Source organism: Candidatus Sphingomonas phytovorans (assembly GCA_029202385.1).
Lineage (GTDB): Bacteria > Pseudomonadota > Alphaproteobacteria > Sphingomonadales > Sphingomonadaceae > Sphingomonas > Sphingomonas phytovorans.
The window spans coordinates 1494103-1608485 of sequence record CP119314.1 but is presented as its reverse complement, the minus strand read 5'-3'; the positions used below and the strand labels follow the sequence as shown (position 1 = coordinate 1608485).

Sequence of the window (114383 nt, the reverse complement as noted above, 5' to 3'; positions counted from 1 at the left end):
CGGCGCGGTGACGAACCCGTTGCTGTCGATGAAGGCGACGGCGACCATTTCCGGCACCGCCGTCACGATCAATATCGCCGGCCGGGCGCAGAACCCGCAGATCACCTTCAGCTCCTCGCCCAGCCTGCCACAGGACGAGTTGCTCTCGCGAATCCTGTTCGGCAATTCGGTGACCGAATTGTCGCCGATGCAGGCGATCCAGCTTGCCGCCGCGCTCAATTCGTTGCGCGGCTCGGGCGGCGGGCTCAATCCGCTCGGCAAGCTGCGTTCGGCTTCCGGTATCGATCGCCTGCGGGTTCTCGGCGCGGACGAAGCGACCGGACGCGGAACGTCGGTCGCCGCGGGCAAATATATCTCGAACGATATCTATGTGGAGATCGTCACCGATACCCGGGGCTTCACCGCAACCCAGATCGAGATCGCCCTGTCGAAGGCGCTGAGCATCCTGAGCCAAACCGGCGGCTCCAACGGCACCGCGATCAACCTGCGCTATTCCAAGGATTATTGACGATAGAGCCAGAGGCTATCGTGCCGGCGACAGGCTGATGATCCGGACCACGGGCCCGGTCCGGATACCGGGTTTGGGACGGATCACGGCGACCTGCCTGCCACCGCGCAGCAATTGGGCATATCGGGCGAGTTCGTCCGGGAAATGTGCCGGGTCGGCACGATAGCCGTCATAATGGCTCAGGATGACGAAGTCGGCGCGGCAGGTGGGAAGCAGCGGGGCATCCACATGGGCAAGATCGACGACGGCCCGTCCCGATCGCAGGGTCTCTACCTCCGAATAGCGGATTCGCTTGGCGAGGATATCCTCGACATCGACGCAGCCGGCGGAGCCGAGGGGAAACAGGAAGCGCCAGGCGCCCATCTGAAGCAGATCGAACGCGGCATGTTCCACTACGATCCGGCTGCCGGGTGGAGCGTTTTCCCTGATCCAGGCGCTGGCCGCCTGGCGCGTGTCGTGCGCGCGCTCCGTTGCTCTGACCTTCGCGGCCTGGAGCATCGGGAGCGCCAGCAACAGCGCTGCCATGGCTTCGAGCAGGGGGAGGCGGCGATTCACCCGGGCGCGCAACCAGTCGGCCAGCCAGCACAGCGCCGCCGCTGCCGCGATCGCCGCGAAAGGCAACAGCGGCACGATCCAGCGTTCCCAGAGCAGGGCCTGAGCGCCGATGACCAACAGGAATGCGAGGGCGCCGGGCAGAACTGCGACGGTTGCAACCCGCAGGCGACTCAATGCGCCGATCGCGCCGAGCAGGACCAGGGCGAGGCCTGCCCCGCCAAACGATGCCAATAGCGGATGGCCCGCATACCAGGCGAGATTGGCCAGGAAACCGCCGCCCGTCGCACCGGGATGTGCCGTCCGCGCTTCACCGGCGAGATTTTGCACTACCGTGGGATAATCGAGCAGCAGATAGGGCGAGACGAGCAGCAGGGTGGCAAGCGCCATGACGGGCAGCAGCGCGACGCGGCGCAGTTCATGGCGATCATGCCAGCCCCGATAGAGGCCGGCGCATAGCGGATTGAGGACGATGATCGCCGCCGGCCATTTGGTCGCGCAGGCAAGGCCTGCCCAGACGCCGGCCATCAGATAATCGCGCGGCCGTCCCTCGCGCGCGATCGCCACCGCCGACCGGGTGCTCAGCAGCATGAAGACCGTCGCCTGCACGTCGGTCCGGATGATCTGCGAATATTCGATATGGACCGAGTTCACCGCGAGGAACGCCGCGGCGATCAGCCCGAGCCTCGGGCCGCCAAGCTTTTTGCCGAGCGACCAGGTGAGCCAGACGCAGGCGACGCCGCAGGCGACGATGAACAGCCGCGCTGGCAGGAACAGGATGCCGGGATCGGCGTAGACGGCTGCCATGAGCGCCTGGCTGTCGGCGAAGCGGCCTGTGGCAATGCCGAGGCCACCCACGCCCAGACTGACCAGGGCGAGGCAATAGAGGGTCGTGGTGCCGGGGTGACCGAACCAGCCCGGATTGAGGCTGTGGTTTCGCAGCATGTCGAGCGACTTCATCACGAACAGCGGCTCGTCCGGATCGTTCAACGCGGGCAGGCCGAAGCCGACGCCATGAATCCGCAATCCCGCCGCGATCGCCAGGATGAGCATCAATATTCCAGCTTCCGTCCATTGGACGAGCAGCCGGTTACGGGCCGGAGCGATCGGTTTCGTCATGGTATCGAAAGACATGACGTGGAGCGACGATGCGAACCGTAATCCTGGCCGGCGGATTGGGCACCCGGCTCGGCGAAGAAACCAGCGTTCGGCCAAAACCGATGGTCGAGATCGGCGGAATGCCGATCCTCTGGCACATCATGAAGATCTATTCTTCGGCCGGATTCAATGACTTCGTCATTTGCCTCGGGTACAAGGGCTATCTGATCAAGGAATATTTCGCGAATTATTTCCTGCACACATCGGACGTCACGATCGACCTGCGCGGCGGCAATGGCATGGAGGTGCATTATGCCCGCAGCGAGCCGTGGCGCATCACCCTGGTCGAGACCGGCCCTGCGACGATGACCGGCGGGCGGCTGGCGGCGATCCGTCATTATCTCGATCCAGACGAGCCCTTCTGCTTCACCTATGGCGACGGCGTCGCCGATATCGATGTCGCGGAGCTGGTGCGCTTCCACAAGGCGCATGGGCTCCGCGCGACGATCACCTCGGTCTCGCCGCCGGGCCGCTTCGGCGCGCTCGAGTTCGATGGTAACCGCGTCACCGATTTCCGCGAAAAGCCCGCTGGCGACGGAGGGCGCATCAATGGCGGGTTCTTCGTTGCCGATCCGTCGGTGCTCGATCTGGTCGACGGGCCCGAGAGCGTCTGGGAGGCAGGCCCGCTCGAGCAGCTGGCACGGTGCGGAGAACTGATGAGCTATCAGCATGACGGGTTCTGGCAGCCGATGGATACGCTGCGCGACAAGATGCAGCTCGACGAACTGTGGAACACCGGCAGCGCGCCATGGAAGCGCTGGTGAGCGGCACCTGGTCCCGCCGCCGGGTGCTCGTGACGGGGCATACCGGCTTCAAGGGGAGCTGGCTCAGCCTGTGGCTGGACGCGATGGGGGCTGACGTCACTGGTTTTGCCCTCCCGCCGCCGACCGAGCCGAGTTTGTTCGAGACGGCTCGGGTCGCCGGGCTGGTCAGGCATGTGGAAGGCGACGTACGCGACCTGGCGGCCGTCCGGGCGGTGGTGGAGGCGAGCCGGCCCGAGGTGATCTTCCATCTCGCCGCGCAGCCGCTCGTCCGCCTGTCCTATGTCGAGCCGGTCGAGACCTACGCAACCAATGTGATGGGCACGGTTCATCTGCTCGAGGCGGCACGGCGCGCGCCCGGCGTGAAGGCGATCGTCTGTGTCACCAGCGACAAATGCTACGAGAATCGCGAATGGATCTGGCCCTATCGCGAAAGCGACCCGATGGGTGGGCACGACCCCTATAGCAGCAGCAAGGGCGCGGCCGAACTGGTCGTATCGGCCTGGCGCCGTTCCTTCTTCGCCGAAGGCGGCCCGTTGCTCGCGTCGGTCCGTGCCGGCAACGTCATCGGCGGCGGCGACTGGGCGGCGGACCGGTTGCTGCCCGACCTGGTCCGCGCGTTCGAGGCCGGTGCGGCGCCGCTGATCCGCGCGCCCGATGCGGTACGGCCGTGGCAGCATGTGCTTGAAGCGCTCGGCGGCTACATGATGATCGCGGAGCGGTTGCTGGCCGGCGAAAGACAGTTCGCCGATTCCTGGAACTTCGGGCCCGCCGACGAGGATGCCCGCCCGGTGTCGTGGATCGTGGAGAGGATGCGGGCTGGCTGGGGCGGCGGTGCGGCCGACGCGATGCCCGATAGCGGCCCACGCCCGCACGAGGCCGGATTGCTTCGGCTCGATTGCTCCAAGGCGCGGGCGGCGCTGGGCTGGCGCCCTGCTCTTGGGCTCGATCAGGCGCTCGACTGGATCGTTGCGTGGCACAAGGCCGTGGCGTCCGGCGCTGACGCGCTGACTGTCACGCGCGCGCAGATCGCCGATTATCAAACCGTTACCAGCCGGCTGGACGAGCGTTCGGCCGCCTGAGCCGTCGCGCTCGCGAGCGTCAGCATGTTGCCCAGGCGCAGTGCGATCGAAAAGGCCGGTAGCGGCACCCGGTCGAGCTTCAAGCCGACGGTCCAGGCCGCCTGTCGGGCAAGGAAGTCGATTGGGAAATGGTTGTAGCTGCGGTCTACCGCCACTTCGCCATAGCCGGCGCGGATCAGGAGATTGTTGATCGTCGTCGGATTGTAGAGCTCCGGATGCTGGAGGCAGAAGGGCGGCCAGCGCACGCCCATCACGTGGCGGAGCAGCGAACGCTCGTCATGGGTCACGATCATCAGCGTGCCGTCAGCGCGCAATTTGCTGCGAATCTGCGCAAGGGCAGCAAGCGGATCGAGCAGATGGTCGAGCACGTGCACCATCACCGCCAGGCTGACTGAACCGTCCGGCACGGCGGACAGATCGTCCATGTCGGAAAGCACCGTCGCGGGGCGCCCGCCCGTTGCCCTGCGCAGCTGATCATGGATGGCGCGATTGGGTTCGAACAGCCAGAAATGCCCGAAATCGCCGCGCTGCGCCGCTTCCCCGACGATATAGCCGATGTCGGGCCCGATCTCGAGATAGTCGCCATCGAGCATGGCGCGCGCCGCTGCCGCCTCGAAATAGCCGCGCTGCGTGGCGGCGATCGCGTCGCTGGTCACGAGATCCATATTCGGTGCCATGCTCGAATAGAGATTGGCGAGCTGCGGGCCGTCGAAGAAGATCGGATTGTAGAGCAGCCCGCAGGCGAGGCAGCGATGATAGGAGAAGAACAGCTTTTCCTTGAAAAGCCCGGACCAGAACGGGCGAAGCGATTCAAGGGTCTTCGCTTCGGCACGCTGCGCGCTGCGGACTTCCTCCCGAGCGTCATCGGTGCCGCATAGCGGGCATGGGCGCCGCAGGAATTCATGGTCCATCATGTCTCCTTTCCAGCCGGCCGGAAGGTAACGTGGCTGTGCCAGAAGTAGCTGCCGACGATCAGGATCGCGGTGAAACCCAGCTGGGCCAGTATCGGCGGCAGGCCGGCGACCTCGACCAGCAATGGCAACGCGGCCCAGTTGGCGGCATAGTTGAACAGGTAGAAGCTGGAAAAAGCGCCGAACTCGCGGGCCAGATTGCCGCGGGTCCTGAACACGCCGAGCTTGTAGGTCGCAAAGGCGAAACACAGGCTCACCGCCTGGGCGATGGCCAGCGCCAGCATATAGTGATGCTGGAGCGCGGCGAAACTCCACAGCAGCAGCGGGTAGATACCCAGGCCGAAGACGGTGTTCGCCGCCCCCGCCACCAGGAAACGCAATGGGCGTCGTCCGTTGCCGGCTACCCCGGCCTTCACGATTCTTCCCATAGCGGAATCCGCATATTCTCGCGCAGCACCTCGCGCGGGAGGAAGGGGGACAGGTCCTCGAGCGCGGGCGAGGTGATCCGTCCGTCGGGATGCGCCTTGGCGCCGAGCTTGGGCGCGAAGGAGACATTTTCGTCGACGATCAGCTCGCACAGCACCGGCCCCGGCGCGGCAAGGGCTTCGGCAATGGTGCCGGGCAGCTCGTCGTGAGTTTCCGCCCGGAAATAGGCGAAGCCGAAGGCGGCGGCGACCTTGCCGAAATCGGGGAAGGTCACGTTGCTCTTTGGGCCACCGCCGACTTCGACGCCGTTGAAGAAGTTGCGGTGAGTCTGGAAGATCGAGACATAACCGCTGTTGTTGATCAGGAAGACCTTCACCGGCATGCCGTAGCCGGCGATCGTCTGCATCTCCTGCAGGTTCATCATGATGCTGCCGTCGCCGGCGATCGCGATCACCCGCTGCTTGCCGCCGGTCGCTGCACACACGCCGATCGCGGCGGGCAGGTCGTAGCCCATCGTCGCGCAGCCGGAATTGGTCCAGAGCCGCTGGCCGCGCTTGATCTCGGCTGCCTGGAAGCTGACGACACAGGCGCTGCCATTGCCGGTGACGACGACATCATCCTCGCCGAGCTGCCGGAACAGGGCATCCATCGCGACATAGGGGTGAAGTTGCGGTCCGTGGTCGTGATATTCGGGCAGCACCACGGGGAAGCGGCTGACCCGCTGGCTCGCCCAGTTCATCCATTCGCGATGCCCGGCTGTCGGCCCTTCATAGGGCTGGTCGAGCAGCGCCGGTATCAGCGTGCCGAGGTCAGCCACCACCGGCATGTCCGGCACCACGTTCGGCTTGCGTAACTCGACCGGATCGATATCGACCCAGATCTTGAACGCCTCGCGCGCGAAGCTCTGCCAGTTATAGCTTACCTGGCGGATGTTGAGGCGGCTGCCCAGCACCAGCAGCAGGTCGGCGCTCTGGGTTACCATATTGCCGGCGCGGTCGCCCACCGTGCCGGGGCGACCGGCATAGAGCGGATGATCGTTCCACAGCACGTCGTGCGCGTTCCAGCCGGTGACGACGGGAACGCCGAGCCGGTCGATCAGGCGCAGGAAACCGGCATAGGCGCCGGAAAGCCGCACGCCACCGCCAGCGAACACCACCGGCCGCGCTGCCTTGCGGAGGCGATCGAGAATTGCCGCGGCGGTGGACGGCAGATCGGTATGAGTCCAGGGTTCGTCGAGCTCGGCCGGATCGAAGCCCGCCAGCGTATCCGGATCGATCTTCATCGCTTGCACGTCGAGCGGGATATCGAGCCATACCGGCCCGGGACGCCCGCTGGTCGCCAGGTAGATCGCCTTTTCGAGATGGTAGCGGATCGATCGCGGATCAGTCACCATCGTCGCATATTTGGTGATCGGGCGGACCAGTTCCTCGATGTCGAGTTCCTGGTCGCCATATTGGCGCAGCGGCAGGCCGGTGGCGCGCACCGTTGTCTCGCGCTTCACCTGGCCGGAGAGCACCAGCATGCCGATCGAATCGACCCACGCGCCATAGACGCCGGTGATCGCATTGGTCCCGCCCGGCCCGGACGTCACGTTCACCACCGCCAGCTTGTTGGTGAGCCGGTAATAGGCCTCCGCCGCCATCGACAGCGCCTGCTCGTGATGAGTGAAGGTCGTCGCGAGGCGTGGATGCGTGCCGAGCGAGTGGTTGAGGTGCATCGCACCGCCGCCGGTGAGCATGAAGACATGCTCGATACCGTGCCTGACGAGCTGCTTCGCCACCCAGTCGGAGAGTTTTATCAGGGTCATCGTGTCCATCCGTTCGAAAGCGCGGTGCGCCGGATCGCCTCGTCGAGGGCGATCGTGGGAGAGAGGCCGTGCGCCCAGCGGATCGCTTCGGTCGACGGTACGTAGCGGCCCGGGTTCCAGCCGGGATCGGGCCGGCCGAGAATCTCGACGCCGGGCCCGCCAAGCAGGGCGGCGGTCCGGTGCGCCAGGTCGGCGATCGACACCGCTTCCTCGGATCCGACATTGAAGACCGCGCCCGCGTCCCCGCTGATCAGCAACGTCCAGAGCCAGACGGTCAGGTCGGCGGCATAGAGATAGGAGCGTACCGCCGTTCCCGCGCCGTCGACCCGGATCGTGCGCCCGGCAATGGCGTCGCGGATGAAGTTGCCCGCGGCGAAATGGATATCGAGCGAGAGAAGCGGCCCGAGCAGCGCGAAGATGCGCGCATTGACCACGTCGAGCCCGAACTGCTTGCCATAGATGGCGCAGAGCATCTCGGCCGCGCGCTTGCCCTCGCCATAGGCCGAGCGCGGATCGCGTTGATCGGGGCCGCCCGCCCACTCCTCGGGGACATGCGCGACATGCCAGGGCTGCGCGCCATAGACGGCACCTGAACTGAGGAAGAAGAAGCGCCTGGCGCCGCATTCGACGGCGAGATCGAGCGCCCGGCGCGTGCCGGTGACGATCGTGTCGAACATGAGACGCGGATCGTTGGCATTGAGCGCGGCGCTGGCATCGGTCGCGGCGTGGATCACATGAGTGAACCGGCGTTCCGGCGGCAGGCAGCTGAGGACGTCGCCCGCCACGAACCGAAAGCGCCGGGCGAGATGCGGTACCCTGCTGGCGAAGGCGCCCGGATCGCGGCTCAGGATCGTGACGTCGATGTCGACCTCGGCGCGGGCCAGCGCTTCGAGCATCCAGCGGCCGATGAAGCCCGTGCCGCCGGTCATGAAGATGCGCGCGCCGTCCAGCCGCGGCCAGAGCGGCGCGAGCGCGGTTTGCACCGCATCGAGATCCTCGTCGAGGATCATGCGGGTACCAGCCCGAGCGACGGGCGATGCTCCCGGTGCGCGCGAACCACGCGAGCCACGCTGTCGAGCGCCAGCGCCCAGAGGATCAGCGCGACCAGACCCGGTCGTATGAAATGCCCGATGGCGAGGCCGAAGCTGGGGCTCACCGGCCGCCCGCCGAGCCAGCTTTCGAGCGAAAGATCGAGCACCGTCGAGAGCGGCCAGTCGGTCACGAGGCACAGCAGATAGGCGCAGACGATCGCCACGACCGGCCCGATGCCGCGCCACGGTTCGAGCAGGACGAGGAACAGCAGGAAAGCCTGGGTGTAGCCGCCCGGCGACTGGGTGACGAGGAACATGCCGAGCAGGATCGTCGAGATGCGATAGGACGGCTGCGCGCGCGGCTGAAGCCAGGCGGCGGCCAGCGCCAGCACCGCGATGCCTTGGCTTGCATGGATCACCACCGGCACCAGCCATTCGATCATCTCGACCGTGCGCGACGGTACGAACTCGAGCACCGGGATCTGCGAGTTGCGGACCTGGAGCAGCGGAGCATAGCTGGTCGAATAATGGATCTCGTTCCATACCTGCCCGCCCTGGAAGACCACCCAGTTGGCGGTGTTCGCCGCGATTTCCATCGGCGAGCCGCTGCCGATGATCGCGAGCGTCACCAGATAGAGCGCGATGGTGGCGATCCCCGCCAGTTCGAGCGGGCGCCAGTCGCGTTTGACCGCATGCGCCAGTACCGGCAGCAGCAGATAGGGCTTGAAATTGATCGTCGCGGCAGCGGCGAAGGATCGCCACGCCACGGAGCGGACGAGCGGACCATGGGCGAGGATGAAGCAGGGCAGGGCGGCCAGGATGAGGTTGCCGCGCTCAAGCGTGAACAGCAGCGGCAGGCCCAGTCCGAAGGCAATCGCTCGCATAGGCGCGGTGCGCGGGTCGGTGCGATGGAAGCTCCACCAGACGAGCGCGACGTTCAGCCCATAAAGCGCCAGGATCGTGGTGCGCGCCACCCAGTCGCAGTCCCGGGCATGGAAAGGCGACTGCAGATAGCAGCCCGGCAGGCTGAACAGGTCGAGGAAGACGAAGGACAAGGGCGGGTACACCGTGCGCCACACCGAGAAGGCACCGGGATGGTTCGCCCAATAGGCGGTGTTGAACCAGTCCATGAAGGTGTCGTTGGTATCGAACACGAAGGGCTGGGGCAGATAGCCGAGGTCGTGGAAACGCCATGCCGTCCACGCGACGCTCGCCACCACGGCAAGCATCAGCGCGATCTCGGGCAGCAGGGACGGCAGTGCTCGCCGGTTCATGGCCTGCGGACCAGCGTCCGTTCGGCGGGCCGGGCGCGGTCCCGGGGGAAGTTGAGCCGTTCACGCTCGATCACCAGCGGCACGTTGCGGCTGCGTTCGGCAAGCATGCGTACCTGCTCGCCGATCAGGCCGAGGAAGAGCAGGAGCACCGCGAACATCGCCGTGGCCAGCGTCACCCCGAACAGGGGCCAGGCGCTGCCGCCGCCGATCGCGGTCACGATCGTCCCGGCGGAAAGCGGAATGACTGCGGCGGCTGCGAGGAAGGCGAGGGGAATGGGCAGCCGCAGCAGCGACTTGGCCGATCCGGCCAGTCCGGAGAGGGCGAAGGAGAAGAGGGTCGCGAAACCGTTCTTGGTCTCGCCGGCCGCACGCTCCGGCCGGTCGAACGGCACGACGGCGATGCGGAAGCCGCTTTCGACCACCATGCCGCGGAAAAAGGGTTCGGGCTCGTTCCATGCGGCGAGCGTGTCGACCACTGCGCGATCGAACAGGCCGAAACCGGTCGCGCCGGGGATAACCGGATAGTCGCCATAGCGGCGCAGGAAACCATAGCCCAGTCCGCGGGCGAGGCTCAGCAATGGTGATGCGCGTTCGGACCGGCGCTGTCCCAGCACCACCTGGGCACCAGCGCGCCATTGCTCGACGAGCGCGCCGATCATCGCGGGTGGATCCTGGAAATCGGCGCCCATGCCGATCACCGCGGCACCCTCGGCCTGGTAGATGCCGTAGGTCGGCGAGCGCATCTGGCCATAGTTGCGGTTGTTGAAGATCGCACGGATGCGCGGGTCCCCGGCGCACAGCTCGCGCATCAGGGCACGGGTGCGGTCGGTCGAATCATTGTCGATCAGGATGATCTCGTGCGAGCGCGCATGGCGCTCGCCTTCCGCCGTTACCGCCGTGCAGATCGCCCTGACATTTTCTTCCTCATTGTAGCAGGGGATGACGAACGACAGCTCGATTGCCCCGTCGCGGGGTGTCATCGTTCGTCATCCTCGCGCCGCCGCAGGCCGAGGTCGATGCCGGTCGCCGGTGCATAGATCTCCGTGAACAATGCAGTCAGGATTACCAGCGCAAGCAGCGCGACAGCGGAGATATTGTACTTCCGGTCGGCATCGAGGCGCGGCGCCTCGATGATCTGCACGTCCGACGCCGTTTCCGACGCGAGCGTTTCGACCGCCACTTCCTCGGACGAGCGGGCATAGACCTCGTAGAGCGCCTGGGCGAAGCGATAGTCGCGATAGAGGTTGAGATATTCGCCGGAGACTTGCGAAAGGCCGGTGACGTTGGGCCCCGTGACGCCAAGCCGGGCCTGTGCGGTGCGCGCGATCTGGGCGCGGATCGAGGCGACTTCCGACTGGACCGACTGGAGCTGTGGATTGTCCGGCCCCTGGAAGCGTTGCAGCGTCTCAAGCTCGACGAGCTTGGCCTGAAGCTGCGCCTCTAGCCCGGTCCGCAGCGACAGTGCCGACCCCAGCTGTGCCTCGGGCTCGGCGAGGTTGTTGCGCCGGCGGAAACCGTCGAGGGCGGTTTCCGCCGTCGCCACCCGGGCCGCGGCTTCCTTGAAGCGATCCTGCACCACCTGGCGCTTGCGGCGAACCCGGTCGCGCCCCAGCGCGATGATCCGGTCGCTGATCGCGCGGACATAGGCCTCGGTCAGCGCCTGTGCCCGGACCGCATCGTGCATGCGGACTTCCACCTCGACGATGCCGCCGGTCAGGGAATGCACGTCAACCTTCTGCGCCAGGGCGACACGCGCCTGGTCGATGCTGGCATAGCCCTGCGGTCCGACCAGCCGCAGCCGGCGGATCACGTCGTCGGTCACCTCTGTGCCGCGCGAGATGGCGAGATACATGTCGACCGGTTGCTTGGCGCCGCCGAGCAATGCTGCGAAACCCTGGAGCTGCCCGCCGAGCGCGTTCATCATCGAGCCGAGCCCGACGCTGTTGCTGTCTTGCGGGACCATCTTCGCCCGGGCCACATAAGGGCGTGGGATCAGGCAGAATATGGCCAGCAGCAAGGCAAGCACGGCATAGGTCATGCGGCGCGAGCGCTGATTGCGGACGATGCCGACGGCGCGAGCCATGACGCTCATTGCGCGAGCGACTTGATCGAGGCGGCACCGACCAGCCCGCCGAACAGGCTGCCGGTGATGTCGCGAAGACGTGCCCAGAACTCGCCGCGATTGGCATCGACCGGCACATAGACGAGATCGCCCGGCAGCGCCGGTGCCCGCAGCACCCGCTTGCCGTTCGCGACCACCGTGCCGTTGGCCCGCACCACGAAGATCTCGGCCTTGTCGCCCAGTTGCTGCACGCCGCCAGCAGACTGGATGAAGTCGCCGATCGTGGCGCCCTCGCGATAGGCGAAGGAGGCGGGGCTCGGCACCGCGCCGAAGACGCCGACGGTCACCGGGCGGGACGGAATATAGATGGTGTCGTTGTTCTCGACGATCACGTCGCCGGGCAAGGCGGCTGCGGCGACCGGCAGGTCGAACACCAGCCGGCCGCTCGGCTCGCGCGCGCGCAATTGCTCGACGATCGAACGAACCAAGGCGAGATTGCCCGGCTGGGCGAGCTGAGCGCGATTGGCGGAGACGACCGGCTGGGCGGTGAGCTGAAATTCCATGTCCTGGATCGCACGGTCGAAGCTCAGCTTCTGCTGCGCCTTCACGCTCTCGCGCGTGATCACGCTCGCATAGGGAAAGGCGAGGGCGGTGAGCCCGCCCGCCTGTGCTACCACGTCCTCCATTTTCGTGCCGGGACGGAAATAATAGCGGCCGGGCCGGGCCACCTCGCCGCTGATCGTCACCAGCACCGGTTGCTGATCGAGCGGGCGGGCGATGCCGACATTGGAGAGGATGCGGATGATGTCGCCGCGCCGGGCCTTTTGCGTGCGTGCCTCGGCGGCGGTGACCTGCCGCCAGCCGGACTCGGTCTTGCCGAGAGAGTCGAGCACCATCAGGCGGCTGTCATCGGCCACGGTGTTGATGCCGCCAGCATAGAGGATCGCGTCGTTGAGTGTCTCGTTGGGGGCGATCTCGAAAATGGCCTCGCGATTGACGCTGCCGATCACCGCCACCTGCTCTCCGGCCGGCGCGAGGTAGATGACGTCGCCATTCTGCAATGCGGCGTCGCCGCTCTTGTCGCCCTTGAGCAGCAGGTCGTAGAGATCGAAGTCGGAGATCAACTGGCCGTTCCGGCGGAGCTGGATCGACCTGAAGCTTCCGCCGGGGGCGGGGCCGCCGGCCGCGAGCACGGCGTTGACCAATGTCGAAAGGCTGCTGACGGTGTAGGAGCCAGGGGTCGCCGCGAAACCGGTGACATAGACGGTGATGCCGTGCAGCCGTCCTGCGGTCACCTGCAGGTCGAACGCACGATACTGGCGCGCCACCTGGCGGGCGATGACGTCGCGCAGGTCGCCATAACGAACCCCGCCGACAGTGATGGCGCCGACGCGGGGCACGAAGATTCGCCCTTCCTTGTCGACGGTCAGCCGCAGATCCGCCGCTTGTACCGATCCGGTCAGGCCGAGCAGCACTTCGTCCCCGGGGTTGAGGCGATAGTCCGGCGGCACGATGGTGGTGGAGGGCGCGGTGAAATCGCGCCCGCCCGGTGTCAGCAATTCGGCACCGAAGCGGCGCAGCGGCTTGCCGGCCGCGTTCGAGACAAATGTCTCGAACTCGTTGGCGACAGGCGATACCGGCTTTGTCCGCGCGGCACGGGGCGCCGGCTGGTCGGTGCCATTGGCCTCTGGTGAAGCGGGCGAGCCATCGATCACGGTTGGCTGGTAGGAACGCACCTCGGCGGGCGGGACAGCGACCTGCGCCGCCGCGGCACCCCGTGAGATCGCGCTCGCCCCTCCGCCGGACTGCTCCGTTGGCGACACTGGTGGGGAGAACTGCGCTGATGCCTGTGCCGGGATCAGCGGTAGCGCGAACACGCAGCCGGCCAGCAATTGCTTCCAGGGGGTCGTCATGTGGTGCAATCTTCTTTTTCGATCAGGCTCGCGGTCAGGCCGGCTGCCGAACCAAGCAGGATGTCGGCGGCCGTTTCCCAGAGGCGTTCATTGGCCGCGGCGAGCAGGCCGCGGCCGGAGCCGACCCGGTAGGGGGCTCGATTCCAGTCTGTCACCACGCCGCCTGCTTCGGTCAGGAACAGGGCGCCCGCGGCGTGATCCCAGGGCAGGGTGCGCTGGAACGCCGCGAGATCATTCTGGCCGAGCACCAGACGCGGATAGCTCTCGGCGGCACAACGCGGGACTGGCACCAGCTCGAAATGCTGCGCAGCATGGGCGTTGACCCGGTCACGGCGCTCGGGCGTCATGAAATGCGTTCCCAATGCTGCGATTGGCATCGGGCCTTCCGTCGGGCGGGTCCGCACGGCAACGCCGTCGCAGGTGGCGCCGGCACCCCATTCGGCATGGCAGAGCCGTCCGCTCAGGGGATCCAGTATCCAGCCGGCGCGAGGCACGCCGTCTTCGACGAGCGCCACCATCATGCCGAAGGGCGCGCGGCCGGCAGCGAAATTGGCGGTGCCGTCGAGCGGGTCGATCAGCCAGACCAGGCCCTGGCCGATGTCGTCGAGGAGTCCCGGCTCGTGCGCCGCCGCTTCCTCGCCGACGATACGCGCCCCGATTCCCAGCGTCTCCAGCTGGTCGTGCAAGCGACGTTCGGCGTCGCGATCGACACTGGTGACGATCTCGCCCGGACTCTTCTCGGCGATCTCATGATCGGCAAGCATGCGGAAACGCGGCGTTACCGCTGTCGCGGCAACGCCTCGCATCATGGCCGCGACTTCATCCCTCAACGACATGGCGGGTCAGGCAGCGACGCTTGCCAGCCGTCCGCGCGGGGCGACGGCGCTGCGCTCCTGGATCATCCGGATGCGCGCCAGATCCTCGTCGGCGATGGTGCGATAATAATCGCGCTTGTTCTCGAGCCAGGCGAGTTCGAACGCCACGGCGTTCGCGATCCCCGCTTCGAAGCCGGGCATGTCGGCCGCGCTGCCGTCGAAGATGACCTTGCGCGTCTCGAACCGGTCGAGGCGAATGCGGCGCATTTCGCGCAGCGCCGGCCCGGACTCGCCCGCGACTGATCCACCGACCACCAGCTCAAGGCCATGGTCGGCACAGGCGCGTGCGGCGGTGAGGACCGCATCGGTGATCTCGCGCTGGTTGATCGCACCGCGCGGCAGCCCGCGGGAGAGCGTGAAATCGACACGGCCGAACACGATGCCGTCAAGCGCCGCCTTGGCGAGCGGGATCATCGAGTCGAGATTGCGCAGCGTCGATTCGGTCTCGAGGTTGAACAGGAACTGCGTGTCCGTGTCGTCGCCATAGACCTTTGTTTTGGCCTCGACGAACTTCGACAGCGCGTAAGGCGTCTCGACCATGGGCGCGATGATATAGTTCGCACCGTAGAGCTTCGAGGCGTGAAGATCCGACACCGCCTCGCAACCGCCAATCTTGAGCGCGACCTTGAGGTCGGCGCGATAGGCGAGCTCGAGCAGGCGCAGCAACTCGTCCGGACGCGTGCCCTCAGCTTCGAACTCAGCCTTCACGGCGACGACCCCGAAGCGATCGCGGCCCTTTTTGAGCATGTCGAGCATGCGGCGTTCTGTGGAATTCATCCTCGCCTCCTGGTTAAAGCGTTACTGACGAACGAGGGGACGGAGCTGCTCGGGCATTCCCGCAAGCGAACGGCGGCGTAAAAAATAATTGCCCGGGGCTTACGGGACCGGCGCGAGGTCTCCGTCCTCAAGCATAATGCCAGTGATTCCCGCCCTGCCGCTCACCGCTGCGCTGCTGCTTCTTGGCGGCTATGGGCCTGCCGCGGATGACGGCGTCGACAGGCTGCCGGGTGGCGAAGGTGCCGCATTCCGCCAGCGCATGATGGCCTGGTCGACACCGGCCTCCGCAGGCCAGGTGCCGGAGGATCTGGTCCCGGCGGCCATGCCGCGCCTCTCATCGGGTTTTGGGTATCGCCACGATCCGATCCGCGGCGGTTGGGCCATGCACAGCGGCATCGACATACCGGGACCACTCCATTCCCCGGTGATGGCCGCGGCCGGCGGTGTCGTCGACTATTCGGGCAGCGCGGGCGGTTATGGAAACATGATCGAGATCGATCATGGCAATGGCCTTGTCACGCGCTACGCGCATCTTTCCCGGTCGCTGGTACGTCCCGGCGTACGCGTGGAGCAGGGCGAGACCATCGCCATGATGGGCTCGACCGGCCGCTCGACCGGCAGTCATCTCCATTTCGAGGTACGCGTGAATGGCCAGGCAACGGGCCCACTTGCCTATTTCTCGGGCCGGCGTCTGCTTGGGCGGGCGCCCCGGCAGCCGGCCGAGCCCCATGTCTCCGCTTTTGCGCGGGCACGTACAGAGTCAGCGCCGGAGTCGACAGTTGAGGCAGGGTTCTGATGCTTCTCCAGGAACCCGTCCGGCCGCAGCGACAGGTTGCCGCTGCCGGGAGACGGCCGGACTTGGCAAGCCAGCCGGCGAGTGCTTTGCGTGGTGCCATGGCCGGGAGTGAGCATATCGACGGGTTGCAGCGCGTTATCCTGAACGAGCGCGCCCGGCTGCTCCGTTTCCTTGCCGCGCGCGGCGCGGGCGATGAGGCGGAGGACGTGCTGCATGACCTGTGGCAGCGCCTCGCGGTTGCCCCGAGCCAGCCCGTGGCCGACCCGGTCGCCTATCTGTTTCGCGCGGCCGAAAATCTGATGCGCGACCGGCGGCGCTCGACCTTCAGTCGCGAGCGGCGGCAGATGGACTGGCATGAGACCAGCGTCACGGCCGAGGAAGAACCGTTGGGCGAGAGAGTGCTGATCGCCCGCGAGCGCATGCGCCAGGCCGAAGCGATGCTGGCCGGGCTTGGCCAGCGCGTCGACCGCGTATTCCGCCTTTACCGTCTCGAAGGCATGGGACAGGCCGCCATCGCCCGCGACCTGGGTGTCAGTCTCAGCTCAGTCGAAAAGGATCTGCAAAAGGCCTATCGCGCCCTTGCCGAACTGAAGGCGCAGTTCGATGCGGAATAGCGGGAACGGCTCCGTCATGTCAGGGATATGGGCATGATGGCACACGAGTTCGACAATATCGGAGAGGCGGCGCGCCTGTGGGCGATCCGCGCCCAGGATGCGTCTTTCGCCGATTGGGAAGGTCTCACCGATTGGCTCGAGAGCGATCCCCGGCATTTGCCCGCTTATGAGGTCGCCCTGGAGGATGACGCCTGGGCAGGCCAGCTCTTCGCCGCACATACCCCTGTCGCGGCGGCGACAGCGCCCGCGCACTACCCCCCGCGCGGGCGCTGGTTTGCCACAGGCGGCGCGATCGCCGCGGCGCTTGTCGGGGTGGTGAGCTGGACGGTGGTGACCCGGGATGCGCCCCGGCGCGAAGTGGCGACCGCGCCGGGCGAGCACCGGACAGTCGATCTGGCCGACGGGTCGCGGATCGTGCTGAACGGCGACACCCGGATCGTGCTCGATCCTGACAAGCCGAGAGAAATCACGCTTGCCGAGGGTGAGGCGCTGTTCGAGGTGCGGCATGACGCGCGCCATCCGTTCGTCGTCGTTGCCGACGGCACTCGGCTGGTCGATGTCGGCACCGTCTTCAACGTGGTGCGTGACGGCGGCGCCATCGATGTCGCGGTCGCTGACGGCGCCGTTGACTATGAAGCGGGAGCGCAGCGGATACGGCTCAACCAGGGAGACGCACTGTCCCGGCCCGACCGAGATGCCGCGCCTGCGGTGCGCAAGACCAGTCCTGAAGGGATAGGCGGCTGGCAATCCGGCCAGCTCCATTATGATGATGCGACGCTCGACCAGGTTGCGCGTGACCTGTCCCGCAACACCGGCCGTTCGATCCGGGTGGTGGACGGCGCCGCGCGGATGCGGTTTACGGGGACGCTTGTCCTTGAGGGGCCGCCTCGCGAGGTTCTTGCACGGGCAGGCCCGCTGCTGGGTGTGAATTTCGCTGAACAAGGCGATACATGGACGATGACTCCTGCCAATGCCCGGCGGCGCTGATACCGCTCTTGCAATACCGTTGATCGCCGCAGCCCTGCTGATCGGCGCGCCTGCACATGCCCAGGAACGGGTGGCGGATGTCGACATCCCTGCCGCTCGCCTGGATCACGCGATCAGGCTTCTCAGCCGCCAAAGCGGGACGAGCATCGGGTTTCGCGATTCAGCGATCGCGAAGCTCGCGGTGAAGTCAGTGCGCGGGAAGCTGACCGCGGCCCAGGCGCTTGAGCGGATGTTAAGCGGTACCCGCCTCGAAGTCAGGCGTGTCGCGACGAACACCTATCTCATCGAGCGGGTCGTTTTGCCGCCGGTCCCTCGACCCGTAACGCGCCCCACTCCGCAACCGCCGGCGCCAGTACCGCATGATAGCGTGGCCGATGAGGTCATCGTGACGGGAAGCAAGCGCAATGTGCCGCTCAGCGTCTATCCGGGCGGGGTGCAGGTGATCGAGGGAGACACGCTGTCGATGGCGGAGGGTGCGCGCGGCACCGACGCGATCGGAGCCCGGGTGGCCAGCGTCGTATCCACTCACCTCGGTCCGGGGCGGAACAAGCTGTTCATCCGCGGCATCGCCGATTCCAGCTTCGTTGGTCCGACACAGGCGACCGTCGGCCAATATTGGGGCAACAGCCGGATCACCTACAGCGCGCCGGACCCGAGCCTGCGGCTCTACGATATCCGCAGCATCGAGGTGCTGGAGGGGCCGCAGGGTACGCTCTACGGTGCCGGTTCGCTCGGCGGGGTGGTCCGCGTCATTCCGCATGCGCCCGATCTGAGCATGACCGGCGGCACGATCTGGGGCGGGACCCAGGCCGTGCAGCACGGCCAGCCCGGGGTCGATGGCGGCGCCATCTTCAACGTGCCGATCGTCGACGATCGGCTTGCCTTCCGCGCGCTTGCCTTCGGGTCGATCGACGGGGGCTATATCGACGACACGAAACGCAAGCTGAAGGACGTGAACGAAGTCCGCACCATTGGCGGCCGGGCGGCTCTTCGCTTCGTACCGGCGGACGACTGGACGATCGACCTCAGCGGCGTCGGTCAGCGCATCGACGGCCTGGACAGCCAATATGCGGAGCGCGGCGGCGACGGCCTGAGCCGCGCGAGCAGCATAGCCCAGCCCTATCGCAACGATTACTGGCTTGGCGACCTGGTCGTCCGCAAGCAATGGGGCCAGCTCGAGCTGACCTCCTCCTTCGGCTATGCCAATCAATATGTCTTCGAGCAGTTCGAAGGCGTGGCGCTTGCCGATTCGACCGATCTCACGGTCGCGCCATCCGCAAGTGCCGCGCCCGCCGCCTATGTCCAGACCGACCATATCTCGATGATCACGGCCGAAACGCGGCTGGCCCGGCGCGGTCCGGAAGGGACCGGCTGGGTGGTCGGCGTCAGCCTGCTCCACAATGTCGCGCGCGTTAACCGCCAGATGGACGAGTTCTACCTGGCGTCAGCCGGTTCGGGCGGCTCGACGACGGGGCAGACTTTTCCCGGCATGATATCGATCCAGCCGGCGGATACGCTGACATTGACTGGCGTGCGCAACCAGGTGGACGAGCAGACGCTGTATGGCGAGACATCGGTAAAGCCGCTCGACCGGCTGACACTGACCTTTGGCGGACGACTTACCCATTCCCGACTCTCGGGCGATTCCGAGGACGTGCTGAAGATGTTCGCCTTTCGGGTCGATCCGGGCGCGAGCGCCGCGCGCTCGGAAACGCGCCTGCTGCCTTCAGCCGCCCTGGCATATCGCCCGTTTGACCAATTGACGCTTTTCGCGCGCTATCAGGAAGGCTTCCGGCCAGGTGGAATCGCGGTCCGGCAGGATTTCGTCCAGCGCTACAAGGGCGATCGGGTCGCGACGACTGAAGCGGGCGCGCGCTACAGCGGCAGGGACTTCAGCCTGTCGCTGAACGCGTCCTGGTCGCGATGGAGCGATATCCAGGCGGATCTGATCGACGGATTCGGTTTCCCGACCACGGCCAATGTGGGGGACGGGCGGGTTCTGTCGGTGGGGCTGGCGGGGCGCTGGCAGCCAGTTCGGGGCCTGTCGTTCGATGCCGCCGTCTATGTCAACGACAGCAAGGTCACCGCTCCTGCCTTCGCGACGTTGCCGTCCGACCTGGCCAGGGCAAATCTGGAGCGTCTCCCCAATGTGGCGGACGCGACCGGCAGGCTCGGCTTTGCCTATGCCACCTCGCTGTCATCGTCCGTCGACTTCGAAGTAAACGGCTTTGGCCGCTATGTCGGAAAGTCGACCCTGGGCATCGGCCCCATCCTCGGCCAGTTGCAGGGCGACTATCTCGATACGGGCCTTGAATTCAGGGTCGGCACCAAGCGCCGCGCCGTCACCCTCTCGCTGACCAATCTTCTCGACGCGCGCGGCAATCGCTTCGCGCTTGGATCACCGTTTCTGGTTCGCGACCGCAACCAGATCACGCCGCTTCAGCCACGCAGCGTCAGGCTCGGGTTCGACGCTGCCTTCTAGACCGGCTCAAGACGCTAGCGGCGCTCAATTGCCCGGGAGGCCGCTGGCCAGCTTGGCGAGCAAATTGCCCAGTTGCCCGCGTTCCTCGGCGGTCAGGGTGGCCAGCAGTTCGGCCTCGACCAGCATGTCCTCGCGGAATGCCGTTTCGGCCAGGTGTCGGCCGGCGGCCGTCAACTGGACGAGCAAGCTGCGCGCGTCGGTGTCGCTGGGCAGGCGTTCCACCAGGCCGGCCTTTTCCAGCCGCGCAAGACGGTCGGTCAGGCCGCCGGACGAGATCATCAGCGATTTGAACAACTCCGTCGGCCTGAGGCGATAGGGCGGCCCGAAACGCAACAGCGTGGAGAGGACGTCGAACTCGCCAGAATCGAGATCGTGACGCGCGAAGACCTGCTCGATCGAAGGCCGCACGCGCAGGGTGATCCATCTGGCGCGTCCCAGAATGGCCATGCCGATCGTGTCGACGTCAGGCAATTCGATAGCCCATTGGCGTCTGCGTTCCTCGACATGGTCGATGCGGTCGGGGGGTATGTCTTGTTTATATCTTGACACCGAGATATTATCCGTCAATTATCTTGACGACGAGATAACCTGTCACTGACGGAAATCAACGGATTTGATACGAAAGGAAGTAGAGCGATGAGTTCGACAGCACTGCGGCGTGCCGGCTGGACCCTGACTGGCCTGTTCGGGCTGTTCATGCTGGGCGCGTCGATCGCGCCGAAGCTGGTGGGGGCCGCCGTGGCCACCGATACGCTCGTCGCCCTGGGCTGGCCGGGCAGCTATACGTTGCTGATCGGGCTGATCGAACTCAGTTGCCTGGTCCTCTATCTCCTGCCGCGAACGAACATATTGGGGGCGGTGCTGATGACCGCGTTGCTTGGCGGATCCCTGGCCACGCAGTTGCGGGTGGGAAGCCCCTTGTTCAGCCACACGCTCTTCAGCGTCTATCTGGGGCTGTTCATGTGGGGCGGCCTTTGGCTGCGGGACGCCGCGGTGCGTGCCCTTTTCCCGATCCGTCTCGACCGTCCGGCGGCGTGAAGGCGCCATGTCCTTTCAAGCATATCTCGACAATATCGAGACGAAGACGGGCAAGAGCCCGGAGGACTTCAAGGCAATGGCCGAGCAGAAGGGCTATGCTGCGGACGGCGCGCTGAGCGCGGGCGTCAAGGCGGGCGACGTCATTCAGTGGCTCAAGGCGGATTTCGGGCTGGGTCATGGACACGCCATGGCGATCGTGGCGCTTCTCAAGGGAAAGACGTCCTAGCCTCGCGGGTTGTTCATGTGCTGGCACGCATGGGGTCCGGGAGATATTCCCGCTCGCGATAGTCGAACCAGTCGAAATCCGCCGGCAGGCGCCGGCCCGATCCGTCCTGGCACGCCATGCCCACGAACGCGCCGGTGAAGTTGGGCAGCCCCGGCGCGCTCGCCTCGTCGGAAAGGATGCTGGCGTCGAACTGTTCGCGCAGCCAGGTCCATTCGGTGTCGCCCTCCACGCGAAAGGCGAAGCGCAGCCGCTCATAGTCGACCTCGGCGCGGAGATGGATTCGGCCCTGAGCCGCGATGTCGTGGATCTGCGAGAAGGCGTCGGCCTGCGGCGAGTCAGGCAGCGCCGACATGACCTGGACCTGCCGCCCGCCATGCTCGCCCGCGGTGACGAACAGATAGTGGAATTTCGAACTGTTATAATAGCAGATCAGGCCCGCCGCCTGCTGGTAGCTTTGCGGGTCGAACTCAACCACCGTGCCCGTTGAATAGCAGAAGGCCTGTTGCCGCCGCGCGACGAGCGCCTGTTCGAACAGGCTGCCAAGCGATTCCCGGCCGTGCAGGCGCAGATGGCCGGGGCGGGCGGTGAGGCTGAACAGTCCGTCGGGGTCGGGCGAGCGGAGCCACTGGAAGTCGATCGGCAATAGGCCGCCGTCGAAATCCGCGCGTTCCGGGGCGGCCGGCAGCGGGGCGTCGAGCGTCGGCCCGGGGATGTCTAGCTGCGGGATGCTGTCGCCGCTCGCGGTGTAGAGCCAGCCATCCTCAGCCCAGCGCATCGGCTGGATCGCGGTTTCGCGGCCGAGCACGCAGCGGCCGCGATTGGGCAGGGCGCGACCGCAGAGATACACCATCCAGGGCTCGCCCGATGGAGTCTCGACCAGGTCGGCATGGCCAGCGCGCTGCAGCGGCGCATCGGGCCGGTCCCGCGCGCTGAGGATGTAAGTATCGGGATGGAGTTCATACGGCCCGGTCAGGTCGCGCGAGCGGGCCATCGTCACTGCATGGTTCCAGGCGGTGCCACCCTCCGCCGTGATGAGATAATACCAGCCGTTCCGCTTGTAGAGGTGCGGCGCCTCGGTCAGGCCGAGCGGGGTGCCCTCGAAGATCAGGCGCGGTTCACCGATCAGCATCTGTTTTGCTGCGCAATATTCCTGCAGCACGATCCCGGCAAAGCGGTTTCGCCCGGGCCGGTGATCCCACCGCATGTTGGTCAGATATTTGCGCCCGTCATCATCGTGAAACAGCGACGGATCGAAGCCGCTGCTGTTGAGATGGACGGGATCGGACCAGTCGCCCTCGATCGTCTCGCTCGTCACCAGATAATTGTGGAAATCGCGCAGCGACGCACCCGAGGCGCCGCCGGTGGTGGTCCGGCCATAGCGTTTCACATCGGTGTAGATCAGGTGGAAACGATCGCCGTCATGCGTGAGGCAGGGCGCCCACACGCCGCAACTGTCCGGGTCGCCGCGCATGTCGAGCTGGCTCGCGCGGACGAGGGGCCGGGCGACAAGCGTCCAGGTCGCCAGATCGCGCGAATGGTGGATCTGAACCCCCGGAAACCATTCGAAGGTCGACGTCGCGATATAATAATCCTCGCCGACGCGGACGATCGACGGGTCGGGGTTGAAGCCGCGGAGGATGGGATTGCGGATCATGCGGTCGTCGGGTCCTTCTGGGGTTCGGGGGCGCGGACGAGAATCCACAGGGTGGCGGCGGCGAACAGGTCGAGCACGCCGAGCGCGATGAAGAACGGGCCATAGCCGATGGTTTCGACAAAATGCCCCATCGCCAGCGAGAAGAGGAGGACGCCGAGATTGGCCATGGTGCCAGCGATGCCGGCGGCGGTGCCGACCTCGTTGCGCGGGAACAGGTCGGACGCCATGGTGATGCAGGTGACCGACAGCGTCTGGTGCGCGAAGCCGCCAAGGCAGAGCAGCGCGACCGCCGCGGCGGCGCTTTCCACTTGGCCGACGAACATCATGCCCGTCATCAGCACCGCGCCGAGCGTATAGGCGCCGCGCCGTGCGTTGATCAGGCTGATCCCGCGCCGCTGCAGCCACAGCACCACGGCTGGCCCGAACAGGCAGCCGAGATCGGCGGCGATGAAGGGCAGGCCGGCGAACATCGCGATCTGGCCAAGGTCGAAATGCCGCACCGTGGTCAGATAGAGCGGCATCCACAGGGTCAGCGTGCCCCAGGTCGGATCGGCGAGGAACCGGGGCAGGGCGATGCCCCACAGATTGCGCTGGCGCAGCAGCCGGCCGAGCGGCGGCTTGACTGTGTCCGCGCGGAGATAGGATTCCTGGCCTTCAAGGATTTCCGCCCTTTCCCCTGGCGGGACCGTCGGGTGGTTTTCGGGCGAATGATAGAAACGGCGCCAGGAGGCGGCCCAGATCAGCGCGAATATCCCCGCCACGATGAAGGCGCCGCGCCAGTCCCACACCATCACTGCGCCCGCCACCAGCAGCGGCGCCAGCACTGATCCAAGCGAGGCGCCGATATTGTAGACGCCGCCGGCAAAGCCGCGCTCGCGCGCCGGGAACCATTCGGAAATGACCTTCAGCGCGCCGGGATGCGCGGTGCCCTCGGCGAAACCGAGCAGCGCGCGCAGGCCGGCAAGGCTGACCCAGCCTGTCGCCAGCGCATGCGCCATGGTGATGATTCCCCAGGCCGCGGCGAACAGGGCAAGACCCGTCTTCAGCCCGATCATGTCGAGGATATAGCCCGCGATCGGTTGCAGCATGATGCCGAGCTGAAAACCGCCGGTGATCCAGGAATATTGCTCCGTGCTGATATGAAGCTCGGCCATCGCGGTCGGCGCAGCCACGCCCATGATGCTGCGCGTCAGATAATTCAGGATCGTGCCGATCATCACCAGCCCGATGATCCACCACCGGATCTTCATCATCCTTCCCAGCCGCATCGCCCGTCTCTCCCGCGCGTCATGCCCTGTGGTCCGGGCCCGATCGCTCTATGGTAGCGATAACGATCTGACCGGTACTGGCAAGATCACAGGGGCGACGCAGGCCGGTTTGCGAGGAAGGTAACGAAGTGATACCGGTAGCAGGCCAGTTCGGGAGAGCGGAAATGCCTCGTGCCCTTGTGCCGTTTGTCCTCGGCACCATCCTCTTTTCCCCGGCCGCCCTCGCCGCGAGCGCACCGCGAGAGAGCTGGGGCAAGGCTGGGGTCTCGCTCGTCCAGTATCGCGAGGATGCGGTGCTGTGCGGGCGCGAGGCCTATTATCTCGACGTGTCGGACACTCCCGCCGCAAAGGCGCTGGTAAGGGCATCCAGTCTGATCGAGAACCTGCCGTCGAACATCAACGAGACGGCGTCTCAACCTGTCTCGGGGGCTGAGGCGATCGCCATGGCGGTGCAGGGCGCGCGGCCGGAACAGCGCTTCCGCGAAATCGCCGCATTGCAGAAATCGACGCTGGAGAAATGCCTGACCTCGCTAGGCTATGTCCGGTTCCGCCTGACCAAGGAGCAGCGCGGCCATCTGTCGAAGCTGCGCGGTGGCACGCCCGAACGCCATGCCTATTTCCACTCCCTTGCCAGCGACCCGAAAATCCTGTCGACGCAACGTGGCTGATCGAGAGGAAGAATGATGATCAATGTCGGGGTGATCGGGTTCGGGCTGGCCGGCAAGAGCTTCCACGCGCCGCTGGTCGATGCGGTCGACCGGCTGAAGCTCGCGGGCGTCGTCACCTCCCGCAAGGATGAGGTTGCGGAGGCCTTCCCCGGCGTGGCGGTGGTGCCGACGGCCGAGGCGCTGATCGCCGACCCCTCGATCGGCCTGGTCGTGATCGCAACGCCCAACGAACTGCACGCGCCGCTGGCCAGGGCGGCGCTTGAGGCGGGCAAGCATGTCGTGATCGACAAGCCCTTCGCGGTCGACCCGGTCGACGGCGCCGCGCTGATCGAACTGGCGGCGGCACGCGGGCTGGTGCTCTCGGTGTTCCACAACCGGCGCTGGGACGCGGATTTCCTGACCGTGCTCAATGTGCTGGGCGGCGGTGCGCTGGGCGAGGTGATGCTGGCCGAACTGCGCTGGGACCGGTTCCGCCCGGCGATCAAGCCGGGCTGGCGCGAAGCGACGGTGGAGCAGGGCGGCGGCATGGTCGCCGATCTCGGGCCGCACCTGCTCGATCAGGCGCTGCAATTGTTCGGCACGCCCGAGGCGATCACCGCCGATATCGCCGCGCAACGCCCGGACGTGGTGGTCGACGATTATTTCGAGCTCACGCTGCACTATGGCGAGCGCCGCGTGATCGTGTCGGCCTCCACTCTGGTCGTCTCGGCACGGCCGCGCTTCGCCCTGCACGGCAGCAATGGCAGTTTCGTGAAACACGGCCTCGATCCGCAGGAAGCGATGCTGCGCGCCGGCGCGAGCGCCAATGACGCCGGCTTCGGCGAGGAAGCGCCGGAAGCCTTCGGCACGCTGACCGTCGCGGATGGCCAGCCCGAGCTGGTACCCTCGATCCGCGGCGACTGGCGGCGTTATTATGAGGGCGTGGCCGACGCGATCCTCGACGGCGCGCCGGTGCCGGTCGATCCTGCCGATGCGCTGACCGGGCTCAAGCTGATCGCGCTGGCGCGGCGGAGTGCTGCTGAGGGGCGCAGGCTGACCGTTTGATCCGGGGTGTGAATCTTTAGCGGATTGATGGCGGCCTGACTGTCCTTGGGTGACAGATATGACGCTGCCATTCCCCTTTTTTTGGCGGCGCCTGGCCGATTGCCGACTGATAGGTTCAGGTCAACGAAGTGAGGATAGCTGTCTTTCATTCACACGAAACGTTGCGGCAGCTTTCGACCAGACTCAGTCGTTCAGAACGGTTACTGCGAAAGTCTGCTCCTGACAGAACCTGCCGATAGGATGCTCCAAAGCGAAGGTCACCCGCACTGCGTTTCAGTCACCCACCTGGACGCTTTGGGCGAGCCATCGCAAATCGCGTTCGCGCGCCAGGCCCGCGCTGATCAGCTGACGTCGATCAGGCCACGGCCGGCGGCGGGGCGAGGCACGCTTCCAGCAGTTGCCTAAGATCCGGCGCGACCTCGTTATTGGACGAGATGCGGTACGCATTCAGCAGCTTGTCGTCATAGCCATCGGCCTTCACGACCACCTTCAGCGCTGCCAGCAGCTTCTTGCCCTTGACCGTCTCGGGCTGTGCGCCGCCGGCGGCGTTCCACAGGTCATCCGAGCTTGGCGAGCCTCCGTCGGGAAAGAGTTCGCGGTTTACCAGCTTGCGCTTAGCGAAGAACGTATCCTTAGCCTGCCCAACCTTGGCCGCCGCGGCTACGCGCCAGCCCTCGGCGACATCCGGGTCGACGCTATAAATGGCAGCGAGATGGGCGGCCGAGCAGAAGTACGCCTCGACGTCGCACCCGGTCGTCACCCATGGGAATGCGCCGTCAGTTTTGAAGCGGTCGGCCCACGTGACCGCCTCGTCGGCCGACATGAAGTCGCCGTCCCGGTGGATGATTGCCTTGATCTTGAGCTGTCCGTCCACGAGCAGGCCGCTCAGCAGCTTGTCCTTCGGCAGGTTCTCGATGCCGAAGCAGCGGCACACGGCAAGTTGCCGGGACAATTCAGGCCACTGACGAAGGATCGCGCGAAGCGCGGTGTCGTCCTCGTCCTCGACGAAGAAAAGCGCCGACTTATCGAGACCACCCCACCCGAGAAGGCGACGGATCGCTTCGCCATCATCCGTTTCGATCCTTCCGTCGTTCATCCAGACGAGCTTAACCGCAGGGCTGGCGCTTCGTGCGATGTGCGGGCTGTGCGTGGTCAGGACGATTTGGGTGTCGGTTTCCGCAGCGGCGAGTTCGAGTGCCTCGATAAGCCGCTCCTGCTTGTCTGGATGCAAGTGGGCGTCGGGCTCGTCGATGAGCATGATCTTCGGTTCGAAGAGGATCAGGTAAGCGAAAATCTGAATGACCTGAAGCAGTCCGGTCGCCGCCGTCTCCAGGGGGCGGTCTTGGTTGCCCAGGCCTGGCGAGGTGTAGGTAGCCGAGATGTGGTAGTCCTCGCGCTCGTCGAAGGACACATCGACCTTGATGCCCGGATGAACGGTCCCGATGTAGACGTTCAGCTGCGCCAGACGCGCTACCCCTCCGCTCTCATCGGTTTCGTTAACGCGGCGGCTGCGCAAGCTCAGCAATACGTTTCTCAGTACGCCGCCAGCATCGCCGCTCGCTGCCTGCCGGCGTAGAGACGGCTGAGCGAGGATGCTCTCGCGCTCCGACAGTCCCGCGAGTCCGGGGATGTAGGCGGTGATGAACTGGAAGCGCTGCTTGTACGGCGTTACCGCCGCGCCGCCATCCATGTACGCGGTGATGCCGCCGCGGTTGCGGGCCGCCCGGATCTTGATCGTTGCCTGGGAGCGCTCTTCGCCGATCGGGACGTGACCGAAGATAACCTCAACGGGCGTGGACGTCTTATCCGTCTTCAGTTCGCTCTTATGGGCCGTGCGTAGGGGTTCGCTCGACGGCACGTAGTCGAGCCGCTCGAACGAGATCATCTCCGTGGTATTCTTGGGGGCGATGTAGCTGGCGGAACGCGCGGCCCAATGGACCGCCTGGAGGACAGACGACTTGCCCGAGCCGTTCGGGCCGACGAGGATCGTGACCTGTCCCAGCGGAATGACGGCTTCCTGCGTCGCCTTGAAGTTGCGGACAGTGATCGATTCGAGTCGTGTCCAGCGTCGGGCGCGGATGGAGCGCGTGTCCGCAACGCCGATAACCGGCTGCCCATCGCCGATAGCGACTTCATAGGTCGGCTCCGGTATGTCGCTCACGAAAGCCGCCGCGCTCGTTAGATCGCCCGCGTCCTTCAGAATCTGCACTGCTTCACCGGACTCCTCAATCGGAGCGGTGTCCGGGTGCTGCATCGTTTCGACCTCGGCGACGGCGGGTTCAATCGCAGTTTCAGCAAGCTCGTCGTCGTTCAAGTCGGTGCCCCTTCCACCGGAATTATAGGATCAGGAGCAGACGACGCCAACGGCTTAAAGCGCCATCGCGGTTGAGAAGGATTTAGCAGTGCTTCCCCTTGATCGAAGAATGACTGCGGCGGGATACGCGAGCATCAGAAATGCTGATACCACCGCGCTTCGCTCAGCTCGACCTATGACATTTTACACGGTGCCCCGCTGGATAGCTACGTGTCGACGAGCACCTCAGCGCACCCTAGATTGCTAGCAGCTGCCCAGCTGGTGGTCAGAATTCGCCGCGTCCATGTCGTTCTATTGGTCACTCCACGATGCCTGTTCCCGCGTCACGACCTGTATAGAGGCCTGACGGCAACCGCCCCAGTTGCTGTTCTTCTGGTTTGCCAACCGGGCGAAAGTTGATCTTCCGCTTTTGGCATGAGCTGCCGAGGTCATGTGGCTTGCGAACGGCAGTTCCGTCCCAGTTTAAGCCATCCGTCCACCGGCCGCAAAACGGTGCCGGCCACCTATCAGGGGCGGCATCGCGATCGAACAGCCAATAACTTTCGCGGCAGCTATCGCCGGCGAACAGAATCGGTATCAATGCGGGGTCGCATCTGCCCAGTTCACCGACCGCTACCATCCGGACCCGATTAAGTGGCGATCCTCCACCAAACAGGAATCAACAATGCAGAACAATGCTCCCATAGATATTCCGACTGCGATGTTGAATGCCATCACCAGCTTCCTTGGCCAGGGGACGGTCGATTTCCCTCCATTTCGGTTTTACTTTGGCCCTACGGGTTTTGCCCCAGCCCCAGCCCAGCGGTTATACATTCCATCAGGCTCTGAACCTGGCGGTGGGTGGCATTTTTTGTGGGTAACGCCGCTGCCGGGATACGAAGACGCCGTCATTCCCAACGGGGTTCCTAACGAGGAATACGTCACACTCTCTCCCCTTGGGAGTCCATGCTGGCAGATCCACAAGCGCTATCTGATGCCGCCCGGCAGCACGCCGCCGAACGACTGTTTCCTCATCAACCCCACCATGCCGGACGCAAACCCGTCCTATGCATTGCTGCTGAAAAAGAACTTCCTCGACGTTCCCGGATTTCCTGTTGCCGCACCAACCTTCGATCCCAGTTTCAGCGTTGGGCAGGAAACAGCCCCCGGGATCCAGAAAGTCAGCATCCTCTTCGATGGATCGGCGACAGCCGATGGCCCCTGGAACTGGAACGGATCGTTCCGCTTCCTCGTCAACGAGGCCTATTGGGTGTGCACGAGCACAAATTCGACGCCGGAGGGCGGCAGTGAATCCGTCACGCTGTCGGTCGGCTGCTCGACTGACGACTATCAGCGCTTCTACAATGATCGCAAAATCACGGTGAGTGTCGATGTCGGCGTCATCGCCAAGATGCTCGACTTCGGGGTGGACGAGGACATGTCGAACGAGATGTCGATGACCGTGATCCACAACGAAACGCACAGCTCGCAAACTACCACCGCGATCGATGTGGTATATCCCAAATCGAACCTGACCTTGTTCTGGCAGGGCGCTTCGAATCTCACCTATTATGACGGCACGGGCGCGATCGTGGACACAGCGGCCATCCAGACGATGGGTACCAGAATGACCTGGCAGGGTGAAGCTGGCCCGCAGATCCAGATCGTGAGCGACTAGAAGGGCCGCGCTCGGTGGGGCATGCGCAGATGGGGGAAGGCAAAGGTGTTGTGGGAGTTGTTCGGGCGTTCAGAGACTGTAGGATTTTAACCAGCAGATTGCCGCTCCCGGTTTCGGGAGGGAGTGAGTTGACGTGAATGGCCGGGATTAGGTCGCTTTGCTGCCCGACGTGCCTAGCCGGTGAGCGACTGGTTTTAGGAATCCGAAATCGGCCAAGAACGACCGCGTCAGGGAAGCCTCCTGCCGGGCAACTTCCCCTCGGTTCCACCCAATCCCGACCCTCACCGTTTTACGCAGTCACGCCCGCACCCGCCCCGTCCTCAGCGCCCACGCCCAATCGGGGCGGCCATGCGTCTCGGCATCCTGTGCCGCGCCTTCCCAATCATAATCGACCATGATCAACTCGGCCGACCATCGCCCTTCAGCCCGGGTGATCACGGCGTACCGCGCATGGGGCGATTCGCTCTCGACAACATGGGGAAAGGGCCGGTCGTCGTCATAGGCCGGAAGCCCGACGCTCCCCGGGTTCACGATCAGGCGTCCGTCGGCGAGGCGGACACTGCGGGCCAGATGGGTGTGGCCGCACAGGATCACCGCAGCATCCGTGTCGCCTGCGCGCTGTTCCACCTCCGACAGGGTCGCCTCCTGCAACCCGTCTTCAGTGACGGTCTCGAGGAAATAGGTCAGGTCGCTATCAGGTGTTCCATGGACCAGCAGCACGTCGTCCGCGATACGGAGGCTGGTCGGCAGGCCGCCCAGCCATGCGAGCTGATCGGGCCGCAGCCGTTCCACCGTATAGAGATCGGACTGGCCCATGCGGTCCCGCGGCAGTGTCACCAGCTGCCGCTCGTGATTGCCCCGGATGGTGGGCAGCGCCAGCGGCATCAGCCGATCCGCCGTTTCGCTCGGAAACAGGCTGCCCGAACAGATATCGCCAAGGTTCACGATCAGGTCGGCATCGCGCATAGCGATATCGGCAAGCACGGCATCGAGCGCGGCGATATTGCCGTGAATGTCGGAGATGACGGCGATCCTCATCGTCCCCGGTTAATCAACTGACGTCCTCTGCGTAACCCCCGGATGCCCAAAGGGCGCCGGTTGCCGGTTCGATCGCGCCGCCGGATGGGGCCGATTCAACCTGGAACGGCGCTGCCCTACCACCATTGGCGGATTTCCTCCGCCGGAGGCAGGAACAGTCCTCATCATGACCCTCGCGAAATTCAATACTTTCGAATTCTTGTCAGGGCCCGGCTGGCCACGTCGCTGTCGCGACTGGCACGGGCATGGGAAATTGCCACGGGACGGGCCTGCGTTTTTTACTCAGGCACTATTTGTTGGGCGCGATTCCGCCCCCTTCGCGGATGGGTCGCGTAAATCGGCTTCGGGCAAAATCCATCTTGAAGATGATTTCAGGAATGATGGCGGATACATGACCTATACTCGGTCATCCGCCTCGATTTGGAGCTCACCGTACCGGCAACACGCCCTCGGAGAGCCGAATCCGTACCTTTTGCGCAATATCGCGCGAGGAGCCGCCAAGTATAACGTCGTAACGTCCCGCTACCATCCGCCACTGGTGCCCGGCCTCGTCCCAGGTCGCCGGCAGGCGCGGATCGACCTGCACGGCCATCTGCTTCAAGGCGCCCGGCGCCAGCGCGACCTTGGGCGCGGTGACGATCGGCGTGGCCGCGCTCGTCAACAATGTGACCATGACGGCCGTTCCACCGGCACGCTTCATCGTCTCATTTTCTCAGTTCCTGGGGAGTTTCGCTGGATCGTAGTTCTGGCCGAAATCGAGCACGAACACGGGCCCGAGATCGATTACCTGCTTGTTCGCCGCGAGGTGCGCGGTGGCGCGCATGCTCCCGCCGGGAAGGTCCTTCGTCGCCTTGCCGGAGGCGTAATAGAGCTTCCAGTCCCTGGTGATCGTCACGCCATTGCCGAGGAGATTTTCATAGGGCGCCGCAACGCCGTTCGCGCCGATATACGGGATGGAGGCGGTCTCGCCGTCCTTCAGCTCGGGCGCGCGCAGATACATCGCGACCAGGATCGTGTCGCCGGCGGCGATCGGTTTCTGGATCGGGGAACTGGAGCCGACATCCCAGGCATTGATGCCCTTGGTCGACACCGTCACGCGGATCACTTGGCCGCCGGGTACGCCGGTGTCGTTCAGCGCCTTCACCTTCTGGTTCGGGCCATAGACCTGCCAGTTGGTGCCGGGCTGGTTGACTGCCTTCTTCATGATGTCCTCGGAAGAGGCGCTCTTCGTCGCCGGAGCCCCCGCCTGTTGTGCCGGGGCGGGCATCGCCAAAATGGTCGCGCCGGCCGCCAGAAAGATCGTCAATGTGTGTCGCATGTCCTCCGCTCCTCCAAAGGCCGCCTTACGCGGCTCGCGTCAGGGTCGTGCCGGTGCCGCCGCAAATGCCTCGGCGAAGGCGGCGCGCATCGGTTTTGGCTTGAAATCGCCGTCATAGGGGCAGGGGCGGCGCTTCGCCCCGTCGCTGCGCGGTTCGAACCCCTCGATCCAGCTATACCGGTCGCACATGCCCCAGACGAGAACATCGGACAGTTGCGGATAGGCGAACATTACGTCGAGATAGGCGCGGCTATACTCGGCCACCGCCCGGTCCCGCGCGGTGATGTCGGCGGGCAGGTTGTTGTCGCGCACGTCGAATTCGGTGATCAGCAGCTTGTAGCCCATCGCCACCACCTGATCGAGGAAGCGGCGCCATTCCGTCTGCTGCGCGGAGACGCTGGTGCCGGTGTCGGTCCCTTGCGTGATGAGATGCGATTGCACGCCGAGCGCGTCGACCGGCGTGCCGCGCGTCCTGAACCCCTCCAGCAGGCGAAGCACCCCGGCCCGGTGGTTTGCGTTGCCCGGCTCCCAGCTCATATAGTCGTTGTAGACGAGCTGAGCGTGCGGCGCGGCGGCGCGGGCCGTATGGAAGGCGAGGTCGAGCGTGGCTGTCGCGCCGCCCAGCCCGCGCGACAGCGCGGTTTCGTAGAGGCTGGCGTCGGCCGGATTCACCGCTTCGTTGACCACGTCGTAGCTGCCGATCTTCGTGCCGTAGCGGGTGCAGACGGTACGGATATGATCGGTCAGGATCCGGTCTGCCTCGATCGCGGGATTGGGGCCGTAATCGTGGCTTTCCGCCCAGGCCGGCATCCATTTTGGCTGGTGCCACAGCAGATTATGGCCGCGCACCGCCAGCCCCTTGCTCTCGGCATAGGCCATCATCGCGTCGAAGCGGGTGAAGTCGAACGCTGTCGCGCTTGGGCGGATGAATTGCCATTTCAGCTCGTTCTCCGGAACGAGGATACCGCAGTCGCTTTCGAGCAGTGCCGCATAGGACGGGTTGGCGAAGGATCCGCGATCGGCGCCGGGCGTGCTCCAGGCATAGGCCGAACCGAACCGCATGCCCCTGGCGCGGGCGCTGGCATTCAGCGATGCGGCAGGCGCTGTCGGGCTTGGCGAGGGCGCGGGTGTCGGCCCGGCGGGTGCATCGGTGGCGGAAGAGGGGCCACTGCCGCAGCAGGCCGTGAGCACCATTCCGGCTGCCATCATCAGGCCCTCGCGGCGCGAAATGCGAGTCATCGTCCCCTCCATTCCTGCTTCAGGCTCTTCGGTCCTGATAGCGGTATCATGATCGCCGTTTGGCCAACCTTGTCAATAGGGCCGGGAAGTGTCTGCGGGCGCTCGGTTGCGGAGCGTCTTCCGACCCGCAAGTCCGGTGGCCATGCGGACATGGTGCGAAACTGAAATAATAAGCTATTAGCGACCGGAAGGAGACCGACGGTACCGTGAACGAGAAGAACTCCCGCCGTCGCAGAACGGCACCCACGATCAGAGACGTTGCCCGCATGGCCTCGGTTTCTTCGATGACCGTATCGCGCGTCATCAATGGCGAAGCCAATGTCCGCCCGACGACCCGCGACGCGGTCAACGCGGCGATCGCTGCGCTCAGCTATTCCCCCAATCCGGCCGCGCGCAGCCTGGCCGGCGCGGCGCCGGTGCGGATCGGGCTGCTCTACAGCAACCCCAGCGCCGCCTATCTCAGCGAGTTCCTGGTCGGCAGCCTCGATCAGGCGAGCCGAAGCGACGTTCAGGTGATCATCGAGAAATGCGAACTGGGCGACCATGAGATCGAAGTCGCCAGGCATCTGATCGACAGCGGGATCGACGGGCTCATCCTGCCCTCGCCCCTGTGCGATTCCCTCAAGCTGATCAAGACCATCGCCGGGGAGGGCGTACCCGCCGTCCTGGTCGGCAGCGGTCGTCCGGCCGGGGACCTGAACGCGGTCAGCATCGACGAATATTCGGCGGCTCATGCGATGACCGGCCACATTCTCTCGCTTGGTCATCACCGCATCGGCTTCGTCATCGGCAATCCGGAGCAGACCGCCAGCGACGAGCGCCTGCGCGGCTATCGCGATGCGCTGGTAAAGGCGGGCATCCCCGTCGACGACGCGCTGATCGTGCAGGGCCTGTTTACCTACCGGTCAGGGCTTGATGCGGCGGAGAAGCTGCTCGACGTGCCGAACCCGCCGACGGCGATCTTTGCCAGCAATGACGACATGGCGGCGGCCTGCGTCGCGGTGGCGCACCGTCGCGGCCTTGATGTGCCGGGCGACCTGACCGTGTGCGGCTTCGACGATACCACGCTCGCCACCGCGATCTGGCCTGAACTGACCACGATTCATCAGCCGATCGCCGATATGTCGCGCGCGGCCGTGGAGATGCTCGTCTCGACGATTCGCCGCCCGCGGGCGAACGACGACAGGCAGCAGCACATCGTGCTCGATTTCACGCTGGTCCGGCGCCAGTCGGATGCCGCGCCGCGCCGCCGCCCGCCCTCAAGGTCGGCGCATACCGCCTGAACTTCCGGTAACGGTAACAGGGTGCCCTTTGCGCGGTGGCGCGCAGCATCGGTTGGAGCTAGCAAGGCCGACATGTCCGTCGATGTCAAAGCCGCCACCGAGACCCGCGTCGCAGAACGCGCGGCTGTCGATGCCGAAACCTTCGCTCGCGAGATCGCGTCGAGCTATGCCCCGGTCGTGCTGCGCGGCCAGGTGGCGCATTGGCCGGCGGTCGAGGCGGGCAGGAGCGGAGAACGGGCGCTGGCGGAATATGTCGCGGGCTTCGCGGGCGGCAAGCCGCTGGAAGTGCTGGTCGGACAGCCGGAGATCAGGGGCCGCTTCTTCTACCGCGACGATATGGCTGGCTTCAACTTCGTCCGCCAGCAGGTGCCGCTCGGGGCGCTGATGGGGCAGTTGCTTCGCCTCGCCGAGGAGGGCGTGGCCAATCCGCCCGCAATCTATGCCAATGCCGCCGCGGCGCCTGACCATCTGCCCGGCTGGAGCGAGGCGAATCCGCTGGACCTGCCCGCGACGGGGGCGACGCCGCGCGTATGGATCGGCAACGCGACGCGGGTTGCGACGCATTATGATGCCTCCCCGAACCTCGCGGCGGTCGTGGCCGGCAGGCGGCGCTTCACGCTGTTTCCCCCGGAGCAGGTCGCGAACCTCTATGTGGGGCCGCTCGACCGTACGCTCGCGGGACCTCCTGCCAGCATGGTCGACCCCGACGAACCCGATCTGGAGCGCTACCCCCGCTTCGCCGAAGCGCTGTGGCATGCCCAGGTCGCCGAGCTTGGGCCGGGCGACATGCTCTTCATCCCGGCGATCTGGTGGCACCATGTCCGCGCGTTCGACCGGCTGAACGTGCTGGTCAATTACTGGTGGGCCTATGACACGTCAGCGACCCCCTTCGTGGCGATGATCCACGCGCTGATGAGCGTGCGCGATCTCCCGCTGGCGGAGAAGCAGGCATGGCGGGCCTGGTTCGACCATCTCGTCTTCGGCGAGGGCGCGGTCCATGCCGGCGACCATCTGCCCGAAGCCGTTCGCGGCGTGCTGGGCGGGCCGAGCAAGGAAAGGAGCGAACGGATTCGTGCCTATCTCCTTGGGATGCTGTCCTCGCGCGGCTAGGCCATGAAGGAATGATCTCGCGATTAAATTGATAACCGTTCGCAATTATCATAGGGCGGCGCCGGTTTGGCCACAGGGCCTGCCGCGTCGTGGCTCGAATGGATCGAGGGAGCAGTGAAAGAAGCACGCCACCAGCTCGATCTCTATCTCAGCCACCGCAACGCCCTTATCGACTATGCCGCGCCGATTGTTGGCGATCGGGAGCGCGCGGAGGATGTGGTCCAGGAGGCATGGCTTCGCTTCACGGGCGCTTCGATCGAACAGCGGAGCGGTATCGCTCAACCAGTCTCCTATCTCTATCGCGTCGTGCGTAACCTCGCGATCGACGTCTCGCGGCGCCTGGCGCCGGAGATGCGCGGCGAGGAGGCCGACGCCATTCTCTCGCTTGCCCCAGCGGCGAGCGCCGATCCCGAAGCCTGTGCTGTACAGCGCGATGAATTGAACGTGGTGCTCAAGGCGCTGGAGGAGTTGCCGGAACGCGCGCGCCGCGCGTTCGAGATGCACCGGTTCCACGACAAGACTTATAGTGAGATCGCACGCTCGCTCGGTATCTCGCAGGGGACGGCGCACAATCTTGTCAGTAACGCGGTAGCCCATTGCATGCAGCGTCTGATGGACAGCGGATCGTGACTGGCATCATGCCGCGTTTGAAGATTTGCACTGCTCGAACGTCTTACTCCTGCAGGCGGTGGCACCGTTGAATCAGGGGGATCGGGGAGCAGGCGAACCAGTGCCGCACAAACCACCATCGCAATCCGGCGATGCCACACCGTTGGCGTCATCGCGCGATCCGCTGCTCGATGAGGCAGCGGAGCTGCTGCTTCGATTGAAAGCCACGCCGGACGACAGGGCGCTGGCAACGGACGTCGTGGCCTGGAAGAATCGTAGCGAGCACCACGCCCGGGCCTGGGCCGCTGCTGAAAAGGTCTGGTTGCTGACGGGCCTGCTCGGTGCAGAGCAAGCCGTTTTTCGTTCAAGGGACGTGAGACGCCATACCCGGGGCAGGCCTGCGCGCGCCGCCCGGCGGTGGGGTATCGTGGCGCTCGCCGCGGCTGCTTGCCTCGCCCTCGTCGTCGCGCCGTCGGTCCAATTGAGAATGCAGGCGGACTATCGGACTGCGACGGGCGAAAGCCGGACGGTGACGCTGGCGGACGGTTCGAGGGTGCAACTCGACACCGGTACTGCCATCGCCCTCGACGGCGGTGCAAACAGACGCGGCGTCAAATTGCTCGCAGGTCGTGCCTATTTCCAGGTCGCGCACGATCCGGCCAGACCTTTCCACGTCACGGCGGAGGACGTGACAGTGACGGTCACGGGCACGCAGTTCGACGTCGGCATGACGGATCGCGTCGTCGACGTAATGCTGGCCGAGGGGGCGGTGCGGACCACTTATCCACATGGCGACGTGCGGGGCGAGAGCGTCATGCGCCCGGGCGATCATTTTCAGTTCGATCGTCGCGCACGGCGGGCCAGTTCCAGCGTGGTAGCGATCGGCAGCATCGCGCCCTGGCGGCGGGGCAAGCTGCTGACTGAAGGCGCGACGATAGCAGATATCGTCGATCAACTCCGACCCTATTATGCCGGCTTGATCGTCGTCACGGACGGCGAACTGGCCAATCGTCGTGTGACCGGTGCCTTTGATGTCCGCGATCCGGTCGAGGCGTTACGGACGGTCGTCGCGCCGCACGCGGGCAGGGTCCGCAGCGTGTCGCCATGGCTGATATTCGTCTCCGCATCCTGAAGGTCGCATCGCGTTCAAAGTTTTTTTGCACGGCGTTGAAGATTTGCCGCGCCCATCCGTCTCCTCTCTGATCTCTTGCTAATGCAAACCGCTAGCAAGAAATGTCGTGATGACGGAAGGGCTGACAAGTGAGGAATTCGGGGGATTTGGGGAGGCGTGCGCGCCGTTCGACGGGTGCGCTGCTAATGGCATCGGCCGTGATCACCGCTTTTGTCGGTCTGACGGCCGCAGATGCGCAGCAACCGGAGCGTTCGAACAGGGCAGGGACGCGCAGCTTCGACATTCCGGCCCAACCGCTTGCGTCAGCGCTTACGGCGTTCGGCGATCAAGGCGACATGCAGGTGACGGTCGACACGGCGTTGCTGGCCGGGTTGCAGTCGCAGCCTGTCCTAGGGGCCTTCGCGCCGCATGAGGCGCTTGGCCGACTCCTGGCTGGAACGGGTTTGACCTGGCGGTCGATCAACAGTCGGACGGTGGCGCTGGAGAAAGCTCCGCAGACATCGGATGGCGCGATCCAACTGGGTCCGGTGCGGGTCGAGGGAGAAAGCGGGAATGCAGGTCCCTACGCGGTCAATGCCACCTGGCGCGATCCGGGGAAGACGGAAGGCACCGGCTCCTACACGACGCGCTCGACCAGCACCGCCACTCGAATGCCACTCTCCCTGCGCGAGACGCCGCAATCTGTGAGCGTGGTCACCCGCCAGCAGATCGAGGATCTGAATCTCCTCACACTCAACGATGTCCTGGAACAGACACCCGGTATCGTCGTCGATCGGAGCGACGAGCGCGTTTATTTCACCTCACGCGGTTTTGACCTGAGCCCGATGATCGACGGCGTACCGACCCTGGCCTTTCAGTCGGTGGCGGGCGAGGTCAGCATGATCAGCACGGTGATCTATGATCGGGTCGAAGTACTTCGCGGCGCGGCCGGGTTGCTCAACGGCGTCGGGTCACCCGGCGGTTCGATCAATCTCATCCGCAAGCGACCGGGCGATACTGTTGCCGGCTATCTCAATGTCGGGGTCGGCTCATGGAGTCGCTACACGATCGAAGGGGATATCGGCGGGCCGGTCGCGGCGAACGGCGCGTTGCGGGTTCGGCTGTCGGGCCAGCACCGTGCCGGCGACAGCTTCATCGACGACAGGAGCCAGCGGGAGGATGTCCTCTACGGCATCGTCGAAGCCGACATCACGCCCGAGACGGTCCTGTCGATTGGCGGTGAATATCAGAAGACAGCGATCAAGGGCGCCAATTTCGGTCAGAATCCGCTCTTCTACAATGATGGTACCCGTATTCCTATTCCGCGCTCCTACAATTTGTCGGCGCCCTGGTCGTTTTGGGACATGACCACGAAGCGGGCGTTCGTCACGCTGGAACATCGGTTCGCCAACGACTGGCAGGTGAAGGCTGACGCCGGCTATGTCCGCAATGAGCGCGAGCGGGCCGGTGCGGACGTGTCTTCCTATCCGAGCGACATCGAGGCCACCGACAATCTGAGCCTGATAACGCTTTTCGGGAACCCGGCGCGGAGTACGAACAAATCCTTCGATATCCACGCGACCGGACCGCTTGGCATTTTCAGCGCCGATGATCGGATCGTGATCGGGGCCAATGTGAATCGTTACGACTTCAACCTGACACGATTGTCGTCACTTCGCGGAAATGAAGGCGGCATTTTCCTGAGACCCGGCTTTTACGATTTCATCCCGAAGCACGATATATTCGACATGCGGACGATAGCACCGCGAGACTTCATCTATCCGATCAGCGGATTGCGGGGCGAAATACAAGAGACGGCCATTTATGGGTCGCTGCGCGTGAAACCGGTGGCGCGCTTGTCGATCCTGCTTGGCGGTCGCCTCACCCGCTACAGGAACAATAGCTGGAGCGGATCGGCCGGCGCCGGCGGAAGCCTTGAATATGTCGATATCGGCGGCGTGAGAGAGGATGGCGTTTTCACGCCCTATGCCGGCGCGATTTTCGACCTTTCCAGCCAGATTTCCGCTTACGCCAGCTATACCAGCATCTTCCAGCCCAACAGCGAGCGAGACAGTCGCAACAGCATTATTGCGCCACGCCGGGGCGGTAATATCGAGATCGGGCTGAAGGGAGAGCATTTCGGCGGCCGTCTCAACACGTCGATCGCTCTGTTCCGCATTGTCGAAGACAATCTCCCGGTGCTTGACGACAGCGGCGTCTTGTTGCCCGACGGCAGCCAGCCCTATCGTGCGGTAGAAGGCGCGCGGAGCAAGGGCGTGGAGGTCACTGTCGCGGGCGAGGTTGTGGCGGGCTGGAATGTCTCGGCAGGCTATACCTATAGCGAGAAGCGCGATCAGGACGGTGCGCTGCTGAACACCCAATATCCTCGCCATCTTTTCCGCGCCAACAGCAGCTATGCTCTTCCGGGACCGCTCAGCGCGATCACTGTGGGTGGCAGCGTCCGGTACCAGAGCGGCATCTATTATGATGAACTCTACGGCTTGGGCCGGGTGCGCCAAGGCGGGTTCGTGCTGATCGATCTCAACGCCAGCTATCGGATAAGCGAGCAGTGGAGTGTGTCCGTCAACGTCGATAACGTGACTGACAAGAGTTATTACTCCGGTCTGGGCGCCTACAACGGCTTCACTTACGGCGACCCGCGCAACGCATGGGCCCGCCTGCGTTACCGGTTCTGATCGATCCGTTTCGTGGCAACGTCCGCCGTTCATCGGGCCCGCAGCAGCGGCGGTGCAGCACGTGCCCGGCCGTTGCTGGTGGCATTGCATCGTTATGTGGGGCTGGCGATGGCCGGTTTCCTCATCATCGCCGGGTTGACCGGCAGTCTGCTTGCATTCCAGTCCGAACTGGACGCCTGGCTCAACCCGAGCCTGTTCCATGTCGAGCAGGTCTCGGGACCGGCCTTTTCCCCGTCACGGATCGTCGAGCGGATCGAGCGGGCTGATCCGACCGTGGCGGTATCGAGTATCGTTCTCCCTGCCGCACCGGGCGAGAGCGTCAGCCTATATGTCGGTCAGCGACCGGGAGCGCAGAAGGCACCCGCCTACAACCAGATATTCGTTGACCCTGCGGATGGTGCGATCCTCGGGCGTCGGTTGCGCGGTGCGGCACGGCTGGATCGCGCTCACCTGATGCCATTTCTCTACACGCTCCATTATTCGCTGCACCTGCCGGGTATCTGGGGAAGCTGGCTGATGGGCGGCGTAGCGCTCGCGTGGATGCTGGATTGCTTCCTCGGCTTTTATCTCACCTTGCCCCGCGGGGGACCGTTCTGGACCAAATGGCGGCCGATATGGCGCATCAAGCGCGGCGCGGGCGGCTATCGTCTCAACCTTGATCTTCATCGCGCATCCGGCCTGTGGCTATGGCCGGTGCTGTTCCTGATTGCATTGTCGAGCGTCGCCCTGAACCTCAACGCCGAGGTGTTCCGGCCGGCGCTCTCCGCGCTGTTGCCAACCAGTCCGAGCATTTGGGACAGGCCTGCGCCATCAGTAACGCCCTCTGTGATTATAGATTGGGATGTCGCTGTCGCGAGGGCCCAAGCTGAGGCCAGGCGCCGTGGCTGGTTCGATCCGGTCAGCCTAGTCTATGCCGCGCGTGACCAAGGCCTCTACATGGTTCGTTTCGGTCGCAAGCATCAACCCGGCTTCGGCGATTCGAGTATTTTCGTTTCCGGCACGAATGGCCGCATCCTGTTCGTCGAGCGAGCCGGCGGGGGCAAGGCGGGCGATGTGGTCGCTGACCTGATGTTCCCGATACATACGGGCCAGGTCGCAGGGATTGCGGGGCGCATCCTGATCTGCATCGCCGGCATCGTCGTGGCGTTGTTGTCGATCACCGGCATAACGATCTGGTGGAAGAAACGTATCGCGCAGGGCGCGCGCACTCGGGCGCCTGGAATGGCACGACGCAAGCCCGGCACGATGAAAGAAGTTCATGTTTCCGGGTGAACGGGTCCCAGCGGTTGCGATGCCGGATGGCGAGGCTTTGGCGCACCGTCACGGCTATGCGCCGCCTGCCTCGCGGCGAGCCTTCGCGCTTGCTGGAACGGCGCTGATCTGTGCAGCATTTCTCGCAGGCATCTTCCTGACGTTCAACCATCGTCGATCGCTGCCTGCACCGTCCGCACCATTGGTTGTGACCCTGCTGCCGCTCGCCTCGCAGCCTGAAACGCCGCCGAAGGAGAATCCGAAGCTGGTCGAAAAGAAGGCGCAGCGGCCAGAGCCTCCGAGAGCCGAGCCGGTGGAACGTACGATGGCGTCCGCAGATGTGAGTGTGCCGGTGCCCATCCCGGTCCCGAAGCCAGTAGACCCCGGCCCCAAGGAGCCGGAGACAGCGGCGCCCCGATCGATTCCGGCCCAGCCGGCACCGCAGGTGTCGAGCAATGCACCGGATAGCTGGGAGGGGCGGATGCTTGCCCATCTCAACAAGAATCGTCGATATCCGGTCTCGGCGATGGCGCGTCGCCAGCAGGGAGTGCCCTATGTCCGCTTCGTGATGGACAGGGAGGGCAGGGTCCTGTCGTCACGCCTGGAGCGCAGTTCCGGTTTCGATGCCCTCGACCGGGAAGCGGTCACCCTGCCGAAACGGGCACAGCCCTTGCCCAAGCCACCGGCTGACAAGCCGGGCGCTTCGATCGAACTGGTCGTGCCCGTGGAATTCTTCATGCGATAGGCGGTAGGCCGGTACCCACGGACCGGGCCGGGTCTGATTAGACCCGGAGCCGCAACAGGGCTTCGGCGAATTCGTCCATCGCCCTTTGCGATATCGCCGTGTTGTTGAGGATCACAACTGAACCCTGTCCATCGAGCCGGTGCCCGAGAACTGACCGATACCCGGCGATATTGCCGGTTTCCCATGCGGCGACGACAGTTTTGCCGTCGATCGGCACCTGGCGGATGCGGCCGCCGAGTGCGTAGGAATCGCTGGCGATTTCCACCCTGGTCAGCGCCGAGCGGGATGCGGGCGAGAGGAAGCCTGTATCATAGACCCGGTGGGCGAAATGGAGCAGGTCGAGCGCCGTGCTGAAATAGCCGCCGCCTGCCGCCCGGTAGGCGGGGCAACTGTCGATCCATTCGACGGTAGGCGAAACACTGCGATAGGATCTGGCAGTGCGGGGCGACTGATCCAGCGTGGTTGCCGTCAGTCCAAGCGGCCCCGTCACGAGAACACGCATTGCGGCGTCATAGGTCATGCCGGTCACTGCTTCGATGATGCCGAGCACGATGAACCAGTTGGTCATTGCATAGTCGAACCGAGCCCCTGGTTCGAAAGCAAGGTCTCCTGAGGAGAAGCGTCGGATTGCCTCGGAGACTGGCATCTCGGCCGCCACGAGTAACGAGTCCGCGCGGAGCGCCGGAAGGAAGAGGTTCGGCACGCCGCTGCTGTTGCAGAGGAGGCGGCGCAAGGTCACGCGTGCACCGGTGTCGGCGCGGTAATCGGGCAGATAGCTGGTGATTGGTGCATCGAGAGCCAGCTGGTTGCGTTCGATGAGCCGCATGACCGCCACGGACGTCAGCCGTTTGGAGACGGAGGCGATCCGAAACGGCGTGGCGACCGTCATCGTCGTGCCGCGAGCGATATCGGCCGATCCGACCGCGTGGGAGAATCGTGGAGTTCCGCCCCGGCCTAGCAGGACGACACCCTGAAAGCCGTGATCGCGAACCATTGCGTCGATGATCGATCTCGCCGGTTCCGGCATGTCGAGGGCTCGCGGGGCGAATCCGGCCATCGCCCGGCTCGCCAGCAGGGCGCTCCCGCCGGCAAGCATGGTCCGGCGGGTGAATCCTGACGTCACGCCCATTTTCGTCCTTCGTAAATTCATCGTCGAGCCTCTTTCGGTCCCTTGCCAAGATCATGCCGCTTGCCTGAGGAGGAAGCGCCATGACGCGGACCCCTTCATCAGCGAGCCCCGGGCCTGACGCCGGACCGCGCGACGCACCAAGCAACTTTCGGTGGACGACCATCGCAGTCGGTGAACGTCTGCGCGGGTATCGCGCTGCCTTCGCCCTCATCGTCGCCGGCCTGGCCGCGCTGATGGGAGCAGTGCTGACTCCGGGACCGGCGCCGGCCGCGTTGGCGCCGCGGCTCGACTGGTTCTCCTGTCCGGCCTCCGACCGGTGCCGGCCGGTCGACGTCTCCACGCTTTCCCTGGCCGGGAAAATGAGCGTGCTGAAGGCCGTCTATTCGGGCGTTCGCCGACGATCCGACATGCCGCTTGCCGTCCACATCACGGCGATGGCGAGTGCCGAGGTGCGCTGGAACGGCGTGCTGATCGGCCGCAATGGCATGGTGGGTGAGAGCCGGGCGCTTGAAACGCCGGGCCAGTTCGATGCCGTTGTCCTGATACCGCCGGAACTGGTGCGCCCTGGCCCGAACATCGTCGCGATCCGTTTGTCCGCGCAGCATCTCTGGGCACCGGTGGCAAGGCCGATCCATCACCTGTCGGTCGGGCCGTTCGAGGGCGCGGACAGGACCATCGTGATCCATTATCTGCCGACGCTGATCGTCATAGGACTGCTCCTCTTCGCGTTTGTCGCGAACCTGTTGCTCTGGCTGATCAGGCGCCGGCGTGGCGGCGGCACGGCGATCTTCCTGATTCTGGCCGGCACGATAGTGCTGCAGGCGGCGATCGAGACCAGCAAGCTCGCACTCGCCTATCCCTATCCCTGGCAACTCGCGCGGCTGGCTGCGCTGGCCGGATTGGCGACGCTGGCCGGCCTGCTCGTGACCGCCGCCGCGCTTTCCCTCGTGCGCGGGTGGCGGACCCGTGTCGCGATCCTCGCGATGGTGATGCTGGGGCTGGCGGGCGCCTGCCTGCTCCTGCCATGGTGGGATGCAAAAGCGGTATGGGCGTTTCGCGCCGGCATGTCGGGAGCGCTGGTCTCGGCTGCCGCGGGTACGGTGCGCGGGGCGGCGCATGCGCGTCGGGTGGCACTTGGCTGCATCGTCGCACTGGCCCTTTCGGGAAGCCCGGAATTCCTCGATTTCACTTACTACCTTATCTTTGTCGTGCTGTTCGCGTGGCAGATTCCGTTGGCTGTCCGGGCGCTGCGCCCCACCGAAAACATTACACTCGTCGCGCCGGCGTCTCCTCAGCGCGAAGACCTTATCGTCATTCCCAATGGGAGCTCGCAGCAACGCGTGGCGCTCCGCGACATCCTTCATGTGCAGGCGGACGACGATTACAGCGTCATCCATCTTGTCGATGGGCGGGAGTTGCTGGCGACGATCAATCTCGCGACGATCCTGCGCCTGGCGCCGGGCAGTTTCCTCCGTGTCCATCGCAGCCACGCAGTCAACCAAGAGAAGATCGCGGTGCTCCACCGGGCCGGAAGAACCGGCCGGACCATCGAACTTGCCGGCGGCACGCGTCTCCCGATCGGACGTACCTACTGGAAGGGCATTGTCGCTCTGTTAGGGACGAACGAGGTGTCCACGGGGTAACCTCGGCTTGCCCAAGGCCGTTATCACGCGGTCCTTCTTGCAACAGGAATCCCCAACGCAGGACAGTTGCGGGCAACCCAGTCCTCATGGCGTGGCATCGCCTCGGCGGCGCGACGGAATACTTCGCGGATCCGGTCGAGCCGCTGGCGCACCAGCGCCGGGGCGACCGCGTCGGCCAGCGGGTCCCAGCCGGCGGGCATGACGTTCTGGCCAAGCAGGACCGCGATCCAGCTCGAATCCGCGAACAGTTCGTCGTCGTACCGGAAGAAGCGCCCGCGATTGCGGAACAGATCGAGTTTTCGCGCAAGCGTCTCGGGGACTGCCATGTCGCGCACGCGGCGCCACAGGTCGCCCTCGGTGCGCTCGTTGGCGTGGTAGTGCAGGATCACGAAGTCGCGGATCTGCTCCATCTGGACCTGGGTCTGGCGATTATATTCGTCACGCTCGACGGGCGAGAAGCCGCGGTCGGGGAACAGCGCCATCAGCTTCGACACGCCAGTCTGGATCATGTGGATGCTGGTCGATTCCAGCGGCTCGACAAAGCCGGAGGCAAGGCCGAGCGCGACCACGTTGCGATTCCATGCCAGCTTGCGCCGGCCGGCCTCGAACCGGATCAGCATCGGATCGCGCAGGGGCTCGCCGTCAAGGTTGGCGAGCAAAGCGGCGGCTGCCTCGTCGTCGCTGATATCCGTGCTGCAATAGACATAACCGTTGCCGACGCGGTGTTGAAGCGGGATGCGCCATTGCCAGCCGGCGCGACGCGCGGTCGATTGAGTGAAAGGCGTGATCGCGCGGCCCGGGCTCGCCGAAGGCACCGCGACCGCCCGGTCGCATTGCAGCCACTGCTTCCAGGATTCGAACCCGGTCTGCAGTACGCCTTCGATCAGCAACCCGCGAAAACCGGTGCAGTCGACGAACAATTCGCCCTCGATTCGGCGGTCGCCTTCAAGCCGGATTGCTTCGACATGCCCGTCGATGCTCCGCAGCATGACGTCCTCGACCTTGCCCTCGATCCGTACCACGCCTCGCGCTTCGGCATAGGCGCGCAGATAAAGGGCATAGAGCGATGCGTCGAAATGATAGGCATAGGTCAGCCGCGAGAGCACCGAGGCCGGATCGGCGACTGGCAGGGTGAAGCGGCCGAGCTTCTGCGCGGTGGCGCAGAGATTATAGTCCTCGATCCAGCTCGCCTGGCCCGCCGTGTAGAGCTTGCGCCAGAAATGATGGAACTTCACACCCTCGATATCGAAGCCGAATTCGCCAAAGGGGTGCGTGTAGCGATGCCCTTCGCGCGTCCAGTCGACGAAGTCGATGCCGAGTTTGATCGAGCCGCTGGTCTTCGCGAGGAAGTCATTCTCGTCGATCCCGAGCAGTCCGTTGAAGTTGCGGATCGGCGGGATCGTCGCCTCGCCGACCCCAACCGTGGCGATTGCGTCGGATTCGACCAGCGTCACCGATACCCCGGTGCGGATGAGGCGGGAGAGGGCCGTCGCCGCCATCCAGCCGGCAGTGCCACCGCCGACGATGACAACACTGCGGACCGGCACCGGCGCGCTCATGCGGCGGCACCGCGCGGGGGCGCCGCATGGGCGCGCCTGAGATACTCGGCATGCGATGGCATGGTCTTCACGCCGGCGATGATCGCCTCGCGCAGCCGGGTAAGATGCTGCTCGATCCGTTCGATCGGCACGATGCCGGCCAGTGCGTCGTGGCGACGCGGCCGTACTCCCTGCGCGTCGAGCAACGCGATCCAGTCGGCTTCCTCGAACACCTCGTCATCGTACATCGGCATGCGCCCTCCGCCCGCGAACAAGGCGAGCTTGTAGAACAGGCGATCGGGAGAGGCGATGGACCGGACCGCATCCCAGAAGGGCTCGCCGACGCGTCCATTCGTGACATATTGGGCGATCAGGAAGTCGCGGGCGCTTTCCATCTCGTTGATGGTCATCCGGTTATATTCGGCCGCTTCCACCGGTGCCTCGGCTGTATCGGGGAAAAGGGCGACGAGCCGGGCGAGCGCGCTCTGGACGAGATGGAGCCCGACCGGGTGCAAGGGCTCAAGCACGCATGCGGCGGCGCCGATCGCGACACAGTTGCGGTGCCAGGGTGTGATACGCCGACCGTTTTCGAAGGCCATTCCGTGGACCGGTTCATTGCTCCCGGCGCAGGACGGCGCATTGCCGAATGCACTGCTCCAGCAGAGCAACCGGCCGGCCTCTCCAACCAAAGGGGTGCCGTTCTGCCAGCCGGCCGACTGCGCCTCGACATGACCGAATGGCGACGGATCGGACTGATCGAAGATGCGCCTGGCGGTGGCGTGGTCGCAAGGCAACCATTGTCGCCAGCTCTGGAAACCCACTCCCAGCGCCTCGCCGCACAGGCGCGCATCGGTGCCGGTGGCATCGACGAACAGCAGGGCCGGAAGGGAATCGCCATTCTCGAGTTCCAGCGCGGCGATCCCGCCCGAGGCGTCCATGATGGCGCGGCGGAAAAGGGCGGCCGCAACGTGGGCGCCATGCGCCTCGGCGGTCGTCCGCATCGCTCTGAGATAGGCCGACGTGTCGAGATGCAGGCCATAGGCATAGTGTGAGAGCACGCCATGCCCGTCGGTGGAAGGACGGGCGAAGCGGCTTGCCTGGGCGGCGATGGCGGCGATCGAATAGTCAGCGGCCCTGACCGCGCGGCCTTCCCGGCGCAGGCGCGTCAGCAACTGATGGAAGGCAACCGGTCCGAGCGGGGCGCCGACCGCGCCGAACGGCAGGAAATGGGTAGTTTCGCTTGCGGCCCAGCCGGAGAAGGCGACGCCCAACGCAAAGCTGCCCCGCGTCGCGCGTAGCAGCAGGTTCTCGTCGATGCCGATGGATTCATGAAAGGGCGCGATTGATGGCAGTGCCGTCAGTGTCGCGCCGAAATCGCCCAGGCCGTCACCGTCGCGGTCGGTCTGGACCACCATGATCCGGTAGCGATGGTGCGGCAGCCGCCGGGCGAGCGCCGCGGCTGCCATCCAGCCGGCGACAGTGCCGCCGAGGATCGCGACGGTGCGTATGTCGTTCCCGCTCATGCGCGCACCGCCCCGGTCTGACCGCATAGATTGTGGAGATAGTCTGCGTGATCGGGCATCGCCTCGGCTGCCGCACGGAAGGCGCTGGCCATCGCTTCGGCGCGGGACGCGACCTCGTCGATCGGCAGCGCTTCGACCAGCGGGTTGATCCGCCCAGGTTCGACCCGCTGGCCGTAATAGACCGCGAGCCAGCTTGGTTCGAGGAACATGCCCTCGCGATATTTGACCACGACACCGCGTTCGCGGAACGCCGCCATCTTGTAGACGAGTGACTCAGGCAGGCTCATCGTGCGGCAATGGTTCCAGAACGCGGTGTCAGTCCGCTCGGTCGCGCAATAGTGCAGGATCAGGAAGTCGCGGACGCGTTCATACTCAACCGCCATCGACCGGTTGAACTCGGCGGCGTCGAGCGGATCCCAGCCGTCGAGCGGCAGCAGGTCGATCAGCTTGGTGATCGCGAGCTGGATCAGGTGGATGCTGGTAGATTCGAGCGGCTCGAGGAAGCCGGCGGCAAGGCCGATCGCGACGACGTTGCCGAGCCACTGGCTCCTGCGCTTGCCAGTGGCGAACCGCAGCAACCTTGGTTCGGCGAGTGCCTCGCCCTCGAGATTGGACATGAGGATATCGCGTGCCGAATCGATATCCGTGAAGGCGGTACTGAAGACATGCCCGTTGCCGACGCGGTGCTGGAGCGGGATGCGCCATTGCCAGCCGGCATCGCGAGCCGTCGCGCTTGTATAGGGGGTCAGGGGGCCGCCATGCGCGCTGGGTACGGCGAGCGCTGCGTCGCAAGGCAGCCAGTGGGACCAGCTTTCATAGCCGGCCTTGAGCGCCCCTTCGATCAGCAGCCCGCGAAACCCGGAGCAGTCGACGAACAGATCCCCGGTGACCTCTTCGCCGCTTTCGAGCGTCACCGAGTGGACGAAGCCTGTTTCGCCGTGCTGGCCGACAGGCCCTATCTTGCCCTCGACCCGCCGGACGCCGCGTTGCTCGGCGTAGCTGCGAAGATAGGCGGCGTAGAGGCCGGCATCGAATTGATAAGCGTAGGAGAAGGTGGATTCGATCGCCGACGGGTCGGGGGAGGGTGGAGCGAACCTGTTGGCGCGCGCTGCCAGGATCGGCAGGGAAAATGCCTCCAGTGCGGGCACGATACGGCCCGCGCGCACCAGGCGGAGCCAATGCTGGTGGAACGGGAGACCGGCAACGTCCCGGCCGAAATCGCCGAACGGATGGATATAGCTGTCGCCGATCCGTGCCCAGTCGCGGAATTCGATACCGAGCTTGAAGGTCGCGTTGGTGCGCCGCATGAAATCGGCCTCATCGATGCCGAGCCGCTGATTGAAAAAGCGGATGTGCGGCACGGTGGCCTCGCCGACGCCGACCGTTCCGATCTCTTCCGACTCGACCAGCACGATCTCGATCGGGAGCGTTGAAAGCGCCCAGCCCAGCGACGCCGCGGTCATCCAGCCAGAGGTTCCGCCGCCGACGACGACAATACGACGAAGTCGCCCGTCCGCGGCGGTTCTTGCCGTCTCCAGCTCTATCATCACCCCTCCTGCGTGCCCGCTGCCGACAATTCAGCAAATGTGTGGTTCCGATCACATTGCCGTCCATCACAAATGTCCCACGTGGGACTTTTTGCTGTCCGCCTCTTGCATTTTGTTTTTGTTGCTGCATCATGGCCGCAGCTACAAAGATAGCCAAGAACAAATCGCACCAAAAATTGGTAGCGGTATCATAGGGTAGGGGGTGACCTGATGAGTGATAACTCGCACAACGGTGGAGTCGCGACTCGCGGACGAATCGGCCTTTCATTGAAGGGGGGCGTCTCGACGCTTGCCCTATGCGTCGTCTCGATGGCGTCGCCAGTCTGGGCGGAGATTGCCCCGAAAGCCGCGGAGGGGGCTCAGTCGGCATCAGGCCAGGCAATGTCGGACGTGGTGACTCAGGATGAGGCGGATATCGTCGTCACTGGTATCCGGCAGAGCCTCAAGACCGCGCAGGCACTGAAGCAGAATGCCGAGATCGTCAGCGACTCCATCTCGTCGGAAGATATCGGCGCGCTGCCGGACCGGTCCGTTACCGAGGCGCTGCAGCGTGTGCCGGGCGTGGCGATCAGTCGCTTTGCCGCGGGCGTCGACCCGGATCACTTCTCGGTCGAGGGTTCCGGCGTCGTCGTGCGCGGGCTGACCTATACCCGGTCGGAGCTCAACGGGCGCGACACCTTCACCGCCAATAACGGCCGCGGCCTCAGCTTCGCCGACGTTCCATCAGAACTTCTGGCGGGCGTCGATGTCTTCAAGAGCCCCAGCGCCGACATGGTCGAGGGCGGCATCGCAGGCACCGTCAACCTTCGTACGCGCGTTCCCTTCGATTCAAAGGGGCTTGTCGTCGCCGGTGCCGTCGAAGTGAACTATGGCGATCTGATCCACAAATCCGCGCCCACGGTCTCGCTGCTGGCGAGCAATCGCTGGAACACCGGGATTGGCGAGGTGGGTCTGCTGGCCAGCTTCGTGCGATCGCAGCTTGTGTCCCGTTCCGACGGCCTGCAGATTTCCAACTATGGCCAGCGGACGCTGGCTTCCGACGGCACCTATTATGCGCCTAACGCCATCAATCCCGCCACGAACAAGCCCTATACGGGCCGTACCGTCTTCGTCCCGCGCGGCGCCGCGATGCGCAGCACCGAAACCGAGCGTACGCGCTACGGTTACTCCGCGGCGGCGCAGTGGCGCAGCAATGATGAATCCATGTCCGCCACCTTTCAGTTCCTCCGGTCGGATTCGCGGGAGAAATGGACTGAGCACGCGATCGAGATCGCCACGGACAATGTGACGAGCAACGGGGACGCTCAGCCATTTCCCGGCACCAGCTTTTCCTTCGATGACCAGGGTGTGTTCACCAGCGGCACCATCACCGCGCCGAACGGCTATCGCGCCGACCAGGGGGGCGATCTTCGCACGCCGATCAACGGGCTGCAGAGCAACAATATCGTACGCGCGGTGGACCAGCGATATCTGACCGACGATTATGGCGCGAATTTCAAGTGGAAGGTCACTGACCGGCTTGGGGTGAGCCTGGATTACCAGCACACCAAATCCCGCGTCACCAATACGGATTTCGGTATCTGGGCCTCAACGTTCCAGAACGTCGATATCAGGATGAACGGCGACAAGCCGGCCTATGTGAATTTCCTGCCGCTCGCCAATGCCGGGGCGACCAATTACATGAACGCCCAGCATCCGAGCTATGTCGATCCGTATAACAGCTTCTACCGGTCGGCGATGGACCATATCGAGGATAGCGACGGCAATGAGGATGCCGCGCGGATCGACCTGGACTATTCCTTCCCCGAGGACAGCTGGCTGAGCTCGATCCGGGCCGGTTATCGGTTTGCCGACCGCGAGAACAATGCGCGTTTCTCGAGCTATAACTGGGGTGTGCTCAGCGAGATCTGGGGCGGCGGCGGTCCGGTGTGGATGGACGATCCCGTCAATGGCAACCCGGCGACGCCGGGTGGCTCGCCGGGGCCGAGCGAAGCCTATTCCTTTCCGAATTTCTTCCGCGGCAGCGTCAACCTGCCCAGCGGTCCCGGGCGGTTGTTCGTCCCCCAGGACCTGATCCGGAATTACCAGGCGGCGGGCAATGCGGCGCTTGCGATCGGCGATGAGTGGCGTCCCAGGCTGGCGAACACGCCCCCCTGTCCGCAGAACTGGGTACCGCTGGCGCAACGCTGCGACACCGTGGCCGGCACGCCCTTCCTGCCCGGCGAGATCAACCCCGTGCATGAGCGAAACAATGCGCTTTACGGGTTGATCCGCTTCGGCAACCCGATCGGCGACGGTGGGATGAAGCTGAGCGGAAATGTCGGCCTGCGCTATACGGCGACGACACGCGAGGCGCAGGGGAATTTCTCGTTCCCGAGACGAACCTTCACCTGCGATCCACCTCAGAACGAGCAACCGCAGACGAAGTTCTGTGCGCTCGGCCCGGCCGTCGTCGCCAACGCCAATGCGTTCCAGAACGGTGCATTGACCCCGGTTTCGACGTCGCTGAAATATCACTATTTCCTCCCCAGCCTGAACCTCAAGCTTGAGGCAGGCGGCGGGCTTCAGTTCCGCGCCGCATTCAATCAGGGTATCGCGCCACCGGATTTCGGCCTGACGCGCGCCTTCTACAATGTCGTCCTCGATACGCTCGACACGACCATCACCAACAACGGGGCGCCGGTCGCCCTGTTCAATGTCGGCAATCCGTATCTCAAGCCAATCCGATCCAATAACTACGACCTGACGGCGGAATGGTATTTCTCGAGCGTGGGACAGCTCACCGTCTCCCTGTTCAAGAAGGATCTGTACGGTGTCATCGCCAATGGCACGGATCGCCTGAAGTTTACGAACAACGGTGCGAGCTTCGATGCGATTGTCACCACGCCGTTCAACTCGCCGGAGACGGGCCGGGTGAAGGGCCTGGAGGTCGGTTACCAGCAGACGTTCACTTTCCTGCCAGGGTTCCTGCGTGGCCTCGGGTTCAGCGGCAATTTCACCTATGTGGAATCCAAGGGGGTGAGCCAGAGCACGCTCTCCGCCACTGATCCGGACGTCGCGGCCGGCCGCATCGCCAATGTGGATACGAGCAAGCTGCCGCTTCAGGGCTTGTCGAAATACACCGTGAACATCGCGCCCTTCTATCAGGCGGGCGGGCTTGAGCTTCGGGCGGCCTATTCGTGGCGTTCACGGTATCTGCTGACCGTGCGCGACGTGATCGTGCCTTTCGCGCCAGTGTTCAACGAGGCGACCGGCCAACTCGACGCTTCGGCGTTCTACAGTGTCACGCCCAACATCAAGATGGGCTTCCAGGGCGTGAACCTGCTTAATTCGACGCTGCGGACGACACAGGTGATCAATAACGATCTTCTGCGCCGGCCAAGATCCTGGTTCATGAACGATCGCCGGATCGTCTTTTCGATACGCGCCAAGTTCGGCAGCTAGGGGGCGCCTTCGGCGATGCTCCCCATCATGGAGAGCGTCGCGATCGGTGGCAATGCCAGGAGGCTTCAATCCAACGGGATTGAAGCCTCTTTTTTGATTGATCGCGCAAAGGGGCATTCGATGCGCTGGCTGAATGGTATAGCGGTCGCGTTGCCGTCAGGCCCTGAATTCCACGCTTCACCGACAGGAGTTTTCCGGTGCCATATCCCGTACCCTACACCGCCGACCCCTCCCGCTACGATGGGCGAATGCCCTATCGCCGGTGCGGCAGGAGCGGGCTCGATCTGCCGGCCATCTCGCTTGGCCTGTGGCAGAATTTCGGCGGCGCTGACGTGTTCGAGACGGGCAGGGCGATGTTGCGCCGTGCGTTCGACCGGGGCGTCACCCATTTCGACCTCGCGAACAATTACGGCCCGCCTTACGGGTCGGCGGAGGAGAATTTCGGACGTGTCCTGGCCGCCGACCTTGCCGGGCACCGTGACGAGCTCATCATCTCGACCAAGGCTGGGTGGGACATGTGGCCGGGGCCTTATGGCGACGTCGGCGGATCGCGCAAATATCTGATCGCGAGCTGCGACCAGAGTCTCAGGCGGATGGGGCTCGACTATGTCGACATCTTCTATTCGCACCGTGTCGATCCGAAGACGCCGCTGGAGGAGACGATGGGCGCGCTTGTCCATCTCCATCGCCAGGGCAAGGCGCTCTATGTCGGCATCTCCTCCTATTCACCCGAGCTGACTCGCAAGGCCGCAGCGATCCTGCGCGAGGAGCGGGTGCCGCTACTGATCCATCAGCCCAGCTATTCGATGCTCAATCGCTGGGTCGAGCACGGCCTTCTCGACACGCTGCAGGATCTGGGGACTGGCTGCATCGCCTTCTCGCCGCTCGCGCAAGGGATGCTGACAAGCAAATATCTGGGCGGGATGCCCGAAGGCGCCCGGGCGACCAGAAGCGGATCGCTTGGTCAGGGGATGCTGTCCGATGAGAATCTCGAGCGCATTCGTGCACTCAACGCGATCGCCGAAAGGCGCGGTCAGACCCTGGCGCAGATGGCGATCGCCTGGGTGCTACGCGATCCGCGCGTCACCTCCGCCTTGATCGGTGCGCGGACGGTGCAGCAGCTCGATGATTCGCTCGATGCGGTCAATCGGCTCGAATTCGACGAAGCTGAATTGCGCGAGATCGATCAATATGCCGGTGAAGGCGGGATCGATCTGTGGAAGGTGTCGTCAACGCTTGGAAGTGAATTCATGAGCTGAGGTCCGGACGGACGGGGCGCCAAACGAAAAGGGCGCCCCCGAAGGGACGCCCTCTCTAAACAGCTGAGCAGGCCGAAGCCCGCCGAGCTGATTACTGGTTCGCCGTGACGTTGTCGGCAGCGGCATGCAGGTTGTCGGCTGCATTCTCGAGCGCGTCTGCTGCAACGGCGTTCGAGGTGTTGTCGGCGACTGCAGACAGGTTGTCGGCAGTCGAATCCAGGTTGTCGGCCACTGCTTCAGCGTTGTTCTCGGCAGGGGTGGGCTTCGAGCAGGCGGCAAGCGACATCAGGCCGGCGGCGACGAGAACAAAGGCGATCTTCTTCATGCGGATGCTCCCAAGCATAGCAAAAATTCGCGGCCAGCCCGATTGCTTACCACGAGGCGCTTTTCATAGCGGACGGCGCAGGTGCGTCAATCGCAATTCATCTTGCAGAAAGGTTCGGTCACGGTTTTCCGTCATTTCTTGATTTGCATCGGTCCTATCTCTTCCGGCGCATTCGCAACCACGGCAAGCATCGCCGTCCATGCCGCGACATTCTGGCGGAGCTGTTCGACGTCGATCACGTCGATCGTGTCCTCGGGCGTGTGATGATAATCGAAATAGCGCAGGCCATCCTGGTTCAGGTCGATCCCGGCAACACCGGTCGCGAGTACTGGTTCGACATCGGTCCCGCCGTTTGCCATGCCGGCGCCGCGGATGACACCGATCGGCGTGAGCGCTGCGGTCAACCGATCGACGACCGGCCTGGCGCTGTCGGGCAGGTTGGTCTGGAAGCGCCAAACCCGGTCAGCGCCAAAATCGGATTCAGCCGCGATGGCATGGCGTTCGCCGGCATGCGCCTTGGCATAGGCCGCGCCGCCGAAACCGCCGGTTTCCTCATCGCCGAACCAGACGACCCGGATCGTGCGGCGGGGCTTGCCCGAATCCAATAGCATCTTGGCCGCCGCCGTGGTGATGCCCACGCCCGAGGCATCGTCGATCGCGCCAGTGCCGAGATCCCAGCTGTCGAGGTGCCCGCCGATCAGGACGACGCCCGCCGCAGGGTCGCTGCCCGGTACTTCCGCCACGACATTGCCGGATTCGCGCAGGCCGACCCGCTTCGGGGTGAGTAGCAGGTGGAGCGTGACGGGCTTGCCGCGCTTCACCATGCGTTCGAGATTGGCGGCATCAGCCACCGAAAGGGCGGCGGCGGGGATCGGCGTCACGCCTGCTTCGAAATTGGTGACGCCCGCGTGCGGCCCGCGGCCATGATCGGTCCCGATCGAACGAATGACGATCGCGCTGGCGCCCTTCTTCGCGGCGATGTTCGGACCCTGGCGGCGGGCCGCGCCCTGGCTGCCATAGCTCGATCCATCCATTGTGGGCTGCATGGTGTTGGAGACGAAGGCGATCTTTCCCTTCAGGCTGCCGTCGGGCGCGGCGCGCAGATCGTCGATGCCCGGGAAAAAGACGATTGGCAGGGTAAGCCCCTCGGGCGGCGTCGCGCCCGAATTGCCGAGCGCGGTCAGGCGCAGGGGCTGGGGGTAGGGCGACACGACCTCGGCGCTCTCAAGCCCGCGCACCCAGGTGTCAAGCTGATAGGTTTCGATCCTGACATTCTGGAAGCCAAGGCTCTTGAGCTTGGCCACGCCCCATTCGCGGGCCCTGGCCTGTTGCGGGGAGCCGTCGGGGCGCGGGCCGATCTCTGTGGTCAGCCCTTCGACGATATCCCAGGCGACCTGGTCCTTCAGCGCAGCGTCGCGGAGCCTGCCGATGGCGGGGTCGAGCTGCGTCTGCTGGGCGATGGCCGGAAGGGCGATGGTAGAGGCGGCAAGCGCCGCGAGAAGGGAGACATTGCGCACCATCGGGTCCTCCGTTCGCCCCGAAAATGTCGAGGACTGTCGCTTTGTCGCTTAGAAGCAGGAACGGTGCCTCGACAAGCGCCGCATGTACGGATTTTTGAACACGATCCGGTTTGCCAATCGGCCGCGCAACCACTACATGCGCCACCGAAATTCCCCGCATTCAAACGACGGAGCCGATCGGCAATGGCCGTGCAGTACAGCTATGTGATGAAGGGTCTGACCAAGACCTTCCCGGGTGCCGCGAAGCCGGTGCTTAACAACATCCACCTCCAGTTCCTCGGCGACGCGAAGATCGCGATCATCGGGCCGAACGGATCCGGCAAATCGACGCTCATGAAGATCATGGCCGGCATCGACCCCGATTTCGTTGGCGAGGCTTGGGCTGCCGAGGGCATCAAGGTCGGCTATCTGGCGCAGGAGCCGCAGCTCGATCCGACCAAGAACGTCATCGACAACGTCAAGGACGGTGTCCGCCCCGTCGCCGACCTGGTCGATCGCTTCAACGCGATCTCCGCCGAAATGGGCGATCCGAAGGACGACACCGATTTCGACGCGCTGATGGAAGAGATGGGCGATCTCCAGGCCCGTATCGACGCGGTCGATGGCTGGAGCCTCGACAACCAGCTCGAGATCGCGATGGAGGCCCTGCGCTGCCCGCCGGGCGACAGCCCCGTCACCAATCTCTCGGGCGGCGAGAAGCGCCGTGTCGCGCTGTGCAAGCTGCTGCTGGAAAAACCGCAGATCCTGCTGCTCGACGAACCCACCAACCATCTCGACGCCGAGAGCGTCCAGTGGCTGGAGAATTACCTCAAGGAATATACCGGCAACGTCATCCTGGTGACCCATGACCGCTACTTCCTCGATAATGTGGTCAACTGGGTGCTCGAGCTCGATCGCGGCCGCTATTACACCTATGAGTCCAACTACTCGGGCTATCTCGAAAAGAAGGTGAAGCGGCTCGAGCAGGAAGAGCGCGAGGAGCAGGGCAAGGCCAAGGCGATCGCCGACGAGCTCGCCTGGATGCGCCAGACCCCCAAGGCGCGCCAGACCAAGTCCAAGGCGCGTATCCGCGCGTTCGATGAGCTGATGGAGAAGCAGGAGAACCGCTCGGTCGGCAAGGCGCAGATTCTGATCCAGCTGCCCGAACGTCTCGGCGGCAAGGTGATCGAGGCAAAGGGCCTGACCAAGGCCTATGGCGACAAATTGCTGTTCGAGAATCTCGATTTCGTACTGCCGCCAGGCGGTATCGTCGGAGTGATCGGGCCGAACGGCGCCGGCAAGTCGACCCTGTTCAAGCTGATCACCGGGCAGGAACAGCCTGATGGCGGCACGATCGATGTCGGCCAGACGGTCAAGCTTGGTTATGTCGACCAGAGCCGTGACGACCTCGACCCCAACAAGAATGTCTGGGAAGAGATTTCCGACAAGCTGGAGGTCTTCCGCTTCGGTAAGCAGGAGCTTGGCACGCGGGCCTATGTCGGGGCGTTCAACTTCAAGGGCCAGGACCAGCAGAAGAAGGTCGGCCAGCTATCGGGTGGTGAGCGCAACCGCGTCCATCTCGCCAAGATGCTGAAGGAGGGTGGCAACGTCCTGCTGCTCGACGAACCGACCAACGACCTCGACGTCGAGACGCTTCGCGCACTCGAAGAGGCGCTGGAGAGCTTCGCCGGCTGTGCGGTGGTGATCAGCCATGACCGCTTCTTCCTCGATCGCCTCGCGACGCATATCCTTGCGTTCGAAGGCGACAGCCATGTCGAATGGTTCGAGGGTAATTTCGAGAGCTATGAGGCGGACAAGCGCCGCCGCCTGGGCGACGCGGCGGATCGTCCAACGCGCCTGGCGTACAAGAAGCTGACGCGCTGACGGAACGAGGCGTGGCGTCCTATCGGCGCCACGCCTGCAACATCGCCCGCAACCGCGATCGTTCAGCGGAGTATGCGGATTATAGCGTGGTGGTTTCCACGATGAGGCCCGCGGTGCTTTCGCTCTTTACCGGCTGCCCGAATGTGACGACCTTGCATTCCGCATAGGCCTCGTCCTCCGGCAGCCACATCTTGTGGATGACCCTGGCGTTCACATCCACCACCCAATATTCGGGCACATGCGCACGGGCATAGACGACTGCCTTGCGTGTCAGGTCGTCTTTCACCGTCGTGTCGGAAACTTCGACGATCAGCGCCACGGAAGCGAGGGGAACAAGCCCTTCGCCTCTAGGCTCGCTTGTCAGCACGATGTCCGGTTCCGGTGCGTCAAACTCCGATAGTGCCACGCTGGCTTCGATCAAAGGACGCAAGGGCGAGCCGGTCGCGCGCAATCCGTCGCGCAGGGCATCATATAATTCTGTCTTGGCGAGCGCGTGCGGCCGGTGTTGGGCGTTCATAAAATAAACGTCCCCCTCGATGAGTTCGGTCTTGCGATAGGCGTCGAATGCACCCGACCTGTCGAGCAGCAGATAATCGTCCACCCGCAATTTCACGGGCAACCGCGACGTGTTGAGGGGCAGAAGCTCCGTCATGGCTGGGAGATACCACGGAAAACGTGATTTTCCACCTTGGCGCGATCTATTATGCCGTAAAACGCTTCGTGAACCCCTTGGGCGGGCGCTCGGCGTCGGCATGGGCTTCGATATGGTCGACCCGCGCCAGGGGCGGGCCCTCCCGGCATTTGTCGATCAGTGCGGCGGAGGCGTCGCTGTCGCCGATGATCAGGATTTCCACGCGGCCGTCGGTGCGGTTGCGGACCCAGCCGATCAGGCCGAGCGCCTTGCCGTGGCGAACGACCCAGTCGCGGAAGCCGACACCTTGGACTTTGCCGGAGATGAAGACGCGCTGAGTCATGGGCGGGTCGGTGTTGGTCATGGTCTCGTGTCCCGGCAGATGGCCCCCGACGGGTACCGATCTTTGCAAACGCATGCGGCAGCGGCGCCGAACGGCGCGCCTTATCGCTGAACATCCGGCATTGCCGAATTCCCGGGCATCGCCCGGAACTGATGCCCGCTATGCCTCTATCCCGAGGCGCTTGTTGAATCCTTTGAGATGAATTTCGCCGACAGCCTGCACCTCGATATCGTCGACGCGCGCAAGCTGTGGTCCCTGGCGACAGGCCTCGACCATCGCCTCCAGCGCGGTGTGCTCTCCCGATGCCATGATCTCGACCCGGCCATCCCGAACGTTGCGGACCCAACCGGTCACGCCCAGCGCATTGGCCGTCCAGATGGTCCAGTTGCGGTAGCCGACGCCCTGAACCTTGCCGCTCACGATCATTCTCTGTGTCGCGCTCATTCGTCGTTTCTCGCTCTACACGACCGCGCGACCCCCGCCCGGCCAGGGGCAAACCCTAACAGCGGCCGATACGGCCAAAAGCCGGGTGCAATCATATTCGCCGCGATTCCGGCAGATTCCAGCGTGGGATGACTGATTTTCGAGATGGTTAGCGAGTGCTTCTCACACGTTCGGGCTCGCAGCTTGCGAAATCGGGATCATAGCGTATTGCCTTAATAATACAGATCGATCGGGAGATGCAGCGATGATTCTCGCGACCTTGCTGGCGGTCGCCGCGCTGCCGGAGGGTGAAAGGCTGAGCGCCGGTACCGCCTGCTACGCAATCATGCGGGATGCCTCCGTGATCGGCGCGACATGGCAAAGCGTTCGCCCGGCCGAGGTGGCGGGGGAGCCGGCATGGGACATCGTCGTGCACCAGCGAGTCGGAACGACCTTCGACCTGCGTGACCATTTCGTACTGGCGCGCAAGGATCTTCGACCGATCGCCTTCGACAATCGCAAGCTCGGCAAGGAACATGTCACGCTGCGCTATGCCAATGGCCGGATCACTGGATCGCGGATGGAGAAGGAAGGCATGGTGCCGATCGATCTCACGGCGCCAGCGCAGGTTTGGGAGGGCAATCTCTGGGGCCTGACCTTTGGCACGCTGCCCCTCGCCCAAGGCGGCGAGTACGCGTTGCCCTTCTATCAATATGACAAGCGCTTCGGGACATTCACGCTGAAGGTGACGGGCAGCGAAATCGTCGAGACCCCGGCAGGCAAGGTCGATGCCTGGACCGTCGACGTCGCTACCGGCGCTAACCGGTTAGTCACCTATCTCATCGGCAAGACGAACGGTGCCGAACTTGCTACTCGGGCGCCGGGTTTCTCCACGCACCTCGGCGGCGATTGCAGCGGACTGGAATAGCATAATCCTGACGGCCCGGCTTGCGATGGGGGCAAGCGCTGCTCCCGCGGCACCGGAGGAAAGGTGGAGTTCGAAAGGGTGCCTGCCGAATACGGGGCATGCCCCGCATTCGACAAGGAGTGATCACGCCCTGGTGCGGGCGGCGTCCGCGCTCCATATGCCGCCGCCGGCAGCGGCGAGGTACAGGAAGATGAAGCAATAGAGCATCGCTGGCTCACCATTGTTGGCGGCCGGGAAGAAACCCCGCGGAGCATGGGCGATGAAATAGGCGGCCGCGCTCATGCCGGACAGGACGAACGCGACAGGCCGGGTGAAGAGCCCGATCACGATCAGCGTGCCGCCGACCAGTTCGAGCACGCCCGCTGTGGTCAGCAGCGGATTGAGCGGCATGGGGAAGGGCGGGATGCCGAAGAATTTCGAGACGCCGTGCTGGAGAAAGCCCAGGCCGGTGACAATGCGCAGGATGCTGAGAAGCTGTGAAGACCAGGTCGCGGGGATCGGCATGACGGTTCCTCTGGGATCGTTTCGTTGCGCGATCGTTTCATGACGGGCGGTTGCCGTCAATCTGCCTGCGGGAAACGCTAGGTTGCCGGGTAGGCGATGGCGGTCACCTCATATTCCTTTTCGCCAGCCGGGAGCGTGACGCGTCGCAGGTCTCCCAGTGCCGCGCCGCGCAGCGCGCGGGCGAGCGGCGCGTTCCAGCCGATCCGTCCTGCCGCGGCATCGGTCTCATCGTCACCGACCAGGGTAAGGACACGCTCTACATCGTCCTCGTCGGCGATGGTGACGGTGGCGCCGAACCAGACCCGAGTCCGGTCGGGCTGGGCGGCGGGATCGATCACCACCGCCGCCTTCATCCGCTTCGCCAACCAGCCGAGCCGCCGGTCGATCTCGCGAAGGCGCTTGCGGCCATAGATATAGTCGCCGTTCTCCGAACGATCGCCATTGCCGGCCGCCCAGGAGATCACCTCCACCAGCTTGGGCCGCTCGTCACCGAGCAGGGTGCGATATTCGGCGCTGAGCGTGTTGTAGCCGGAGGGGGTGATGTAGTTGGGGCGATCCATAAGCCAGTTCCATAGCAGGTCGGGATTGTGGCGGCACGACAGGATGCTTCCCGTGGCGACGGTCGGAAAGATCTGGGTAAAGACGTGCAATGCCAGCCGGAACCGCCCGCGGCCTTCGCCGGAGAAGGTAAAGAGGGCAGGGGCTTGCGGCCTCAGCCGGGCGTGTTCTTGCCGAGATACCAGCTGATCCGCCGCGAGCCGCTTGAGCGCGAGTGCGACGGGTTCATGAGGTCGTAGACGACCGCGTTCTCCAGCACGCGCTGGACGTAGTTCTTGGTCTCGTAGATCGGGATCGCCTCGATCCAGTCGATCATGTCGGTGCCCGGCATGCGGGGATCGCCATTGGCCTTCAGCCACTTGTTCACATTGCCCGGGCCGGCATTGTACGCGGCCAGCGCCAGCGGGTAGCTGCCATAGAGCCGGTAGACCCGCTCGAAATAGCTCGATCCGAGCATGATGTTGTAATCGGTGTCGCTGGTCAGCGATCCGGGCTCATAGGACATGCCCAATTTGCCCGCTGCCTCTCGGGCGGTGCCCGGCATCAGCTGCATCAGCCCGCGTGCGCCGGCATGGCTGACGGCGGCGCGATCGAACTGGCTTTCCTGCCGGGCGATGGCGTGGATCATCGTCCAGCTATCCTGGCTGGCCGCCGGTACGCGGACGCTGGGAAAGCCGACCGTGCTGTATTCGCTCAGCCCGTTCTGCAGGGCGCTGCGCCCCACCATGACGCCGAGATCGGGGCGGCCGAGCGACCTTGACAGCTCGGTGGCGAGGACATGATCGCTGTCGGTCTTGGCGTCGATCGCGATCTGGCGGACAAAGGCGGTCTGGTCTTGCCAGGCGCCGACCGTGCCGAGATATTGCGCCACGCGCACCGCCTCGCGGTTGTAGAAGGCGGCGCGTACCTGCGGGTCGACCGGTTTCATCAGCGGATCGCCCGGCGGCGTCAGCGGCTGGCCAAGCCGTTCGATCGCGAGCTGGCCGTAGAACATGTCGCGGAAACCGGCCGCGCGCGCGTAATAGCGGTTGGCTTCTTCCCGGCGGCCAGCAGCCTCGGCGGCGCGGCCCGCCCAATAGAAGCCCTTGGACTGGGTCGTCGGCGTCTTCGATGCGCTGCCATAGCGGGTGAACATGCCGATCGCGTCGGACGGCTGCCCAAGCTGCTTCAGCGCGGTCTGCCCGGCGAGCCATGCCAGGCTGGTATAATCGTCCCGTTCGCCATAGGGCTGCTCGCTGACGTCGGTACCCGCCGGATAGGCGTCGTCGATCTGCCGGGCGATATCGAAGGCAGTTGAATATTGAGCATCGGCCGCGGCGCCGCGCGCATTGGTCAGCAGCACCTCGAACCATTTTTCCGGGTTGCCGGGGCGCGACGTAAGCGCCTGGCGTCGCGCGAGCAGGCTGCGCGCGCTGGGCGATGCATTGTTGTTTCGGAACCAGCTCGCCCGGTCAGCGAGATAGCCGGGATCGCCCGCGCCGGTCGTGCTGGTCGCCGAGGCGAGGTCCGACGCGTTGGCCGCGTTGGTGCGCAGGGCAAGCCGCGCCTCGAACAGCGGGCGCTTCGAGGGGGTGACCAGGGCGAGCTGGCGCTGGGCCGACTGAATCGATCCCTGCCAGAGCAGCATGTCCATGCGCGCGTCGTGATCCGCCGGGGTGAGCGCGCTGGAGAAGCTGCCGATCAGCTTCGCCTCGTCGGATGCGGAAAGCGATCCCGATACCCAGGCCTTTTCGGCGGCGAGGTTCGCCTCGTCGCGTGAGCCGGTCGCGGCCAGCGCCTCGGCGAAACGGGTCCTGCCGGCACCGGTGAGCGGCGGATAGCGGCGGAAATAAGTGACGGCGGTGCCGGGCGACCAGGTGCCGGCCGAAAGCGCGTTCTCGGCGCTGCGCCGCATGCTCATTTCACCCGGCCAGCCGGGATGTGCGAGCAGGAAGCGGGCATAGGTCTCGAACGGATAGCTCGAGCTGTCCTGGAGTGATTTCCATTGGGTGATCGTGGCGGACAGCCCGCTGCTGGCGGCAGCCGACCCTTCAAGAACTTGCTGCGCCCGGCCCCAGCCGAGTTGATCCTGCGCTGTCCCGGAGGTCATCGCCAGGCCCGAAACACCGGCGAACAGCAATCCCGACTTGATCAATGACGGTATCATGTGGACAGGATATGGGAGCCGACCTTATTTGTCGCTGAACAATTTACAAAAATGCGACGGAATCACCGTCCCGTAGGAGCAAATCAACCATGTTTTCGGGTTCGATCCCGGCGCTCGTCACGCCGTTCGAGGAAGACGGGCGTTTCGCCGAGAGCGCGTACCGCGCGTTCATCGACTGGCAGATCGCCGAAGGGTCTACTGCCCTGGTGCCCTGCGGCACGACCGGCGAAGCGGCGACGATGTCGGCCGAAGAACATTTCCATGTGGTCAGGGTATGCGTCGAGCAGGCGGCCGGCCGGGTGCCCGTCATCGCGGGTGCCGGATCGAACGACACGCGAGTCGCGATCCAGAACATCAAGGCAGCCAGGGATGCCGGCGCCGATGCGGCGTTGATGGTGCCGCCTTATTATAACCGCCCCAATCAGGAGGGCATCTTCCGCCATTTCGAGGCGGTGGCGAACAGCTGCGACCTGCCGATCGTCCTGTACAATGTGCCAGGTCGCACCGTGACCGATATCGCGGTCGAGACGATGGGCCGGATCGCGAAGGCGTTCCCCAGCGTGGTCGGGGTCAAGGACGCGACCGGCATCATCCAGCGCGTTTCCGGCCAGCGCGACGCGTGCGGTGCGGATTTCTGCCAGATCTCCGGCAATGACGACATGGCATTAGCATTCATGGCGACCGGTGGCCGGGGCTGTATCTCGGTGACGGCGAACGTCGCGCCGCGCCTGTGCGCCGAGTTCCAGGCGGCATGCCTGGCAGGCGATTATGCCAGGGCGCTGGAATATCAGGATCGCCTGTTCGAACTGCACGTCTCGCTGTTTACCGACGCGTCGCCGGGACCGGTGAAATATGCGCTCAACCGCGTCCGCCCCGATTTCCCAAAGGCTCTCCGCCTGCCGATGACGTGGCCGGGCGAAGCGAGCCAGCGCGCGGTCGACGCCGGCCTGGCGCGCGCCGGGCTGCTATAAGGGCAAGGCGCCCCGCGGCGGACGAGATTTTCCCTGTTCCTGCCCCCTAACAGGGAAATTAACAGGGAATTTCTCTTTTTTCCGGTCCGGGTAAGGTTCCTTTTTAGAATTTATCGTGCCGGTGCAATGGTTTGATCGTTTCGCGTTACTCGGTAACAGGGAAATCGGGTCCGCGCGAACAGGGAAAAACCGGATTGGAACAGGGATTCCTATCGCATCCGGCCCAAACGGGTCCGCGTTCCATCGCATGAGAAAGAGCGGGTCGTGGCGCTGGCAGTCGCTCGACCGCGAGTCTGGATGCGGCGATTCACCGAATTGTTGAATCGACCGGGTCGCGCGACTCGGTTCGTCGCTGAAAAGTTCCGCTTCGGCGTAAAAATATTCTCGTTCATCCTGTTGAAACCTTTGGCCCGCGTGCGCATTTTTCGCTTCAAGTTCCTCGAACACGAAACGAGAACAGGCCATGAAGTCCGTCGTTCCGCTTTTCCTTGCCCTGATCCCGCTGGTCGCGGTGGTGGGAGCATGCGTCGCGGTGCCGTAACGCCGAATTATCCCACTCGCCGCTTCACGGCAGGCAAAAGAAAAGGGCCGCCCGGACATCGTCCGGGCGGCCCTTTTTTCATGCCGACCTTGCGGTCGTTCAGCCTTCGGCCGATGCCTCGCCTGCCGGCTCGGCCTGGACCTCGGCGGTCGCGCCCGGCTCGGCGTTCGGGTCGTATGCCTCGACAAAGCCTGCCTCGTCCTTCTCGAACATGGCGGCCATGACATCGACGCCCTTCGCCTGCATCTCGGCCTCTTCGGGCGAGCGTGCGACGTTGACCTTGATCGTCACGGCGACTTCGGCGTGCAGCGAGACCTTCACCTCATAGACGCCGATCGCCTTGATCGGCTTGTTCAGCACGATCGCCGACTTCGGCACCTTGTGGCCTTCGGCCTCGAGCAGCTCGAGCAGATCGCGGACCGCGACCGAGCCGTAGAGCTGGCCAGTGTTGGACGACTGGCGGATCAGCGTCAGCGTGATGCCGTCGATCGACTTGGCTTCGGTCTCGGCTTCGCCACGACGCGCGGCGTTGTCGGCCACGATCTTCTCGCGGTTCTTTTCGAAGACCTTGCGGTTGGCTTCGTTCGAGCGAAGCGCCTTCTTGTTCGGCAGCAGGAAGTTACGGGCGAAACCGTCCTTCACCTTCACCACGTCGCCGATGTTGCCGAGCTTCTCGACTCGTTCCAGCAGGATCACATCCATGAGTCCGGCTCCTTACTTAACGATATAGGGCAGGAGGCCCAGATGACGGGCGCGCTTGATCGCCTGGGCGAGCTCGCGCTGCTTCTTGCCGCTCACCGAGGTGATGCGGCTCGGGACGATCTTGCCACGCTCGGACACGAAGCCCTGAAGCAACCGGACGTCCTTATAGTCGATCCGGGGGGCATCCTTCGCGGAGAACGGGCAGCTCTTGCGGCGGCGGAAAAATGGGCGTGCCATTGTCTATATGCTCCTTATTCGCCGTCGAAGTCGCGACGCGGGCGGTCGCCACGCTCGCCACGGTCCGGACGGTCGCCACGGCCCTCGCGGTCACCACGACGCTCACGGTCACGATCGCTCTTGCGCATCATCACCGACGGACCCTCTTCGAGGGCGTCGACCTTGACGGTCATGTAGCGGATGATGTCTTCGTTGATCTGGGTCTGGCGCTCCAGCTCAGCGACCACGCCGGCCGGCGCGTCGATTTCGAGCATCACGTAATGCGCCTTGCGGTTCTTCGCGATCTTGTACGCGAGGCTGCGCAGGCCCCAGGACTCGGTCTTCACGACCTTGCCCTTGTTGTCCTCGATGATCTTGGTGGCGGTTTCCGCCAGCGTGTCCACCTGCGCCTGTGCCAGATCCTGGCGCGCAAGGAACACATGCTCGTAAAGAGCCATGGTTCTTACCTTCTCTTGGCCGATCGCTGACGTACGCCCCATGCGCAACGCCCCTCCGGCTGTCGTCTCAAAGCAACCGGGGCGGAAAGCTGGCGCTTCCCACCCCGATCGCGGCTCCATAGCTGAAAACGGGCGGAAGGCAAGCCTCCCGCCCGTCATGCCGGCGCTTAGTTGAACGCGCCGGCCAGGACTGCTCCGATCAGGCCGCCGGTAACAGCGACCAGAACCGCGTCGTTGCCCGACCGCACCCAGTGATAGCCACGGGGCGGCGCATAGAGGTGTCGGCCGCGATAGGCGCGATAGTCGTTGATCACGCGATAGTTGCGCGCCTGGCGATAGTCGAAGCGCTCGCCCTTGCGCCATCCGTCGCGATATTGCGGGCGGCCGTGGCGAACGTCGCGATTGACCACCACGGTCCTGCCGGGCTGCTGGCGGACAATCGTCGTGTGGCGATCCTGCGGCTGGTACTGTCCGGCCGAAGCGGCGGTCGCCGCCAGCGGGCCCGCGACCATCGACAGGGCGATCGCACTCAGGATGAACTTCTTCATGATACTCACTCCTCGGTGTCGTTACGGCGCCTCGTCCGGCGTCGAACACCTATCTAGGAGGCGGTTGTCGCAAGCTCGTGCCGGCGAAGGGGTGAAATGGTCGCGAAGTGTCGCGGCTTGCCTAAGTCCGTTCAGGTTTCTAGTCCCACGCGCCTGATCTGACAGGAGCCAGCCACATGCGCGCATTCATCTTTCCCGGCCAGGGCAGCCAGGCCGTCGGCATGGGCCGGGCGCTGGCCGAGGCCAGCCCGATCGCCCGCGCGGTGTTCGAGGAGGTCGACGAGGCGCTGGGCCAGCATCTCTTCCGGCTGATGAGCGAAGGGCCGGAAGACGAGCTGCAGCTTACCGAGAATGCCCAGCCCGCGATCATGGCGAACGCGGTCGCCACCCTGCGCGTGCTGGAGAAGGAGGGCGGCATTCGCCTTGCCGACAAGGCCGATTATGTGGCGGGCCATTCGCTCGGCGAATATAGCGCCCTGTGCGCGGCGGGCGCGCTCGACCTGCCGACCACCGCCTTGTTGCTCAAGCATCGCGGCAAGGCGATGCAGGCGGCGGTGCCTGTGGGCGTGGGCGCGATGGCGGCTCTGCTGGGTGCGGATCTCGAAAAGGCGCGGATCATCGCCAACGCCGCGGCAGAGGGTGAAGTCTGCACCGTCGCCAATGACAATGATCCGAGCCAGGTGGTGATCTCGGGCCATCGCGGCGCGATCGAGCGGGCGATCGCCATTGCCAAGGAATATGGCGCCAAGCGCGCCGTTCTGCTGCCCGTTTCAGCGCCGTTCCATTGCCCGCTGATGCAGCCCGCGGCCGACGCGATGGAGAAGGCGCTGGCCGAGGCGCGGATCGATTCGCCGCTGGTGCCGGTGTTCGCCAACGTCACGGCGTCGCCGGTCGGCGACGTCGACACGATCCGCCGCCTGCTGGTGGAGCAGGTGACCGGCATGGTGCGCTGGCGGGAATCGGTGCTGGCGATGTCTGATACCGGCGTCGAGCGCTTCGTCGAGTTCGGTGGCAAGGTGCTGGCGCCGATGGTCAAGCGCATCGCGTCCGACGTGGATGCGTCGAGCGTGATCACGATGGACGATATCGAAGCGCTGGCGAAGACGCTGTAATTATTCACGGCTTTGCCGGAGAGAAGATTTTTCACGCGAGGGCGCGAAGGCGCGAAGAAATTTCTGGAGGCGCCGCTCTGCACCAAATCTCTTTGCGTCTTCGCGCCTTCGCGTGAATTATTCCTCCGAGGATGGGCGCACGGATGGATCTTGAGGCAATTGCCGCCGATGTCATCGACCAGGCACTTCAACTGCATCGCGGTCTCGGACCAGGGCTGCTCGAGAGTGTTTATGAGGCGATCCTCGCCGGCAAGCTGGCAAAGCTCGGTTATGAGGTTCGCCGTCAGCAAGCGATCGATATCCAGTATGACGACCTGCGGTTCGAGGCTGCGTTCAGGATCGACCTGCTTGTGAACGACAGCCTTCTGGTGGAGATCAAATCGGTCGAGCGCCTGAGCGCCGTTCACGCAAAGCAGTTGCTCACGTATCTCAGGCTTACGAATCAGCCGCTTGGGCTGCTCATCAATTTCGGCGGCGCGACGCTCAAGGAAGGGCTGCAACGTGTCGTCAATGGCCACACGAACTTTGGGTCTTCGCGCCTCCGCGTGAACCAGAAAATTGGAGAATAAGATGTTCGACCTGACAGGCATGACCGCGCTGGTGACCGGCGCTTCGGGGGGAATCGGTTCCGCGATCGCGCAGGCGCTGGCGGGGCAGGGGGCGCGGCTTGCGGTTTCGGGTTCGAATGCGGCCAAGCTGGATGCGTTCAGGACCAGCCTCGGTGGCGACCATGTCGCCTTGCCCTGCGACCTTTCCGACGCAGCCGCGGTGGATGCGCTGGTGCCGGGGGCGGTGGAAGCGCTCGGCAAGCTGGATATCGTCGTCAACAATGCCGGGGTCACCCGCGACAATCTGGTCATGCGGATGAAGGACGACGAATGGGATCAGGTGATCCGGGTCAATCTGGAAGCGGCGTTCCGCATCGCCAGGGCCGCCGCGCGGCCGATGATGAAGGCACGCTTCGGTCGCATCATCTCGGTTACGTCGGTGGTCGGCACGACCGGTAATCCGGGCCAGGCAAATTATGCCGCCTCCAAGGCGGGGCTGGTCGGCATGTCCAAGGCGCTGGCGCAGGAACTCGCCAGCCGGGGCATCACCGTCAATTGTGTCGCGCCCGGATTCATCCGTACCGCGATGACCGATGTGCTGCCCGACGCGCAGAAGGACGCGCTGAATGCGCGAATCCCCGCTGGCCATATGGGCGAAGGTGCGGACATCGGCGCCGCCATCGTTTATCTTGCGAGCCGCGAGGCAGGCTATGTTACAGGCCAGACTCTGCACGTGAACGGCGGCATGGCGATGATCTGATCGTGATCGGTGCCGTTTCAGGGGGCAACGCCCCCTTGCAAGGGCACCGAGCGCGTTCTACGTGCGTTCGGGAAATGAAACCCCCAGCGATAGAGGGACGATAACAATGAGCGAGACCGCAGACCGGGTTAAGAAGATCGTCGTCGAGCATCTCGGCGTCGAAGCCGACAAGGTCACCGAAGACGCGAGCTTCATCGACGATCTGGGCGCGGACAGCCTCGATATCGTTGAGTTGGTGATGGCGTTCGAGGAAGAGTTCGAAGTCGAAATCCCCGACGATGCCGCGGAGAAGATCACGACCGTCAAGGACGCGATCACCTTCATCGACGAGCACAAGGACTGATCTGGCGGATGGCGCCCCGGCGCCCTGCCTTGCCCTCAATCGGGCAGAAATGAATGAACGGCTCCCCGTCCCAGGGCAACCAACAGGGGCGGGGAGCCGTTCCTGTTTGACGAAGTGAAGAACGGAGATGGCCATGCGCCGTGTTGTCGTAACCGGGCTCGGGCTTGTGACGCCGCTGGGTGCCGATGTGGAAACCGCATGGGCGAACATCATCGCCTCCAAATCGGGCGCGGGCATCATCACCCGCTTCGACGCGACCGACTATGCCTGTCGCATCGCCTGCGAGGTGAAGCCGCCGGAGCATGAATATGGTTTCGATCCGGGCAAGCGCGTCGACCACAAGGTGCAGCGCCAGGTCGATCCGTTCATCATCTACGGCATCGATGCCGCTGGCCAGGCGCTCGAGGATGCCGGCCTGACCGACATGACCGAGGAAGAGCGTTTCCGCGCTGGCTGTTCGATTGGCGCAGGGATCGGTGGCCTGCCGGGCATCGCCAGCGAATCGATCGTGCTGCATGAAAAGGGTCCGCGCCGGGTTTCGCCGCATTTCGTTCATGGCCGCCTGATCAACCTGATCACCGGTCAGGTGCAGATCAAATACGGCCTGATGGGGCCGAATCATGCGGTCGTGACTGCCTGCTCGACCGGCGCGCATTCGATCGGCGACGCAGCGCGGATGATCGCGATGGACGATGCCGACGTGATGCTCGCGGGCGGCGCCGAGGGCGCGATCTGCCCGCTCGGCATTGCCGGCTTCGCCCAGGCGCGCGCGCTGTCGACCAATTTCAACGACACGCCTGAAAGGGGCAGCCGCCCCTATGATGTCGATCGTGACGGGTTCGTGATGGGCGAGGGCGCGGGCGTCGTCTGCCTGGAGGAATATGAACGGGCCAAGGCGCGCGGTGCGAAGATCTATGCCGAGGTGATCGGCTATGGCCTGTCGGGCGACGCCTATCATGTCACCGCGCCGCATCCTGAAGGGTCGGGTGCGTTCCGCTCCATGGAAATGGCGATGCGCAAGTCGGGCCTGGCGCTGTCGGATATCGATTATATCAACGCGCACGGCACCTCGACGCCGCTCGGCGACGAACTGGAACTGAACGCGGTACGTCGCCTGTTCGGCAACAATATCGATACGCTGTCGATGAGCTCGACCAAGTCGGCGATCGGCCATCTGCTTGGCGGTGCCGGTGCGGTGGAGAGCATCTTCTGCATCCTCGCGTTGCGCGACCAGATCGTGCCGCCGACCCTGAATCTCGACAATCCGAGCGAGAATTGCGCCGGCGTCGACCTGGTGCCGCACGTTGCGAAGAAGCGGTCGGTCAAGGCAGTGCTGAACAACAGCTTCGGGTTCGGCGGCACCAACGCAAGCCTCGTCATGCGGGCCGTCTAGGGAGCCATGCGCAAGCTTGGGTGCTTCGGCCTGCTCGTCGTCCTTGCGGCGATCGGGGCAGCTTTTATCGGGCTGCAATATTGGGCCGGGCCGGGGCCGCTGAAGCGTACCACCAGCGTCCAGATCGCGTCGGGCACCAGCCTCGCGACCGCGTCGGTTCAGCTCGAAAAGGCCGGGGCGATCGGCTCGGCGAGCCAGTTCCGGCTGTTCGCGCGCTTCCTTGGCTCCGATGCGCCGATCAAGGCCGGGGAATACCGGCTGCCGCCGCATCTCAGCCAGGCCGATATCCTCAAGGTCCTGCAAGGCGGCAAGACGCTGCAACGCTTCGTGACGATCCCCGAGGGCTGGCCCTCGGTGATGGTCAAGAAGGCGCTGGACAAGACTCCGGGGCTCGAAGGGACAGCGCCGGTGCCGGGCGAGGGGACCGTGCTGCCCGACAGCTACAGTTTCGAGCGAGGCTATACCAAGGCGTTCATGATCGAGCGCATGCAGGGTGCGATGACCCGCTACCTCGCTGCGGCCTGGGAAAAGCGGAAGCCGGGCATCGCGGTGACGACCCCGCGCGACGCGCTGATCCTCGCGTCGATCGTCGAGAAGGAAACCGGCAAGCCGAGTGAACGGCGGATGGTCGCCGCCGTCTATTCCAACCGGCTGAAGCGCGGGATGATGCTCCAGGCCGACCCGACGGTGATCTATCCGGTCACCAAGGGGCTGCCGCTCGGTCGCCGCATCCTGCGATCCGAACTGCAGGCGAACAACGGATACAACACCTATGCGATGACCGGGCTTCCCGCCGGCCCGATCTGCAATCCCGGCCGGGCCTCGATCGACGCGGTGCTTGACCCCGAACAGTCAAGCGCCCTGTATTTCGTCGCCGACGGAACGGGTGGCCATGTGTTCGCCGACACGCTCGAGCAGCACAATGCGAACGTGCAGAAATGGTACGCGATCAGGAAGTCGCGCGGCGAAATGTAGGGGCGGTGCAACCGTGCCTTTTCCCCGATCGCTCACGGCGATAAGGGGAGCAGGGCAGTCGGGGGCAGATCGTGACAATCAATTCCGGCACGGCTGACGTCGCGACCGCCTCGCGGCGCCTTCGTATCGCCCGGCCGGATCGCCTGCTCGTCGCGCTGCTGATCGCGACCTTCCTCACCTGCAGTCTCGGCTGGCTGTTCAAGGCGCATTGCACCTTCGACGACGGCGGCTGGACCGCATCCGAGCAATATACGACTGGCTGTTATTCGGATGCGATGCCCTTCTGGGGCGGGCGGGAGATCGCAGCGGGCAAGCTGCCCTATTTCGAGGCGCGGATGGAATATCCAGTGCTCACCGGCGGGCTGATCTATCTCGACGGGCGCGTCACCGCCGGAGTGTTCGGCCGTGCGGCTTCCGCGCCGAATTTCCTTTTCGTCGTCGCGCTGGTCAACACGGGGATCGCCCTGCTGGTAACCTGGCTTCTATGGTCGATGGGGCTGGCGCGATCGCGCCTGTGGTGCTGGGCGCTGGCCCCGCCGCTGATCCTTTATATCGGGCATAACTGGGACATCCTCGCGATCGCGCTGGCGGTCGGCGCGGTGGCGCTGGCGCAGCGCGGGCGGCTGACCTATGCGGCGGGGCTTGCCGCGCTCGGAGGCGCCGCCAAGCTCTTTCCGCTGCTGTTGCTTCCCCTGCTCGGGCTTCGTCCGCTGATCCAGCGCAGGATTCATACGGTGGCGATCCTGATCGCGGCTGCCGTCGTCGCCTGGGGCGCCGTCAACCTGCCCGCCGCGATATTCGCGCGCGCGAACTGGCTTGAATTCTACCTTTTCTCCAGCAGCCGGGGGAGTACTGCCGGGTCCCTGTGGGAACTGGCGGGCCAGTTCAACCTGCTCCAGACGACGATCGAACAGCGCAACCTGTGGTCGGCCATCCTGTTCCTGGCCGGGGCCGCAGCGATCGTCGCGACCGGCGCCCGGCGGCACTGGCTTCATCTCTGGGTGCTGTTCACCCCGGTCGTCGCGTGGTTCCTGCTCGTCAACAAGGTCTATTCGCCGCAATTCGACCTGTGGATCCTGCCGCTGATGCTGGTGACGTCGCGCCGGCTCTGGCCGGTCGTGCTGTTCATCGTCGGTGACATGCTCGCCTATTTTGCCGAGTTCTGGATGTTCGCCGGGATGGAAGGCGCCTGGCCTGCCACTGGGCAGACCGAGATCCTGGTCGCGGTGGCGGTGCGTGACGCTGCCCTGCTATGGACGATCGTCGACGCTGTCCTGACGCGGGCGCCCGACTGGGTGAAGGACCAGCCGGTCGCCCGGCCGGTCTCAGCCCCGCAGGCCTGACGCGGCGCGCGCCTTCGCCTCGACCTCGGCCATCGTCCCGCCCGTCACCCAGCTTCCGCCGACGCACAGCACGGGGCCGAACGACAGCCAGTCGGGCGCGCTTGCTTCAGTGATGCCGCCGGTCGGGCAGAATTTGCACTGATAGAAGGGCGCGGCGAGCGCTTTCAACGCCTTGAGGCCGCCTGACGTCTCGGCGGGGAAGAACTTGAAATGTTCGAGCCCGAGATCGAGCCCCCGCATGATGTCGCCGGCAGTCGCGATCCCCGGCAGATAGGGCACGCCGCTGTCGACGATCGGCGTGGCGAGCCGCTCGGTAAGGCCGGGTGAGACGATGAACTCGGCGCCAGCGTCCATCACCTGCTCGAACTGTTCGGTCGAGACGACGGTGCCGGCACCGACGATCGCGCCGGGCACCTGCTTCATCTCGCGGATCGCGTCGAGCGCGGCGGCGGTGCGCATCGTCACCTCAAGCACCTTGAGCCCGCCGGCGACCAGCGCCTCCGCGAGCGGGCGCGCCGTCGCCGCATCCTCGATCACCAGCACGGGGATCACGGCGCTCGTCCGCATGATCGTTTCGATACCGCTCATCGGGCATGCTCCTGGGCAAAGGCGGCCGCGGCGCCGAACAGGCCGGGCTGGGGGTGAGTGATGAGCTTGACCGGTATCGCCTCAAGCATCGTACGGAAACGCCCTTTTGCGGCAAATCGTTCGGCAAAGCCCGATCGGGCAAGATGATCCTTGAGCCGGAGACCCAGTCCACCGGCGATGACCACGCCCTTGGCGCCCTGCGCCAGTGCCAGATCCCCCGCCACCGCGCCCAGGCTGAGGCAGAAGCGATCGAGCGCGGCAAGCGCGAGGCTGTCCTCGCCGTCGAGCGCCTCGGTCCAGATCGCCTTGTCGTCGAGCCGCTGTACCGCGCGGCCCTCGATCTCGGCCAGCGTTTCGTAGATGGTGACGATGCCGGGGCCGGCGACGATCCGTTCAGTCGAGACGCGGGTATAGGTCTTGCGCAGCCGCTTGAGCATCGCATCCTCGATCTCGTCGAGCGGGGAGAAGTCGACATGGCCGCCTTCCGTCTCGACGACGTGATAACCGTTCGGCGCGCGCAGGATATAGGCGACGCCGAGCCCGGTGCCCGGACCGCAGACCGTGATCACGCCGTGCGTCGTGAAGGGCTCGTCGGGGCCGCAGAGATGCAGGAAACTGTCGTCATGCATCTGTGCCGCGGCATGGCCGACCGCGCCGAAATCGTTGATCAGGACGAACTCGTCCACCTCGAGGCGCTCGCGCACCAGCGCCGGGCGGATGATCCACGGATTGTTGGTCAGCTTGATCAGGTCGCCGCCGACCGGCGACGCCACGGCGATGGCCGCCGCGCGAGGCATGGGGCGATCGAGGGACGCGCCGAACGCCTGCCAGGCAGTCTGCAGGCTGGCATATTCGGCGGTCTTCAAGGTCGCGGGCTGGCCGAGCGAGACCACACGGCCTTCCGCGACCTCGGCGATGGCGAAACGGATGTGAGTCCCACCGATATCGACTGCGACGACTTCCATTCCTACCATCCCATTGCGGCGAGCATCGCTGACGCGCCCTTTTCTGCTTCATTGGCGCCGCTGCGGAACATGGCGAAAAGCTCGCGGCCCATCCCCTGGGCGGCGGCCGGTGCTTCGGCGAAGGGCCTCGCGGCCCATTCCCCGGGGTCGACCAGCGCGACCAGTTCGCCGGTGTCGGCCGACATGCGGATGATGTCGCCGTCGCGCAGCTTCGCGAGCGGGCCCTCGCCAAGCGCCTCAGGCGAGCAATGGATCGCACAGGGCACCTTGCCGCTGGCGCCGGACATGCGCCCGTCAGTGACGAGCGCAACGCGGAAGCCGCGATTCTGCAGCACGCCGAGCGGCGGGGTGAGCTTGTGCAGTTCCGGCATGCCGTTGGCGCGGGGGCCCTGGAAACGCACGACCACCACGACATCGCGTTCGAGCTCGCCTGCCTTGAAGGCGGCCTGCACCTCCAGCTGGTCGGCAAAGACCCGGCATGGCGCCTCGACCGTCCAGCGATCCCGCTCCACCGCGCTCACCTTGATGCAGGCCCGGCCGAGATTGCCGGTGAGGATGCGGAAACCGCCCTCGGGCGCGAAGGGCGCGGCGGCCGGGCGCAGAATCGTCTCGTCGCCGCTGGCACCGACATCCCCCCATACCAGCGCCTCGTCCTTGATGGTCGGGCGCTTGGCGTACGTTGTCATGTCATCCCCGGCGACCGTCATCAAGTCCCGATGGAGCATGCCCGCGTCAAGCAACTCGCGGATGACATAGGCCATGCCGCCAGCATCCTCGAAGCCGTTCACATCGGCCGAGCCGTTGGGATAGACGCGCGCGATCAGCGGCACGGCGCGCGACAGGCGGTCGAAATCCTCCCAGTCGATCACGATTCCCGCCGCCGCCGCGATGGCGGGGAGATGGATCAGGTGATTGGTCGATCCGCCCGTGGCGAGCAGGCCGATCGCCGCGTTCACGATCGCCTTTTCATCGACGCATTCGCCCAGCGGGCGATAATCGTCACCGCTCCAGCCGATCTTCGCCAGTTGATGGACCGCGGCGCGAGTCAGTTCCTGGCGCAGCTTAGTGCCAGGATTCGCGAAGGCGGCACCGGGCATGTGAAGGCCCATCACCTCCATCATCATCTGGTTCGAATTGGCCGTGCCGTAGAAGGTGCAGGTGCCCTTTGAATGATAGGCGGCGATCTCAGCGTCGAGCAGGTCCTCGCGCGTCGCCTTGCCTTCGGCGAACTGCTCGCGGACGGCGGCCTTTTCCTTGTTGGGCAGGCCCGACCGCATCGGCCCGCCGGGGACCAGGACCATCGGCAGGTGGCCGAAGCGAAGCGCGCCCATCAGCAGGCCAGGCACGATCTTGTCGCAGATGCCGAGCAGCGCCGCGCCCTCGAACATGCCGTGGCTGAGCGCCACGGCGGTCGACAGAGCGATGGTGTCGCGGCTGAACAGCGACAATTCCATGCCGGCATAGCCCTGGGTCACCCCGTCGCACATCGCCGGCACACCGCCCGCCACCTGTGCGGTGGCCCCGGCTTCGCGCGCCCAGACCTTCATCTGCTCGGGATAGCGATAATAGGTCGCGTGGGCCGAGAGCATATCGTTGTACGAGGTGACGATGCCGATGTTCATTCGGCCGCCCGCCTTCATCGTCTCGCGGTCCTCCTCGGTGCCGGCATAGCCGTGCGCGAGGTTGGCGCAGCCGAGGGCGGGGCGGTCGACATGATTGTCGCGCTCGCGCCGGATCAGCGCCAGATAGGCGTCGCGGGTCGGCTTCGACCGGGTAATGATCCGGTCGGTGACCGCGCTCACATCGGCATGAAGCGTCATGCGGGGCTCCAATGGATGTCGACCGGCAGTTCAGCGTCGGCGAGCACGCGCCCGATCGGGTAGGAGGAGGACGGGCCCTGCCTGATCGCCTGCTCGATCACCTTGCGCTTCTTGTCGCCGGTGACGGCGATCATCAGCGCCTTGGCGGAGACGATCGCGGCGCGGCTCAGCGTGATCCGTGCGACGGGCGCATCGGCGGGCAGGGGATCGGGCATGACGCCGAGCGCGCGGCGCTCGCGCGGACCGGCAATGGCTTCCTCATAGTCGGGGCCGGGGAAGATCGAGGCGGTATGCCCGTCCTCGCCGACGCCGAGCAGGCAGAGGTCGAGCGGCCAGTGATGGTCGGCGAGCCGCGAATCGGCTGCCTTGCCGGCCGCGCGATAGTCCTTCGCCGCCTCGCTCACGATCGGGATCACGCGCGCGCCCTTGGGCAGGAACGCCTTGCCGATCGCGGTGATGTTGGACAGCGGATCGCCGAGCGGCACGATGCGCTCGTCGGTCGGGATGATCGTCACGCGCTTCCAGTCGAGCTTGGTCGCGGCAAGCTTCTCGTAGATCGGCAGCGGCGTCTTGCCGCCTGCAAGCGCGATGACGCACCCGCCGCGCGCATCGATCGCGCTTTCGATCACGAAGCCGATATCGCCCGCGACGGCAGCAGCCATCTCGGCCGCGTCGTCATAATCCCACCATTCGATTTCTTCGCTCATGCTTCGTCCTAATATTTGGCGTTCGTCCCGAGAACCGTGTCGACAAGCTCGACACGAACGGGTGCAAGATCGTCTGGTCGCTCAATCGTCCTGCCAGGTCACCCCGTCGCGCTCGGTCAGCGCGATTGCCGCGGAAGGGCCCCAGGTGCCCGAGCCATAGCTTTTGGGCTTCACGTCATTGGCGGTCCACCCAGCGCGGATCGCGTCGATCCACTCCCACTGCGCCTCTACCTCGTCGCGGCGGACGAACAAGGTCGGATCGCCCTCAATCAGGTCGAGCAGCAGCCGCTCATAGGCGATGCGGCGGCGCGTGCCGGCGAATTCCGCGTCGAGGCTCAGGTTCAACGGCACCTCGCGCAGACGGATGCCGTCGCGGTCGAGGCCAGGTTCCTTGGCCATCACCAGCAGCTGGATATATTCCTCGGGCTGGAGGCGGATGACCAGCATGTTGGGCTGGAGCAGCCCGCCGCGGCTGGCGAACATCGAATGCGGCACCGCCTTGAACTGGATCGCGATCTCGGAGTGCCGATTGGGCATGCGCTTGCCGGTGCGGAGATAGAAGGGAACACCCTGCCAGCGCCAGTTGTCGACATGCGCCTTGATCGCGACGAAGGTCTCGGTGGTCGAAGGCTTGCCCAGCTCCTCGATATAGCCCTTCACGATCTCGCCATTGACCGCGCCCTGGGTATATTGGCCCGTCACGGTGGCGTGGGGCACTTCCTCGGGCTTCATCTTGCGGAGCGAACGGAACACTTTCGCTTTCTCGTCGCGGATGGCCGTGCCGTCGAAACGGGCAGGGGGCTCCATCGCGATCAACGCGAGAAGCTGCAGCATGTGGTTGGCGACCATGTCGCGCAACGCGCCGGCCGTATCGTAATAACCGGCGCGATCCTCCAGCCCGACCGTCTCCGAGATCGTGATCTGGATATTGTCGATGCCCTGCGCGTTCCACACCGGCTCGAAAAAGCTGTTGCCGAACCGGAGCGCCAGGATGTTCTGGACCGTCTCCTTGCCGAGATAATGGTCGATCCGGAAAGTCCGGTTCTCCGGAAAGGCGCTCGCGACCGTGTCGTTGATCTCCCGACTCGACGCCAGGTCGTAGCCGAGCGGCTTTTCAAGGCCGATGCGAACGGTGTCTCCGGCCAGCCCAGCCGATTCGAGCCCGCGGATCACCGGCTCGAACAGCGACGGCGCGGTCGACAGGAAGATGGCGAGGCCGTCCGAGACGTCGCCCACCTTCTTCGCCAGTAGATCATAATGGGTGAGGTCGGTCGCATCGAGCGCCTGATAGCCGATGCGCTCCAGGAAGCTCTTGACCGCCTTCTCGTCCTTGCGATCCTCGGGAAGGAACTCGTCAAGGGCGTGCTTCGCGAACTTGCGATAGCTCGCATCGTCATGGTCGGACCGGGCCGTACCCGTGATGGTCAGGCCGGCGGGCAGGAGCCCGTCGGCGTGAAGCCCGTAGAGTGACGGCAGCAACATGCGTTGCGCGAGGTCTCCCGTCGCGCCGAACAGCAGAAGCTTGCCTACCGGATCGCGCATAATGTCTCCTGATGGCCGTGTAGCCGATGCGCCTAACAGACGCGGACGCGCCGGGCCAAGGTGAATACGCAGTCGGCCCGGCTGATTAAAGCGCCAATCCGGCGACGGGGTCGAATCCGGCCATGATGTTGAGGTTCTGGACGGCTGCCCCGGCGGCGCCCTTGCCGAGATTGTCCAGCGTCGCGATCAGGCGAGCCTGACCGGTCTCGGCATTGCCGCAGACGCGAAGGGTCAGCCGGTCAGTGCCGGCATCGTCCTCGATCGCCACGGTATCGGCATCAGCCTCCACCACCCGGACGATCGGCGAATCCTTATAGGCCTCGCGCAGGACCGTCTCGCAGGCCACGAGCGTCGGGCGCCGCACGAACATGTGGAGCGGCAGCGGCACCTCGACGATCATGCCGCGATAGGTGTTGACGACTGAAGGCGTGAAGATCGGCAGATGCTCAAGCCGGGCATGCTTCTGCATCTCGGGCACATGCTTGTGCGCCAGGCCCAGCGCATAGGGGCGCGCTGCGGGTGGCGGGTTGGGCCCTTCGAACTCGGCGATCATCGACTTGCCGCCACCCGAATAGCCGGAGACTGCATTGACCGAGATCGGCCAGTCGACCGGGATCAGTCCCGCACGCACCAGCGGTCGGACGAGCGCGAGGAATCCGGTCGGATAGCAACCGGGATTGGAAACGCGCGGCGCCTCGGCGATCGCTGCCATCTGGCCGGGCTCGAGCTCCGGAAAGCCATAAGTCCAGCCTTCGCCGACACGGTGGGCCGTCGAGGCGTCGATCACCCGGGTGTGGCTGTTCTCGATCAACGTGACCGCTTCGCGCGCGGCATCGTCGGGCAGGCAGAGAATGACGAAATCGGCATCGTTGAGCAGCTTCGCCCGGGCCTTCGCGTCCTTGCGGCGCGATTCGCTCAACGTCAGCAGCTCGATATCGTCGCGACCGCTCAGCCGGTCGCCAATCTCCAGGCCGGTCGTCCCGGCGGCGCCATCGATAAAGACCTTCACCGTCATTGCGTGGGCTCCAGCGCGGCTGAGTCGATATAGCCTACCAGTTTCTGCGCCACCGCAATGCCCCAGGCCTTGCCGCCGGCGATATCAAGCACCTCGAAGATATCGCCGGGACGAAGCACGGCCAGGATCGCCGCATCGCCGGCACTGGTTGCGAGAAGCGACGCCTGAATCGCGATTCGACGCGGCATGGGGGCGGCGTAGTGCGGGGCGAACACGCGGTCGGCGAGGCGGATGTCAGCGACATCGCGCCTGACGGCGTCGTGCAACGGATCCAGAACGGCGGACGGCCCGAGAAGCGCGAAGCTCCTACGCTGAGGCCCGCTGGTGGACTGGCTGTTCGGCATCACCGATAAACTGGCCAAACTCTTCAAGAAATTCTGCCCCTTCAGACGTGCGCGCGACGAATATGTTGCGCTTGTCGGTTTCGTCACGCTGTCGGCGCAGATAGCCGAGCGAACCGAGCCTGTTCAAGGCGCGCGTCACTACCGGCTTCGAAACGTTCAGCACACGCGCGAGTCCACGCACAGTATGGGGACCGGGATTGAGATATACCACCAGCAACAACGCCATCTGCCGGTTGGTCAGGTCGGGCTCGCCCGACCTCACATAATCCACCAGCGTCCGCATCCAGCCGCCAAGCGATCGATCAGGAAGAGTGGCCACGAAGAAATTCCACATTTGCCCAGGCCCCGCACGTTGGGGCACCAGACTTATAACGTTCATAATCGCCACTGGTTTCAGTGCGGAAACGAAATGTCCGGCCTGCCTGTTTCCGGTTGCGGTTGATCGCGAGCCTTCGCTCGCCTATGTGCCCGCCTTCCCAAGCCACAGGTTGCGCCCGTTCATGTTCAAGTTCCTTCTCGTCGTCCATGCGATCATCGCCGCCAGCCTGGTGACCGTGATCCTGATGCAGCGCTCGGAAGGCGGCGGGCTTGGCATGGGCGGCAGCCCCTCCGGTCTGATGTCGGCGCGGGGCGCGGCGGATTTCCTGACTCGCGCCACCTCGATACTGGCGTCTTTGTTCGTCGGACTGGCGATCGTGCTCGCGGTGATTGCCTCGATGGGCCACAACACCGCGAAGATCGATCCGACCCTGGCCAGGACGCCTCCTGCCGCGGCCGGTGTCCTGCCGCCGCCACCGGCGGCGCAACCTACGACCGCACCGGCACCTGCCAGCAACAGCGCGGTCCCGCTCGCGCAGTAAGCGCGGGCCCCCTTTCGCATTTTTTTGTAACGGAAGTGGAGTCGCGCGCTTGTCGCGCGACCCATGTTGACGCTAGGCCTTTTCTCCCATGGCGCGGTTTATTTTTATCACCGGCGGCGTGGTCTCCTCGCTCGGTAAAGGTTTGATGGCGGCGAGCCTTGCGGCTCTCCTGCAGGCGCGCGGGTATCGCGTGCGCATCCGCAAGTTCGACCCCTATCTGAACGTCGATCCCGGCACGATGTCGCCCTATCAGCATGGCGAAGTCTATGTGACCGACGACGGGGCAGAGACCGATCTCGATCTCGGCCATTATGAGCGGTTCACCGGCGTCGCCTCGCGCCAGTCGGACAACATCACCTCCGGCCGCATCTATCAGCAGATCATCACGCGGGAACGCCGCGGCGACTATCTCGGCGCGACCGTACAGGTGATCCCCCACGTCACCGACGCGATCAAGGAATTCGCGCAGGCCGAGACCGACGATCTCGACTTCGTGCTGTGCGAGATCGGCGGCACCGTCGGCGATATCGAATCGCTGCCGTTCATCGAGGCGATCCGTCAGCTCAGGAACGATCTTGGCCGTGGCCAGTCGGTCAGCATCCATGTCACCCTGGTGCCGTACATCGCGGCGGCGGGCGAGTTGAAGACAAAGCCGACCCAGCATTCAGTGCGCGAGCTTGCGGCGCTTGGCGTCCAGCCCGACGTGCTGGTCTGTCGGTGCGAGCAGCCGCTTCCGGCCAGCGACCGGGCCAAGATCGCCCTGTTCTGCAACGTCCGCAAGGAAGCGGTGATCCCGGCGCTCGACGCGAAAAGCATCTACGCCGTGCCGATGCAATATCACGCCGAAGGGCTGGACGCCGAGGTGCTTCGGGCCTTCGACATCGAGCCCGGCCCGGCGCCTGACCTGTCGCGCTGGTCCGACATCGTCGATCGCCTCACCAATCCGGAGGGCGAGGTCACGGTCGGCGTGGTCGGCAAATATGTCGGGCTGCAGGACGCGTACAAGTCGCTGAACGAAGCGCTGGTGCATGGCGGCATCGCCAACCGGGTCAAGGTCAACATCGAGTGGATCGACGCCGAGCTGTTCGAGTCCGAGGACAATGACATCGCGGCCAAGCTCGAGCCGATGAACGCGATCCTGGTTCCTGGTGCGTTCGGCGAACGCGGTGCCGAGGGCAAGATCGCCAGCGTCCGGTTCGCGCGCGAGCGGGAAATCCCCTATTTCGGAATCTGCTTCGGCATGCAGATGGCCTGTGTCGAGGGTGCGCGGAATTTGGCCGACATCAAGGATGCAAGCTCGACGGAGTTCGGCCCGACCGATGAGCCGGTCGTCGGCATGATCACCGAATGGATGACCGGGGCCGGTATCGAAAAGCGCGAGGAAGGCGGCGATCTGGGCGGCACGATGCGGCTCGGTGCCTATGACGCGAAGCTCGATGGCAACAGCGTGGTCGCCTCGATCTACGACGCGACCGATATCTCGGAGCGGCACCGGCATCGCTATGAGGTCAATACCGGCTATCGCGACGCGCTGGAAAAGGGCGGGCTGGTCTTTTCGGGCATGTCGCCAGACGGGATGCTGCCGGAAATCGTCGAGCGGCCCGATCATCCCTGGTTCGTCGGCGTGCAGTTCCACCCGGAACTGAAGTCTAAACCGTTCGATCCGCATCCGCTGTTCGCGAGCTTCATCGGAGCGGCGGTAAGACAATCGCGGCTGGTCTAGGAACGGCTAATCCACGGGCCGGAGCGCGAGCCGTCCGTTAGTGAGACGTATCGGCCAGGTCGGCCTGGGCCTCATATTCCTGAGCCATGGTGATGAGGGTTTCGACGGTATGGCGGTCCCCGACGGTGGTCGCCAGCCGGCGGCACCGTTCGGCCAGCCTGTGCAGCGTGGCCACCTCGGGACTTTCCGCCAGCGTCATTTCCGGCTGCGGGATTGCCAGCAGCGCCGGATCGACCGGCGGTTCGACGGATTCGATTCGCCCTCTCATCTGAAGCCCCCGTGGAACAAAGCCTGTTCACGCTAAAACGTTGATCTGGATCAAGGGTTCCGGGATGTGACAAAAAAGGGGCGCCCGGACGGAATGGTCCGGACGCCCTTGCTGCCTGGAGTGGCGACGGCTCTTATGCCGCTTCGCTGTCCCTGCCGTCGTCGACCGCGGCGAGTGGCGCGCCCGTCTTGATGGCGACCGTCTTGGGCTTCATCGCCTCAGGCACCTCGCGGACGAGTTCGATCGTCAGCAGACCGTCATTGAGCCGCGCATCGTCGACACGGACGAAATCGGCCAGCTCGAAGCGGCGCTCGAAACTGCGGTTGGCGATGCCAAGATGCAGGAAATTGGCCGTGCCGCCTTCCTTCTCGGCCTTGTTGCCCTTCACCTGAAGCAGGTTCTGCTGAGCGGTGATCTCGATCTCGTCGCGACCGAAGCCGGCCACGGCAAGAGTGATCCGGTAACGGTCTTCCGCGAGACGCTCGAGGTTGAAAGGGGGGTAATTGTCCACCGCCGACTGGCGCGCGCTGGCTTCGAGCATATCGAACAGGCGGTCGAAGCCGATGGTGGAGCGGCGATAAGGGGTCAAATCAAACTGACGCATGTGAGTCTCCTCAATTCAAAGCGAGATGGTCGTCATGGGTGCCCGCTACGGCGCGACACCCGGTCTTCACGCGGCCCGATCGGCACCGCGCACCGCAGATCTGGGGCGTTCCGTCGCCGGTTCAAGAGGTGAAACGGCTGATTTCCGCGGGCGAAAGTTCAGCTTTGCGCTCGGCAAGTTCTTCCGGGGGTGAAACCATAGCGATTAGATGGGAATTATAGTGTCGACTCGGACCAACGAGCCCAAAGGGGATATCAATGCTCGCCACTCTGCCCATGTTGTTGCTTGCCCAGACTGCGCTCGCCTCCCAGACGGTGGTGATCACTGATGCGGGTGCGGCGTCAGCGGTTGCTGCGACCGCTGCAGTCACGACGCCTGTGGCCGATGAGGCACCGGAGGATGAGGCTGCGGAGAAATCCGGCGGAGCCGGCGACATCGTCGTCACGGCGCGCCGGCGTACGGAGCGTGTGCAGGAAGTGCCGATCGCCCTGTCAGTGATCGGTGGCGAGGAATTGCAGAAGAGCGGCGCATTCAACGTCAACCGGCTTCAGCAGCAGCTGCCGTCGCTGCAATTCTATTCGAGCAATCCGCGCAACTCGGCGATCAACATCCGTGGTCTGGGCGCGCCGTTCGGCCTTACCAATGACGGCATTGAGCAAGGCGTCGGCTTCTATGTCGACGGCGTCTATATCGGCCGGATCGGTGCCTCGACCTTCGACTTCGTCGATGTCGAGCGAGTCGAGGTGCTGCGCGGCCCGCAGGGTACGCTGTACGGCAAGAACACCACGGCGGGCGCGCTCAACATCACCACCCGTGCACCCAGCTTCTCGCCGGAAGCCAGGGTCGAAGTGAGCGGCGGCAATTACGACTTCGTCCAGGCCAAGGCTTCTGCCTCGGGCCCGCTGGCCGACAATCTCGCTTTGCGCCTGTCGGCATCCGCGACCACGCGTAAGGGGACGATCTACGATGTTACCAGCGACAAATATCTGCATCGCCAGCGCAACCTGGGTCTGCGCGGCGCATTGCTGTGGAAAGCGACCGATACACTCGACCTGACCTTGTCAGGCGACTTCAATGTGCAGAGCCCGGATTGCTGCGTGCAATATTATGCGCGTGTCGGCCGTACCCAACGGCCGCTCAATCGCCAATATGACGCGCTCGCGGCCGCTTTCGGTTATTCCCCGCCCAGCAAGAATCCGTTCGATAGAGTCACCGATCTCGATGCGAGCATCAAGTCCCGGCAGGAAATCGGCGGGGTGTCGCTGGTCGCCAACTGGGATGTCGGCTTCGCGACGCTGACCTCGGTCAGCGCGTGGCGCTATTGGGACTGGCAGCCGCAGAACGACCGCGACTTTATCGGCCTGCCGATCACGACGGTGTCGCAGAATCCGTCGCAGCAGAAGCAGGTGTCGCAGGAAATCCGCCTTGCTTCGAACGGCTCGAACAAGCTCCAATATACCGTCGGTGCCTTCTTCTTCCATCAGACGATCAATACTCAGGGGTCGCAGGTGCAGGGCTCGGCGGCGAGCCGCTGGCTGCTCAACCCCGGCAACGTGCCGGTCGGCTCGAGCGGCTGCGCCACGCCAACGGCGAATGCCTGCAACCCCGCGGTTCTGAACGGCCTGACATCGACCAACACGATCAGTTTCGACAACACGAGCTTCGCGGTGTTCGGCAAGCTCAACTGGGAAGCCGCTGACGGCTTTCACATTCAGCCCGGCCTGCGTCTCAACTACGATAAGAAGAGTGGCTCGTATCTTTCTGTTGTTACTACCGGAAATGGTAGCACGACGCTCAATGCGGACCAGGCTGCGACGCTGGCGCCGCAGAGCTACGCACCTCGCTTCAGCGCCTGGAATGTGTCGGGTGACATCACTGCCTCCTATGACTTCTCCCACGACGTACACGGCTACGCGACTTATTCGAAAAGCTTCAAGTCGGGCGGCATCAACCTGTCCGGCCTGCCGCTCAACGCTCTCGGCACTGCCGTCGATCTGACGACGCAGACGGTTAAGCCCGAAAAGGTCGATGCGTTCGAATTGGGCCTGAAGACGCAATTCCTCGATCGCCGGGTGACGCTGAACCTTGCTGGCTTCTGGACCGAAATCTCCGACTATCAGGCGACGGTGAACAACGGGCAGCTCACCGTGATCCGGGGCTATCTGGCCAATGCCGGCAAGGTGCGGTCCCGCGGGTTCGAGTTCGACTCGAGCTTCCGGCCAAGCAAGCGCCTCAACCTCTATGTGAACGGTGCTTACACCGACGCGATCTATCAGAAGTTCACGAACGCACCGTGCCCGCCCGAGCTTTCCGGCGGTACCGTGACGACCGGTACACCTGGGGCCGCCGGGGTACCCGGCGCCCTGAGCCCCGTGGTCTGCGATATCTCGGGTCAGCGTCTGCCGGGCATCTCCAAATGGTCCTTCTCGTTCGGCGGCGAATATAATGTGCCGGTCGGCGGGTCGGGCGGCGAGGTCTATGTCGGCTACGACGGCAGTTATCGCTCGCGTTTCTCGTCAAACCCGTCGCCCTCGGCCTATACCTGGATCGAGGGAGGTTCGTTGTCGAACTTCCGCCTGGGCTATCGCAAGAATGACTTCAACGTCTTCGCCTGGGTCCGCAACGCCTTCAACCGCGATTATTTCGAACTGTTGTCGACTCAGTCGGGCAGCACCGGCCTGATCGTCGGCCAGCCCGGTGACCCGCGCACTTTCGGGGGCACCATCAGCAAATCCTTCTGACGGTTTCGCAGGACCGCAACTCCGGCGCGCGCCGGGGTTGCGGCCAGCACCAATGCCATTTTTTGATGGGCTGCCATTGGCCGGAAGCAAAGATCGCGGTTTTTTGAAAAACCAAACGCCCGGGCCGTTTCCAGCCCGGGCGCCTGCGTGACGACTGCTCGTCAGCCCCCTTGTCCCGCTTCCGCTACACACCCTGATGGGCGGAACTGAAAGCATTCCCCGAACCACGGCCGTTGCCTGTGTCTCAGTGGCCCAACGCTAGGATCGACCCCGCGCTTTGTCACCGGGAATGTGGCAGGGTGGGGCGGATTGCGGCGACCCTGTGGCGATTGCGCAACACGCGGCTTCAGTTGCCAGCCGCGCATGTGCAGCCTAGAGCGAGTCGATCTTACACGGACGGGTTGTTCCGAACATCATGATCCTGTCGCGCTATGAACGCATGATCGCCCGCCGCTATCTGCTGCCGGGCAAGGGCGAGGCTTTCATCCTGCTCGTCGCCGGTTTCAGCCTCGGCGCCGTCATGCTCGGCGTCGCCGCGCTGGTGATCGTGATGAGCGTGATGAACGGCTTTCGGGCCGAGCTGTTCGACAAGATCGTCGGGCTGAATGGCCATGCGGTGGTGCAGGGCATTGGCGGCGAGCTTCCCGACTGGCGCCGCGTCGTCGACCTGGCAAAGGCGACGCCCGGTGTGACCAGCGCGACGCCGCTGATCGAGCAACCGCTGATGACGAGCTATAACGGCCGGGTCGAGGCCGTGCTGGTCCGCGGCATGCGGGTGGAGGATATCCGCCGCAACGCGACGATCAATTCGAAGGTGGTGATGGGATCGCTCGCCAGTCTCACCGACGGCAGCGGCAGGATCGCGATCGGATCGAAGCTGGCCGAGGCGCTGGGCGCACAGGTCGGCAGCGAGATTTCGCTGATCAGCCCGCAGGGGCAGACCACCCCTTTCGGCACGGTGCCGCGCATCGTCTCCTACACGGTCGGCGCCATCTTCGAGATCGGCGTCTATGACTATGACAAGGCCTATGTCGTCATGCCGATGCCGGATGCCCAGACCCTGCTGATGATGGGCGATTCGGTGGGCATGGTCGAGCTTCAGACGGCCGATGCCGACCGGGTGGGGAGAATTCTCGCGCCCCTTGCCGACAAGGTCGCGGGCAGGGCGGTGATCGCCGACTGGCGGCAGATGAACGCTCAATTGTTCGAGGCGCTGGCGATCGAGCGGGTGGTGATGTTCTGCGTGCTGTGCATCATCATCCTGGTCGCCGCATTCAACATCGCCTCGTCGCTGATCATGCTGGTGCGGGCGAAGACGCGCGACATCGCGATCCTGCGCACCATGGGGGCGACGCGGACTGGGATGATCCGGATCTTCATGACGGTGGGCACGACGATCGGCGTGCTGGGCATCCTTGCGGGGTTAGTGCTTGGCTTCACCTTCCTCGTCTTCCGCCAGAATGTGGTCGATTTCGTCCAGTGGATCAGCGGGCAGAATCTGTGGGATCCCACGATCCGCTACCTGACGATCCTGCCGTCAAAGACCGATCCGTTCGAGATGATCGCGATCGTACTGATCGCTTTCCTGCTTACCTTCCTCGCCACGCTCTATCCGGCGTTCAAGGCGGCGAGCACCGATCCCGTGCAGGTGTTGCGCTATGAGTAATCCGGTTCTCGCTGTTTCGGGCCTGACACGCAGCTTCACCCAGGGCGGCTCGACGATCGAAGTATTGCGCGGTGTCGACCTGGCGGTTGGGCAGGGGGAGATCGTCGCCCTGCTCGGCCCGTCTGGATCGGGCAAGTCGACGCTGCTCCAGGCGGTCGGCCTGCTCGAGGGCGGGTTCGGCGGATCGATCCGCATTGCCGGGGAAGAAGCGGCGCAACTCGACGCGCATGGCCGGACGATGGTGCGCCGCGACTATCTCGGCTTCGTCTATCAATTCCATCACCTGCTGCCGGATTTCAACGCGACCGAGAATGTCGTGCTGCCCCAGCTTATCCGCGATCGCAGCCGTGCCGATGCCGATGATCGGGCGCAGTCGTTGCTGACCGCGCTCGGGCTCGGTCATCGGTTGACGCATCGGCCCAGCCAGCTTTCGGGCGGCGAGCAGCAGCGGGTCGCGGTGGCACGCGCGCTGGCCAACAAGCCTGCACTGGTGCTGGCGGACGAGCCGACGGGCAATCTCGACGAAGCGACCGCGGATGTGGTGCTTGCCGAATTCCTGCGGCTCGTGCGCGGCGAAGGGTCGGCGGCGCTGGTGGCGACTCACAACGAGCGAATGGCGCTCAAGATGGACCGGGTGGTGCGGCTGCACGAGGGGCGGCTTGCCTGAACGTCCAGGTGCGAGTGTTGCTCGCGCTACGCGGCGAACTCGACTATCTCCTGATGCGACAACAGGGGAGAAGGGCATGACCGCGATCACTGAAATGAGCGTCAAGGCGGCTGACGGTGGCGTGGCGGACCTCTCCGCTTATGCCGGCCAGGTGCTGCTGATCGTCAACACAGCCTCCAAATGCGGTTTCACGCCGCAATATGAAGGGCTTGAGGCGCTGCACCGGAAATATGCGGATCGCGGCTTCGAGGTGCTCGGCTTCCCATGCAACCAGTTCGGGGCACAGGAGCCTGGCGACGCGGCCGAGATCGCCAGTTTCTGCACGCTGACCTATGATGTCACCTTCCCGGTCTTCGCCAAGATCGAAGTCAACGGGTCGAATGCCGATCCCCTGTTCGAGCAGCTGAAGAAGGACGCGCCAGGCCTGTTGGGGTCGACCTCGATCAAGTGGAACTTCACCAAGTTCCTGGTCGATCGCAGCGGCAAGACGGTCGCGCGCTACGCACCGACCACCAAGCCTGAGGACATCGAGGCCGACATCGAGAAGCTGCTTCAGCATCAGGGCTGAACGGGTATTCTGCTGAAGCCGGCCTTCAGGGAGGATCGGCTTCAATAAAGTTCCCGTCGCAACCAGACCTCATCAGGTCCGTCACCCGCACGCTGGAGCAGCTTGGCCAGGGTGAGCTTGTACTGGCGCAATTCGGCGAAGCTGAGCGATCCGAACCAGGCGCGTTCATGCGCGCTCGCCTCGGCGTCGAGCAGCGGCACCAGATCGGCACCCGCTTCGCTGAGCGAGAGCCGCACTGATCGACCATCAGTCGGATCGGCGGCACGCACCACCAGGCCCTTGGCCTGAAGCCGGTCGGCAAGACGCGTGACCGCCGCGCCGTCGAGCCGCAGGGAGGAAGCAAGGCCCCTGACGGTATTCGCATCATGCCGCGCCAGTGCGGCGAGCAGGCGGTATTGCGACGGCGTCACGCCGAATGCCGCGAACCGGCGCTCAAGATCGCCTTGCAGCGCTTGCGATACGCGATCATGCCAAAAACAGACGCGATCGGCTTCTTTGTGGATAGTTAATGTCATGACAACCATTTACATTGTCATGACATGGATCGCAATCCACAGCTAATCCGGCGCACAAGGCTTTCCCGAATCGGCCTGGGCACCCATAGTCGTTGAATGCCGCATTCAGCTTTCGTGCCTCTACGTATCTTTTCGTCCTACACGATGCTCGATGGCGCGATCGAACCCAAGGCGATCGCCAAGCGCGTGCAGGAACTGGGGTTTCCTGCCGCGGCCTTGACTGACCGCAACGGCCTTTATGCGGCGATGGCCTATTCGGATGCCTGCAAATCGTCTGGGGTGCAGCCGATCATCGGCACGATGCTTGGGATCGCGCGACCGGATATGCCCGACGGCATCGAAGCGCCGGTCGACTGGATCGCACTCTACGCGCAGGACGAGACCGGCTATCAGAATCTCTGCGCGCTCGTGTCTCGCGCGCACCTCGATCGGCCGCTCGAATTGTCGCCGCACGTCGATTTCGCCACGCTCGAAGGCAGGACCGATGGGCTGATCGCGCTGACCGCCGGCGGCGAGGGCGGGTTGACCCGGTTGATCGCGGAAGGACAGACGGAACGGGCGATGGCCTATGCCGATCGCCTCCAACACCTGTTCGGCGACAGGCTCTATATCGAGCTGGTCCGCCGGCTCGACGAGATCGAGGGCAGGGCGGAGGCCGGGCTGCTCGACCTCGCTTATGCGCGCGACCTGCCGATCGTGGCGACCAACCCCTGTTGCTATGCCGACCAGGATTTCGGCAATGCGCATGACGCGATGCTGTGCATCGCCAATTCGACCTATATCGCGAGCGAGGACCGCCCGCGCAGTTCTCCCGACGCTTGGATGAAGCCGGCCAAGGACATGCGCCTGCTGTTCGAGGACCTGCCCGAGGCGATCGCCAACACCCTGGTCGTCGCGCAGCGCTGCGCGGTGATGGCCCCATATCGCAAGCCGATCCTGCCCAGCCTTGCCGGCGATCCGGCGGCCGAGGCGGAGGCGCTGCGTCACGATGCGCGGGAGGGGCTTGAGAAGCGGCTCAAGCGGATCGAGGAGCTTTCGGCGCATGCTCCCGTCGTCGCCGGGGAGGCGGTGGCAGAAGAGGACTGGCGCGACGCTTACCGCAAGCGGCTGGAATTCGAACTCGACGTCATCATCCAGATGGGCTTTCCAGGCTATTTCCTGATCGTCGCCGACTTCATCAAATGGGCGAAGGACCATGACATCCCGGTCGGGCCGGGCCGTGGATCGGGCGCTGGTTCGGTCGTCGCCTGGTCGCTGACCATCACCGATCTCGATCCGATGAAGCTCGGCCTGCTGTTCGAACGTTTCCTCAACCCGGAACGCGTATCGATGCCCGACTTCGACATCGACTTCTGCGAAACCCGGCGTGGCGAGGTGATCCGCTACGTCCAGGAGAAATATGGCCGCGACCAGGTGGCGCAGATCATCACCTTCGGAAAGCTGAAGGCCCGCGCGGTGCTCAAGGACACCGGGCGCGTGCTTCAGATGAGCTATGGCCAGGTCGATCGGCTCGCCAAGCTCATCCCGAATCATCCGACCGATCCATGGACCCTCGAGCGCGCGATGAACGGCGTCTCGGAACTGCTCGCCGAATATAAGAGCGACGGTGGGGTGAAGCATCTGCTCGACCTCGCCATGAAGCTCGAGGGCCTGCCGCGCCATAGCTCGACCCATGCCGCCGGCGTGGTGATTGGCGACCGGCCGCTCGCCGAGCTCGTCCCGCTCTACCGCGATCCGCGATCGGATATGCCGGTCACCCAGTTCGACATGAAATATGTCGAGGGCGCTGGCCTGGTGAAGTTCGACTTTCTCGGCCTGAAGACTCTTTCGGTGCTCAAGAAGGCGATCGACCTGCTCGCGAACCGCAACATCGTCGTCGATCTCGATGCCCTCGAATGGGACGACGAAGGCGTCTACAAGCTGCTCCAGAAGGGCGACACGGTCGGCGTGTTCCAGCTCGAATCGGAAGGCATGCGACGCACGCTTGCGGCCGTGCGCCCCTCCAATTTCGGCGACATCATCGCGCTCGTCTCGCTCTACCGCCCCGGCCCGATGGACAATATCCCGAGCTTCGGCGCCCGCAAGAACGGGCGCGAGGAGATCACCTATCCGCATCCCCTGCTCGCAGGAATCCTGTCCGAAACCTACGGGATCTTCGTCTATCAGGAACAGGTGATGCAGGCGGCGCAGATCCTGGCCGGCTATAGCCTGGGCCAGGCTGACCTTCTGCGTCGCGCGATGGGCAAGAAGATCAAGGCTGAGATGGACGCGCAGCGCGCCGGGTTCGTCGAGGGCTGCCTTGCGGTCAACAAGATCCCGGCGGGCAAGGCGAACGAACTGTTCGACTTGATCGACAAGTTCGCCGGATACGGCTTCAACAAGTCGCACGCCGCCGCCTATGCCCTGCTCGCCTATCAGACGGCGTGGCTGAAGGCGCACTATGCGGAGGAATTTTACGCCGCCTCGATGTGTTTCGACATGGCGCTGACCGACAAGCTTGGCGTCTTCACTGATGACATGCGGCGCATGAGCGTTGCCTGCCTGCCGCCTGACATCAGCCGTAGCGAGGCCGAATTCTCGGTCGAGAGCACCGAGGACGGTCTGGCAGTGCGCTACGCGCTCGCCGCGCTGAAGAGCGTGGGCGAGGGCGCGATGGAGAAGCTCGTTGCCGAGCGCGACGAGAATGGGGCGTTCGACACGCTTGACGAGCTTGCCCGCCGCGTTGACCCGCGCCTGCTCAACAAGCGCCAGCTCGAAACGCTGGCGGCGGCGGGGGCGTTCGATTCGATCGATCCGAACCGTGCGGGTATCTTCGCGACCGCCGAGACGATCCTCGCGACCGCCGCGCGGGTCCATGACATGCGCACCAGCGGACAAGGTGGCCTGTTCGGTACAGCGGACGCGGTCGAACCGGCGATCAAGCTGCCGCTGTCGGCGCGCTGGACGCTCGCGCAGCGGATGGACCAGGAGAAGGAGGCTTTCGGCTTCTATTTCTCGGCCCATCCGGTCGATCGTCATTCCCACCTTGCCAAGATGCACGGCGCGCGGAGCTACGCCGCGCTGGGCGAACTTTCCATTCCCGATGACGGCACGCGCGCCGGGGCGACGATGGCGGCCCTGGTCGAGGACGCACGGTGGCGGACCTCGGCCCGGGGCAAGCGGTACATGATGGCGACCTTGTCCGATCCCTCGGGCCAGTTCATCGCCACCTGCTTCGACGATGGGGTGGCAGCCGACCTGGAGGAGGCAGCGCGGAATGGCGGCTGCGGGTTGATCACGGTGGAACTGGACCGCCGGCCCGGCGAAGACAGTCCGCGCGTGAGCATCAAGCGCATCCAGCCGTTCGAGACGCTCGCCAATACGGCGCGTTTCGTGGTCGAACTGTCGGTGGAAACGCCGGCGGCCATGGCGGCGCTCGGCGCGTTGCTGGCTGAAGTGCGCGGGGCACGGGGCGAAGTATGGGCCAATGCCGCGCTTCCTGACGGCGGGGCGGCACGCGTGCTGCTGGGGCGGGATTTCCTGCTCGACGGCGAGCTTGCCGCCCGGATCGAACATCTGCCCGGGGTGAGCAACGTGGTCCTGAAAACCTCCGAAACCAAGCTGGCTCTTGTCGGCTGACCGGGAAGGAAAGGCTCCCGTGGCCGCGATGTATTGCCGATCCGTGTCCGGCTTGACGATACGCGACATATCAATGACGGTCGTGCCGACCGGAGGCCTCTGAGCTGCCCGGTCAAGACAGGCCAGGGCTGTACAAACACGCGCAAAGCGGACGACAAGGGCCACGAGAACGAGGCGGGAGAGCTGAATGTTGGGTGGGATGCAGGATTTCGAGTTGCGGGTGCCGCGGCTGCTCGAGCATGCCGAGCGAGAGCATGGCAGCCGGGAACTCGTCAGCGTCTGGGCCGATGGCAAGGAGACCAGAACCAACTGGGCCGGTATCGCACGCGACGCCAGGAAGCTGTCACAAGCTCTTGAAAAAATGGGCTGCAAGCCCGGCGATCGTATTGCCACCCTGGGGATGAATCACAGCCGCCACCTCGTTGCCTGGTACGGCGCGATCGGCATGGGTGGGGTGATCCACACCATCAACCCGCGGCTGTTCGACGAACAGCTCGTCTACATCGCCAACCATGCGGACGACCGCGTGCTCTTCTACGACAGGGTGTTCCAGCCGCTTGTCGACCGGCTCAAGCCGCAATGGACCAGCATCGAGCATTATGTCGTGTTCGACCCGGATGAGTCAGAGGGGGAGCGGCCCGACGGCTTCGAGGCGCTGATCGCGCGGGAAGACGGCGATTATGTCTGGGTGGAGGGCCCCGAGCGCGATCCCTGCATGCTTTGCTATACCAGCGGCACGACCGGGAACCCGAAGGGCGTCCTCTACCAGCACCGCTCGACCATGATCCACGCCATGGCGGAGGTGGCGCCCTGGGTGTTCAACCTGTCGCCGCGCGCGGTGGTGCTGCCGATCGTGCCGATGTTCCACGCCGCCGCCTGGGGCCTGCCCTTTGCCGGGGCGCTGTCTGGCGCCAAGTTCGTCTATTCGGCGGTCAACGATGCCGTCGTCCTGTGCCGGCTGATGAACCAGGAGAAGGTGACCCATTCAGCGGGCGTCCCGACTGTCTGGCTGTCGATGTTCCAGCATATGGACGCGACGGGCGAGGAGCCGAGATATCTGCAGCAGGTCACGATCGGCGGATCGGCTGCGCCGCGCGCGATGATCGAGCGGATCATGGGCATGGGCGTGACGGTGAAGCATCTCTGGGGCATGACGGAGACCTCTCCGATCGGCACGGCAGGCTTCCCGCCAGCGCATTGGGACGAGATGAGCCTGTCCGAGCAACTCGATCATGTCTCGAAACAGGGGCAGATTCCGTTCGGCGTTGAACTGCGCGTCGTGGATGACGACGATGTCGTGCTGCCGCGTGACGGGCTCAGTTCGGGCCGCCTCCAGATCCGCGGTCCCTGGGTGGTCAAGCGTTACTTCAAGGCCGATGCCGATGCGGTGGACGCCGACAACTGGTTTGACACGGGCGATGTGGCCGTGCTCCATCCCGACGGCACGATGCAGATCACCGATCGAGCGAAGGACGTGATCAAATCCGGCGGCGAATGGATCAGCTCGGTCGATCTGGAGAACGCCGCCATGGGCTGCCCGGGCGTGGCCGAAGCCGCTGCGATCGGTATCTATCATCCCAAATGGGACGAACGGCCGCTGTTGCTGGTGGTCCGCAAGCCGGGCAGCGCAGTGACCCCGGCCGAGATCACGGCGCATCTGGCCAGCCATGTCGCTAAATGGTGGTTGCCCGACGAGATCGTCTTCGTCGACGACCTGCCCCACACTGCGACCGGCAAGCTGCTCAAGACCGCGTTGCGGGCGCGATTCAAGGACTATAAACTGGCGGCGGCCTGACGTCAGGCTGGGCGGTCGGCCCCCGCAAGGGCGAGATTGACAGTGTGCAGCTTGTCCTTGACGGCATTGGAGAAGCTTCGTTCGATTGCGCTGCGCAGCCCCTCATGATCGTTGAGGAAACGTCTCAGCGTTGGCGTCGAGGCGCACCAGAAGGTGCAGGGGCCAATCAGCGTGACGGTGGCGGTAGCGTCGTCACCGGACAAAATGGTTGCCTCGCCGATCAGATCGCCGGTGCGCCAGATGCCGACCTCCCGCGTCTGGATTGTCGCCCGGGCTTCGCCGCTGACCAGGTAGTAGAGATTGGCGATTGGCTCGCCCTCGCTTGTCAGCACGTCATTGGCCCGGCCGCGCAGCCACAGGCCGAGATCGATGAACTCACGTGCCGCGTCGCGCGGCAACGTGTGGAGATAGGTGCGGCGCATCACCTCCTCCATCGGGGTAAAGCGGATTCTCCTGTCCTTCCGGCGGTCTCGCCAAAGCTTGACGAGCCAGATTGCGAGCAGGACCAGCATCAGGCCGGCCGCCACATGATCGGCCCGCAGGATCGCGTCGGCCAGCATCGCGATCGCCGCAACCGCGATCAGCATCCGCATTCGCCGGGTCGTTCGCGCCAGCAGCGCGACGACGAGCAGGGCGTAGCCCAGCTGCAGAACCAGATTGTCCATTGAAAACATGCGTGCGCTCCCTCGTTGGAAAGCGACCCGACCAGCATCATGGGCAAAGCAGGCGCGGTGAACAAGCCCGGCTTGCGGGTGAAGCCCGACTGGTTCAAGTTCCCCGGCTGGTTTCAGGGAGTTGGCGCGTGGCGGACGAGGGCACGACGGTGGAAGTGGGGAGTGCGACGGGTGCGGTGACGCTGCCCGCCCGGCCCGAGGCACTACGCCTGTCGCCGAGCGAGACCGCCGTTGTCGTGATCGACATGCAGAATGCCTATGCCTCTCCGGGGGGCTATGTCGATCAGGCGGGGTTCGACATTTCGGGCGCCGCCGGCACCATCGGCAAGATCGCCACCGTGCTCGACACCGCGCGCCGCGCCGGCGTGCAGGTGATCTACCTGCAGAATGGCTGGGACCCCGATTATGTCGAGGCGGGTGGGCCGGGATCGCCCAACTGGCACAAGTCCAACGCGCTGAAGACGATGCGCAAGCGCCCCGAACTGGCCGGCAAGCTGCTCGCGCGCGGCGGATGGGACTATGAACTGGTTGAGGCGCTGAAGCCGCAGCCGGGCGACATCAGCCTGCACAAGACCCGCTATTCGGCCTTCTTCAATTCGCAACTCGACAGCACGCTCCGCGCGAGGGGGATCCGCAACATCGTGTTCGTCGGCATCGCGACCAATGTCTGCGTGGAATCGACCCTGCGCGACGGTTTCCATCTCGAATATTTCGGCGTGATGCTTGAGGATGCCACACATCACCTGGGGCCGGAGTTCATTCAGCAGGCGACGGTCTACAATGTCGAGAAATTCTTCGGCTGGGTTTCCACCGTCGCCGATTTCTGCGGCAGCTTCGGCCAGGCCCCCAAGGAGTAATGCGATGCCGTTCGAACCGATCAATCCGCCCCAGTTCCCGACCCCGATCGCACCCTATTCCGCCGGTGCCAGGGCCGGAAACACCGTCTACGTCTCCGGCGTGCTGGCGCTGGGCGAGGGCGGGGCGGTGCTGCATGTCGGCGACGTCGCGGCGCAGACCCGGCACGTGCTCGACGTCATCCGGATCACGCTCGAGGCGGGTGGCGCGACGCTGGCCGATGTAGCGATGAACCACATTTTCCTGAAGGACCTGGCTGACTATGCCGCGTTCAACGCGGTCTATGCCGAATATTTCCCCGGTGCGAAGCCGGCGCGCTACTGCATCAAATGCGATCTGGTGAAGCCCGATTGCCTCGTCGAAATCGCCAGCGTGGCGCATATCGGCTGATGGAGGCAGCCGGGCTCTGGTACGAATGGCATGGCGCCCAGGACGGGGAGGTACTCATCCTCTCGCCCGGAATGGGGGGCTCCGCTGCATATTGGGAGCCGAACCTGGCGGTGCTCGGTGCGCGCTATCGGCTGCTGCTCTACGATCATCGCGGCACGGGACGGAGCGACCGATCGCTGCCCGACGGCGTCACCGTCGCGACCATGGCAGCCGATGTGCTGGCGCTGATCGAGGAACTGGGGATCGGGCAGGCGCATTTCGTCGGCCATGCGCTGGGCGGACTGATCGGGCTCGAACTCGCACGGATATTCCCGGGGATCGGGAGGATCGTCGTCGTCAATGGCTGGGCTACTCTCGATCCGCACTTCGCGCGATGCTTCGAGACTCGGCTCGAACTGCTGCACAAGAGCGGGCCGGCAGCTTATGTCCGGGCGCAGCCCTTCTTCCTCTACCCGGCCAACTGGATATCGAAGAATGTCGCGCGCCTCGATGCGGAGGGCGCGCACCAACTTGCCCATTTCCCGACCGCGGAGATTCTCGAGAAGCGGATTGCGGCGGCCAGGGCGTTCGAACTGCCGTCCGATATCTCCGCCGACATCCTGCTGCTGATGTCGGAAGACGACATGCTCGTGCCATCACACTGTTCGGCGTTGCTTGCCGAGCGCCTGGGGGAGGTGACGCGCGTCGCGATGCCGTGGGGCGGCCATGCCTGCAACGTCACCGATCCGGATCGCTTCAACATCATCGTGCTCGATTTTCTGGGGAGCTAAGCACATGCAAGTCGGCGTTTTCGTGCCCATCAACAATAATGGCTGGCTCATCTCGGAGAACGCTCCGCAGTACAAGCCGAGCTTCGACATGAACAAGGAGATCGCGCTCAGCGCCGAGAAGCACGGGCTGGATTTCCTCCTGTCGATGATCAAGCTGCGCGGCTTCGGCGGCAAGACCGAGTTCTGGGAATATGGACTGGAAAGCTTCACGCTGATGGCCGGGCTTGCCGCCGTCACCGAGAAGATCAAGATCTACGCGACCTGCCCGACGCTCGTCATCCCGCCTGCCTTCGCTGCGCGGATGTGCAACACGATCGATTCGATCAGCCATGGGCGCTTCGGGCTCAACCTGATCACCGGCTGGCAGCGGCCAGAGTACAGCCAGATGGGCATGTGGCCCGGCGATGAGCATTTTAGAAACCGTTACCAGATGTTGGACGAATATGCTCACATTCTGCGCGAGCTTTGGGCCGAAGGCGTGTCGGACTTCAAAGGCCAATATTACCAGATGGAGGATTGCCGAGTCAGGCCGACGCCGACCGGCGACATGAAGATCATCTGCGCCGGGTCGTCCGATGACGGCCTCGCCTTCTCGGCGAAATGGGCCGATTATGCGTTCTGCCTCGGCAAGGGAGTCAACACGCCCAAGGCCTTCGCCTTCAACAATGATCGCCTCGCCGTCGCGACCGCAAGGACGGGCCGGGACGTCTCGGTCTTCGTGCTGATCATGATCATCGCCGCCGAAACCGACGAGGAGGCGATGGCCAAGTGGAAATCCTACAATGACGGGGTCGATATCGACGCGATCGCCTGGCTCGCGGACCAGGGCGCGGCTGACAAGCACAACCCCACCACCAATGTCCGCCAGCTCGCGGCGCCGGAGGGGGCCGTGAACATCAACATGGGCACGCTGGTGGGCAGCTATGCAAGCGTGGCGCGCATGCTCGACGAGATGGCGGAGGTGCCGAATACGGGCGGCGTGTTGCTTACCTTCGACGATTTCATCGAAGGGGTGGAAATGTTCGGCACCCGTATCCAGCCGCTGATGAAGTGCCGCGCCGGCAAGGCATGAGGGTTGTCAGGGAGAAGCCCGGGCCTCTTGCCGGCATTCTCATTCTCCTTCTGGCAACTGCCTCGGCTTGCGCGGAGAAGAAGCAGCCGGCGCCTGTCCCGCTTTATGTCGGCGGTCGTGTGGTTGTCGAAACGGATGGATCGATGCGCTTCGGTTGGCCGGGGGTCTATTTCGAGGGGCGCTTCAAGGGCAACGGCCTGACTGTCAGGCTTCGAAACGGAGCCGACCGGCTGCGCCTGCTGATCGACGGGGTCGAGAAAGCGAGCTTCGCACGGACCGGGCATGTCGATGCGCGAATCGATGGCCTTGGCGATAGCGAGCACAGCGTTCGCCTCGAAAAGCTCGGCGAAACCCAGGACGATGAGAGTCGCCTGTTCGGCATCTTCCCGGCCGGCGAGGGGGTTCCGCTCTCGCCTCCGGGGCGGACCGGCCGGCAGATCGAGTTCATCGGGGATTCCTATACGGTCGGTTACGGCAATGGGTCGCCCGGAAGGATTTGCACGACCGCCCAAGTGCGGGACACCACCGACACGCAACGGGCCTTTGGGCCAATCGTCGCGCGTCGACTGGGTGCGGACTATCGGGTCAACGCCTATTCTGGTTTCGGCGTGGTCCGCAATTATGGGGGAAGCCGACCCGGCGAGAGCATGCCGGGGCTCTACCAGCGCCTCATCCCGAAAGACCCGGCGCCGGTCGAGATCGATCCCCGTGGCTGGCATCCGCAGTTCATTGTCGTCAATCTCGGTACCAACGACTTCTCCACGCCTCTCCAGGCGGGCGAGTCCTGGGCGAGCCAGGCTGCGCTCCACACCGCCTATCGCGCGCGCTATCTCGGTTTCGCGCGCGACCTGATGGCACGCGAGCCGAACGCGCGGCTGATCCTGATGGGTGCCGACGCGTTCATCGCCGATGTCCGGCAGGTTGCGGACGAGCTCGGGAGCAAGGCGCCGGGGCGGGTCTCCACCGTCCATTTCGAGAGGCTCGATCTGGAGGGCTGCGACTGGCATCCCTCGCTGAAGGATCACAAGCATCTCGCTGACCTGCTCCAGGCGGAGATCGGACGCATTGCTGCGACGCCCGCTTATCAGGGGCCGTTTCGGGCCTTTGGACCTTGAAATTGCCATAGACTGGTTCGCTTGTTGGAGTTCCGGGGGCTCCTCAAGCGAGCGGGTAAGTCATGCGTCTTGTCTTCCTCACATCTCTGGCCCTCCTGACGGCGGGTTGCGCCGGTAGCGAGCAACCCAAATTCAGGCATGGGCGTCCTCCGGGGGGCTTCCATGGCGGCGGCGCTGAAAGCGCAGGCGCGCACGGGCGACTGTTCATCAGCCCGATGGGGGAACCGTTCCGCAGTGAACGTGGCGGCATCGATCCGCAGGACATCTGGTTCCAGAATGCCGATACGGATCATGACGGGGCGTTGAGTCGTGCTGAATTCTCGAAGGACGCGTCGCGTTTCTTCGCCGTGCTCGATCGTGGCCATGATGGCGAGATCGATCCCGACGACATCGAATATTACGAGACCGTGCTGGCGCCCGAGATCCGTGTCGGCGGCGGGGATGGCGGGGGCGGCCGTTTTTCGGGCAGCGGCGGCGGCCGGAGCGGAGGCGGGCATCGCGGCGGGGGCGGCGGCGGTGGTAGAGGCGGTGGTGGTGGGCGTCATGGCGGTGGCGGCGGAGCCGATTCTAGTCAGAGCAGTACTCAGGGCAGTGGCGAGACCCGGGTCACCTATGGCAAGCAGGGCGCGGCGCGTTACAGCTATTTCGACTTTCCCGAGCCGGTGACGATCGCCGACACGAACTTCAACCGCGGTGTCGATCCGGCAGAATTCCAGCACGCCGCCGATGTCCGCTTTGCGATGCTCGACAAGAATGGCGACGGGAAGATCGAGCGTAGCGAATTGCCGCGACTGTCGACTGGTCCGTCCCGTGGCAATGGCCGGCCGGGTGCCGTGCGGGTGCCCGCTGACGAGGCGACTGAGGGCCGGCCCGGCGGTGCCCCCTGAAACGATGAAACGGGATCAGGACTCGCTTTTGCGTCGGTCGCCCTTGCGGCGCTCCTCGCCGGTATAGAGCGGGTCCTGTTCCTTGCGGCGGTCGCCGGCGCGCTTGTCGTTCGACGGCCGATCGTTCGAGGTCGTTTCTGCCACCAACTCCTCCCATTGAAAACTTGTCCGCAATGATAGAGACGCTCGTGATCCGAGGAGAAAGCGGCGCCGGCGAATAAACTCCTGTTTCCGCCAATGGTCATATCATGAAGACCGCTAAGGCGAAGTTAAGGCGATGAAGACGGCGTGGACCACATTGTCACGACATTGTGGCAGTCAGTCGAACAATTCACCCTGACGACCAGGCGGCGGGCGGAAGAGATCGGTACGAAGCTGTTTCCATTCGCGGACCAGGCCATGTTTGCGACATGCGATTTTGAAGCGTGTCCTCAACAGTTCAGCCCAGGGGCCACTGCCGCGCATCCGGCTATGGAATTGCGGATCATTGTCGCGCCCGCCCCGGATCGACTGGATCGTCGCCATGACCTTGCCGGCGCGATCTGGAAAATGTTCGTCAAGCCACGCCCTGAACAGTGGCGCCACTTCATAGGGCAGGCGGACCGGCAGGAAGGTGACGCCGTACGCGCCAGCCTCGGCCGCGCGCTCGATCAGATGCTCAAGCTCGTGGTCGGTGATCGCCGGAATGACCGGCGCGATCGAGACATAGGTCGGGATGCCCGCGTCGACGAGCTTGCGCACAGCCGCGAGGCGCCGCGGCGGGGTAGGGGCACGGGGCTCGACCGTCATCGCGATACGCGGATCGAGCGATGTGATGGACACCGCCACTGCCGAGAGCCCCCTTGTGGCCATTGGCGCCAGCAGATCGATATCGCGGACGACCCGGTCGGATTTGGTGGTGATCGTCAGCGGATGGCCGGTTTCGGACAATATCTCGATGCATTGCCGCGTGATCCGCCAGTCGGCCTCGATCGGCTGATAGGGGTCGGTGTTGGTCCCGAACGCAATCGGTCGAACGACATAGCCGCGCTTCGCCAGTTCGGCGCGAAGCAGTGCAGGCGCGTCCGGCTTGGCGAACAGCCTGCTTTCGAAATCCAGGCCGGGTGACAGGTCGTGGAACGCATGAGTCGGTCGCGCGAAGCAGTAGATGCAGCCATGCTCGCAGCCGCGATACGGATTGATCGAGCGGTCGAAACCGATGTCGGGCGAGGTGTTTCGGGTAATGATCGTGCGCGGTTTCTCGACGGTTACGGTGGTGCGTAACGGGGGAGGCCCTTCGTCGAGCAGTTCGCGGTTGTCGAGCCAGTCGCCATCCGCGTCCCGCTCGGGCAGGTTGAATCTGACGCTTTCCTGGTTTTGCGTCGCGCCGCGGACGGGACGGGATTTTGCCATTGACTGAGGGTAGTTCATCGGTAAGAACATATCAAGAACAAGGAGGCGATATGGCGCGCTTGAATTATGTGGAGCTACCGGTGGCCGATGTCCCGGCGGCTAAAGCCTTTTATGCGTCAGCCTTTGGCTGGACCTTCACCGATTTCGGGCCCGCATATGCCGCAACCACGACGGGGGACACCGATCTGGGCCTTGACGGTGATACGGCGCAGCATACGGCGCACCTGCTGCCCGTGATCGAGGTTGACGATCTCGCAGCGGCCGAGGTCACGGTGGTCGCCGCAGGCGGAACCATCACGATGCCGATCTTCGCCTTTCCGGGCGGGCGGCGCTTCCATTTCCGTGATCCGGCTGGCCATGAACTCGCGGCGATGCAACCGGATGCCGACACGGCATAGCGCGTCTGGCGTGTCGCCTTCGGGCGACATATGGTCGGCTCGGTATCGAACTGGCGTCGGGAGGGCAGGAACATGAAGATCGGGCTGTATGCGCTGGGGCTGGCGGCGATGGCGGTCCCGTCGGCGGGCATGGCCGCCGACCGGGTGGTCGATGTCAGCAGCGTGAAGAATGTCGCCGCGCTTCTCCAGGAGGCCGGGTACAAGGCTGAGATCAAGAAGGGCAACGACGGCGGCAGCTATATCGAGAGCGGCGCCAACGGCAGCGGGTTCCAGCTGACATTCTATGGCTGCACCAATGACGCCGGCTGCAATTCCTTCGAATTCTACAGCTATTTCAAGAAGGAGCCCTTCTTCTCGGTCGCCATGGCGAATGAGTGGAATGCGAAGAAGCGCTTCCTGAAGGTCACCATCGACGATGACGGCGACCTTGCCGAATATCTCTACGTGTCGGCACTGGGCAAAATGACCTACGACAATTTCAAGGACTATATCGACTGGTACGCGTCGATGGATTCGGATCTTTCCGGTTTCATAAAGGAGAAGCGCGAAGCGGCGGGGGGCGTAAAGCCGAAAGGCTCGACCAGCTGAGCCCTGTCAGCGTTCAAGCAGGCGCGGCATCAGCTCGACGAAGTTGCAGGGCCGGTGGCGGCTGTCGAGCTGGTCCTTGAGGATACCGTCCCACCCGTCCTTCACCGCGCCGGTCGACCCAGGCAGCGCGAAGATATAGGTGCCGCGGGTGACGCAGGCGCAGGCACGTGACTGGATGGTTGAGGTGCCGATCGTCTGGTAGCTGAGCCAGCGGAACAGTTCGCCAAAGCCGGGAATGGGTTTGTCCTGGACCCGCTCGATCGCCTCGGGCGTCACGTCCCGCCCGGTTACGCCGGTCCCGCCGGTGGTGATGACGCAATCGACCTGCGGTTCATCGATCCAGGCGTGGAGGCGGCTGACGATCGACGAGACGTCATCGGTGACGATGGCGCGGTCGGCAAGGATATGGCCCGCTGCCTTCAGCCGCTCGACAAGAATGTCTCCCGACCGGTCGTCGGCGAGGCCGCGGCTGTCGGAGATGGTGAGCACCGCGATCCTGACCGGCAGGAAGGCGGCGTTCTCGTCAATTGGCACTGGCGACCGATGCCGGGACCGATACCGAGCTGATGGCCTTGAAATTGGTGGACGAGCCCGGATTCAGCGCGCTCGAACTGAGCCGAACGGCGCTTGCGCCGGCCATGCCGGGGAAGCGCGGCCACAGGCCTTGCGACAGGGCGACGCGGCTGGGCGAATTGGGCTTTCCGGTCTGCCCCTCATACATCCAGTAGTTGCGCAGCACGGTGATGACGTAGCCGCGCGTCTCCCAATAAGGGATCGATTCGATATAGAGCAGCGGATCGCCGCCATCGCGAGCCTGGGCGTTCCATGCCTCGACCGGGACCGGGCCGGCATTATAGGCTGCGATCACCTTGGGCAGCAGGCCGCCCGTGCACGCCTGGTCGCGCAATTGCTCAAGGTAGCTCTGGCCGACTTCCATGTTGGTGCCCGGATTGCTCAGCGCCGAGCGATCGAAGCTGCGGCCCTGCTTGCGCGCGATATCGGTCGCGGCGCCGGGGCGGACCTGCATCAGGCCATAGGCGCCGGCCGGGCTGACCACGTCGGTGCGGAACCGGGATTCCTGGAGCGTGTGGGCGAACACCAGGGCCTTGTCGACACGCCAGCCGCCATCGGGCGTCCAGTTCGGCGCGGGATAGCGCGATTCGACCGGCGGCGTCGCCCCGACCGGCCCGTTATGCGAGAGCCAGACGACGGTGCTGGGCAAGTTGAGCGCACCGGTCAGCCTGACAAGCGCCGGGAATTCGGAGGTGTCGCCGATTCGCGCCTGCTGGCGGATCACCGCGTCGGCAAGACCATTCTCGCCGATTTCGACCAGGGCCGCGGCGACCCGGATGTTCGGGCGGCGGGCTAGCGTCTGCCAGTCATTGGCGAGCAGGGTATCGGCCTGCCGGGCGGCGGGATCGTGAATGCCGAGCGTCTGGCGCGCGAGCAGGCCGTAGAAAGTCTCGCGATACTGGGCTGCGTTCTTCAGCCGGCCTTCGACGAGGTCGGGGCGGCCGCACTGCATGTCGGCGCGCGATGCCCAGTACAGCCCGGCCGCGCGAAGCTCGATATCGCTGGCGCGCGCGGCCACCCTGGTGAAGCCTTGCCCGGCTGCGGTGCAGTCGCGCTGCCGCCACGCGGCGAGTGCCGCGACCCAGTCGCCCTGCACGGCCCAGTCGCCGGTGCCGGTCGAGGCCTTGGTCGCCATCGCGCGGGCATTATTGTCGTCGCCCGCCAGGAAATACATCCAGGCGACCTTTTGCTGCCACTCGGTCAGCGCGTCGGGCGACAGGTTCTGCATCGATTCGAGCAGTGCCTGGGCGGAGACGCCGTCATCGGCCTTCACGAAGGGCTGCATGCGGATCGCGAGCTCGCCGGCGATCATGTCGCTCTTGATGCTCTTGGCGCGCAGGCGGGCAGGGGCGCCGTCGATCCAGGTGAGCTTGCGGGCCTCGGGCAGCGGCGGCAGGCCGACGGCACCACGCGAGCTGGCCAGCACCGCGATCTGCTGCGCCTGGGGCAGTTCAGGCGCTTCGCTCAGCAGCTTCATCAGCGGATCGAGATCGGCCTTGGGCGAACCCTTGGCAGTGAGCAGTTCAGCGCGGGCAAGGGCGTGGAGCGGCCCGGGCTTCATCGAATCGAGCTGAATTTGCGCGTCCAGCCATTTCTGGCCGCGGATGCTCTGGAACACGGCGCGGTAGCCGGCGCGCTGCTCAGCATCGAGCTGATCGGGTACGATGCGGCCGGTGGCGGGCGTCGAGCCGATGCGCTGGGCGTCGGCGGCATGTGCGGTGCCCAGCGGTGCCAGCGCAAGCGTGCAGGCCAGGATGAATTTCGCGGTCACGTGTCCAGATCCCCGATCAGCATCTGCAAATCTTTCCATGCTTCGGCTTTGGCGGCCGGTCGCTCGATCAGGAAGCGGGGATGGAAGCTCGCCACCGCCTGTGTCGCGACGTCGTTGTCCCCCGGCGGCCCTTTTCCGCCACCAAGGTTAATGCCGTGTAAACTACCCCGCATGCGGGCCGCATCCGCCCCAAGCAGGGCACGGCTCGGCGCGTTGCCCAGCAATAACAGCCGCTTCGGCGCAGCGAGCAAGACGTGATGACGGGCGACCTGGTTCAGCCGTTCCTCGATTTCGGGCGCAACCCGCCCGGCGACGGGCCGGCTCGCGCAGACCGGTACGAGATAGATCGAGCCCCGGTCCCGCCCGATCGCGGCGAGCATGCGATCGAACAGCCGCCCGGCCGGGCCGCTCATCAGGATACCCGAATCTGCATCCTCGCGTTCCGGCAGGTCGATCAGGACCATGATGTTGGAAGAAGAGGGCCCCTGTGCCGCGAGCGGCTGGCCGGGCCAGTCTGCCTCGGGCGCTTCGGGCCCGAGGCGCCACGCCTCGAAGGCCGCCAGCGTGCTCGGCAGAGGCCGTGCGACGACCGGTGCTGCCGCTACGGCTTGAACGCGTCTGACAGGTTTCGGCGGTTCGACCGGTGCCAGCCAGTCGCGTGGCGACTCGTCGATCGAGGCGTCGACTCCGGCGTCGCGCCACCACTCAAGCGCGCTCGCTGCCGCCGTTCGCCAATCGATATGCTGGTCCGCCCCCATGATGTTCCTATAGAGTCGTGTGTTGACGGCGCGGTCAATTCGCTGGCACCGCTGAATGGACAGGACGTTGCTGTGGCGCGACGAGAGCGCCCGCTTCGTCCTTATTGGAGACGATGATGAGCGAACGCGAGTCCATGCCTTATGACGTCGTGATCGTTGGTGCCGGGCCTGCTGGCCTGTCCGCCGCGATCCGGCTGAAGCAGTTGGCGGCCGAAAAGGGTGGTGAAATTTCAGTCTGCGTGCTCGAAAAGGGCTCGGAGGTCGGGGCGCATGTCCTGTCCGGCGCGGTGGTCGATCCAAAGGGGCTCGACGAACTGATTCCGGACTGGCGCGACAAAGGCTGTCCGCTGGCTGAGGTGCCGGTCACCGACAACCAGCACTGGATTTTGACGAAGACGAAGAAATTCGGCCTGCCGCACCTCTTCACCCCGCCCTTCATGCACAACAAGGGCACCTATACGGGATCGCTGGGCAATCTCTGCCGCTGGCTCGCTGGCCAGGCCGAGGAACTGGGCGTCGAGATATTCCCGGGCTTCGCCGCGGCCGAGATACTGTTCAACGACGACGGGTCGGTGAAGGGCGTCGCGACCGGCGACATGGGCGTGGCGCGGGACGGCACCCACAAGCCCGATTACACGCCGGGCCTCGAGCTCCATGCGAAATACACGTTCCTCGGCGAAGGGGTGCGCGGGCATCTCACCAAGGAGCTGATCCGCACCTTCGACCTGGCGAAGGACGCGCAGCCGCAGGTCTACGGCCTCGGCATCAAGGAATTGTGGGACATCAAGCCGGAACATCATGTTCCCGGCCGCGTGATCCACACTCAGGGCTGGCCGCTGTCCGACGGGGCGAGCGGTGGCGGCTTCTTCTATCACCAGGCGAACGGGCAGGTCGCGATCGGGTTCGTCACCTGGCTCAACTACACCAACCCCTATCTTTCGCCGTTCCAGGAGATGCAGCGCTGGAAGACCCATCCGGCGATCGCGGCCATGCTGGAGGGCGGCAAGCGAGTCTCCTATGGCGCGCGCGCGATCAGCGATGGCGGGCTGCAATCGGTGCCGAAGCTGGTCTTTCCGGGCGGCGCGCTGATCGGGGATTCGGCCGGTTTCCTCAACGTGCCTCGGATCAAGGGCAGCCATACCGCGGTGAAGAGCGGGATCATGGCCGCCGAGGCTGCCTATGATGCGGTCCAGGCAGGCCGCGCCGGCGATGAACTGAGCGCCTATCCGGAAGCGTTCGAGCAGAGCTGGGTGAAGAAGGAACTGTCGGTCGTCCGCAACGTCGTGCCGCTGGTGAAGACCTTCGGGGATTTCATCGGGTCGGGTTTGGCCGGCATCACCATGTGGCTGGAGAATTTCGGCATCCGCATGCCGTTCACGCTGAAGCATCACCCGGACAATGAGAGCCTGTGGCGCAAGGACCAGGCCCGGAAGATCGACTATCCCAAGCCGGACGGCGTGCTGACCTTCGACCGGCTTTCCTCCGTGTTCCTGTCGAACACCAATCATGAGGAGGACCAGCCGGTCCATCTGACGCTCAAGGACCCGACCATCCCGGTGGCCTACGACCTGCCGATGTATGACGAGCCGGCGCAGCGTTATTGCCCGGCGGGTGTTTACGAGATCGTGGGCGAGGAAACGGGCGATCCGAAGTTCGTGATCAACGCGCAGAACTGCGTCCATTGCAAGACGTGCGACATCAAGGACCCGACCCAGAACATCAACTGGGTGGTGCCGGAAGGCGGCGGAGGGCCGAATTATCCGAACATGTGATCGCCTGGGACTGGTATTGCTGGCGCTGACCGTCGCGACGCCCGCCTGGGCGGATCGCGGGGCTGACGACCTCGCAGCCTATGCGCGTGCCCGCGCGGCCGATGGTGACGGCCGCGCCGAGCAGGCGGCGGCCGACTATGCCACGGCGCTCGCCGGAGCGCCGGGAAATCTCATGATCGCGCGGCGGGCCTATCGCGAGGCGATGGAGGCCGGGGACGATCTGCTTGCCGATCGCGCGATCGTGACGCTCGATGCCGCGCGCGCAGCACCGCCAGATGCGATCCTGTTCAGCTATGCACGGGCGGTTCGCGCCGGAGACAAGAAGGGGGCGGCCGCGATCCTGACCCGGATCGGCACGGGGCCGTTCGACTTCGTTGCCGGCCTGCTGGGGGCATGGGCTGTCTATGACGCGGGCGGCGATCCGATCGCAAAGCTTGGCGAGAGCAAGTCCAGCCCGGTTGCGCGCCGCTATATGGCGGAGAATCGCGCGCTCCTGCTGATCGCGACGGGCAAGGTCGATGAAGGCGCGATCGCGCTTCAGGCGCTGCTCGGCGCTGATCAGGCGAGCCTCGATCTGCGGATCAATGCCGCGGAACTGCTGGCTGCCAAGGGTAGGGCGGATATTTCCAGGGCGCTGCTGAGCGGGAGCGACAGCGCGGTCGTCGCGCTACGTCGCACCATCGGCCGGGGCGTGCCTCCCTCGAGTGCGTTTGGCGCGTCCCGCTTGTTTGCCCGCCTTGCCGCCGATCTTTCCGAGGGCGATCCGACGCCGATCGTCACCGCGCTGATGCGGGCCTCGCTGCGTCTCGACCCCGACAATGATAGAGTGCGGATCCTGCTGGCCCGGGCTCTGGTGCGAGGCGGGGCGAGCGAAAGGGCGCTTGCACTGCTCGACCAGGTCAAACCGTCAAGTCCGTTCCATGAAAGCGCGTTGGAAGCGCGCGTCTCGGTGCTCAGTAATGCAGGTGAAGACGCGGGGGCTCTCGCCGCCGCGACGGCACTGTCCAATCGCAAGGACGCCACCAGCGCCGATGCGGTCCGGATCGGGGATCTGCTCACCTCGGCCGGCCGCTTCGAGGATGCGGCGCGCGCCTATTCGCTCGCCATCAGGCGTGCGGGCGATACGCCGTCCTGGACCCTTTTTCTTCAGCTCGGCGGCACGCTCGATCAGGCGGGTCGCTGGCCCGAGGCGCGCAAGGCGTTGGAACGGGCAGTCGAAATGGCGCCGGAGGAACCGGTCGCGCTCAACTATCTGGGCTATGCCCGACTGGAACATGGGGAGGATCCCGCCATCTCGATCACGCTGCTGGAGAAGGCAAATGCGCTCCAGCCCGGCGACGCGTCGATCATCGATTCGCTCGCCTGGGCCTATTTCCAGCACGGCGATACGCGCAGGGCGGTCCCCATGCTTGAGCTCGCCGCGCGGGGCCAGCCTGCCAACGCCACTATCAACGAACATCTGGGTGACGCCTATTGGTCGCTCGGGCGCCGATATGAGGCGCGCTATGCCTGGCAGGCGGCCGCCATCGCCGCGGATGCCAAGGATGGGCCACGCATTGCGGCGAAGATCGCCGACGGGGTTCGCGTTCAGCCGTGATCGTCGAGCAAGCCCCGGCCAAGATCAATCTGGCGCTGCACGTCCGGTCGCGGCGCGACGACGGCTATCATGAGATCGAGACGCTGTTCGCGTTCGTTCAGGATGGCGACGAATTGCGGCTCGCCGACGGGCCGCCATCACTGGTGATCGAAGGGCCGTTCGCGGGCCTGCTGACGGGTGAGGGCGACAATCTCGTCACGCGCGCGGCCAGCGCCTATGCCGCCGAATTCGCCAAACCGGCGGGTGCCTTCACGTTGGTGAAGCGCTTGCCGGTTGCGTCGGGCATCGGGGGCGGATCGGCTGATGCCGCGGCCGCCTTGCGCGCCCTCGCGCGGCGAGACGACGTGTCGCTCGACGATCCGCGCTTGTTTGCCATCGCCGACTCGCTCGGCTCCGACGTTCCGGCATGTCTGCTTGGCCGCAGTGCGCTTGGGCGGGGCAGGGGGGAGCAACTCGAGCCGGTCGATGGCCTCACCGGCATGCCGGTCCTTCTCGTCAACCCGGGGGTTGCCGTCTCGACCGGACCGGTGTTCGCTGCCTGGGACGGGCGGGACCGCGGCCCGATCGGCGATGGCGCGCTGCTTGGCCGGGCGTTGCTCGGCCGCAACGATCTCGAAGCGCCGGCCCGGAGCATCGCCCCGGCAATCGGCGACGCGCTCGCCCTGTTGCTCGATGGCGCCGGGACGCGGCTGGTCCGGATGTCCGGTTCAGGTGCTACCTGCTTCGCGCTATATGATCGGCCCGAAGACCGGACTGCCGCCGCCAACGCCGTCCGCGCTGCGCGTCCCGGCTGGTGGTGTCTCGAATCGGTACTCGCGTGACGGTTTCTTGCCCCGAAATGACACGCCTTTTCCCAAGCCCGCGCTACGCGCCATGGCAAACCGTTATTGGCACTGCTCTTGCTGGGTACGGATCGAACGGGTCCGCCGTCCCAGACGCCGCGCCCGCTGATGATCCCCGGCCCCCCCGGGCGTCATCCCCCCATGGCGGCGGCGGACGTGAGTCCGCCGCCGTTTTGCGTGGAAGTGCGTGGTGAGCGCGCCCGTCATCCTGCCCGGCGCGCCCGGCGGTATCATGCTGATCTGCGATCACGCCTCGAACGCAGTGCCGGACGGGGTCGATCTCGGCATTCCAGCCGCGTTGCTGCACAAGCACATCGCGATCGATATCGGCGCGGCACCGCTGACCGGAGTTCTGGCGACCCGGCTTGAGGCGCCGGCGATCCTCGCGACGGTGTCGCGCCTGGTGATCGACCTCCACCGCCAGCCCGACCACGCGTCGCTTATCCCGGTGGTAAGCGATGGCCATGCAATCCCCGGCAATGTCGTCGCCGAGCGGGCCGATCGTGTCGCCCGATTCCACGCACCCTATCATCGCGCGCTGGCCAGGCTGATCCAGGCGGCCAGCCCGACATTGCTTGCCTCGATCCACAGCTTCACGCCCGAACTGGAGAGTGGCGCGGCGAGCGCCCGGCCCTGGCATGCCGGCATCTTGTACAATCGCGATCGCCGTGCGGCTGACATCGCCGTCGCGATGTTGCGGGCGTCGGGGATCGAGACCGGAGACAATGAACCCTATTCGGGCCGGGTGCTCAACGCGACGCTCAACCGTCACGGTGAGGCCAATGGCATCCCGAGTCTCGCGATCGAAATCCGCAACGATCTGATCAGCGACGAGGCTGGCGTTGCGCGCTGGGCCGACATTCTCGGGCCTATTCTGATAAAAATCAGCAATAGTCTTGCGCAAAAGGCCCCTCTGGCGACATAGGCGCCGCATGACTCATCAGTTCGACAAATCGAAGCTCCCCAGCCGCCATGTGTCGGTCGGTCCCGAGCGTGCCCCGCACCGCAGCTATTATTATGCGATGGGGATCGCCGAGGAGGATATTGCCAAGCCGTTCGTCGCGCTCGCCAGCGCGGGCAACGACAGTGCACCGTGCAACACGACCCTCGACGCGCAGGCGGATGCCGCGCGCGCAGGCGTGATCCAGGGCGGCGGCATGCCGCGACGCTTCAACACCATCACCGTCACCGACGGTATCGCGATGGGCCATCAGGGGATGAAGTCCTCGCTGGTCAGCCGCGAGGTGATCGCCGATTCGGTCGAGCTTAGCGTGCGCGGTCATTGCTACGACGCGCTGGTCGGCTTCGCTGGTTGCGACAAGTCGCTGCCTGGCATGATGATGGCGATGCTCCGCCTCAACGTGCCGAGCATCTTCGTCTATGGCGGATCGATTCTTCCTGGCCGCTATCATGATCGTGACGTCACCGTTGTCGATGTGTTCGAGGCGGTCGGCCAGCATGCCGCCGGCAATTGTCCGATCAAGGACCTGACCGAACTCGAGAAGGTTGCATGCCCGGGGCACGGGGCATGCGGCGGCCAGTATACCGCCAACACCATGGCGTGCGTCGGCGAGGCCATCGGCCTGTCGCTGCCCAATTCGAACATGGTGCCGGCGCCCTATACCACGCGCGAGCAGATCGCGGTCGCGGCCGGCGCCCAGGTAATGGAACTGATCGCCGCCAATATCCGTCCGCGCGACATCTGCACTCGGGAAGCGTTCATCAACGCGGCCCGAATCGTCGCGGCGACCGGGGGGTCGACCAACGGCGCATTGCACCTGCCGGCGATGGCGAACGAAGCTGGTATCGATTTCGACCTGTTTGACGTGGCGGAGATATTTAAATCAACACCTTACATTGCCGATCTGAAACCGGGTGGTAAGTATGTCGCCAAGGATATGTACGAGGCCGGTGGCGTCTACATGTTGATGAAGACGATGCTCGCCAATGGTCTGCTATATGGTGATTGCCTGACCGTGACCGGCAAGACGCTTGGCGAGAATATCGATCGGGTGACGTGGAATCCCGACCAGAAGGTGATCTATGACGTGAAGGCACCGATCACGCCGACTGGCGGCGTTGTCGGCCTGCGCGGTACCCTGGCGCCCAATGGCGCGATCGTGAAGGTGGCTGGCATGCACCGGCTGCAATTCACCGGACCGGCACGCGTGTTCGATTGCGAGGAGGACACCTTTGCCGCGGTCGAGGCGCGCGAGATCAACGAAGGCGAGGTGATCGTCATCCGTTACGAAGGGCCCAAGGGCGGTCCCGGCATGCGCGAGATGTTGTCCACCACCGCGGCGCTCTACGGGCTTGGCCTGGGCGAGAAGGTAGCGCTGATCACTGACGGGCGCTTTTCGGGTGCCACGCGCGGCTTCTGTATCGGGCATGTCGGGCCGGAGGCGGCTGACGGCGGTCCGATCGCGCTGGTCGAGAATGGCGATATCATCCGCATCGATGCTGAAACCGGCACGATCGATCTGGATGTAGCAGAGGATGTTCTTGCCGCGCGCCGCGCCAATTGGGTGCCACGCGCGCATGACTATCAATCCGGCGCGCTGTGGCGCTATGCGGCCACGGTCGGCCCTGCTTATAAGGGCGCGGTCACGCACCCTGGAGCCAGTGCCGAAACTCATGTCTACGCGGATATCTAGCGCACTGGTGCTTGCCCTGGCCCTCGCCGCCTGCGGCGAGGCGAAGACCGATCACAGCACGCTTGCCAATGCCGAGGCGGCGCAGAACGCGCGGGCCGAGGAATCGGGCAATATCGTCTGCGCGAGGGCGGGATCGAATGATTTTGCGCGAGTGTGCACCGTCGATCGCGAGCAGCGCGACGAGGGTCTGGTGCTGACCCTTCGCTATCCTGACGGCGCCTTCCACCGCTTGCTGGTGACCAAGGACGGTCGCGGCGTGATCGCCGCTGACGGCGCGGAAAAGGCGGTCGTCACGGTATTGGACAAGGAAAGCATCGAGGTGGCGTTGGGCGGCGACCGGTACCGGTTGCCGGCCACCGTGCGTGGGTCGCCGAAGCCGGCGTCATGACGTCACTTTCCGGTAAACCGCTGCTGACGGCAGCGGAAATGCGCGCGGCCGAGGGTGAAGCGATCGCGAGGGGCGCAACGGTCGAAAGCCTGATGCACCGGGCCGGTCTCGAAGTTGCCGGGATGGTCCGGCGGCTGGCTTCCGGCAATGAAGTGCTGGTCCTGTGCGGACCTGGCAACAATGGCGGGGACGGTTATGTCGCTGCGACGGCATTGCTTGCGGCCGGACTCCCGGTGCGTGTGGCTGCCTGTGCCGAACCCCGCGCCGAATCGGCGAGGCACGCCCGCGCCGGTTGGGGCGCCCCGGTCGAGGCGCTTGCCGAAACGGCGCCTGCACCGGTTCTGGTCGACGCCCTGTTCGGG

General features: G+C 64.7%; 107 protein-coding genes (2 of these 107 only partly in view). 55 read left to right on the top strand and 52 right to left on the bottom strand.

Annotated features, from left to right (window positions below):
- Positions 1 to 508 carry the 3' portion of a translocation/assembly module TamB domain-containing protein gene (locus P0Y59_07330; GenBank protein WEK01482.1) on the top strand. Its footprint begins 3698 nt before the window's first position, so 508 of the gene's 4206 nt are visible here — the last part of the coding sequence; its start codon lies beyond the left edge, outside the window; it ends in the stop codon at positions 506 to 508.
- Between the two features lie 15 nt (positions 509 to 523).
- Here the strand turns inward: P0Y59_07330 and P0Y59_07325 are convergent, their stop codons facing one another.
- Positions 524 to 2179 carry a glycosyltransferase family 39 protein gene (locus P0Y59_07325; protein ID WEK01481.1) on the bottom strand — a complete coding sequence of 552 codons (1656 nt, stop codon included), beginning with the start codon at positions 2177 to 2179 and terminating at the stop codon, positions 524 to 526.
- Positions 2180 to 2208: 29 nt separating this feature from the next.
- On the opposite strand from P0Y59_07325, the gene rfbF reads away from it, so the two are divergent.
- Together rfbF and rfbG are read left to right on the top strand one after the other, a co-directional pair.
- Positions 2209 to 2982: a glucose-1-phosphate cytidylyltransferase gene (gene rfbF, locus P0Y59_07320; protein WEK01480.1), complete on the top strand. Its 774-nt coding sequence runs from the start codon at positions 2209 to 2211 to the stop codon at positions 2980 to 2982.
- Complete coding sequence (rfbG, locus tag P0Y59_07315; GenBank protein WEK01479.1) at positions 2979 to 4061, top strand: CDP-glucose 4,6-dehydratase; 1083 nt, start codon at positions 2979 to 2981, stop codon at positions 4059 to 4061. The genes rfbF and rfbG overlap by 4 nt, the downstream gene beginning before the upstream one ends.
- Here the strand turns inward: rfbG and P0Y59_07310 are convergent.
- Genes P0Y59_07310 through P0Y59_07265 form a run of 10 tightly spaced genes read right to left on the bottom strand, consistent with a single transcriptional unit; the run spans position 4019 to position 15137 of the window.
- Positions 4019 to 4972, bottom strand: a complete 954-nt coding sequence (locus tag P0Y59_07310) for a class I SAM-dependent methyltransferase (protein ID WEK01478.1) — start codon at positions 4970 to 4972, stop codon at positions 4019 to 4021. The two genes, rfbG and P0Y59_07310, sit on opposite strands and share 43 nt — an antisense overlap.
- Positions 4972 to 5388 carry a GtrA family protein gene (locus P0Y59_07305; protein ID WEK01477.1) on the bottom strand — a complete coding sequence of 139 codons (417 nt, stop codon included), beginning with the start codon at positions 5386 to 5388 and terminating at the stop codon, positions 4972 to 4974. Before P0Y59_07305 ends, P0Y59_07310 begins: the two co-directional genes overlap by 1 nt.
- Positions 5385 to 7205 (bottom strand): thiamine pyrophosphate-binding protein, encoded by a 1821-nt coding sequence (locus P0Y59_07300; GenBank protein ID WEK01476.1) that lies wholly within the window; start codon positions 7203 to 7205, stop codon positions 5385 to 5387. Before P0Y59_07300 ends, P0Y59_07305 begins: the two co-directional genes overlap by 4 nt.
- Positions 7202 to 8215 (bottom strand): NAD-dependent epimerase/dehydratase family protein, encoded by a 1014-nt coding sequence (locus tag P0Y59_07295; protein WEK01475.1) that lies wholly within the window; start codon positions 8213 to 8215, stop codon positions 7202 to 7204. Before P0Y59_07295 ends, P0Y59_07300 begins: the two co-directional genes overlap by 4 nt.
- A complete protein-coding gene (locus P0Y59_07290) occupies positions 8212 to 9510 on the bottom strand; it encodes a hypothetical protein (GenBank protein WEK01474.1) in 1299 nt (432 codons plus the stop codon). The genes P0Y59_07295 and P0Y59_07290 overlap by 4 nt, the downstream gene beginning before the upstream one ends.
- Positions 9507 to 10490, bottom strand: a complete 984-nt coding sequence (locus P0Y59_07285) for a glycosyltransferase family 2 protein (protein WEK01473.1) — start codon at positions 10488 to 10490, stop codon at positions 9507 to 9509. The genes P0Y59_07290 and P0Y59_07285 overlap by 4 nt, the downstream gene beginning before the upstream one ends.
- Positions 10487 to 11593 carry a capsule biosynthesis protein gene (locus tag P0Y59_07280; protein WEK01472.1) on the bottom strand — a complete coding sequence of 369 codons (1107 nt, stop codon included), beginning with the start codon at positions 11591 to 11593 and terminating at the stop codon, positions 10487 to 10489. The genes P0Y59_07285 and P0Y59_07280 overlap by 4 nt, the downstream gene beginning before the upstream one ends.
- 5 nt (positions 11594 to 11598) lie before the next feature.
- On the bottom strand, positions 11599 to 13485 hold the full coding sequence (locus P0Y59_07275) for an SLBB domain-containing protein (protein ID WEK01471.1): 1887 nt from the start codon (positions 13483 to 13485) through the stop codon (positions 11599 to 11601).
- Positions 13482 to 14294 (bottom strand): inositol monophosphatase family protein, encoded by an 813-nt coding sequence (locus tag P0Y59_07270; protein ID WEK01470.1) that lies wholly within the window; start codon positions 14292 to 14294, stop codon positions 13482 to 13484. Before P0Y59_07270 ends, P0Y59_07275 begins: the two co-directional genes overlap by 4 nt.
- A gap of 33 nt (positions 14295 to 14327) precedes the next feature.
- Positions 14328 to 15137 (bottom strand): aldolase/citrate lyase family protein, encoded by an 810-nt coding sequence (locus tag P0Y59_07265; protein ID WEK01469.1) that lies wholly within the window; start codon positions 15135 to 15137, stop codon positions 14328 to 14330.
- A 136-nt stretch (positions 15138 to 15273) separates the two neighbouring features.
- Between P0Y59_07265 and P0Y59_07260 the strand changes: the two genes are divergently transcribed.
- The 4 genes from P0Y59_07260 to P0Y59_07245 all read left to right on the top strand — a co-directional run bounded on the left by P0Y59_07260 (position 15274) and on the right by P0Y59_07245 (position 20016).
- Positions 15274 to 15933, top strand: a complete 660-nt coding sequence (locus P0Y59_07260; GenBank protein ID WEK01468.1) for a M23 family metallopeptidase — start codon at positions 15274 to 15276, stop codon at positions 15931 to 15933.
- A gap of 98 nt (positions 15934 to 16031) precedes the next feature.
- Positions 16032 to 16547 (top strand): sigma-70 family RNA polymerase sigma factor, encoded by a 516-nt coding sequence (locus tag P0Y59_07255; GenBank protein WEK01467.1) that lies wholly within the window; start codon positions 16032 to 16034, stop codon positions 16545 to 16547.
- A gap of 33 nt (positions 16548 to 16580) precedes the next feature.
- Entirely contained in the window at positions 16581 to 17534 is a 954-nt protein-coding gene (locus P0Y59_07250) for a FecR domain-containing protein (protein WEK01466.1), read from the top strand.
- Positions 17535 to 17553: 19 nt separating this feature from the next.
- Entirely contained in the window at positions 17554 to 20016 is a 2463-nt protein-coding gene (locus P0Y59_07245; GenBank protein ID WEK01465.1) for a TonB-dependent receptor, read from the top strand.
- Positions 20017 to 20040: 24 nt separating this feature from the next.
- Here P0Y59_07245 and P0Y59_07240 read toward each other — a convergent pair whose 3' ends face one another.
- Positions 20041 to 20487 carry a MarR family transcriptional regulator gene (locus P0Y59_07240; GenBank protein WEK01464.1) on the bottom strand — a complete coding sequence of 149 codons (447 nt, stop codon included), beginning with the start codon at positions 20485 to 20487 and terminating at the stop codon, positions 20041 to 20043.
- A 165-nt stretch (positions 20488 to 20652) separates the two neighbouring features.
- Here P0Y59_07240 and P0Y59_07235 point away from each other — a divergent pair, with 165 nt between their 5' ends.
- Both P0Y59_07235 and P0Y59_07230 read left to right on the top strand, forming a co-directional pair.
- Entirely contained in the window at positions 20653 to 21054 is a 402-nt protein-coding gene (locus P0Y59_07235; protein ID WEK01463.1) for a DoxX family protein, read from the top strand.
- A 7-nt stretch (positions 21055 to 21061) separates the two neighbouring features.
- Positions 21062 to 21280, top strand: coding sequence for a DUF4287 domain-containing protein (locus P0Y59_07230; protein WEK01462.1), 219 nt, complete (start codon positions 21062 to 21064; stop codon positions 21278 to 21280).
- 13 nt (positions 21281 to 21293) lie between these two features.
- Here the strand turns inward: P0Y59_07230 and P0Y59_07225 are convergent, their stop codons facing one another.
- Entirely contained in the window at positions 21294 to 22934 is a 1641-nt protein-coding gene (locus P0Y59_07225) for a glycoside hydrolase family 43 protein (GenBank protein ID WEK01461.1), read from the bottom strand.
- Positions 22931 to 24184 carry an MFS transporter gene (locus tag P0Y59_07220; protein WEK01460.1) on the bottom strand — a complete coding sequence of 418 codons (1254 nt, stop codon included), beginning with the start codon at positions 24182 to 24184 and terminating at the stop codon, positions 22931 to 22933. The genes P0Y59_07225 and P0Y59_07220 overlap by 4 nt, the downstream gene beginning before the upstream one ends.
- 182 nt (positions 24185 to 24366) lie before the next feature.
- On the opposite strand from P0Y59_07220, the gene P0Y59_07215 reads away from it, so the two are divergent.
- Together P0Y59_07215 and P0Y59_07210 are read left to right on the top strand one after the other, a co-directional pair.
- The gene (locus P0Y59_07215; protein WEK01459.1) at positions 24367 to 24870 is read left to right on the top strand and encodes a hypothetical protein; all 504 of its coding nucleotides are present in this window, start codon (positions 24367 to 24369) and stop codon (positions 24868 to 24870) included.
- A gap of 15 nt (positions 24871 to 24885) precedes the next feature.
- Positions 24886 to 25914 carry an oxidoreductase gene (locus P0Y59_07210; GenBank protein WEK01458.1) on the top strand — a complete coding sequence of 343 codons (1029 nt, stop codon included), beginning with the start codon at positions 24886 to 24888 and terminating at the stop codon, positions 25912 to 25914.
- Positions 25915 to 26269: 355 nt separating this feature from the next.
- Here P0Y59_07210 and P0Y59_07205 read toward each other — a convergent pair whose 3' ends face one another.
- On the bottom strand, positions 26270 to 28228 hold the full coding sequence (locus P0Y59_07205) for an ATP-binding protein (protein WEK01457.1): 1959 nt from the start codon (positions 28226 to 28228) through the stop codon (positions 26270 to 26272).
- A gap of 664 nt (positions 28229 to 28892) precedes the next feature.
- On the opposite strand from P0Y59_07205, the gene P0Y59_07200 reads away from it, so the two are divergent.
- Positions 28893 to 29885 (top strand): hypothetical protein, encoded by a 993-nt coding sequence (locus P0Y59_07200; protein WEK01456.1) that lies wholly within the window; start codon positions 28893 to 28895, stop codon positions 29883 to 29885.
- Positions 29886 to 30182: 297 nt separating this feature from the next.
- On the opposite strand, the gene P0Y59_07195 is transcribed toward P0Y59_07200, so the two are convergent.
- The 4 genes from P0Y59_07195 to P0Y59_07180 all read right to left on the bottom strand — a co-directional run bounded on the left by P0Y59_07195 (position 30183) and on the right by P0Y59_07180 (position 33480).
- Entirely contained in the window at positions 30183 to 30923 is a 741-nt protein-coding gene (locus P0Y59_07195; protein ID WEK01455.1) for a metallophosphoesterase family protein, read from the bottom strand.
- Between the two features lie 427 nt (positions 30924 to 31350).
- Positions 31351 to 31596, bottom strand: coding sequence for a fibronectin type III-like domain-contianing protein (locus P0Y59_07190; protein WEK01454.1), 246 nt, complete (start codon positions 31594 to 31596; stop codon positions 31351 to 31353).
- Between the two features lie 39 nt (positions 31597 to 31635).
- On the bottom strand, positions 31636 to 32241 hold the full coding sequence (locus P0Y59_07185; protein WEK01453.1) for a hypothetical protein: 606 nt from the start codon (positions 32239 to 32241) through the stop codon (positions 31636 to 31638).
- 39 nt (positions 32242 to 32280) lie between these two features.
- A complete protein-coding gene (locus tag P0Y59_07180) occupies positions 32281 to 33480 on the bottom strand; it encodes an endo-1,4-beta-xylanase (GenBank protein ID WEK01452.1) in 1200 nt (399 codons plus the stop codon).
- 206 nt (positions 33481 to 33686) lie between these two features.
- On the opposite strand from P0Y59_07180, the gene P0Y59_07175 reads away from it, so the two are divergent.
- The 7 genes from P0Y59_07175 to P0Y59_07145 all read left to right on the top strand — a co-directional run bounded on the left by P0Y59_07175 (position 33687) and on the right by P0Y59_07145 (position 42285).
- On the top strand, positions 33687 to 34763 hold the full coding sequence (locus P0Y59_07175) for a LacI family DNA-binding transcriptional regulator (GenBank protein ID WEK01451.1): 1077 nt from the start codon (positions 33687 to 33689) through the stop codon (positions 34761 to 34763).
- Positions 34764 to 34835: 72 nt separating this feature from the next.
- On the top strand, positions 34836 to 35873 hold the full coding sequence (locus tag P0Y59_07170) for a cupin-like domain-containing protein (protein WEK01450.1): 1038 nt from the start codon (positions 34836 to 34838) through the stop codon (positions 35871 to 35873).
- Between the two features lie 114 nt (positions 35874 to 35987).
- Positions 35988 to 36503 (top strand): sigma-70 family RNA polymerase sigma factor, encoded by a 516-nt coding sequence (locus P0Y59_07165; GenBank protein ID WEK01449.1) that lies wholly within the window; start codon positions 35988 to 35990, stop codon positions 36501 to 36503.
- A 142-nt stretch (positions 36504 to 36645) separates the two neighbouring features.
- Positions 36646 to 37614 carry a FecR domain-containing protein gene (locus tag P0Y59_07160; GenBank protein WEK01448.1) on the top strand — a complete coding sequence of 323 codons (969 nt, stop codon included), beginning with the start codon at positions 36646 to 36648 and terminating at the stop codon, positions 37612 to 37614.
- Between the two features lie 197 nt (positions 37615 to 37811).
- Positions 37812 to 40289: a TonB-dependent receptor gene (locus tag P0Y59_07155; GenBank protein WEK01447.1), complete on the top strand. Its 2478-nt coding sequence runs from the start codon at positions 37812 to 37814 to the stop codon at positions 40287 to 40289.
- A 12-nt stretch (positions 40290 to 40301) separates the two neighbouring features.
- Positions 40302 to 41561, top strand: coding sequence for a PepSY-associated TM helix domain-containing protein (locus tag P0Y59_07150; protein WEK01446.1), 1260 nt, complete (start codon positions 40302 to 40304; stop codon positions 41559 to 41561).
- Positions 41548 to 42285, top strand: coding sequence for a TonB family protein (locus tag P0Y59_07145; protein WEK01445.1), 738 nt, complete (start codon positions 41548 to 41550; stop codon positions 42283 to 42285). Before P0Y59_07150 ends, P0Y59_07145 begins: the two co-directional genes overlap by 14 nt.
- Before the next feature lie 37 nt (positions 42286 to 42322).
- Here the strand turns inward: P0Y59_07145 and P0Y59_07140 are convergent, their stop codons facing one another.
- On the bottom strand, positions 42323 to 43408 hold the full coding sequence (locus P0Y59_07140; protein WEK01444.1) for a serine hydrolase: 1086 nt from the start codon (positions 43406 to 43408) through the stop codon (positions 42323 to 42325).
- Positions 43409 to 43494: 86 nt separating this feature from the next.
- On the opposite strand from P0Y59_07140, the gene P0Y59_07135 reads away from it, so the two are divergent.
- Complete coding sequence (locus tag P0Y59_07135; GenBank protein WEK01443.1) at positions 43495 to 45057, top strand: LytTR family DNA-binding domain-containing protein; 1563 nt, start codon at positions 43495 to 43497, stop codon at positions 45055 to 45057.
- Positions 45058 to 45080: 23 nt separating this feature from the next.
- Here the strand turns inward: P0Y59_07135 and P0Y59_07130 are convergent, their stop codons facing one another.
- Genes P0Y59_07130 through P0Y59_07120 form a run of 3 tightly spaced genes read right to left on the bottom strand, consistent with a single transcriptional unit; the run spans position 45081 to position 49665 of the window.
- A complete protein-coding gene (locus P0Y59_07130) occupies positions 45081 to 46616 on the bottom strand; it encodes a tryptophan 7-halogenase (GenBank protein WEK01442.1) in 1536 nt (511 codons plus the stop codon).
- Positions 46613 to 48118, bottom strand: a complete 1506-nt coding sequence (locus P0Y59_07125; GenBank protein ID WEK01441.1) for a tryptophan 7-halogenase — start codon at positions 48116 to 48118, stop codon at positions 46613 to 46615. Before P0Y59_07125 ends, P0Y59_07130 begins: the two co-directional genes overlap by 4 nt.
- Positions 48115 to 49665 (bottom strand): tryptophan 7-halogenase, encoded by a 1551-nt coding sequence (locus P0Y59_07120; protein WEK01440.1) that lies wholly within the window; start codon positions 49663 to 49665, stop codon positions 48115 to 48117. Before P0Y59_07120 ends, P0Y59_07125 begins: the two co-directional genes overlap by 4 nt.
- Before the next feature lie 210 nt (positions 49666 to 49875).
- On the opposite strand from P0Y59_07120, the gene P0Y59_07115 reads away from it, so the two are divergent.
- The gene (locus P0Y59_07115) at positions 49876 to 53109 is read left to right on the top strand and encodes a TonB-dependent receptor (protein ID WEK01439.1); all 3234 of its coding nucleotides are present in this window, start codon (positions 49876 to 49878) and stop codon (positions 53107 to 53109) included.
- 197 nt (positions 53110 to 53306) lie between these two features.
- Entirely contained in the window at positions 53307 to 54368 is a 1062-nt protein-coding gene (gene mgrA / locus P0Y59_07110) for an L-glyceraldehyde 3-phosphate reductase (protein ID WEK01438.1), read from the top strand.
- A 91-nt stretch (positions 54369 to 54459) separates the two neighbouring features.
- Here mgrA and P0Y59_07105 read toward each other — a convergent pair whose 3' ends face one another.
- Positions 54460 to 54693 carry a hypothetical protein gene (locus tag P0Y59_07105; GenBank protein WEK01437.1) on the bottom strand — a complete coding sequence of 78 codons (234 nt, stop codon included), beginning with the start codon at positions 54691 to 54693 and terminating at the stop codon, positions 54460 to 54462.
- Positions 54694 to 54824: 131 nt separating this feature from the next.
- Complete coding sequence (locus P0Y59_07100; GenBank protein ID WEK01436.1) at positions 54825 to 56213, bottom strand: M20/M25/M40 family metallo-hydrolase; 1389 nt, start codon at positions 56211 to 56213, stop codon at positions 54825 to 54827.
- Positions 56214 to 56396: 183 nt separating this feature from the next.
- On the opposite strand from P0Y59_07100, the gene ettA reads away from it, so the two are divergent.
- Complete coding sequence (ettA, locus tag P0Y59_07095) at positions 56397 to 58076, top strand: energy-dependent translational throttle protein EttA (GenBank protein ID WEK01435.1); 1680 nt, start codon at positions 56397 to 56399, stop codon at positions 58074 to 58076.
- A gap of 79 nt (positions 58077 to 58155) precedes the next feature.
- On the opposite strand, the gene P0Y59_07090 is transcribed toward ettA, so the two are convergent.
- The 3 genes from P0Y59_07090 to P0Y59_07080 all read right to left on the bottom strand — a co-directional run bounded on the left by P0Y59_07090 (position 58156) and on the right by P0Y59_07080 (position 59476).
- Entirely contained in the window at positions 58156 to 58728 is a 573-nt protein-coding gene (locus P0Y59_07090; GenBank protein ID WEK01434.1) for a Uma2 family endonuclease, read from the bottom strand.
- A gap of 49 nt (positions 58729 to 58777) precedes the next feature.
- Positions 58778 to 59050, bottom strand: a complete 273-nt coding sequence (locus P0Y59_07085) for an acylphosphatase (protein WEK02526.1) — start codon at positions 59048 to 59050, stop codon at positions 58778 to 58780.
- A 159-nt stretch (positions 59051 to 59209) separates the two neighbouring features.
- Positions 59210 to 59476 (bottom strand): acylphosphatase, encoded by a 267-nt coding sequence (locus P0Y59_07080; protein ID WEK02525.1) that lies wholly within the window; start codon positions 59474 to 59476, stop codon positions 59210 to 59212.
- Positions 59477 to 59738: 262 nt separating this feature from the next.
- Here P0Y59_07080 and P0Y59_07075 point away from each other — a divergent pair, with 262 nt between their 5' ends.
- On the top strand, positions 59739 to 60401 hold the full coding sequence (locus tag P0Y59_07075; GenBank protein ID WEK01433.1) for a hypothetical protein: 663 nt from the start codon (positions 59739 to 59741) through the stop codon (positions 60399 to 60401).
- A 123-nt stretch (positions 60402 to 60524) separates the two neighbouring features.
- Here the strand turns inward: P0Y59_07075 and P0Y59_07070 are convergent, their stop codons facing one another.
- The 3 genes from P0Y59_07070 to P0Y59_07060 form a co-directional block, all read right to left on the bottom strand.
- Positions 60525 to 60905 carry a DoxX family protein gene (locus P0Y59_07070; protein ID WEK01432.1) on the bottom strand — a complete coding sequence of 127 codons (381 nt, stop codon included), beginning with the start codon at positions 60903 to 60905 and terminating at the stop codon, positions 60525 to 60527.
- A gap of 77 nt (positions 60906 to 60982) precedes the next feature.
- Positions 60983 to 61465, bottom strand: a complete 483-nt coding sequence (gene greB, locus P0Y59_07065; GenBank protein ID WEK02524.1) for a transcription elongation factor GreB — start codon at positions 61463 to 61465, stop codon at positions 60983 to 60985.
- 152 nt (positions 61466 to 61617) lie between these two features.
- Positions 61618 to 63609: a lytic transglycosylase domain-containing protein gene (locus P0Y59_07060; protein ID WEK01431.1), complete on the bottom strand. Its 1992-nt coding sequence runs from the start codon at positions 63607 to 63609 to the stop codon at positions 61618 to 61620.
- An 89-nt stretch (positions 63610 to 63698) separates the two neighbouring features.
- Between P0Y59_07060 and dapA the strand changes: the two genes are divergently transcribed.
- Positions 63699 to 64580, top strand: a complete 882-nt coding sequence (gene dapA, locus P0Y59_07055; protein ID WEK01430.1) for a 4-hydroxy-tetrahydrodipicolinate synthase — start codon at positions 63699 to 63701, stop codon at positions 64578 to 64580.
- A 640-nt stretch (positions 64581 to 65220) separates the two neighbouring features.
- On the opposite strand, the gene rplI is transcribed toward dapA, so the two are convergent.
- The 4 genes from rplI to P0Y59_07035 all read right to left on the bottom strand — a co-directional run bounded on the left by rplI (position 65221) and on the right by P0Y59_07035 (position 67045).
- Positions 65221 to 65823 carry a 50S ribosomal protein L9 gene (gene rplI, locus P0Y59_07050; protein WEK01429.1) on the bottom strand — a complete coding sequence of 201 codons (603 nt, stop codon included), beginning with the start codon at positions 65821 to 65823 and terminating at the stop codon, positions 65221 to 65223.
- A 12-nt stretch (positions 65824 to 65835) separates the two neighbouring features.
- A complete protein-coding gene (gene rpsR, locus P0Y59_07045; GenBank protein WEK01428.1) occupies positions 65836 to 66060 on the bottom strand; it encodes a 30S ribosomal protein S18 in 225 nt (74 codons plus the stop codon).
- A gap of 14 nt (positions 66061 to 66074) precedes the next feature.
- The gene (rpsF, locus tag P0Y59_07040) at positions 66075 to 66497 is read right to left on the bottom strand and encodes a 30S ribosomal protein S6 (protein ID WEK01427.1); all 423 of its coding nucleotides are present in this window, start codon (positions 66495 to 66497) and stop codon (positions 66075 to 66077) included.
- A gap of 167 nt (positions 66498 to 66664) precedes the next feature.
- On the bottom strand, positions 66665 to 67045 hold the full coding sequence (locus P0Y59_07035; protein ID WEK01426.1) for an RcnB family protein: 381 nt from the start codon (positions 67043 to 67045) through the stop codon (positions 66665 to 66667).
- A gap of 176 nt (positions 67046 to 67221) precedes the next feature.
- Here P0Y59_07035 and fabD point away from each other — a divergent pair, with 176 nt between their 5' ends.
- The 7 genes from fabD to P0Y59_07000 all read left to right on the top strand — a co-directional run bounded on the left by fabD (position 67222) and on the right by P0Y59_07000 (position 73519).
- A complete protein-coding gene (gene fabD / locus P0Y59_07030; protein WEK01425.1) occupies positions 67222 to 68157 on the top strand; it encodes an ACP S-malonyltransferase in 936 nt (311 codons plus the stop codon).
- Between the two features lie 143 nt (positions 68158 to 68300).
- Entirely contained in the window at positions 68301 to 68726 is a 426-nt protein-coding gene (locus P0Y59_07025; GenBank protein WEK01424.1) for a GxxExxY protein, read from the top strand.
- A gap of 1 nt (position 68727) precedes the next feature.
- Positions 68728 to 69465, top strand: coding sequence for a 3-oxoacyl-[acyl-carrier-protein] reductase (fabG, locus tag P0Y59_07020; GenBank protein ID WEK01423.1), 738 nt, complete (start codon positions 68728 to 68730; stop codon positions 69463 to 69465).
- Positions 69466 to 69571: 106 nt separating this feature from the next.
- Positions 69572 to 69808, top strand: coding sequence for an acyl carrier protein (locus tag P0Y59_07015; GenBank protein WEK01422.1), 237 nt, complete (start codon positions 69572 to 69574; stop codon positions 69806 to 69808).
- 133 nt (positions 69809 to 69941) lie between these two features.
- The gene (fabF, locus tag P0Y59_07010) at positions 69942 to 71201 is read left to right on the top strand and encodes a beta-ketoacyl-ACP synthase II (protein WEK01421.1); all 1260 of its coding nucleotides are present in this window, start codon (positions 69942 to 69944) and stop codon (positions 71199 to 71201) included.
- 6 nt (positions 71202 to 71207) lie between these two features.
- Positions 71208 to 72176 (top strand): endolytic transglycosylase MltG, encoded by a 969-nt coding sequence (gene mltG / locus P0Y59_07005; GenBank protein WEK01420.1) that lies wholly within the window; start codon positions 71208 to 71210, stop codon positions 72174 to 72176.
- Positions 72177 to 72247: 71 nt separating this feature from the next.
- Complete coding sequence (locus P0Y59_07000; protein WEK01419.1) at positions 72248 to 73519, top strand: hypothetical protein; 1272 nt, start codon at positions 72248 to 72250, stop codon at positions 73517 to 73519.
- Here the strand turns inward: P0Y59_07000 and eda are convergent.
- The 8 genes from eda to P0Y59_06960 form a co-directional block, all read right to left on the bottom strand.
- A complete protein-coding gene (gene eda / locus P0Y59_06995) occupies positions 73502 to 74107 on the bottom strand; it encodes a bifunctional 4-hydroxy-2-oxoglutarate aldolase/2-dehydro-3-deoxy-phosphogluconate aldolase (GenBank protein WEK01418.1) in 606 nt (201 codons plus the stop codon). The genes P0Y59_07000 and eda overlap by 18 nt on opposite strands.
- A complete protein-coding gene (gene glk / locus P0Y59_06990; protein WEK01417.1) occupies positions 74104 to 75072 on the bottom strand; it encodes a glucokinase in 969 nt (322 codons plus the stop codon). Before glk ends, eda begins: the two co-directional genes overlap by 4 nt.
- A 2-nt stretch (positions 75073 to 75074) precedes the next feature.
- Positions 75075 to 76892, bottom strand: coding sequence for a phosphogluconate dehydratase (edd, locus tag P0Y59_06985; GenBank protein ID WEK01416.1), 1818 nt, complete (start codon positions 76890 to 76892; stop codon positions 75075 to 75077).
- Positions 76889 to 77599: a 6-phosphogluconolactonase gene (gene pgl, locus P0Y59_06980; protein WEK01415.1), complete on the bottom strand. Its 711-nt coding sequence runs from the start codon at positions 77597 to 77599 to the stop codon at positions 76889 to 76891. Before pgl ends, edd begins: the two co-directional genes overlap by 4 nt.
- Positions 77600 to 77680: 81 nt before the next feature.
- On the bottom strand, positions 77681 to 79141 hold the full coding sequence (gene zwf / locus P0Y59_06975) for a glucose-6-phosphate dehydrogenase (protein WEK01414.1): 1461 nt from the start codon (positions 79139 to 79141) through the stop codon (positions 77681 to 77683).
- An 85-nt stretch (positions 79142 to 79226) separates the two neighbouring features.
- On the bottom strand, positions 79227 to 80156 hold the full coding sequence (gene argC / locus P0Y59_06970) for an N-acetyl-gamma-glutamyl-phosphate reductase (protein ID WEK01413.1): 930 nt from the start codon (positions 80154 to 80156) through the stop codon (positions 79227 to 79229).
- A complete protein-coding gene (locus P0Y59_06965) occupies positions 80153 to 80431 on the bottom strand; it encodes an SH3 domain-containing protein (GenBank protein WEK02523.1) in 279 nt (92 codons plus the stop codon). The genes argC and P0Y59_06965 overlap by 4 nt, the downstream gene beginning before the upstream one ends.
- Before the next feature lie 31 nt (positions 80432 to 80462).
- Positions 80463 to 80783: a MarR family transcriptional regulator gene (locus tag P0Y59_06960; protein WEK02522.1), complete on the bottom strand. Its 321-nt coding sequence runs from the start codon at positions 80781 to 80783 to the stop codon at positions 80463 to 80465.
- A 217-nt stretch (positions 80784 to 81000) separates the two neighbouring features.
- On the opposite strand from P0Y59_06960, the gene secG reads away from it, so the two are divergent.
- Positions 81001 to 81360: a preprotein translocase subunit SecG gene (gene secG / locus P0Y59_06955; protein ID WEK01412.1), complete on the top strand. Its 360-nt coding sequence runs from the start codon at positions 81001 to 81003 to the stop codon at positions 81358 to 81360.
- Between the two features lie 88 nt (positions 81361 to 81448).
- A complete protein-coding gene (locus tag P0Y59_06950) occupies positions 81449 to 83083 on the top strand; it encodes a CTP synthase (protein ID WEK01411.1) in 1635 nt (544 codons plus the stop codon).
- Between the two features lie 37 nt (positions 83084 to 83120).
- Here the strand turns inward: P0Y59_06950 and P0Y59_06945 are convergent, their stop codons facing one another.
- Positions 83121 to 83351 carry a hypothetical protein gene (locus P0Y59_06945; GenBank protein WEK01410.1) on the bottom strand — a complete coding sequence of 77 codons (231 nt, stop codon included), beginning with the start codon at positions 83349 to 83351 and terminating at the stop codon, positions 83121 to 83123.
- A gap of 133 nt (positions 83352 to 83484) precedes the next feature.
- The gene (locus tag P0Y59_06940; protein ID WEK01409.1) at positions 83485 to 83955 is read right to left on the bottom strand and encodes an Hsp20 family protein; all 471 of its coding nucleotides are present in this window, start codon (positions 83953 to 83955) and stop codon (positions 83485 to 83487) included.
- 257 nt (positions 83956 to 84212) lie between these two features.
- On the opposite strand from P0Y59_06940, the gene P0Y59_06935 reads away from it, so the two are divergent.
- The 4 genes from P0Y59_06935 to P0Y59_06920 all read left to right on the top strand — a co-directional run bounded on the left by P0Y59_06935 (position 84213) and on the right by P0Y59_06920 (position 89597).
- Positions 84213 to 86696, top strand: coding sequence for a TonB-dependent receptor (locus tag P0Y59_06935; protein WEK01408.1), 2484 nt, complete (start codon positions 84213 to 84215; stop codon positions 86694 to 86696).
- Positions 86697 to 87111: 415 nt separating this feature from the next.
- A complete protein-coding gene (locus tag P0Y59_06930; GenBank protein ID WEK01407.1) occupies positions 87112 to 88362 on the top strand; it encodes a lipoprotein-releasing ABC transporter permease subunit in 1251 nt (416 codons plus the stop codon).
- Complete coding sequence (locus P0Y59_06925) at positions 88355 to 89029, top strand: ABC transporter ATP-binding protein (GenBank protein WEK01406.1); 675 nt, start codon at positions 88355 to 88357, stop codon at positions 89027 to 89029. The genes P0Y59_06930 and P0Y59_06925 overlap by 8 nt, the downstream gene beginning before the upstream one ends.
- A gap of 76 nt (positions 89030 to 89105) precedes the next feature.
- Positions 89106 to 89597, top strand: a complete 492-nt coding sequence (locus tag P0Y59_06920) for a glutathione peroxidase (protein WEK01405.1) — start codon at positions 89106 to 89108, stop codon at positions 89595 to 89597.
- Positions 89598 to 89638: 41 nt separating this feature from the next.
- Here P0Y59_06920 and P0Y59_06915 read toward each other — a convergent pair whose 3' ends face one another.
- Positions 89639 to 90007, bottom strand: coding sequence for a MarR family transcriptional regulator (locus tag P0Y59_06915; GenBank protein ID WEK01404.1), 369 nt, complete (start codon positions 90005 to 90007; stop codon positions 89639 to 89641).
- A gap of 201 nt (positions 90008 to 90208) precedes the next feature.
- Here P0Y59_06915 and dnaE point away from each other — a divergent pair, with 201 nt between their 5' ends.
- Entirely contained in the window at positions 90209 to 93730 is a 3522-nt protein-coding gene (gene dnaE / locus P0Y59_06910; GenBank protein WEK01403.1) for a DNA polymerase III subunit alpha, read from the top strand.
- A 187-nt stretch (positions 93731 to 93917) separates the two neighbouring features.
- The gene (locus P0Y59_06905; protein WEK01402.1) at positions 93918 to 95525 is read left to right on the top strand and encodes a long-chain fatty acid--CoA ligase; all 1608 of its coding nucleotides are present in this window, start codon (positions 93918 to 93920) and stop codon (positions 95523 to 95525) included.
- Between the two features lie 2 nt (positions 95526 to 95527).
- Here P0Y59_06905 and P0Y59_06900 read toward each other — a convergent pair whose 3' ends face one another.
- The gene (locus P0Y59_06900; protein ID WEK01401.1) at positions 95528 to 96199 is read right to left on the bottom strand and encodes a cyclic nucleotide-binding domain-containing protein; all 672 of its coding nucleotides are present in this window, start codon (positions 96197 to 96199) and stop codon (positions 95528 to 95530) included.
- Between the two features lie 128 nt (positions 96200 to 96327).
- Here P0Y59_06900 and rutB point away from each other — a divergent pair, with 128 nt between their 5' ends.
- From rutB to P0Y59_06870, 6 genes are all read left to right on the top strand, one after another.
- A complete protein-coding gene (gene rutB / locus P0Y59_06895; GenBank protein ID WEK01400.1) occupies positions 96328 to 97056 on the top strand; it encodes a pyrimidine utilization protein B in 729 nt (242 codons plus the stop codon).
- 4 nt (positions 97057 to 97060) lie between these two features.
- Positions 97061 to 97444: a pyrimidine utilization protein C gene (gene rutC, locus P0Y59_06890; GenBank protein WEK01399.1), complete on the top strand. Its 384-nt coding sequence runs from the start codon at positions 97061 to 97063 to the stop codon at positions 97442 to 97444.
- Positions 97441 to 98214, top strand: coding sequence for a pyrimidine utilization protein D (rutD, locus tag P0Y59_06885; GenBank protein WEK02521.1), 774 nt, complete (start codon positions 97441 to 97443; stop codon positions 98212 to 98214). The genes rutC and rutD overlap by 4 nt, the downstream gene beginning before the upstream one ends.
- Positions 98215 to 98218: 4 nt before the next feature.
- Positions 98219 to 99286, top strand: coding sequence for a pyrimidine utilization protein A (gene rutA, locus P0Y59_06880; GenBank protein ID WEK01398.1), 1068 nt, complete (start codon positions 98219 to 98221; stop codon positions 99284 to 99286).
- A 50-nt stretch (positions 99287 to 99336) separates the two neighbouring features.
- Positions 99337 to 100401 carry a GDSL-type esterase/lipase family protein gene (locus P0Y59_06875; GenBank protein ID WEK02520.1) on the top strand — a complete coding sequence of 355 codons (1065 nt, stop codon included), beginning with the start codon at positions 99337 to 99339 and terminating at the stop codon, positions 100399 to 100401.
- Positions 100402 to 100616: 215 nt separating this feature from the next.
- The gene (locus tag P0Y59_06870; protein ID WEK01397.1) at positions 100617 to 101288 is read left to right on the top strand and encodes an EF-hand domain-containing protein; all 672 of its coding nucleotides are present in this window, start codon (positions 100617 to 100619) and stop codon (positions 101286 to 101288) included.
- Positions 101289 to 101303: 15 nt separating this feature from the next.
- On the opposite strand, the gene P0Y59_06865 is transcribed toward P0Y59_06870, so the two are convergent.
- On the bottom strand, positions 101304 to 101432 hold the full coding sequence (locus tag P0Y59_06865; protein ID WEK01396.1) for a hypothetical protein: 129 nt from the start codon (positions 101430 to 101432) through the stop codon (positions 101304 to 101306).
- Positions 101433 to 101606: 174 nt separating this feature from the next.
- Entirely contained in the window at positions 101607 to 102680 is a 1074-nt protein-coding gene (locus P0Y59_06860; GenBank protein ID WEK01395.1) for a PA0069 family radical SAM protein, read from the bottom strand.
- 50 nt (positions 102681 to 102730) lie between these two features.
- Here P0Y59_06860 and P0Y59_06855 point away from each other — a divergent pair, with 50 nt between their 5' ends.
- Together P0Y59_06855 and P0Y59_06850 are read left to right on the top strand one after the other, a co-directional pair.
- On the top strand, positions 102731 to 103078 hold the full coding sequence (locus P0Y59_06855; GenBank protein WEK01394.1) for a VOC family protein: 348 nt from the start codon (positions 102731 to 102733) through the stop codon (positions 103076 to 103078).
- Positions 103079 to 103150: 72 nt separating this feature from the next.
- Entirely contained in the window at positions 103151 to 103666 is a 516-nt protein-coding gene (locus P0Y59_06850) for a YbjN domain-containing protein (protein WEK01393.1), read from the top strand.
- A gap of 6 nt (positions 103667 to 103672) precedes the next feature.
- On the opposite strand, the gene moaB is transcribed toward P0Y59_06850, so the two are convergent.
- The 3 genes from moaB to P0Y59_06835 form a co-directional block, all read right to left on the bottom strand.
- Positions 103673 to 104200, bottom strand: a complete 528-nt coding sequence (gene moaB / locus P0Y59_06845) for a molybdenum cofactor biosynthesis protein B (protein WEK01392.1) — start codon at positions 104198 to 104200, stop codon at positions 103673 to 103675.
- Positions 104190 to 105932 carry a lytic transglycosylase domain-containing protein gene (locus P0Y59_06840; protein ID WEK02519.1) on the bottom strand — a complete coding sequence of 581 codons (1743 nt, stop codon included), beginning with the start codon at positions 105930 to 105932 and terminating at the stop codon, positions 104190 to 104192. Before P0Y59_06840 ends, moaB begins: the two co-directional genes overlap by 11 nt.
- A 74-nt stretch (positions 105933 to 106006) precedes the next feature.
- Positions 106007 to 106768 carry a uracil-DNA glycosylase gene (locus P0Y59_06835; protein ID WEK01391.1) on the bottom strand — a complete coding sequence of 254 codons (762 nt, stop codon included), beginning with the start codon at positions 106766 to 106768 and terminating at the stop codon, positions 106007 to 106009.
- 116 nt (positions 106769 to 106884) lie between these two features.
- Between P0Y59_06835 and P0Y59_06830 the strand changes: the two genes are divergently transcribed.
- The 7 genes from P0Y59_06830 to P0Y59_06800 all read left to right on the top strand — a co-directional run.
- Entirely contained in the window at positions 106885 to 108540 is a 1656-nt protein-coding gene (locus tag P0Y59_06830; protein ID WEK01390.1) for an electron transfer flavoprotein-ubiquinone oxidoreductase, read from the top strand.
- Between the two features lie 16 nt (positions 108541 to 108556).
- Complete coding sequence (locus tag P0Y59_06825) at positions 108557 to 110137, top strand: tetratricopeptide repeat protein (GenBank protein WEK01389.1); 1581 nt, start codon at positions 108557 to 108559, stop codon at positions 110135 to 110137.
- Positions 110134 to 110958, top strand: coding sequence for a 4-(cytidine 5'-diphospho)-2-C-methyl-D-erythritol kinase (locus tag P0Y59_06820; protein ID WEK01388.1), 825 nt, complete (start codon positions 110134 to 110136; stop codon positions 110956 to 110958). The genes P0Y59_06825 and P0Y59_06820 overlap by 4 nt, the downstream gene beginning before the upstream one ends.
- A gap of 253 nt (positions 110959 to 111211) precedes the next feature.
- Entirely contained in the window at positions 111212 to 111904 is a 693-nt protein-coding gene (locus tag P0Y59_06815) for an N-formylglutamate amidohydrolase (protein WEK02518.1), read from the top strand.
- Between the two features lie 7 nt (positions 111905 to 111911).
- On the top strand, positions 111912 to 113633 hold the full coding sequence (ilvD, locus tag P0Y59_06810) for a dihydroxy-acid dehydratase (protein WEK01387.1): 1722 nt from the start codon (positions 111912 to 111914) through the stop codon (positions 113631 to 113633).
- Positions 113634 to 113640: 7 nt separating this feature from the next.
- Positions 113641 to 114021 (top strand): hypothetical protein, encoded by a 381-nt coding sequence (locus tag P0Y59_06805; protein ID WEK01386.1) that lies wholly within the window; start codon positions 113641 to 113643, stop codon positions 114019 to 114021.
- Positions 114018 to 114383, top strand: partial view of an NAD(P)H-hydrate dehydratase gene (locus P0Y59_06800; protein ID WEK01385.1) — the 5' portion only. 1026 nt of this gene lie beyond the right edge of the window; 366 of the gene's 1392 nt are visible here — the first part of the coding sequence; its start codon is at positions 114018 to 114020; its stop codon lies off the right edge, out of view. The genes P0Y59_06805 and P0Y59_06800 overlap by 4 nt, the downstream gene beginning before the upstream one ends.

Excerpts from the sequence above, each read along its gene's own strand:
- P0Y59_07325 (WEK01481.1), bottom strand. The coding sequence starts at position 2,179 with ATGACGAAACCGATCGCTCCGGCCCGTAACCGGCTGCTCGTCCAATGG.
- rfbF (WEK01480.1), top strand. The coding sequence starts at position 2,209 with ATGCGAACCGTAATCCTGGCCGGCGGATTGGGCACCCGGCTCGGCGAA.
- P0Y59_07310 (WEK01478.1), bottom strand. The coding sequence starts at position 4,972 with ATGGACCATGAATTCCTGCGGCGCCCATGCCCGCTATGCGGCACCGAT.
- P0Y59_07300 (WEK01476.1), bottom strand. The coding sequence starts at position 7,205 with ATGACCCTGATAAAACTCTCCGACTGGGTGGCGAAGCAGCTCGTCAGG.
- P0Y59_07295 (WEK01475.1), bottom strand. The coding sequence starts at position 8,215 with ATGATCCTCGACGAGGATCTCGATGCGGTGCAAACCGCGCTCGCGCCG.
- P0Y59_07290 (WEK01474.1), bottom strand. The coding sequence starts at position 9,510 with ATGAACCGGCGAGCACTGCCGTCCCTGCTGCCCGAGATCGCGCTGATG.
- P0Y59_07285 (WEK01473.1), bottom strand. The coding sequence starts at position 10,490 with ATGACACCCCGCGACGGGGCAATCGAGCTGTCGTTCGTCATCCCCTGC.
- P0Y59_07280 (WEK01472.1), bottom strand. The coding sequence starts at position 11,593 with ATGGCTCGCGCCGTCGGCATCGTCCGCAATCAGCGCTCGCGCCGCATG.
- P0Y59_07275 (WEK01471.1), bottom strand. The coding sequence starts at position 13,485 with ATGACGACCCCCTGGAAGCAATTGCTGGCCGGCTGCGTGTTCGCGCTA.
- P0Y59_07270 (WEK01470.1), bottom strand. The coding sequence starts at position 14,294 with ATGATGCGAGGCGTTGCCGCGACAGCGGTAACGCCGCGTTTCCGCATG.
- P0Y59_07265 (WEK01469.1), bottom strand. The coding sequence starts at position 15,137 with ATGAATTCCACAGAACGCCGCATGCTCGACATGCTCAAAAAGGGCCGC.
- P0Y59_07260 (WEK01468.1), top strand. The coding sequence starts at position 15,274 with ATGCCAGTGATTCCCGCCCTGCCGCTCACCGCTGCGCTGCTGCTTCTT.
- P0Y59_07255 (WEK01467.1), top strand. The coding sequence starts at position 16,032 with ATGGCCGGGAGTGAGCATATCGACGGGTTGCAGCGCGTTATCCTGAAC.
- P0Y59_07250 (WEK01466.1), top strand. The coding sequence starts at position 16,581 with ATGATGGCACACGAGTTCGACAATATCGGAGAGGCGGCGCGCCTGTGG.
- P0Y59_07235 (WEK01463.1), top strand. The coding sequence starts at position 20,653 with ATGAGTTCGACAGCACTGCGGCGTGCCGGCTGGACCCTGACTGGCCTG.
- P0Y59_07230 (WEK01462.1), top strand. The coding sequence starts at position 21,062 with ATGTCCTTTCAAGCATATCTCGACAATATCGAGACGAAGACGGGCAAG.
- P0Y59_07225 (WEK01461.1), bottom strand. The coding sequence starts at position 22,934 with ATGATCCGCAATCCCATCCTCCGCGGCTTCAACCCCGACCCGTCGATC.
- P0Y59_07220 (WEK01460.1), bottom strand. The coding sequence starts at position 24,184 with ATGAAGATCCGGTGGTGGATCATCGGGCTGGTGATGATCGGCACGATC.
- P0Y59_07215 (WEK01459.1), top strand. The coding sequence starts at position 24,367 with ATGCCTCGTGCCCTTGTGCCGTTTGTCCTCGGCACCATCCTCTTTTCC.
- P0Y59_07210 (WEK01458.1), top strand. The coding sequence starts at position 24,886 with ATGATCAATGTCGGGGTGATCGGGTTCGGGCTGGCCGGCAAGAGCTTC.
- P0Y59_07200 (WEK01456.1), top strand. The coding sequence starts at position 28,893 with ATGCAGAACAATGCTCCCATAGATATTCCGACTGCGATGTTGAATGCC.
- P0Y59_07195 (WEK01455.1), bottom strand. The coding sequence starts at position 30,923 with ATGAGGATCGCCGTCATCTCCGACATTCACGGCAATATCGCCGCGCTC.
- P0Y59_07190 (WEK01454.1), bottom strand. The coding sequence starts at position 31,596 with ATGGTCACATTGTTGACGAGCGCGGCCACGCCGATCGTCACCGCGCCC.
- P0Y59_07185 (WEK01453.1), bottom strand. The coding sequence starts at position 32,241 with ATGCGACACACATTGACGATCTTTCTGGCGGCCGGCGCGACCATTTTG.
- P0Y59_07180 (WEK01452.1), bottom strand. The coding sequence starts at position 33,480 with ATGACTCGCATTTCGCGCCGCGAGGGCCTGATGATGGCAGCCGGAATG.
- P0Y59_07170 (WEK01450.1), top strand. The coding sequence starts at position 34,836 with ATGTCCGTCGATGTCAAAGCCGCCACCGAGACCCGCGTCGCAGAACGC.
- P0Y59_07145 (WEK01445.1), top strand. The coding sequence starts at position 41,548 with ATGTTTCCGGGTGAACGGGTCCCAGCGGTTGCGATGCCGGATGGCGAG.
- P0Y59_07135 (WEK01443.1), top strand. The coding sequence starts at position 43,495 with ATGACGCGGACCCCTTCATCAGCGAGCCCCGGGCCTGACGCCGGACCG.
- P0Y59_07130 (WEK01442.1), bottom strand. The coding sequence starts at position 46,616 with ATGAGCGCGCCGGTGCCGGTCCGCAGTGTTGTCATCGTCGGCGGTGGC.
- P0Y59_07125 (WEK01441.1), bottom strand. The coding sequence starts at position 48,118 with ATGAGCGGGAACGACATACGCACCGTCGCGATCCTCGGCGGCACTGTC.
- P0Y59_07120 (WEK01440.1), bottom strand. The coding sequence starts at position 49,665 with ATGATAGAGCTGGAGACGGCAAGAACCGCCGCGGACGGGCGACTTCGT.
- P0Y59_07115 (WEK01439.1), top strand. The coding sequence starts at position 49,876 with ATGAGTGATAACTCGCACAACGGTGGAGTCGCGACTCGCGGACGAATC.
- P0Y59_07105 (WEK01437.1), bottom strand. The coding sequence starts at position 54,693 with ATGAAGAAGATCGCCTTTGTTCTCGTCGCCGCCGGCCTGATGTCGCTT.
- P0Y59_07100 (WEK01436.1), bottom strand. The coding sequence starts at position 56,213 with ATGGTGCGCAATGTCTCCCTTCTCGCGGCGCTTGCCGCCTCTACCATC.
- ettA (WEK01435.1), top strand. The coding sequence starts at position 56,397 with ATGGCCGTGCAGTACAGCTATGTGATGAAGGGTCTGACCAAGACCTTC.
- P0Y59_07090 (WEK01434.1), bottom strand. The coding sequence starts at position 58,728 with ATGACGGAGCTTCTGCCCCTCAACACGTCGCGGTTGCCCGTGAAATTG.
- P0Y59_07085 (WEK02526.1), bottom strand. The coding sequence starts at position 59,050 with ATGACTCAGCGCGTCTTCATCTCCGGCAAAGTCCAAGGTGTCGGCTTC.
- P0Y59_07080 (WEK02525.1), bottom strand. The coding sequence starts at position 59,476 with ATGATCGTGAGCGGCAAGGTTCAGGGCGTCGGCTACCGCAACTGGACC.
- P0Y59_07075 (WEK01433.1), top strand. The coding sequence starts at position 59,739 with ATGATTCTCGCGACCTTGCTGGCGGTCGCCGCGCTGCCGGAGGGTGAA.
- P0Y59_07070 (WEK01432.1), bottom strand. The coding sequence starts at position 60,905 with ATGCCGATCCCCGCGACCTGGTCTTCACAGCTTCTCAGCATCCTGCGC.
- greB (WEK02524.1), bottom strand. The coding sequence starts at position 61,465 with ATGGATCGCCCCAACTACATCACCCCCTCCGGCTACAACACGCTCAGC.
- P0Y59_07060 (WEK01431.1), bottom strand. The coding sequence starts at position 63,609 with ATGATACCGTCATTGATCAAGTCGGGATTGCTGTTCGCCGGTGTTTCG.
- dapA (WEK01430.1), top strand. The coding sequence starts at position 63,699 with ATGTTTTCGGGTTCGATCCCGGCGCTCGTCACGCCGTTCGAGGAAGAC.
- rplI (WEK01429.1), bottom strand. The coding sequence starts at position 65,823 with ATGGATGTGATCCTGCTGGAACGAGTCGAGAAGCTCGGCAACATCGGC.
- rpsR (WEK01428.1), bottom strand. The coding sequence starts at position 66,060 with ATGGCACGCCCATTTTTCCGCCGCCGCAAGAGCTGCCCGTTCTCCGCG.
- rpsF (WEK01427.1), bottom strand. The coding sequence starts at position 66,497 with ATGGCTCTTTACGAGCATGTGTTCCTTGCGCGCCAGGATCTGGCACAG.
- P0Y59_07035 (WEK01426.1), bottom strand. The coding sequence starts at position 67,045 with ATGAAGAAGTTCATCCTGAGTGCGATCGCCCTGTCGATGGTCGCGGGC.
- fabD (WEK01425.1), top strand. The coding sequence starts at position 67,222 with ATGCGCGCATTCATCTTTCCCGGCCAGGGCAGCCAGGCCGTCGGCATG.
- P0Y59_07025 (WEK01424.1), top strand. The coding sequence starts at position 68,301 with ATGGATCTTGAGGCAATTGCCGCCGATGTCATCGACCAGGCACTTCAA.
- fabG (WEK01423.1), top strand. The coding sequence starts at position 68,728 with ATGTTCGACCTGACAGGCATGACCGCGCTGGTGACCGGCGCTTCGGGG.
- P0Y59_07015 (WEK01422.1), top strand. The coding sequence starts at position 69,572 with ATGAGCGAGACCGCAGACCGGGTTAAGAAGATCGTCGTCGAGCATCTC.
- fabF (WEK01421.1), top strand. The coding sequence starts at position 69,942 with ATGCGCCGTGTTGTCGTAACCGGGCTCGGGCTTGTGACGCCGCTGGGT.
- mltG (WEK01420.1), top strand. The coding sequence starts at position 71,208 with ATGCGCAAGCTTGGGTGCTTCGGCCTGCTCGTCGTCCTTGCGGCGATC.
- eda (WEK01418.1), bottom strand. The coding sequence starts at position 74,107 with ATGAGCGGTATCGAAACGATCATGCGGACGAGCGCCGTGATCCCCGTG.
- glk (WEK01417.1), bottom strand. The coding sequence starts at position 75,072 with ATGGAAGTCGTCGCAGTCGATATCGGTGGGACTCACATCCGTTTCGCC.
- edd (WEK01416.1), bottom strand. The coding sequence starts at position 76,892 with ATGACGCTTCATGCCGATGTGAGCGCGGTCACCGACCGGATCATTACC.
- pgl (WEK01415.1), bottom strand. The coding sequence starts at position 77,599 with ATGAGCGAAGAAATCGAATGGTGGGATTATGACGACGCGGCCGAGATG.
- zwf (WEK01414.1), bottom strand. The coding sequence starts at position 79,141 with ATGCGCGATCCGGTAGGCAAGCTTCTGCTGTTCGGCGCGACGGGAGAC.
- argC (WEK01413.1), bottom strand. The coding sequence starts at position 80,156 with ATGACGGTGAAGGTCTTTATCGATGGCGCCGCCGGGACGACCGGCCTG.
- P0Y59_06960 (WEK02522.1), bottom strand. The coding sequence starts at position 80,783 with ATGCGGACGCTGGTGGATTATGTGAGGTCGGGCGAGCCCGACCTGACC.
- secG (WEK01412.1), top strand. The coding sequence starts at position 81,001 with ATGTTCAAGTTCCTTCTCGTCGTCCATGCGATCATCGCCGCCAGCCTG.
- P0Y59_06950 (WEK01411.1), top strand. The coding sequence starts at position 81,449 with ATGGCGCGGTTTATTTTTATCACCGGCGGCGTGGTCTCCTCGCTCGGT.
- P0Y59_06945 (WEK01410.1), bottom strand. The coding sequence starts at position 83,351 with ATGAGAGGGCGAATCGAATCCGTCGAACCGCCGGTCGATCCGGCGCTG.
- P0Y59_06940 (WEK01409.1), bottom strand. The coding sequence starts at position 83,955 with ATGCGTCAGTTTGATTTGACCCCTTATCGCCGCTCCACCATCGGCTTC.
- P0Y59_06935 (WEK01408.1), top strand. The coding sequence starts at position 84,213 with ATGCTCGCCACTCTGCCCATGTTGTTGCTTGCCCAGACTGCGCTCGCC.
- P0Y59_06930 (WEK01407.1), top strand. The coding sequence starts at position 87,112 with ATGATCCTGTCGCGCTATGAACGCATGATCGCCCGCCGCTATCTGCTG.
- P0Y59_06925 (WEK01406.1), top strand. The coding sequence starts at position 88,355 with ATGAGTAATCCGGTTCTCGCTGTTTCGGGCCTGACACGCAGCTTCACC.
- P0Y59_06920 (WEK01405.1), top strand. The coding sequence starts at position 89,106 with ATGACCGCGATCACTGAAATGAGCGTCAAGGCGGCTGACGGTGGCGTG.
- dnaE (WEK01403.1), top strand. The coding sequence starts at position 90,209 with ATGCCGCATTCAGCTTTCGTGCCTCTACGTATCTTTTCGTCCTACACG.
- P0Y59_06905 (WEK01402.1), top strand. The coding sequence starts at position 93,918 with ATGTTGGGTGGGATGCAGGATTTCGAGTTGCGGGTGCCGCGGCTGCTC.
- P0Y59_06900 (WEK01401.1), bottom strand. The coding sequence starts at position 96,199 with ATGTTTTCAATGGACAATCTGGTTCTGCAGCTGGGCTACGCCCTGCTC.
- rutC (WEK01399.1), top strand. The coding sequence starts at position 97,061 with ATGCCGTTCGAACCGATCAATCCGCCCCAGTTCCCGACCCCGATCGCA.
- rutA (WEK01398.1), top strand. The coding sequence starts at position 98,219 with ATGCAAGTCGGCGTTTTCGTGCCCATCAACAATAATGGCTGGCTCATC.
- P0Y59_06870 (WEK01397.1), top strand. The coding sequence starts at position 100,617 with ATGGGGGAACCGTTCCGCAGTGAACGTGGCGGCATCGATCCGCAGGAC.
- P0Y59_06860 (WEK01395.1), bottom strand. The coding sequence starts at position 102,680 with ATGGCAAAATCCCGTCCCGTCCGCGGCGCGACGCAAAACCAGGAAAGC.
- P0Y59_06855 (WEK01394.1), top strand. The coding sequence starts at position 102,731 with ATGGCGCGCTTGAATTATGTGGAGCTACCGGTGGCCGATGTCCCGGCG.
- P0Y59_06850 (WEK01393.1), top strand. The coding sequence starts at position 103,151 with ATGAAGATCGGGCTGTATGCGCTGGGGCTGGCGGCGATGGCGGTCCCG.
- P0Y59_06835 (WEK01391.1), bottom strand. The coding sequence starts at position 106,768 with ATGGGGGCGGACCAGCATATCGATTGGCGAACGGCGGCAGCGAGCGCG.
- P0Y59_06830 (WEK01390.1), top strand. The coding sequence starts at position 106,885 with ATGAGCGAACGCGAGTCCATGCCTTATGACGTCGTGATCGTTGGTGCC.
- P0Y59_06815 (WEK02518.1), top strand. The coding sequence starts at position 111,212 with ATGCTGATCTGCGATCACGCCTCGAACGCAGTGCCGGACGGGGTCGAT.
- ilvD (WEK01387.1), top strand. The coding sequence starts at position 111,912 with ATGACTCATCAGTTCGACAAATCGAAGCTCCCCAGCCGCCATGTGTCG.